The organism is Serratia aquatilis, assembly GCF_044865145.1.
Classification (GTDB): Bacteria; Pseudomonadota; Gammaproteobacteria; order Enterobacterales; family Enterobacteriaceae; genus Chania; species Chania aquatilis.
This window is the reverse complement of record NZ_CP173186.1, coordinates 5293202-5408544: the sequence shown is the minus strand read 5'-3', so window position 1 is coordinate 5408544 and position 115343 is coordinate 5293202. Positions and strand designations below refer to the sequence as shown.

99 protein-coding genes, 1 tRNA gene, 3 rRNA genes and 2 pseudogenes (2 of these 105 running past the window's edge) are annotated in these 115343 nt (G+C 49.1%); 41 read left to right on the top strand and 64 right to left on the bottom strand.

What is annotated here, in order from left to right:
* Positions 1–383: the 3' portion of an NAD-dependent succinate-semialdehyde dehydrogenase gene (locus SAQUA_RS24570; protein WP_380679393.1), read on the top strand. Its footprint begins 1063 nt before the window's first position; the window shows 383 of its 1446 coding nt (coding positions 1064–1446); its start codon lies off the left edge, out of view; the stop codon is at positions 381–383.
* Between the two features lie 375 nt (positions 384–758).
* Here the strand turns inward: SAQUA_RS24570 and SAQUA_RS24565 are convergent, their stop codons facing one another.
* The 24 genes from SAQUA_RS24565 to asnC all read right to left on the bottom strand — a co-directional run bounded on the left by SAQUA_RS24565 (position 759) and on the right by asnC (position 25154).
* Positions 759–1322: a YagU family protein gene (locus SAQUA_RS24565; protein ID WP_380679396.1), complete on the bottom strand. Its 564-nt coding sequence runs from the start codon at positions 1320–1322 to the stop codon at positions 759–761.
* A gap of 414 nt (positions 1323–1736) precedes the next feature.
* Positions 1737–2477, bottom strand: a complete 741-nt coding sequence (locus tag SAQUA_RS24560; RefSeq protein ID WP_380679399.1) for an amino acid ABC transporter permease — start codon at positions 2475–2477, stop codon at positions 1737–1739.
* A 266-nt stretch (positions 2478–2743) separates the two neighbouring features.
* Positions 2744–3469, bottom strand: coding sequence for an amino acid ABC transporter permease (locus SAQUA_RS24555; protein ID WP_380679402.1), 726 nt, complete (start codon positions 3467–3469; stop codon positions 2744–2746).
* Positions 3470–3526: 57 nt separating this feature from the next.
* Complete coding sequence (locus tag SAQUA_RS24550; RefSeq protein ID WP_380679405.1) at positions 3527–4366, bottom strand: ABC transporter substrate-binding protein; 840 nt, start codon at positions 4364–4366, stop codon at positions 3527–3529.
* A 166-nt stretch (positions 4367–4532) separates the two neighbouring features.
* Complete coding sequence (gene phoU, locus SAQUA_RS24545; protein ID WP_380679408.1) at positions 4533–5264, bottom strand: phosphate signaling complex protein PhoU; 732 nt, start codon at positions 5262–5264, stop codon at positions 4533–4535.
* Positions 5265–5276: 12 nt separating this feature from the next.
* Positions 5277–6047, bottom strand: a complete 771-nt coding sequence (gene pstB, locus SAQUA_RS24540; RefSeq protein WP_380679506.1) for a phosphate ABC transporter ATP-binding protein PstB — start codon at positions 6045–6047, stop codon at positions 5277–5279.
* A 53-nt stretch (positions 6048–6100) separates the two neighbouring features.
* A complete protein-coding gene (gene pstA / locus SAQUA_RS24535) occupies positions 6101–6991 on the bottom strand; it encodes a phosphate ABC transporter permease PstA (protein ID WP_380679411.1) in 891 nt (296 codons plus the stop codon).
* 1 nt (position 6992) lies between these two features.
* Positions 6993–7949 (bottom strand): phosphate ABC transporter permease PstC, encoded by a 957-nt coding sequence (gene pstC, locus SAQUA_RS24530; RefSeq protein WP_380679414.1) that lies wholly within the window; start codon positions 7947–7949, stop codon positions 6993–6995.
* A gap of 90 nt (positions 7950–8039) precedes the next feature.
* The gene (gene pstS / locus SAQUA_RS24525) at positions 8040–9080 is read right to left on the bottom strand and encodes a phosphate ABC transporter substrate-binding protein PstS (RefSeq protein ID WP_380679417.1); all 1041 of its coding nucleotides are present in this window, start codon (positions 9078–9080) and stop codon (positions 8040–8042) included.
* 312 nt (positions 9081–9392) lie between these two features.
* On the bottom strand, positions 9393–11222 hold the full coding sequence (glmS, locus tag SAQUA_RS24520) for a glutamine--fructose-6-phosphate transaminase (isomerizing) (protein ID WP_380679420.1): 1830 nt from the start codon (positions 11220–11222) through the stop codon (positions 9393–9395).
* Between the two features lie 419 nt (positions 11223–11641).
* Positions 11642–13012: a bifunctional UDP-N-acetylglucosamine diphosphorylase/glucosamine-1-phosphate N-acetyltransferase GlmU gene (gene glmU / locus SAQUA_RS24515; RefSeq protein WP_380679423.1), complete on the bottom strand. Its 1371-nt coding sequence runs from the start codon at positions 13010–13012 to the stop codon at positions 11642–11644.
* A gap of 295 nt (positions 13013–13307) precedes the next feature.
* Complete coding sequence (locus tag SAQUA_RS24510) at positions 13308–13727, bottom strand: F0F1 ATP synthase subunit epsilon (protein WP_380679426.1); 420 nt, start codon at positions 13725–13727, stop codon at positions 13308–13310.
* Between the two features lie 20 nt (positions 13728–13747).
* Entirely contained in the window at positions 13748–15130 is a 1383-nt protein-coding gene (atpD, locus tag SAQUA_RS24505) for a F0F1 ATP synthase subunit beta (RefSeq protein WP_380679429.1), read from the bottom strand.
* Between the two features lie 119 nt (positions 15131–15249).
* Positions 15250–16113, bottom strand: a complete 864-nt coding sequence (gene atpG, locus SAQUA_RS24500) for a F0F1 ATP synthase subunit gamma (protein ID WP_380679432.1) — start codon at positions 16111–16113, stop codon at positions 15250–15252.
* 57 nt (positions 16114–16170) lie between these two features.
* The gene (gene atpA, locus SAQUA_RS24495) at positions 16171–17712 is read right to left on the bottom strand and encodes a F0F1 ATP synthase subunit alpha (protein WP_380679435.1); all 1542 of its coding nucleotides are present in this window, start codon (positions 17710–17712) and stop codon (positions 16171–16173) included.
* 12 nt (positions 17713–17724) lie between these two features.
* Positions 17725–18258, bottom strand: a complete 534-nt coding sequence (atpH, locus tag SAQUA_RS24490) for a F0F1 ATP synthase subunit delta (protein ID WP_380679438.1) — start codon at positions 18256–18258, stop codon at positions 17725–17727.
* Positions 18259–18272: 14 nt separating this feature from the next.
* Positions 18273–18743 (bottom strand): F0F1 ATP synthase subunit B, encoded by a 471-nt coding sequence (gene atpF, locus SAQUA_RS24485; RefSeq protein WP_142008638.1) that lies wholly within the window; start codon positions 18741–18743, stop codon positions 18273–18275.
* A 58-nt stretch (positions 18744–18801) separates the two neighbouring features.
* A complete protein-coding gene (atpE, locus tag SAQUA_RS24480) occupies positions 18802–19041 on the bottom strand; it encodes a F0F1 ATP synthase subunit C (RefSeq protein ID WP_004393045.1) in 240 nt (79 codons plus the stop codon).
* A 49-nt stretch (positions 19042–19090) separates the two neighbouring features.
* Entirely contained in the window at positions 19091–19867 is a 777-nt protein-coding gene (gene atpB / locus SAQUA_RS24475; protein ID WP_380679443.1) for a F0F1 ATP synthase subunit A, read from the bottom strand.
* 22 nt (positions 19868–19889) lie between these two features.
* A complete protein-coding gene (gene atpI, locus SAQUA_RS24470; RefSeq protein WP_380679446.1) occupies positions 19890–20273 on the bottom strand; it encodes a F0F1 ATP synthase subunit I in 384 nt (127 codons plus the stop codon).
* Between the two features lie 637 nt (positions 20274–20910).
* On the bottom strand, positions 20911–21531 hold the full coding sequence (gene rsmG / locus SAQUA_RS24465; RefSeq protein WP_380679449.1) for a 16S rRNA (guanine(527)-N(7))-methyltransferase RsmG: 621 nt from the start codon (positions 21529–21531) through the stop codon (positions 20911–20913).
* A gap of 126 nt (positions 21532–21657) precedes the next feature.
* Positions 21658–23547, bottom strand: coding sequence for a tRNA uridine-5-carboxymethylaminomethyl(34) synthesis enzyme MnmG (gene mnmG / locus SAQUA_RS24460; protein WP_380679452.1), 1890 nt, complete (start codon positions 23545–23547; stop codon positions 21658–21660).
* A 380-nt stretch (positions 23548–23927) separates the two neighbouring features.
* Positions 23928–24368, bottom strand: coding sequence for an FMN-binding protein MioC (gene mioC / locus SAQUA_RS24455; protein WP_380679455.1), 441 nt, complete (start codon positions 24366–24368; stop codon positions 23928–23930).
* A 324-nt stretch (positions 24369–24692) separates the two neighbouring features.
* On the bottom strand, positions 24693–25154 hold the full coding sequence (gene asnC / locus SAQUA_RS24450; protein ID WP_380679458.1) for a transcriptional regulator AsnC: 462 nt from the start codon (positions 25152–25154) through the stop codon (positions 24693–24695).
* Between the two features lie 154 nt (positions 25155–25308).
* Between asnC and asnA the strand changes: the two genes are divergently transcribed.
* Entirely contained in the window at positions 25309–26301 is a 993-nt protein-coding gene (gene asnA / locus SAQUA_RS24445; RefSeq protein ID WP_380679461.1) for an aspartate--ammonia ligase, read from the top strand.
* A gap of 7 nt (positions 26302–26308) precedes the next feature.
* Here the strand turns inward: asnA and viaA are convergent, their stop codons facing one another.
* Together viaA and ravA are read right to left on the bottom strand one after the other, a co-directional pair.
* Complete coding sequence (gene viaA, locus SAQUA_RS24440) at positions 26309–27772, bottom strand: ATPase RavA stimulator ViaA (RefSeq protein ID WP_380679464.1); 1464 nt, start codon at positions 27770–27772, stop codon at positions 26309–26311.
* A 2-nt stretch (positions 27773–27774) separates the two neighbouring features.
* Positions 27775–29283, bottom strand: coding sequence for an ATPase RavA (gene ravA, locus SAQUA_RS24435; protein WP_380679467.1), 1509 nt, complete (start codon positions 29281–29283; stop codon positions 27775–27777).
* Positions 29284–29704: 421 nt separating this feature from the next.
* Here ravA and kup point away from each other — a divergent pair, with 421 nt between their 5' ends.
* The 7 genes from kup (at position 29705) to rbsR (ending at position 37698) form a co-directional block, all read left to right on the top strand.
* Complete coding sequence (kup, locus tag SAQUA_RS24430) at positions 29705–31573, top strand: low affinity potassium transporter Kup (protein ID WP_380679470.1); 1869 nt, start codon at positions 29705–29707, stop codon at positions 31571–31573.
* A 312-nt stretch (positions 31574–31885) separates the two neighbouring features.
* Complete coding sequence (gene rbsD / locus SAQUA_RS24425) at positions 31886–32305, top strand: D-ribose pyranase (RefSeq protein WP_380679473.1); 420 nt, start codon at positions 31886–31888, stop codon at positions 32303–32305.
* A 7-nt stretch (positions 32306–32312) separates the two neighbouring features.
* Positions 32313–33818 (top strand): ribose ABC transporter ATP-binding protein RbsA, encoded by a 1506-nt coding sequence (rbsA, locus tag SAQUA_RS24420; RefSeq protein WP_380679476.1) that lies wholly within the window; start codon positions 32313–32315, stop codon positions 33816–33818.
* A gap of 6 nt (positions 33819–33824) precedes the next feature.
* Positions 33825–34790: a ribose ABC transporter permease gene (gene rbsC, locus SAQUA_RS24415; protein WP_380679479.1), complete on the top strand. Its 966-nt coding sequence runs from the start codon at positions 33825–33827 to the stop codon at positions 34788–34790.
* A 25-nt stretch (positions 34791–34815) separates the two neighbouring features.
* Positions 34816–35703: a ribose ABC transporter substrate-binding protein RbsB gene (rbsB, locus tag SAQUA_RS24410; RefSeq protein ID WP_380679482.1), complete on the top strand. Its 888-nt coding sequence runs from the start codon at positions 34816–34818 to the stop codon at positions 35701–35703.
* A gap of 61 nt (positions 35704–35764) precedes the next feature.
* Positions 35765–36700 (top strand): ribokinase, encoded by a 936-nt coding sequence (rbsK, locus tag SAQUA_RS24405; RefSeq protein WP_380679485.1) that lies wholly within the window; start codon positions 35765–35767, stop codon positions 36698–36700.
* Entirely contained in the window at positions 36697–37698 is a 1002-nt protein-coding gene (gene rbsR / locus SAQUA_RS24400) for a ribose operon transcriptional repressor RbsR (protein ID WP_380679488.1), read from the top strand. The genes rbsK and rbsR overlap by 4 nt, the downstream gene beginning before the upstream one ends.
* Before the next feature lie 20 nt (positions 37699–37718).
* Here the strand turns inward: rbsR and mdtD are convergent, their stop codons facing one another.
* Both mdtD and SAQUA_RS24390 read right to left on the bottom strand, forming a co-directional pair.
* Positions 37719–39113 (bottom strand): multidrug transporter subunit MdtD, encoded by a 1395-nt coding sequence (gene mdtD, locus SAQUA_RS24395; protein WP_380679491.1) that lies wholly within the window; start codon positions 39111–39113, stop codon positions 37719–37721.
* Between the two features lie 168 nt (positions 39114–39281).
* Positions 39282–39971: a FadR/GntR family transcriptional regulator gene (locus SAQUA_RS24390; protein WP_380679494.1), complete on the bottom strand. Its 690-nt coding sequence runs from the start codon at positions 39969–39971 to the stop codon at positions 39282–39284.
* A 518-nt stretch (positions 39972–40489) separates the two neighbouring features.
* Between SAQUA_RS24390 and SAQUA_RS24385 the strand changes: the two genes are divergently transcribed.
* The 4 genes from SAQUA_RS24385 (at position 40490) to rrf (ending at position 45678) form a co-directional block, all read left to right on the top strand.
* Positions 40490–42032 (top strand): 16S ribosomal RNA (locus SAQUA_RS24385).
* Positions 42033–42238: 206 nt separating this feature from the next.
* A tRNA-Glu gene (locus SAQUA_RS24380) sits at positions 42239–42314 on the top strand.
* Between the two features lie 222 nt (positions 42315–42536).
* Positions 42537–45446, top strand: a 23S ribosomal RNA gene (locus SAQUA_RS24375).
* Positions 45447–45562: 116 nt separating this feature from the next.
* A 5S ribosomal RNA gene (rrf, locus tag SAQUA_RS24370) occupies positions 45563–45678 on the top strand.
* Together the 16S, 23S and 5S rRNA genes with 1 tRNA gene alongside form the textbook arrangement of a ribosomal RNA operon.
* A gap of 89 nt (positions 45679–45767) precedes the next feature.
* Here the strand turns inward: rrf and mobB are convergent.
* Positions 45768–46289: a molybdopterin-guanine dinucleotide biosynthesis protein MobB gene (gene mobB / locus SAQUA_RS24365; RefSeq protein WP_380679951.1), complete on the bottom strand. Its 522-nt coding sequence runs from the start codon at positions 46287–46289 to the stop codon at positions 45768–45770.
* On the bottom strand, positions 46286–46876 hold the full coding sequence (gene mobA, locus SAQUA_RS24360; protein ID WP_380679948.1) for a molybdenum cofactor guanylyltransferase MobA: 591 nt from the start codon (positions 46874–46876) through the stop codon (positions 46286–46288). The genes mobB and mobA overlap by 4 nt, the downstream gene beginning before the upstream one ends.
* Before the next feature lie 153 nt (positions 46877–47029).
* Between mobA and SAQUA_RS24355 the strand changes: the two genes are divergently transcribed.
* From SAQUA_RS24355 to dsbA, 3 genes are all read left to right on the top strand, one after another.
* Positions 47030–47299, top strand: a complete 270-nt coding sequence (locus SAQUA_RS24355) for a YihD family protein (protein WP_380679945.1) — start codon at positions 47030–47032, stop codon at positions 47297–47299.
* A gap of 93 nt (positions 47300–47392) precedes the next feature.
* On the top strand, positions 47393–48379 hold the full coding sequence (locus SAQUA_RS24350; RefSeq protein WP_380679942.1) for a serine/threonine protein kinase: 987 nt from the start codon (positions 47393–47395) through the stop codon (positions 48377–48379).
* Between the two features lie 28 nt (positions 48380–48407).
* Positions 48408–49031 (top strand): thiol:disulfide interchange protein DsbA, encoded by a 624-nt coding sequence (gene dsbA / locus SAQUA_RS24345; protein WP_380679939.1) that lies wholly within the window; start codon positions 48408–48410, stop codon positions 49029–49031.
* Between the two features lie 57 nt (positions 49032–49088).
* Here the strand turns inward: dsbA and SAQUA_RS24340 are convergent.
* Positions 49089–49593, bottom strand: a pseudogene (locus SAQUA_RS24340) (hypothetical protein).
* A gap of 472 nt (positions 49594–50065) precedes the next feature.
* Between SAQUA_RS24340 and polA the strand changes: the two are divergent.
* Positions 50066–52861, top strand: coding sequence for a DNA polymerase I (gene polA / locus SAQUA_RS24335; RefSeq protein WP_380679936.1), 2796 nt, complete (start codon positions 50066–50068; stop codon positions 52859–52861).
* A 506-nt stretch (positions 52862–53367) separates the two neighbouring features.
* On the opposite strand, the gene yihA is transcribed toward polA, so the two are convergent.
* Positions 53368–54015, bottom strand: coding sequence for a ribosome biogenesis GTP-binding protein YihA/YsxC (gene yihA / locus SAQUA_RS24330; RefSeq protein ID WP_380679933.1), 648 nt, complete (start codon positions 54013–54015; stop codon positions 53368–53370).
* Positions 54016–54754: 739 nt separating this feature from the next.
* Between yihA and yihI the strand changes: the two genes are divergently transcribed.
* Positions 54755–55300, top strand: coding sequence for a Der GTPase-activating protein YihI (gene yihI / locus SAQUA_RS24325; protein WP_380679930.1), 546 nt, complete (start codon positions 54755–54757; stop codon positions 55298–55300).
* Between the two features lie 277 nt (positions 55301–55577).
* Positions 55578–56951: an oxygen-independent coproporphyrinogen III oxidase gene (gene hemN, locus SAQUA_RS24320; protein WP_380679927.1), complete on the top strand. Its 1374-nt coding sequence runs from the start codon at positions 55578–55580 to the stop codon at positions 56949–56951.
* A gap of 35 nt (positions 56952–56986) precedes the next feature.
* On the opposite strand, the gene SAQUA_RS24315 is transcribed toward hemN, so the two are convergent.
* From SAQUA_RS24315 to glnA, 4 genes are all read right to left on the bottom strand, one after another.
* A complete protein-coding gene (locus SAQUA_RS24315; protein WP_380679924.1) occupies positions 56987–57109 on the bottom strand; it encodes a YshB family small membrane protein in 123 nt (40 codons plus the stop codon).
* A gap of 114 nt (positions 57110–57223) precedes the next feature.
* Entirely contained in the window at positions 57224–58636 is a 1413-nt protein-coding gene (glnG, locus tag SAQUA_RS24310) for a nitrogen regulation protein NR(I) (protein ID WP_380679921.1), read from the bottom strand.
* Positions 58621–59694 carry a nitrogen regulation protein NR(II) gene (gene glnL / locus SAQUA_RS24305; protein ID WP_380679918.1) on the bottom strand — a complete coding sequence of 358 codons (1074 nt, stop codon included), beginning with the start codon at positions 59692–59694 and terminating at the stop codon, positions 58621–58623. The genes glnG and glnL overlap by 16 nt, the downstream gene beginning before the upstream one ends.
* A gap of 325 nt (positions 59695–60019) precedes the next feature.
* The gene (gene glnA, locus SAQUA_RS24300) at positions 60020–61429 is read right to left on the bottom strand and encodes a glutamate--ammonia ligase (protein ID WP_380679915.1); all 1410 of its coding nucleotides are present in this window, start codon (positions 61427–61429) and stop codon (positions 60020–60022) included.
* 372 nt (positions 61430–61801) lie between these two features.
* Between glnA and typA the strand changes: the two genes are divergently transcribed.
* The 5 genes from typA (at position 61802) to fabY (ending at position 66767) form a co-directional block, all read left to right on the top strand.
* Positions 61802–63625 carry a ribosome-dependent GTPase TypA gene (gene typA / locus SAQUA_RS24295; RefSeq protein WP_380679912.1) on the top strand — a complete coding sequence of 608 codons (1824 nt, stop codon included), beginning with the start codon at positions 61802–61804 and terminating at the stop codon, positions 63623–63625.
* A 166-nt stretch (positions 63626–63791) separates the two neighbouring features.
* A complete protein-coding gene (gene yihX / locus SAQUA_RS24290) occupies positions 63792–64382 on the top strand; it encodes a glucose-1-phosphatase (RefSeq protein WP_380679909.1) in 591 nt (196 codons plus the stop codon).
* A gap of 117 nt (positions 64383–64499) precedes the next feature.
* Positions 64500–65381, top strand: a complete 882-nt coding sequence (locus tag SAQUA_RS24285) for a virulence factor BrkB family protein (RefSeq protein ID WP_380679906.1) — start codon at positions 64500–64502, stop codon at positions 65379–65381.
* Positions 65378–65815, top strand: a complete 438-nt coding sequence (dtd, locus tag SAQUA_RS24280; protein ID WP_380679903.1) for a D-aminoacyl-tRNA deacylase — start codon at positions 65378–65380, stop codon at positions 65813–65815. The genes SAQUA_RS24285 and dtd overlap by 4 nt, the downstream gene beginning before the upstream one ends.
* A 22-nt stretch (positions 65816–65837) precedes the next feature.
* Positions 65838–66767, top strand: a complete 930-nt coding sequence (gene fabY / locus SAQUA_RS24275; protein ID WP_380679900.1) for a fatty acid biosynthesis protein FabY — start codon at positions 65838–65840, stop codon at positions 66765–66767.
* Between the two features lie 67 nt (positions 66768–66834).
* Here the strand turns inward: fabY and SAQUA_RS24270 are convergent, their stop codons facing one another.
* The gene (locus tag SAQUA_RS24270) at positions 66835–68499 is read right to left on the bottom strand and encodes an AsmA family protein (protein WP_380679897.1); all 1665 of its coding nucleotides are present in this window, start codon (positions 68497–68499) and stop codon (positions 66835–66837) included.
* Positions 68500–68642: 143 nt separating this feature from the next.
* A complete protein-coding gene (locus tag SAQUA_RS24265; RefSeq protein WP_380679894.1) occupies positions 68643–70034 on the bottom strand; it encodes an NCS2 family protein in 1392 nt (463 codons plus the stop codon).
* 292 nt (positions 70035–70326) lie between these two features.
* Here SAQUA_RS24265 and gltS point away from each other — a divergent pair, with 292 nt between their 5' ends.
* Positions 70327–71529, top strand: coding sequence for a sodium/glutamate symporter (gene gltS / locus SAQUA_RS24260; protein ID WP_380679891.1), 1203 nt, complete (start codon positions 70327–70329; stop codon positions 71527–71529).
* A gap of 44 nt (positions 71530–71573) precedes the next feature.
* On the opposite strand, the gene recG is transcribed toward gltS, so the two are convergent.
* The 5 genes from recG to gmk are packed head-to-tail and all read right to left on the bottom strand — an operon-like array spanning position 71574 to position 77436.
* The gene (gene recG, locus SAQUA_RS24255; RefSeq protein WP_380679954.1) at positions 71574–73655 is read right to left on the bottom strand and encodes an ATP-dependent DNA helicase RecG; all 2082 of its coding nucleotides are present in this window, start codon (positions 73653–73655) and stop codon (positions 71574–71576) included.
* A complete protein-coding gene (trmH, locus tag SAQUA_RS24250) occupies positions 73652–74350 on the bottom strand; it encodes a tRNA (guanosine(18)-2'-O)-methyltransferase TrmH (protein ID WP_380679887.1) in 699 nt (232 codons plus the stop codon). Before trmH ends, recG begins: the two co-directional genes overlap by 4 nt.
* A gap of 5 nt (positions 74351–74355) precedes the next feature.
* Positions 74356–76464 (bottom strand): bifunctional GTP diphosphokinase/guanosine-3',5'-bis pyrophosphate 3'-pyrophosphohydrolase, encoded by a 2109-nt coding sequence (gene spoT / locus SAQUA_RS24245; protein ID WP_380679884.1) that lies wholly within the window; start codon positions 76462–76464, stop codon positions 74356–74358.
* Between the two features lie 18 nt (positions 76465–76482).
* Complete coding sequence (rpoZ, locus tag SAQUA_RS24240; protein ID WP_024482945.1) at positions 76483–76758, bottom strand: DNA-directed RNA polymerase subunit omega; 276 nt, start codon at positions 76756–76758, stop codon at positions 76483–76485.
* Between the two features lie 54 nt (positions 76759–76812).
* Entirely contained in the window at positions 76813–77436 is a 624-nt protein-coding gene (gene gmk / locus SAQUA_RS24235; protein ID WP_380679880.1) for a guanylate kinase, read from the bottom strand.
* Between the two features lie 286 nt (positions 77437–77722).
* Here gmk and ligB point away from each other — a divergent pair, with 286 nt between their 5' ends.
* A complete protein-coding gene (ligB, locus tag SAQUA_RS24230; RefSeq protein WP_380679877.1) occupies positions 77723–79480 on the top strand; it encodes an NAD-dependent DNA ligase LigB in 1758 nt (585 codons plus the stop codon).
* Positions 79481–79690: 210 nt separating this feature from the next.
* On the top strand, positions 79691–80128 hold the full coding sequence (locus SAQUA_RS24225; protein ID WP_380679874.1) for a DUF3574 domain-containing protein: 438 nt from the start codon (positions 79691–79693) through the stop codon (positions 80126–80128).
* 44 nt (positions 80129–80172) lie between these two features.
* Here SAQUA_RS24225 and SAQUA_RS24220 read toward each other — a convergent pair whose 3' ends face one another.
* Together SAQUA_RS24220 and SAQUA_RS24215 are read right to left on the bottom strand one after the other, a co-directional pair.
* Complete coding sequence (locus SAQUA_RS24220) at positions 80173–81357, bottom strand: NupC/NupG family nucleoside CNT transporter (RefSeq protein ID WP_380679871.1); 1185 nt, start codon at positions 81355–81357, stop codon at positions 80173–80175.
* 111 nt (positions 81358–81468) lie between these two features.
* Positions 81469–82380, bottom strand: a pseudogene (locus SAQUA_RS24215) (tyrosine-type recombinase/integrase); the annotation flags it as partial.
* Between the two features lie 512 nt (positions 82381–82892).
* Between SAQUA_RS24215 and SAQUA_RS24210 the strand changes: the two are divergent.
* The 4 genes from SAQUA_RS24210 (at position 82893) to SAQUA_RS24195 (ending at position 84805) form a co-directional block, all read left to right on the top strand.
* A complete protein-coding gene (locus tag SAQUA_RS24210; RefSeq protein ID WP_380679868.1) occupies positions 82893–83264 on the top strand; it encodes a hypothetical protein in 372 nt (123 codons plus the stop codon).
* A 541-nt stretch (positions 83265–83805) separates the two neighbouring features.
* A complete protein-coding gene (locus tag SAQUA_RS24205) occupies positions 83806–84045 on the top strand; it encodes a helix-turn-helix transcriptional regulator (protein ID WP_380679865.1) in 240 nt (79 codons plus the stop codon).
* A gap of 29 nt (positions 84046–84074) precedes the next feature.
* The gene (locus tag SAQUA_RS24200) at positions 84075–84323 is read left to right on the top strand and encodes a hypothetical protein (RefSeq protein ID WP_380679862.1); all 249 of its coding nucleotides are present in this window, start codon (positions 84075–84077) and stop codon (positions 84321–84323) included.
* Between the two features lie 149 nt (positions 84324–84472).
* A complete protein-coding gene (locus tag SAQUA_RS24195) occupies positions 84473–84805 on the top strand; it encodes a hypothetical protein (RefSeq protein ID WP_380679859.1) in 333 nt (110 codons plus the stop codon).
* Between the two features lie 768 nt (positions 84806–85573).
* Here SAQUA_RS24195 and SAQUA_RS24190 read toward each other — a convergent pair.
* The 3 genes from SAQUA_RS24190 to SAQUA_RS24180 are packed head-to-tail and all read right to left on the bottom strand — an operon-like array spanning position 85574 to position 89279.
* Positions 85574–86032 carry a hypothetical protein gene (locus SAQUA_RS24190; RefSeq protein ID WP_380679856.1) on the bottom strand — a complete coding sequence of 153 codons (459 nt, stop codon included), beginning with the start codon at positions 86030–86032 and terminating at the stop codon, positions 85574–85576.
* Between the two features lie 20 nt (positions 86033–86052).
* Complete coding sequence (locus tag SAQUA_RS24185; RefSeq protein ID WP_380679853.1) at positions 86053–88605, bottom strand: hypothetical protein; 2553 nt, start codon at positions 88603–88605, stop codon at positions 86053–86055.
* The gene (locus tag SAQUA_RS24180) at positions 88605–89279 is read right to left on the bottom strand and encodes a hypothetical protein (protein WP_380679850.1); all 675 of its coding nucleotides are present in this window, start codon (positions 89277–89279) and stop codon (positions 88605–88607) included. Before SAQUA_RS24180 ends, SAQUA_RS24185 begins: the two co-directional genes overlap by 1 nt.
* 325 nt (positions 89280–89604) lie before the next feature.
* Here SAQUA_RS24180 and SAQUA_RS24175 point away from each other — a divergent pair, with 325 nt between their 5' ends.
* A complete protein-coding gene (locus SAQUA_RS24175; protein WP_404413090.1) occupies positions 89605–90732 on the top strand; it encodes an ISAs1 family transposase in 1128 nt (375 codons plus the stop codon).
* A gap of 539 nt (positions 90733–91271) precedes the next feature.
* Here SAQUA_RS24175 and SAQUA_RS24170 read toward each other — a convergent pair.
* The 7 genes from SAQUA_RS24170 to SAQUA_RS24140 all read right to left on the bottom strand — a co-directional run bounded on the left by SAQUA_RS24170 (position 91272) and on the right by SAQUA_RS24140 (position 100059).
* Entirely contained in the window at positions 91272–92141 is an 870-nt protein-coding gene (locus tag SAQUA_RS24170; RefSeq protein ID WP_380674205.1) for a hypothetical protein, read from the bottom strand.
* A 4-nt stretch (positions 92142–92145) separates the two neighbouring features.
* The gene (locus SAQUA_RS24165) at positions 92146–93249 is read right to left on the bottom strand and encodes a DUF3696 domain-containing protein (protein WP_199971757.1); all 1104 of its coding nucleotides are present in this window, start codon (positions 93247–93249) and stop codon (positions 92146–92148) included.
* A complete protein-coding gene (locus SAQUA_RS24160) occupies positions 93239–95167 on the bottom strand; it encodes a DUF262 domain-containing protein (RefSeq protein WP_380674206.1) in 1929 nt (642 codons plus the stop codon). Before SAQUA_RS24160 ends, SAQUA_RS24165 begins: the two co-directional genes overlap by 11 nt.
* 9 nt (positions 95168–95176) lie before the next feature.
* Positions 95177–96325: a DNA cytosine methyltransferase gene (locus SAQUA_RS24155; protein ID WP_380674207.1), complete on the bottom strand. Its 1149-nt coding sequence runs from the start codon at positions 96323–96325 to the stop codon at positions 95177–95179.
* A gap of 355 nt (positions 96326–96680) precedes the next feature.
* On the bottom strand, positions 96681–97529 hold the full coding sequence (locus SAQUA_RS24150; RefSeq protein WP_380674208.1) for a DUF2971 domain-containing protein: 849 nt from the start codon (positions 97527–97529) through the stop codon (positions 96681–96683).
* 237 nt (positions 97530–97766) lie between these two features.
* Entirely contained in the window at positions 97767–98993 is a 1227-nt protein-coding gene (locus tag SAQUA_RS24145; protein ID WP_380674209.1) for a tyrosine-type recombinase/integrase, read from the bottom strand.
* A gap of 202 nt (positions 98994–99195) precedes the next feature.
* A complete protein-coding gene (locus tag SAQUA_RS24140) occupies positions 99196–100059 on the bottom strand; it encodes a YicC/YloC family endoribonuclease (RefSeq protein ID WP_380674210.1) in 864 nt (287 codons plus the stop codon).
* A gap of 126 nt (positions 100060–100185) precedes the next feature.
* On the opposite strand from SAQUA_RS24140, the gene rph reads away from it, so the two are divergent.
* Positions 100186–100902 (top strand): ribonuclease PH, encoded by a 717-nt coding sequence (gene rph, locus SAQUA_RS24135; protein WP_380674211.1) that lies wholly within the window; start codon positions 100186–100188, stop codon positions 100900–100902.
* Positions 100903–100991: 89 nt separating this feature from the next.
* Positions 100992–101633 carry an orotate phosphoribosyltransferase gene (pyrE, locus tag SAQUA_RS24130; RefSeq protein WP_380674212.1) on the top strand — a complete coding sequence of 214 codons (642 nt, stop codon included), beginning with the start codon at positions 100992–100994 and terminating at the stop codon, positions 101631–101633.
* Between the two features lie 53 nt (positions 101634–101686).
* Here the strand turns inward: pyrE and slmA are convergent, their stop codons facing one another.
* From slmA to coaBC, 3 genes are all read right to left on the bottom strand, one after another.
* Positions 101687–102283 (bottom strand): nucleoid occlusion factor SlmA, encoded by a 597-nt coding sequence (gene slmA / locus SAQUA_RS24125; RefSeq protein WP_380674213.1) that lies wholly within the window; start codon positions 102281–102283, stop codon positions 101687–101689.
* Between the two features lie 399 nt (positions 102284–102682).
* Positions 102683–103141 (bottom strand): dUTP diphosphatase, encoded by a 459-nt coding sequence (gene dut / locus SAQUA_RS24120; RefSeq protein WP_380674214.1) that lies wholly within the window; start codon positions 103139–103141, stop codon positions 102683–102685.
* A complete protein-coding gene (gene coaBC, locus SAQUA_RS24115) occupies positions 103119–104336 on the bottom strand; it encodes a bifunctional phosphopantothenoylcysteine decarboxylase/phosphopantothenate--cysteine ligase CoaBC (protein ID WP_380674215.1) in 1218 nt (405 codons plus the stop codon). The genes dut and coaBC overlap by 23 nt, the downstream gene beginning before the upstream one ends.
* 180 nt (positions 104337–104516) lie before the next feature.
* On the opposite strand from coaBC, the gene radC reads away from it, so the two are divergent.
* The 4 genes from radC (at position 104517) to mutM (ending at position 106893) form a co-directional block, all read left to right on the top strand.
* Positions 104517–105200 carry a DNA repair protein RadC gene (gene radC, locus SAQUA_RS24110; protein ID WP_380674216.1) on the top strand — a complete coding sequence of 228 codons (684 nt, stop codon included), beginning with the start codon at positions 104517–104519 and terminating at the stop codon, positions 105198–105200.
* A gap of 262 nt (positions 105201–105462) precedes the next feature.
* Complete coding sequence (gene rpmB, locus SAQUA_RS24105; RefSeq protein WP_004931195.1) at positions 105463–105699, top strand: 50S ribosomal protein L28; 237 nt, start codon at positions 105463–105465, stop codon at positions 105697–105699.
* Positions 105700–105710: 11 nt separating this feature from the next.
* Positions 105711–105878 (top strand): 50S ribosomal protein L33, encoded by a 168-nt coding sequence (rpmG, locus tag SAQUA_RS24100; RefSeq protein WP_004392084.1) that lies wholly within the window; start codon positions 105711–105713, stop codon positions 105876–105878.
* Between the two features lie 205 nt (positions 105879–106083).
* Positions 106084–106893, top strand: a complete 810-nt coding sequence (gene mutM / locus SAQUA_RS24095) for a bifunctional DNA-formamidopyrimidine glycosylase/DNA-(apurinic or apyrimidinic site) lyase (RefSeq protein WP_380674217.1) — start codon at positions 106084–106086, stop codon at positions 106891–106893.
* On the opposite strand, the gene coaD is transcribed toward mutM, so the two are convergent.
* From coaD to waaA, 3 genes are all read right to left on the bottom strand, one after another.
* Positions 106894–107379 carry a pantetheine-phosphate adenylyltransferase gene (gene coaD, locus SAQUA_RS24090; protein ID WP_380674218.1) on the bottom strand — a complete coding sequence of 162 codons (486 nt, stop codon included), beginning with the start codon at positions 107377–107379 and terminating at the stop codon, positions 106894–106896.
* 147 nt (positions 107380–107526) lie between these two features.
* Complete coding sequence (locus SAQUA_RS24085) at positions 107527–108297, bottom strand: glycosyltransferase family 2 protein (RefSeq protein WP_380674219.1); 771 nt, start codon at positions 108295–108297, stop codon at positions 107527–107529.
* Positions 108298–109575: a lipid IV(A) 3-deoxy-D-manno-octulosonic acid transferase gene (gene waaA, locus SAQUA_RS24080; protein WP_380674220.1), complete on the bottom strand. Its 1278-nt coding sequence runs from the start codon at positions 109573–109575 to the stop codon at positions 108298–108300.
* A 123-nt stretch (positions 109576–109698) separates the two neighbouring features.
* Here waaA and SAQUA_RS24075 point away from each other — a divergent pair, with 123 nt between their 5' ends.
* Positions 109699–110715 carry a glycosyltransferase family 9 protein gene (locus SAQUA_RS24075; protein WP_380674221.1) on the top strand — a complete coding sequence of 339 codons (1017 nt, stop codon included), beginning with the start codon at positions 109699–109701 and terminating at the stop codon, positions 110713–110715.
* 44 nt (positions 110716–110759) lie between these two features.
* On the opposite strand, the gene SAQUA_RS24070 is transcribed toward SAQUA_RS24075, so the two are convergent.
* From SAQUA_RS24070 to rfaQ, 3 genes are read right to left on the bottom strand one after another with little or no spacing between them, the layout of a single operon-like run.
* The gene (locus tag SAQUA_RS24070; protein WP_380674222.1) at positions 110760–111863 is read right to left on the bottom strand and encodes a glycosyltransferase; all 1104 of its coding nucleotides are present in this window, start codon (positions 111861–111863) and stop codon (positions 110760–110762) included.
* Entirely contained in the window at positions 111860–112990 is a 1131-nt protein-coding gene (locus tag SAQUA_RS24065; protein WP_380674223.1) for a glycosyltransferase family 4 protein, read from the bottom strand. Before SAQUA_RS24065 ends, SAQUA_RS24070 begins: the two co-directional genes overlap by 4 nt.
* Positions 112987–114069: a putative lipopolysaccharide heptosyltransferase III gene (rfaQ, locus tag SAQUA_RS24060; RefSeq protein ID WP_380674224.1), complete on the bottom strand. Its 1083-nt coding sequence runs from the start codon at positions 114067–114069 to the stop codon at positions 112987–112989. The genes SAQUA_RS24065 and rfaQ overlap by 4 nt, the downstream gene beginning before the upstream one ends.
* A gap of 211 nt (positions 114070–114280) precedes the next feature.
* On the opposite strand from rfaQ, the gene SAQUA_RS24055 reads away from it, so the two are divergent.
* Entirely contained in the window at positions 114281–115243 is a 963-nt protein-coding gene (locus SAQUA_RS24055) for a polysaccharide deacetylase family protein (RefSeq protein ID WP_380674225.1), read from the top strand.
* A 4-nt stretch (positions 115244–115247) separates the two neighbouring features.
* Positions 115248–115343, top strand: the 5' end (the start) of a protein-coding gene (locus SAQUA_RS24050) for a glycosyltransferase family 9 protein (RefSeq protein WP_380674226.1). It continues 1002 nt past the right edge of the window; 96 of the gene's 1098 nt are visible here — the first part of the coding sequence; it begins with the start codon at positions 115248–115250; its stop codon lies off the right edge, out of view.

Sequence of the window (115343 nt, the reverse complement as noted above, 5' to 3'; positions counted from 1 at the left end):
GCGAACGCCATGCGCTCGGCGGTTCATTCTTCCAACCGACCGTGCTGGCAGACGCAACCGAACAGATGCAGTTGGCAAAAGAAGAAACCTTTGGCCCGCTGGCAGCCTGCTTCCGCTTTACCGATGAAGATGAGGCCATCAAGCGTGCTAACGCAACGCCGTTTGGCTTGGCGGCTTATCTGTATACCCAGGATTTGGCACGTGCATTCCGCGTCACCAGAGCCTTGGAATGCGGTATGGTCGGCGTTAATGAAGGGATTATCTCTACCGAGGTGGCACCTTTTGGTGGGATTAAGGAGTCTGGACTAGGCCGCGAGGGAGCGGATATCGGTTTGGATGAGTATATGGAAACCAAGTACGTCAATATGGGGCAGTTGCTGTAAGCGAGCTCAGACTTTCATTAACTCTTGTTTGAACCTTCCCCGCTTCGGCGGGGAAGGTTGCCGCACCCCCGAAGAGGCGAGCAAATACTAGGCTGTGTCCCTTAACTGTCCGTGGTGCCGTCGCAGACCCAAAAGCCCGTTATCAAGGCGGAGGGTGAAGGGCAGAGTGGCCCTCTGTTCAAGCCCGACAACACAGAGAACGGGCTTTTGGGGCACGACCCTTCGGGCTGGGGCCATTTGTAAGCATTGCTGCGTTATTCGCCGCTTATTTGGTCCACCAAACCTCACGGCTCACGCCTTGCTCTGCGTACAAATGACCGCCAGCGGCGCTCGCGTCCAGTTAAGGGACACAGCCTAGTTGCACACGGGCAACGTTTAACGATAAGGGGCAGTCAGAGGAACTTCAGCATCAGGCTCGTGAACAATTCTATTACGTAAATCCCTTCTTACGATTTCAATAACCCAAAACCAGAATATATGCCCGAGTATTTCAGAAAGATACTCATCAAATGGGAGTTGCGAAAGAGGAGGTGTTAAATCTAGAAGAGGGAAGCTAATACCGTGTACTGCAATGGTCGCAATAATACCCGCTAATACGCCCTGCCAGAGTTTAACCTTGGGGAAAACTTCCGCAACCAGGCAATAGCCAATGGCAAATACCAGTGAAAATATAACATGGGTTACCATCACCGGATTGATAATATGCTCAGAAAAAGTGTAAACCGTGCTTGTGGGATCTATTCCCAGATAGTCTCTCAAAAACAGATACGGTGGATTAAATTCGGCTCGTCCATCAGATAGAGTTCTTGGTGGCAGTGGAACCTCAGCCCCCCATTTGACAAAGGCAGAGAGTATCCCGGCAATAATGCCGACAAAAAACGCCACACCGTAGCGACGTCGGCTGGGATCTGTTCTGGTAAATAACATACTAATATTCATCGTGATAATCATCCTTGTATCTATTATACCCAAAATAATTCGAGTTGCATGTAGGCGGCAAGTCTGAGAGTCGCCAGGAACATAGCCCACTATGTGACTGGTGCGAACGGACGCAGCCAACACCCATGCAGCTTGAAGTATGACGAGTATATTCATACTGCGCGTGTTGGTTACATTATCGACCAATATCCAGAGCCACTGCGAGCAGTGGTTAAATTTTCACGAGCTTTTCGCTTTCAAGTAAATTGAATAATTAAGTGTATTGCCGGGATAGTTATCATAAATAATTGCAGTATCTGTCAAGTGTATAAAAGGCTATTTCCGTATATCCACCTAATATATTGATCTCTATCATTGATTAGTTTTATGGTGAAATAATCACTCGTATATAATATTTACCTAATATCCCCCAGATTAACTTTCAGGTAATGGAGATTTATTACGCCACCAGCGCCAACTCCGCTTAATCATTTTGCTTTGAGGGCTAAAGCGTTTATTCACCGTGTTTGCCAGCAGATCCAGCGTCAGACAGAAAATGAAATACACCAGTGCTATGAACAGGAAAACCTCCATCGGGTAGACCATACTGCGGTTATTGACCTGTGTCGCCAGGAAAGTAAGTTCACCAACACCGACAATATAAGCCAGCGACGTGTCTTTAATCAGGGAAATCCATTGGTTGATAAACGAAGGAACCATCATGCGCAGCGCTTGCGGTAAGACAATCATCCGCAACACCTGCCAGCGGTTTAAACCAAGGGAAAGTCCCGCCTGCCACTGCCCGGCGCCGATAGCGACGATCCCCGCCTTTACCGCATGTGCCAGATAGGCCGACGCAATCAACGCCAATGCGCACACTACCGTAGTAATTTCGGGAATATCCACACCGAAGACTATCGGCAGCATGAAGTAAGTCCAGAAAATCAGCATGATCACCGGGATCGCTCTAAAGAACCCCAGAACAGCAGCCAATAGCCCTGCGACTACGCCGCGCGACATTGCCAAAGCCACCCCCAACAACGTACCGAGAATGGCTGAAGCAACGCCGGCCATCAGGCTAATTGCCAATGTCAGCGCAGCGCCTCCCAACGGCCCGTCAGGGAAAGTACCCCACAACAGGTAGCCCAGATTTTCCTGGATAACTGTAAAGTCCATTAGGCTGTGCCCCTTAACTGGACGCGAGCGCCGCTGGCGGTCATTTGTACGCAGAGCAAGGCGTGAGCCGTGAGGTTTGGTGGACCAAATAAGCGGCGAATAACGCAGCAATGCTTACAAATGGCCCCAGCCCTGCGGGTCGCGCCCCAAAAGCCCATCCTCTGCGTTGTCGGACTTGAACAGAGGGCCACTCTGCTCTGCGCCCTCCGCCTTGATAATGGGCTTTTGGGTCTGCGACGGCACCACGGACAGTTAAGGGACACAGCCTAGTTCCCCCCCAGCGGTTTACGCTGTTGACGCCACATGCCCCACCCTTCGAGCAGGGCAATGATGGCGATGTACAACACCGTTGCCACGCCAAACGCCTGGAAGGTACGCAGAGTCTCTGTTTCTACCTGGCGCGAAGCGTAAGAGAGTTCAGCTACACCGATAGCCATGGCCAATGATGAGTTTTTAATCACATTCATGTATTGCCCTAGCAACGGCGGGAAAGCTATTTTCAATGCTTGAGGTAAAACCACGTAACGCATCGATTGCCAACCAGTTAGCCCGAGTGCGTTAGCAGCATGTTTTTGTCCGCCGGCAACGCCACGGATACCGGAACGGATCTCTTCAGCGATAAATGCGGTGGAATAGAGCGTCAGGCCAAAGAAACCCGCAAGAAACTCAAAGGAGGGCCAATGGAAGAATCCAAGCTGATGCGGGGTATTCAACCACTGCATGGCGGATGAAGGGAAAATTTGCCCAACGGCAAAATACCAGAAGAACAGTTGCACCAATAACGGCGTATTGCGGAACAACGCGCTGTAAGCCACCGCGAGCCAGTTTAAGGGGCGTAACGTACTATCGCGCATGGCCGCTAGAGCAAAACCCAATAGCGTTGCTGCCAGCCCCGCACAGGCCGACAGCCACAATGTCATCAGAAAGCCATTCCATAGCCAACTCAGATACTGCGGCGCCAGCAGCCAATCTGAAAGTTGTTGCAGATTCATGCGCGTTCTTTCCCCTCACCCATGCCTCTCTCCTTTGGGAGGAAGGCAGAAGGGAGATTAAGCTTTAGGCTGTTGACCCAATGGCCCTATTTTGAAATCGCCGCGTGGTTGGGCGGTTTTGGTTTCTGGGCCAAACCAGCGATCGTAAATTTTCACGGCTTCACCGTCTTGTTCCAGTTTTAACAGCGTATCGTTGATTATGGCTGTCAGGCGCTCTTCACCTTTAGGAATACCGACGCCCTGATACTCTTTGGTAATACTGAACGGAGAGATTTCAAAGTCAGCTTTTTGCGCAGCGGGCAGGTTGCCAAGTAGGCCAACCAGTTTGGCATCGTCCTGGGTAATAGCCTGAACGTTGCCGTTACGCAAGGCGACAAACGCCAGTGGCGTATCATCATAGGAGATTACTTTAGCGGTTGGATAATGCTCACGCAGGGTAATTTCCTGTACGGTGCCTTTGTCCGCACCAATGCGCAGATTTTTAATATCTTCTGGCGTTTTCAGCACGCCTTTATAAGCAATGAATTTCTGGCCGGTAGCGAAATACGGCACACTGAAATTCACCTCTTTTGCCCGCTCATCGGTAATGGTGAAGTTAGCGGCTATCAGGTCAACTTTTTTGGAAACCAGCAAGGGAATGCGGTTAGCCGGGTTGGTGGCGCGAAGTTCAACCTTAACGCCAAGTGCCTTACCAATGGCATCGGCCACATCAACATCATAGCCCACCAGCTTTTTGCTTTGTGGGTCCACATAACCAAACGGTGGGTTGCTATCAAATACCGCAATACGAACCACGCCCGCTTTTTTGATATCGTCGAGTTTATCGGCATGTGCCATTCCGCTGGCAAGACTGGTCAGGCTGGCTAACAAAGTTAAGGCTAGAACGCGCTGTTTCATGAAAGACTCCCAAGTGATTGATACCCCGCTGACGGCTAAGCTAGCAAGCCTCACTTAGAACATGAAATAATATTAAACGCTATATTTATAACCTTTTTGATTTTCCTGCTTTCCTAAAGCATAAAGGCGCTGTTTCAGCGCCTTTATGGGAAAACAACGGGCAAAATTAAGCATTCTTCTCTTCTTTGCCGTCTGCCAGCAATTTATCCAACGCATCACCGCCAATGTGGCGGAAATCCTGACCTTTGACAAAATAAAAGATGAATTCGCAAATATTCTGGCAACGGTCACCAATACGCTCGATAGAACGGGCGCAGAACAGCGCTGTCAGTACGCTCGGAATGGTGCGCGGATCTTCCATCATATAAGTCATTAACTGGCGGACGATGCCCTCATATTCCTGATCGACCTTCTTGTCTTCGCGATAAATACGGATGGCTTCATCCAGATCCATACGGGCAAAAGCATCCAGCACATCATGCAGCATCTGCACCGTATGGCGGCCCAATGATTCCAGGCTAACTAACAGCGGTTGATGTTGATGCGAGAATTTCTCCAGCGCAGTGCGGCAGATTTTATCCGCTACGTCACCAATACGTTCCAGTTCGGAAATCGTCTTGATAATCGCCATCACCAGACGCAGATCGCTGGCTGTAGGTTGACGCTTGGCAATGATGCGCACACAGGCTTCATCAATCGCCACTTCCATCATATTAACCTTGGCATCACCCTCAACCACGCGTTTGGCAAGTTCACCATCCTGGTTGTGCATCGCAGTGATAGCATCGGTCAACTGTTGCTCAACCAAGCCGCCCATGGTCAGCACTTGCGTGCGTATGTGTTCAAGCTCTGCGTTGAACTGACCGGAAATGTGTTTGTTTAAATTCAGATTATCCATGATGCATCCTAATCAACCATAACGGCCAGTAATGTAATCTTCAGTCTGCTTTTTCTGTGGTGAGGTAAACAGCGTGTCAGTATCACTAAACTCAATCAACTCACCCAGATACATAAATGCGGTTGAATCAGAACAACGCGCAGCCTGCTGCATATTGTGGGTCACAATCACTACGGTGTAGTCAGACTTCAGTTCACTGATCAACTCTTCAATTTTTCCGGTTGAGATAGGATCCAGCGCCGAGCATGGCTCATCCAGTAACAATACTTCTGGACGAATAGCTATGCCGCGGGCAATGCACAAGCGCTGTTGCTGGCCACCCGATAAGCTGTAACCACTTTGGTGCAGCTTGTCTTTGGTTTCATTCCACAGTGCCGCTTTGGTTAACGCCCACTGTACGCGCTCATCCATGTCCGCACGGGACAACTTCTCAAAAAGACGCACACCAAACGCAATGTTGTCGTAAATCGACATCGGGAATGGCGTGGGCTTTTGGAACACCATCCCCACTTTGGCACGCAGCAGAGCGATGTCCTGGTTGTCCGTCAGAATATTTTGCCCATCCAACAGGATCCCACCCTCGGCACGCTGCTCCGGGTATAACTGGTACATCTTGTTGAAGGTACGCAGCAGAGTCGACTTACCGCAGCCAGACGGGCCGATAAACGCAGTGACCTTGTTACTGGCAATATCCAGCGTGATGTTTTTCAGCGCATGGAATTTGCCATAGTAAAAGTTCAGATCGCGCACCTGAATTTTGCTGCTGGAAGCGTCAGTAACCATACTCATCAAGACTTCTCTCTTTTTACCGTGCCGACCATGCGGCACTTAAATTTTTATGAATGCTTTTTCTTGGCGAAAATCACACGCGCCAGGATATTCAGTAGCAGAACGCACAGGGTGATCAACAGCACACCGGCCCAAGCCAGCTGTTGCCATTCAGCAAACGGGCTCATGGCAAACTTGAAAATAGTGACCGGCAGGTTGGCGATCGGCTGCATCAGGTCGGTGCTCCAGAACTGATTCGAAAGCGAGGTAAACAGTAAGGGAGCGGTTTCACCGGCAATACGCGCAATCGCCAACAGTACGCCAGTGATAATGCCGGAGACTGACGCTTTTAACGTAATGGCGGAAATCATGCGCCATTTTGGTGTACCCAATGCATAGGCCGCTTCACGCAGCGTATCGGGTATCAGCTTGAGCATGTTCTCAGTCGTGCGGATGACTATTGGGATCTGAAGTAGCGCCAACGCAATGATCCCTGCCCACCCGGAGAAGTGTTCCATTTTCATCACCACCACGGTGTAGACGAAAAGGCCCACCACAATAGACGGTGCCGATAACAGAATATCGTTGATAAAGCGGATCACTTCCGCCAACCAGGATTGACGGCCATACTCGGCCAGATAAATCCCCGCCATAATACCCAGTGGCGTACCAAAAATAGTGGCCCACAGGATCAATAGCCCACTACCAGCAATAGCGTTAGCCAAACCACCGCCTGCAGTATTGGGCGGCGGTGTCATTTCGGTGAACAACGCCAGCGACATACCGTCGATGCCCTTGGTCACGGTAGAAAACAGGATCCAGATCAGCCAGAACAGGCCAAATACCATGGTTGCCATCGACAGGAACAGAGCAATCCGATTCTTCTGACGACGCCAGGCCTGCATTTTGCGACGGCTTTCCGCCAGTTCTACCGGGTTTTGCATATCTATCGTTGCCATGTTAGCGCCCCTCATTCTTGGTCAGGCGCATTATCATTAACTTCGACAATGCAAGGACGATAAAGGTAATAACAAACAGGATCAGCCCCAACTGCATCAATGCCGAGGTATGCAGCCCGGACTCCGCTTCCGCAAATTCGTTGGCCAGCGCCGAGGTAATACTGTTACCCGGCATAAACAGTGAGAAGCTGTCGAGTTGGTAAGTGTTACCGATAATAAAGGTGACCGCCATCGTTTCGCCCAGCGCACGTCCCAGGCCGAGCATGACCCCGCCAATCACCCCATTTTTGGTGAACGGCAGCACGATGCGCCAGATGACCTCCCAAGTGGTGCAGCCGATACCGTAGGCAGACTCTTTCATCATTACCGGGGTCTGTTCGAACACGTCGCGCATTACTGCTGCAATGTAAGGGATAATCATAATCGCCAGGATCACCCCGGCAGCCAGAATACCGATACCGAAAGCCGGGCCGGAAAACAGTTCACCGACAATCGGGATCCCCGAAAGTACGTTACCCACCGGGGTCTGGAAATATTCAGCAAACAGCGGAGCAAACACGAACAGGCCCCACATGCCGTAAACAATACTTGGGATTGCCGCCAGCAGTTCTATGGCAATGCCTAATGGACGCTTAAGCCAGTTAGGGGCCAGTTCGGTCAGGAACAGGGCGATACCAAAGCTGACCGGTACGGCGATAATCAAGGCAATCAATGAGGTAACTACCGTGCCGTAAATCGGTACCAGAGCACCAAATTGCTCAGCTGGTGCGTCCCATTCTTTGGTCCACAGGAAGGCGAGGCCAAACTTCTGCATGCTTGGCCAGGAGGCAAAAATCAACGAAACGATAATGCCGCCCAGCAATAATAAGGTAATCAGCGCTGCCAGTCTGACCAGCGCGCTGAAGATAATGTCACCATTTTTACTTGGTGGTTTAATGGTCGGCCTAGATCCAGCCATAAATTACTCTTCTGTTTAAAGCCAGGGGCCCAGCATGCTGAGCCCTTACACATCAGGTTGAGGCGCGGTCATTCCGCACCCCCTGCATCCTTAGAACAATGCCTTGCCAGAACTGTCTTTGATATTGGTTCTCCAGGCAGCACGGATCTGCTCAACCACTTCTGGTGGCAGTGTAGCGTAATCTAGCTCGTTCGCTTGCTTAGCACCGGTTTTATAGGCCCAGTCAAAGAATTTCAGCACTTCGGTACCTTGCTCAGGCTTCTTCTGCTCTTTATGGATCAGAATGAAGGTAGTAGAGGTGATCGGCCAGACGTTGTCGCCTTTCTGGTTGGTCAGGTCCTGTGCGAAAGTTTTGCTCCAGTCCACACCTTTGGCCGCTGCGCTGAAGCTCTCTTCAGTCGGGCTGACAGGTTGGCCATCTGCAGAGATCAGTTTAGTGTAAGCCAGGTTGTTTTGCTTGGCGTAAGCGTATTCAACATAACCAATAGAGCCAGGCAGACGTTGAACGAACGCGGCGATACCGTCGTTTCCTTTGCCACCCAGACCGGTTGGCCAGTTAACGGTTGAGCCAGCTCCGATTTTCTCTTTCCACTGCGCATTGGCTTTAGACAGATAGCTGGTGAAGACGAAAGAAGTACCAGAACCATCAGCGCGACGCACTACGGCGATGTTCTGATCCGGCAGTTTAACGCCCGGGTTTAACTTAACGATCGCTGGGTCATTCCATTTTTTGATGTTACCCAAATAGATATCACCCAGTGTTTGACCATCCAGAGTCAATTCACCGGATTTAATGCCTGGGATGTTCACGGCAAGCACCACACCACCAATTACGGTAGGGAATTGGAACAGGCCGTCAGCAGCCAGTTTGTCGTCAGACAACGGTGCATCTGAAGCGCCAAAATCAACGGTGTTGGCGAGAATTTGCTTTACACCACCCGAGGAGCCGATCCCCTGATAGTTGACCTTATTGCCTGTTTCTTTCTGATAAGAATCTGCCCACTTGGCATAAACCGGAGCGGGGAATGTCGCACCTGCACCGGTCAGGCTAGCAGCAGCGAACGCAGACACAGAGGCCAGGGAGATAGTCGCTGCCACAATACTGGCGACGGTAGTACGCATCAGTTTCATAATCCCTCCTAATGGGATATTTAAAAATCGGCTTTGAGCCGTTTTCATCAGAGTAAGTATTGCTGCAAGAGGGAAAATAGGACAGTTTCGTGACATTAAAATGTATGAAATATTACATTTATATTACAGTGCGCGGATTTTGGTATTTATTAAATTAAAAACAATAAGTTAAATATTTATCAGGCCAAAAATAATCTGTAAAAAAAGGCGCTAAACCGCTGAAGTTGAGCAATTTACGTTCTTTTATTATTGTCTGTCATATAGCAAAAAGCCGGCAATCAAGCCGGCTTGATAGTTACATCAGTGTAAAAATCACTCTACGGTGACCGACTTCGCCAGGTTACGCGGCTGGTCCACATCAGTGCCTTTTATTAACGCCACATAGTAGGACAACAGTTGCAAAGGTACGGTGTAGAAGATAGGTGCGACAATTTCTTCAACATGAGGCAACGGAATAATAGTCATGCCTTCACTGCTAACGAAACCTGCATCCTGATCGGCGAACACATACAGTTGACCACCGCGCGCGCGCACCTCTTCGATGTTGGATTTCAGTTTTTCCAGCAATTCGTTATTAGGAGCAACCACGATCACCGGCATATCCGCATCAATCAGCGCCAGAGGGCCATGCTTCAGTTCCCCGGCAGCATAGGCTTCTGCGTGAATATAGGAGATCTCTTTGAGCTTCAGCGCCCCTTCCATCGCTATCGGGTATTGATCGCCACGGCCAAGGAACAAGGCGTGGTGTTTGTCAGAGAAACCTTCTGCCAGAACCTCAATGCTCTTATCGAGCGATAGCATCTGTTCAATACGCGCAGGCAGGGCCTGCAAGGCATGTACTATTTCCTGCTCTACGGACTCTGACATCCCTCTCAAGCGGCCAATACGCGCCACCAGCATCAGTAATACCGCCAGTTGGGTAGTAAACGCCTTGGTGGATGCCACACCAATTTCCGTGCCCGCTTTGGTCATCAGAGCCAGATCAGATTCCCGCACCAGTGAAGAGCCAGCGACGTTACACACCGCCAGTGAACCAAGGTACCCCAATTCTTTTGACAGACGCAGTGCTGCCAGCGTATCGGCGGTTTCTCCGGATTGAGACAATGTGATAATCAAGCTACCGGGACGCACCGCTGATTTGCGGTAACGGAATTCAGACGCGATCTCCACATCACAAGGCATCCCCGCCAGTGACTCGAACCAGTAACGCGCCACCATCCCGGAATGGTAAGAAGTACCACAGGCGATGATTTGTACGTGTTGCACTTTTGCCAGCAGTTCGTCGGCACGAGGGCCTAATTCGCTAAGATTGATCTGACCATGGCTAAAACGCCCTTCAAGGGTGTTTTTCAGCGCCATTGGTTGTTCAAAAATCTCTTTCTGCATGTAATGGCGGTATGCGCCTTTATCACCTGCATCGTATTGCACCTGAGACTCAATCTCCGGGCGTTCAATGGCATTACCCTGCTTGTCGAAGATGCTAACGGTATGGCGAGTAACTTCCACCAGGTCGCCTTCTTCCAGGAAGATAAAACGACGAGTGACTGGCAACAGCGCCAATTGGTCAGAAGCGATAAAGTTTTCACCCATACCACGGCCAATCACCAGCGGACTACCAGAACGGGCAGCAACCAATACGCTCGGATCGCGGCTATCCATCACAACGGCACCATAGGCACCACGCAGTTGTGGGATCACTCGCTGAACCACCTGCAGCAAAGTCCCGCCCTTTTTCTGTTCCCAATGGACCAGGTGGGCAATCACCTCGGTATCGGTTTCCGAACTGAAGGGGTAACCCCGCTCGATCAGCAATTCGCGCAGCGGTTCGTGATTTTCAATAATTCCGTTATGGACCACGATGATATGGCTAGAAACGTGAGGGTGCGCGTTCATTTCGGTAGGTTCACCGTGCGTCGCCCAACGAGTGTGGGCAATACCCGTACCTCCATGCAAAGCGTGTTGCTTTGCGGCTTCCGAAAGCGCATTGACTTTACCGACACGGCGCAAACGGCTAACGTTTCCTTCAGTATCGACTACCGTCAAACCGGCTGAATCATAACCCCGGTATTCCAGACGACGTAAACCTTCCAACAAAATTTCTGCAACATCACGTTGCGCTACTGCGCCTACAATTCCACACATCTGTTGTATTCCTAATTAAGTACCTTTAGGGGCACTTGCGATGCCTTGACCTGATTTTTGCCGGTTTTTTTACTCTAAATAATTCCAGTTGCAAGAAGGCGGCAAGTTCGCGAGTTCCCAGGAGCATAGATAACTATGTGACTGGGGCGAGCGAATGCTGCCAACGCACATGCAACTTGAAGTATGACGAGTAAACCGTGCTTCCCCGAGCCTGTAGAGAGTGGGGTTATTATGTTTTGTACTGAGTTCTTGAACAAAACCCAATACAAAACACACTATTAACCTGCACTAATTTACCCAACAGATTTCGAATTGCAGCTAGGCGGCAAGCGCCTGAATCCCCAAGAGCTTACCAAGGTAAGTGACTGGGGTTCAGGCGCGAAGCCAACAACGCTGCGGTTCGAAAGATGAAGGGTAAATTACTTTTTCTTCACCGGACGCTGCCAACCCTGTATATGCACTTGCTTAACGCGGCTCAGCACCAGTTCTTCTTCAGCAATATCGCGGGTAACCGTGGTGCCTGCAGCAATGGTCGCTCCTCTGCCAACGGATACCGGCGCCACCAGTTGCGTATCCGAACCGACAAACACACCGTCACCAATCACTGTCTTATGCTTGTTGGCACCGTCATAGTTACAGGTAATAGTCCCTGCACCGATATTCACATCGTCGCCAATCTCGGCATCGCCCAGATAGCTCAGATGCCCGGCTTTAGAGCCTTTGCCCAGCCGCGCTTTCTTTATTTCCACAAAGTTGCCAACGTGCGCGCCTTCAGCCAATTCGGCTCCCGGGCGCAAACGGGCAAACGGGCCAACGGTGCAAGCCGCCTCTAATTTCGCATCTTCTAGCACGCTGTAAGGACTGATCTCGCAATCGTCACCAATCACACAGTTCTTAAGTACGCAGCCAGCTCCGATTTTTACGCGATTACCCAGCTTGACCTTGCCTTCGATGATCACATTGGCATCAATAGAAATATCACGGCCATGCTCCAGCTCACCACGCAGATCGAAACGCGCCGGATCCAGCAGCATCACGCCCGCCAGCAGCAGTTTTTCGGCCTGCTCAGCCTGATAGACGCGTTCAAGCTGTGACAGTTGTAGGCGGTTATTCACCCCCTCCACCTCACTCAAGCGCTCAGGGTGCACAGCTTCAATTTTCTTACCATCGGCATGAGCCAAAGCAATGATATCGGTAATGTAGAACTCACCCTGCGCATTATTGTTATTCAGCATACTTAGCCAGCGCTTCAGATCGCGGCCATTTGCCACCAAAATACCGGTGTTGATTTCATTAATCTGCCGCTGTTGGTCATTGGCATCTTTATGCTCAACAATGCCAACAACTTCGCCGTTTTCTCGCACAATACGTCCATAACCGCTAGGGTCCTGCAACTTTACCGTCAGTAGACCAATGCCACCCAAAGGTTTTGCTGCTAACAGGCGTGTCAGTGTTTCGACAGCGATCAAAGGCACATCGCCATACAGCATCAGCACGTCTTCATCATCGGAAAAATGCACCGCCGCCTGCTGCATAGCATGACCAGTACCCAGTTGTTCTGCCTGTAACACCCAGTTAAGTGGCTGGTTCTTCAGGGTGCTCTTCAACAGTTCACCACCGTGGCCATAAACCAGGTGCACTTTCTGGGCACCTAGCTTCATGGCAGCATCAATGACGTGCTGCACCATGGGCTTGCCTGCCAGTGGATGTAACACTTTGGGAAGATCGGAATACATGCGTGTTCCCTTGCCCGCGGCGAGGATAACCACGCTCATTGCGCTGTTAGACATAAGCAACCTGATAACTCCATTTTGATGGACGAAAGTAAAACCGTTTGATGACGAAATTACTACATATTTCTCTACACGAATCGGGCACACGGCGCTTGGCTCTAGGCATGCCGTTAATTATACCAATCCTATTTAACAACAAAAAAACTGTCGGCGATCGGAGACGCTTAATTCGCTTGGCAGCGTTAATACATCACACTATCAATCATGTTCAAACGCTTATTTCAAAGCAAAAAAAAAGCGACCAACAAGGGCCGCTTTCTGATCTCAAGGTGTTGTAAACAATACCTGAGTGTTACATCGCTTTTCTGGTTAGCTCGATAACGCGTAATTTAGCGATCGCTTTCGCCAGTTCAGCGGATGCCTGAGCATAGTCGACATCACCATGAGAGCTACGGATATGCTCTTCAGCTTTACGCTTGGCTTCAAGCGCTCTGGCTTCGTCGAGATCCTCTCCACGGATAGCAGTGTCTACCAGTACAGTGACCACGCTCGGTTGTACCTCAAGGATACCCCCGGACAGGTAGATGAACTCTTCATCACCGTGCTGTTTAACAATACGCACCATGCCAGGCTTGATGGCAGTCAGCAGCGGCGCATGGCCAGGGAAGATCCCCAGTTCGCCTTCGCTGCCTGTCACCTGGATCTTTTGTACCAGACCGGAAAACATCTGTTTTTCCGCACTGACAACATCCAGATGGTAAGTCATAGCCATATCACCCTCCTCTCAAGGCGTTACAGTTTCTTGGCTTTTTCCACTGCTTCTTCAATGGTGCCAACCATGTAGAACGCCTGCTCCGGCAGGTGGTCATAGTCACCGTCCATAATGCCTTTGAAACCACGAATGGTATCTTTCAGCGATACGAACTTGCCCGGAGAACCGGTGAAGACTTCTGCCACGAAGAACGGTTGAGACAGGAAACGTTGAATTTTACGTGCACGGGATACCACCAGCTTGTCATCTTCTGACAGCTCGTCCATACCCAGGATCGCGATAATATCCTTCAGTTCCTGATAACGTTGCAGAATAGACTGCACGCCACGCGCTACATCATAGTGCTCTTGGCCTACTACCAGCGGATCCAACTGACGGCTGGTGGAATCCAGCGGGTCAACGGCCGGGTAGATACCCAGAGAGGCGATGTTACGGCTCAATACCACGGTTGCATCCAAGTGAGCAAAGGTGGTGGCTGGTGATGGGTCAGTCAAGTCATCCGCAGGAACGTAAACGGCCTGAACAGAGGTGATAGAACCGGTCTTGGTAGAGGTAATACGCTCTTGCAAGGCACCCATCTCTTCCGCCAACGTTGGCTGATAACCTACCGCTGATGGCATACGACCCAGAAGTGCGGACACTTCGGTACCGGCCAGGGTATAACGATAGATGTTATCCACGAACAACAGTACGTCACGACCTTCGTCACGGAATTTCTCAGCCATGGTCAGGCCGGTCAGCGCAACGCGCAGACGGTTACCTGGTGGCTCGTTCATCTGGCCGTAAACCAGTGATACTTTGTCCAGAACCTTGGAGTCGGTCATTTCGTGGTAGAAGTCGTTACCCTCACGAGTACGTTCACCCACGCCCGCAAAAACTGAATAACCGGAGTGTTCGATCGCAATGTTACGGATCAACTCCATCATGTTTACGGTTTTACCCACACCCGCACCACCGAACAGACCCACTTTACCACCCTTGGCGAACGGGCAGATCAGATCCATTACTTTGATACCGGTTTCCAGCAACTCTTGGGAGTTCGACAACTCTTCGTAGCTTGGCGCAGAGCGGTGGATCGCCCAACGTTCTTCTTCGCCGATATCACCCTTCATGTCGATGGGCTCACCCAGTACGTTCATGATGCGGCCCAGAGTAGCTTTACCTACCGGGACTTCAATCGGGTGTTGCAGGTCAGTAACTTTCAGACCGCGACGCAGACCATCGGAGGTCCCCATTGCGATACAGCGAACCACACCACCACCCAGCTGTTGTTGAACTTCCAGCACCAGTTTCTCGGTGCCGTTTTCAACCTCAAGAGCGTTGTACACTTTTGGTACGGCATCCTGAGGGAATTCGACGTCCACCACGGCGCCGATTACCTGGATAATCTTTCCAGTAGCCATCTTAATCCTCTACGTAATTCGTCTACCCGTTATGTTTCAAATTGCAGGAGCGTTAACTGCTTTCTCTCATTCCAGCTCACTCTTTCCCGCAATCTGAACTATTCGGGGTAATAACCTGGTTAAACCGCGGAGGCTCCCGAAACGATCTCGGTGAGTTCCTGAGTGATGCTGGCCTGACGTGCCTTGTTGTATACCAACTGCAGCTCTTTGATCAGGCTACCGCCGTTATCGGTTGCGGCTTTCATCGCGACCATTCGTGCGGCCTGCTCGCTGGCCAGGTTTTCCACGACGCCCTGATAAACCTGCGATTCCACATAGCGGCGCAGCAAAGTATCAAGCAGCACTCTTGGATCAGGCTCATACAGGTAATCCCAGGATTTTTTCTTCAGCTCACTGTCATCAGAAGGTGGCAATGGCAGAAGTTGCAATATCTGCGGTTCCTGGGACATCGTATTAATAAACTTGTTGCTGACAATATACAGCTTGTCCAAACGACCTTCGTCGTAGGCTTTCAGCATCACTTTCACCGGGCCGATCAGATCCGACAGGGAAGGGTTATCCCCCATGCCGGTCACTTGGGCAACCACGTTGCCACCGACGGAACCGAAGAAAGAGGTAGCTTTAGAGCCAATCAGCGCCAAATCAACTTCAACGCTTTTTTCAGACCAACCTTTCATCTCTGCCAACAGTTTCTTGAACAGATTGATGTTCAAGCCACCGCAGAGGCCACGGTCAGTAGACACCACCAGATACCCGACGCGCTTAACGTCACGCTCATCAAGGTAGGGGTGCTTATATTCCAGATTCCCTAACGCCAGGTGACCAATCACCTCGCGCATGGTCTCTGCATAAGGACGGCTGGCCGCCATACGTTCCTGCGATTTACGCATTTTGGAGGCGGCGACCATCTCCATCGCTTTAGTGATCTTTTGCGTGTTTTGCACGCTAGCGATCTTACTACGTATCTCTTTTGCGCCGGCCATCTCTGCTTCTCCTCATTGCCAGCGGCCTGCTGTCTTTCAACAGTAGGCCGCTGTGCGTTACCAGGACTGGGTTGCCTTGAAGGTATCGAGGATGCCTTTCAGCTTACCTTCGATCTCATCGTTGTACGCACCAGTTTGGTTGATGTGGTTTAGCAGTTCGGCATGCTCGCGATCGGCATACGCAACCAGAGCGGCTTCGAAGCTGACAACTTTTGCCACTTCAACGTCGTTCAGGTAGCCACGCTCAGCGGCAAACAGCACCAGAGACTGTTGTGCGACAGACATCGGCGCATACTGTTTCTGTTTCAGCAACTCGGTCACTTTCTGGCCGTGGCTTAGCTGTTTGCGTGTGGCGTCGTCCAGATCGGAAGCAAACTGAGAGAACGCAGCCAGTTCACGATACTGTGCCAGCGCGGTACGAATACCACCGGACAGTTTTTTCATGATCTTGGTCTGTGCTGCACCACCCACACGGGATACGGAAATACCCGGGTTAACGGCCGGACGGATACCGGAGTTAAACAGGTTGGATTCCAGGAAGATCTGACCATCGGTAATCGAGATTACGTTGGTCGGAACGAACGCGGAAACGTCACCAGCCTGAGTTTCAATGATCGGCAGAGCGGTCAGTGAACCCGTTTTCCCTTTGACTTCACCTTTGGTGAAAGCTTCAACGTAATCGGCGTTAACACGCGCAGCACGTTCCAGCAGACGGGAGTGGAGATAGAATACGTCGCCTGGGTAAGCTTCACGACCTGGCGGACGACGAAGCAGCAGGGAAATCTGACGGTAAGCAACGGCCTGCTTGGACAGGTCATCGTAAACAATCAGCGCGTCTTCACCACGATCGCGGAAGTATTCACCCATTGCGCAACCAGCGTAAGGTGCCAGGTATTGCAGAGCTGCGGATTCTGAAGCGGTTGCCACTACCACAATGGTATTGGCCAATGCGCCGTGTTCTTCCAGTTTGCGCACCACGTTAGCGATGGTGGACGCTTTCTGGCCGATAGCCACGTAAACACATTTGATACCAGAATCACGCTGGTTGATGATCGCATCGATTGCCAGAGCAGTTTTACCCGTCTGACGGTCACCGATCACCAGCTCACGCTGGCCACGGCCGATTGGGATCATGGCATCGACAGACTTGTAGCCCGTCTGTACAGGCTGATCAACAGACTGACGTTCGATAACGCCAGGTGCGATAGTCTCAACCGCCGAGAAACCGTCATGCTCAACCGGGCCTTTACCGTCAATAGGTGCGCCCAGCGTGTTGACCACACGGCCCAGCAGGCCACGGCCAACCGGAACTTCCAGAATACGGCCAGTACATTTAACCTTCATGCCTTCGGCCAGATCCTCATACGGACCCATAACCACGGCACCAACAGAGTCACGCTCCAGGTTTAGTGCAATTGCATAACGGTTGCCTGGCAGTGCGATCATTTCGCCCTGCATAACTTCGGCTAGACCGTGTACGCGGATGATCCCGTCACTGACGGAAACGATAGTACCTTCATTGTGAGCTTCGCTCACTACATTGAACTGAGCAATGCGCTGCTTGATCAGTTCGCTGATTTCGGTGGAATTCAGTTGCATGCTCCAGTCCCCTTAAGACTGCAAGACGTCTGCCAGGCGTTCTAGACGACCGCGAACGCTGCCATCAATCACCATATCACCAGCGCGGATAATTACGCCGGCTAGTACAGACTTGTCAATTTTGCAATTCAGCTTAACTTTGCGTGACAGACGTTTTTCCATCGCAGCGACAATCTTGGCCTGCTGTTGGTCACTCAGTGCGCTAGAAGAGAGCACCTCGACTTCGACGGTAGATTCCAGCGCGGCGCGTAGTTCGATGAACTGTTGCAACACCGCAGGAAGAACCAGTAAACGCCCATTTTCGGCCATTACACGGATAAAGTTCTGGCCATTTTCGTCGATCTCGTCGCCACATACCGCAATAAACGTGTTGGACAATGTTTCAGGTGCAACAGCACCGGAAAGCAATTCCGCCATATGTTCATTTCGGGTGACAACAGCAGCAAACGCCAGCATCTGCTGCCAGCGTTCTACGCTTTGATTCTCAACGGCAAAGTCAAAAGCTGCTTTGGCGTAGGGGCGAGCTACAGTTACAAATTCAGACATCAGCCCCTCCCTCCTTACAGTTCAGCGACCAGTTTATCAACGATGTCGCTGTTAGCAGCTTCATCCACGGAACGTTCGATGATCTTCTCGGCACCGGCAATAGCCAGCATCGCGACTTGTTTACGCAACTCTTCACGAGCGCGCTTACGTTCGGCTTCGATCTCAGCCTGAGCCTGCGCCACAATTTTGTTACGTTCCTGCTCGGCTTCAGCTTTCGCTTCGTCCATGATCTGAGCTTTGCGTTTATTTGCTTGCTCGATGATCACCTGAGCTTCTGCTTTGGCAGTTTTCAGTTGGTCGGTCGCATTGGCTTGCGCTAAGTCCAAATCTTTTTTGGCACGTTCTGCAGAAGCGAGGCCATCAGCAATTTCTTTCTGACGCTTCTCGATGGCAGCCATAATTGGCGGCCATACATACTTCATACAGAACCAGACAAACAGGATGAACGCGATAGCCTGGCCGAGGATTGTTGCGTTAAGATTCACAGCACAATGCCTCTTTAAAAGTTAATAGTATGGTTTTATGGTAGAGAGTTAACTCTACTTACGCGACAGCAAACATCACGTACAGACCCAGACCAACAGCGATCATCGGGATGGCGTCAACCAGACCCATAACGATAAAGAACTGTGTACGCAGCAGAGGGATCAAGTCAGGCTGACGAGCAGCACCTTCCAAGAATTTCCCCCCCAGGATGCCGATACCGATCGCAGCACCGATTGCCGCCAACCCCATCATAATAGCGGCAGCCATGTACAGCAGATCCATATTCAGGTTTTCCATGACAGTCTCCAGTTTGTTTCAGTTTATAAGTGCAAGTGTTTAAAGAAAATCAGTGCTCTTCAGATGCCATCGACAGATAGACAATCGTCAGAACCATGAAAATAAAGGCTTGAAGCGTAATGATCAAAATGTGGAAGATCGCCCAAGGCAAGCTCAGGATCCACTGTGACCACCACGGCAACAGGCCAGCAATCAGGATGAAGATCAACTCACCCGCATACATGTTGCCGAACAGTCGCAGACCCAGTGAAACAGGTTTGGACAGCAGGCTGACACCTTCAAGAATCAGGTTGATAGGAATGAATACCGGGTGATTGAACGGCTGCATGGTTAACTCTTTAGCGAACCCACCAATGCCTTTCATTTTAATGCTGTAGAACAGAATCAGTACAAATACGGCCAATGCCATCGACAGTGTGATATTCACATCTGCAGTAGGCACTACGCGCAACGCAGGCAACCCCGCCATAGTACCGAGGTGCGGCAGGAAATCTACCGGGATCAGGTCCATCATGTTCATGAGGAACACCCAGACGAAGACCGTGAGCGCCAGCGGAGCAATCACTTTACTCTTGCCGTGATACATATCTTTAACGCTGTTGTCGACAAAACCCATAATCAGTTCAACAGCGGTTTGCAGCTTCCCGGGAACCCCACTGGTGGCGTTTTTGGCAACCTTGCGGAAAATCGCCAGGAAGACAACCCCGAGAACAACGGAGAAAAACATCGAGTCGACGTTGATCGACCAGAACCCCGTCCCGACCTGAAGATGCGTCAGGTGGTGACCGATATACTCCTGTGGAGTCAAGACTTCTCCTGCAGACATGATGCCTCTTACCCTTATTTAGTTAATTTCGGTAACTGTTAATCACGGCTGGTGCCACTATCTGCACAATCAACACCGCTAAATAGGTCAGGCCAAGCGGAACAAACGCCGCTTTGAACACCCCAAGCGCCACGATCAACAAAACGATGGTGATCACGACCTTAAGCCCCTCGCCAATGGCGAACGACCAGGCAACCCGACCGGGTACCGGCGTCTGCGCCTGATGACGCAAGGCAAACAGCATAAACATGGCGTTTGGCAACCAGGCAGCAATGCCGCCAGCCAATGCCGAACCGCTCCATTCCAGACTTTTCAGGCTGAAGGCAGCGCTGATCAAAACAAAAGTCATTAACTGCAATAACAGCAGTTTGCGTGCAACTTTTCCGCTGTAAAGGGACACAGGCATGACGTTTGTTCTCTCCGTACCCCTTTGGGTATGCTGAGTGACGTATAAAACTGCCTTTGCTGTTCCGAGTCAAGCAGCAAAAAACGTGCAAATTATACGGGCCACTCCAACGAATTCAATCGATAAGTAGCGAAAAGGTGAACAATTATTTAAATTTCCCCTTTTAGGTCTATTTTCACAAGAAAACAGTCGGAATAATCTGTCTCATTTATTTGTCTGACCATTCCAGCGTTGCGTCAGCAAATGTGCAGCCGATCACAATAATGCTTCTTTCTGATTTATAACCTACGTCGATAGTTGGCGTCTTTAGCTATTGGAGCGATTAAATAACAATATAAATCAAAACATTAAATCGTAACTGTTCAAAAACAACCCTTATACCGAGAAAAAACCTTTTATTGACATTTCTTACGATGTTATCGCAACAGTGGATTAACACTGAATGCCAAACAAAATCTTTCACACTTTGTTACTCACACCATCATTACCCACGGTAATCGAGCCCGTACCCAGCAATAATGAACGCGATTGTGTTAATAACAAGTAAACCAACAATAAGAACAGCCAAATAATTAGCTTGCTATGTTTTACATTTAAAACTGGGTAGTAATTGGCATTTATTTGATTATGAACAAAGTTAGTTTACCTTTAGCACCACCAAGTGCCGCTCGCCTTCCAGTTCAGGAACCTGTAAACGAATCACAGATTCCAGAGAAATCCCCTCAGGCAGTTGTGCCAATTCATCTTCAGGGCAAACGCCTTTAAGCGCATAGAAACGCCCGAGCCCTTTCACTGGCAGGTGGTGACACCAAGTCAGCATGTCATGCAGCGAAGCAAAAGCCCGGCTGATTACGCCATCAAACGGTGGCTCAGCAGGAAACTCCTCCACACGGCTCTGTACTGGCTCGATATTTTTCAGCCCCAACTCATGCTGTACCTGCCGTAGGAAGCGTACACGCTTACCCAGGCTGTCCAATAATGTGAAATGAGCATCGGGACGGACTATCGCCAACGGGATCCCCGGCAACCCCGGCCCGGTACCAACATCAATAAAACGCGAACCTGTCAGGTGAGGATTAACCACGATGCTGTCCAGAATATGACGCACCAGCATCTGCTGTGGCTCACGGACAGAAGTCAGGTTGTAAGCCTTGTTCCACTTGTCGAGCATACCGACATAACCCAACAATTGCTGTTTTTGTTGATCGGTAAGCACAATTCCTGCCGCTGAAAGCAGCGAATCTAGTTTTCTTTGCACAACAGAATCCTCTGGCAGGCCTTACTCAGCAGGCACTGAACTGAACCTTGGGTGATTATCATAATTCGGGTGTGGAATGATGTCAGCAGCCGTTTTGCAGAGAGAAACGGCTGCCTGGAATTCAACTTACGCGCTACGGCGCAGAAACCCCTGTTTTTTCAGCCATATTAGCAGAATGGAGATTGCAGCAGGGGTAATGCCAGAAATACGAGAAGCTTGGCCAATCGAACTGGGCTTGTGATCGTTAAGTTTGGCGATCACTTCATTAGACAATCCAGAAACCTGACGATAATCAAGATCCAACGGCAGCAAAGTATTCTCATTACGTTGCTGTTTCTCGATCTCATCCTGCTGGCGCGCAATGTAACCTTGATATTTCACTTGGATTTCCACTTGCTCAGCGGCCTGCTCGTCGGTCAAGGCAGGCGCAAAAGCGGCTACTGATGTGAGCTGGTTATAATCCATTTCTGGACGGCGGAGCAATTCTTCACCGTTAGCTTCACGTGACAGCGGAGCTTTAAGCAGAGCGTTAACCTGCTCGACATTTTCCGAATGCGGGTGCACCCAGATATCACGCAGACGCTGGCGTTCCCGCTCAATATTCTCAAGTTTTTCGTTGTAACGAGCCCAACGGACATCATCTACCAGACCCAATTCACGGCCTTTTTCTGTCAGACGCAAATCTGCATTGTCTTCACGCAGCATCAGACGGTATTCGGCACGTGAAGTAAACATACGATACGGCTCTTTGGTTCCCAGCGTGCTCAGGTCGTCAACCAACACGCCCAGATAAGCCTGATCGCGACGTGGAGACCAACCTTCATCTTCCACAGCAAAGCGTCCTGCATTCAGCCCCGCCAGTAGGCCTTGCGCCGCTGCTTCTTCGTATCCGGTAGTACCGTTGATTTGACCAGCAAAGAACAAGCCCTGGATAAATTTGCTTTCCAAGGTTGGTTTCAAATCGCGTGGGTCGAAGAAATCATATTCGATGGCATAGCCTGGACGAACAATACGGGCATTTTCCATGCCTTGCATTGAACGCACAATTTGCATCTGTACATCAAATGGCAGACTGGTTGAAATGCCGTTCGGATAAATTTCGTTGCTGGTCAAACCTTCAGGTTCAAGGAAGATCTGATGAGCATTACGATCGGCAAAACGCATCACTTTGTCTTCGATCGATGGGCAGTAACGTGGCCCGATCCCTTCGATGATCCCGGCATACATCGGACTGCGATCGAGATTATTGCGGATCACCTCATGGGTTTTCTCGTTGGTATGCGTGATGTAGCACGGCATTTGTTGCGGATGCTGGCTGGCATTACCCAGGAAAGAAAACACCGGGATCGGTGTATCACCATGCTGCTCAGCCAGAACGCTGAAATCGATAGTCCGCGCATCGATACGCGGTGGTGTTCCCGTTTTCAGGCGATTAACTCGCAGTGGCAACTCACGAAGACGTTGTGAAAGCGAGATCGAAGGTGGATCCCCAGCACGGCCGCCGCTGTAGTTCTCCAAACCGATATGGATCTTTCCATCCAGGAAAGTCCCTACGGTGAGTACCACCGCTTTAGCGCGGAATTTTAGTCCCATTTGGGTAATGGCACCCACCACACGATCGTTTTCCACAATCAGATCGTCGACCGGTTGCTGGAAGATCATCAGGTTTGGCTGGTTCTCCAATGCGGTACGAACCGCCTGACGATACAGGACACGATCGGCCTGAGCTCGAGTAGCTCGCACCGCTGGACCCTTGCTGGCGTTTAGTATCCTAAACTGAATGCCTGCATGGTCAATTGCCTTGGCCATTAAGCCGCCGAGCGCATCGATTTCCTTGACCAGATGCCCTTTGCCAATGCCACCGATTGCCGGGTTGCAGGACATTTGCCCTAGCGTATCGATATTGTGCGTCAGCAATAAAGTCTGACGTCCCATACGTGCTGCAGCCATAGCGGCTTCAGTACCGGCATGTCCACCACCGATGATAATGACGTCAAATTGATCTGGATAAAACATGGAACTGCACCTCGAAGTACTTAGGGACGAACTTTATTTGCCCAAGGCTGGGGATTCTACTCAAGTTTAGTCGATCGACCAAGTGGTCAGGATCTTGAGTAATTAAAAGAAGATCTTTTTATTTAAAGATCTCTTTATTAGATCTCTTATTAGGATCGCGATCTTCTGTGGATAAGTGATTATTCACCATTAAGATCATTGGATTAACGAGGATCGTTTGCTGTGAATGATCGGTGATCCTGGCAAGTATAAGCTGGGATCTAAATGGCATGTTATCCACAGACTGAAAAGCGTACAACAGTTGTTACTGGGATAACTACGGGTTTTACCCTGCTTTTGAGCATACTTATACACATTCGTTCGCTCGATCTTTGAACGAATCAGAGTAAATTAATCCAGTTTATTACCCATTCCTCTGCAGGATCCTCGGGAATATCATGTTTGGTCACGTCGATCTCAAGGCGATCGCCGATCCTTTTAGCACCGCGAAGCAGTAAAAGATCGTCGATCCTTTTGATCGCGCCACAGAAGGTGTCGTACTCAGAACTGCCTAAACCGACGGCACCGAACTTCACTTGGGATAAATCAGGCTGCTGTTGTTCTATTTGTTCCAGTAACGGCTGTAAGTTGTCAGGCAAATCACCTGCACCGTGGGTGGAAGAGACCACCAGCCACACTCCAGACAGCGTTAACTCATCCAATTCAGCGCCATGCAGCACTTCGGTAGATAGACCAACCGCTTCTAGCTGTTCGGCCAAATGCTCAGCTACATATTCAGCACTACCAAGCGTACTGCCACTGATCAGAGTTATGTCTGCCATGAATCATCCCAACTTTCTTTAAACAGGCTGCATTGTACGCTGTGAATCGGCTGGGATCTACCTGTGGATAATATGGGTATAAGGATCTTCTTTAATTTTACTATTGCAAGTAAGGGGCTAATTTTTCAAAGGATAAATGCGCTTTTCGCGTAATGTTTTGATTTGAATTTATTTAATAAGGGTATGTATTGCAGGAAGGCAGAAAAGAGCGATTGAATGCCTGCATGCCAAAACATCCAGGCCATAAAATTTATCGTTAAACCACGTAATCTTCGGGTTGAATCGATGATGTAAAAGCAGCACCCAGCTGCCAAAGCGATCAACCTAAGGTGTAATAGTACGCATGATCGGGTTTTGCAACGAGATCAGCGTTTCCGTTGACTGGATCTCGTCGATAGTCTGGATCTTGTTGATCAGTACCTGTTGCAAGGCATCAATTGAACGGCACATCACTTTGATGAAAACGCTGTAATGCCCTGTGGTGTAATAGGCTTCGACCACTTCTTCCAGACTCTCGAGCTTTTTCAGTGCGGAGGGATAGTCTTTGGCACTTTTTAAGATGATGCCAATAAAACAGCACACGTCATAACCCAACTGTTTGGGATCCACATCTACTCGGGTACCGACGATGATCCCGGCTTGTTTCATTTTTTCTACCCGAACATGGATAGTGCCAGGGCTGACAGCAAAGTTTTTGGCCAGTTCAGCATAGGGCGTTCGTGCATTTTCCATAAGAGCGTTGAGAATGCCGCGATCGAGATTATCGATCTGATAAATTTCTGCCATAAAACCCCCGTTAATTTAACGATTATTGAATTATCACCGCTTAAAAATGAACGATTAAAATAGAAATGGCAATATCTATTGATGGATATTGAATTATGGTGTCGTTTTGTTGCTTAATCATTGCCAACAGACAGGTTATTTAAGAGATACAGTAATGAAAAAGCAGTTCATCCAAAAACAACAGCAAATTAGCTTCGTAAAATCTTTCTTTTCTCGCCAGTTGGAACAGCAGCTTGGTCTGATTGAAGTGCAGGCCCCTATTCTCAGCCGCCTGGGCGACGGCACCCAAGACAACCTTTCCGGCAGCGAGAAAGCGGTTCAGGTAAAAGTGAAAAGTTTGCCGGATGCTACATTTGAAGTAGTTCACTCCCTGGCCAAATGGAAACGTAAAACCCTTGGCAGCTATGATTTTAGCGCAGGCGAAGGCCTGTATACCCATATGAAAGCGCTGCGTCCGGATGAAGATCGCTTAACGCCGATCCACTCGGTGTATGTTGATCAATGGGACTGGGAACGAGTGATGGGAGACAGCGAGCGCAACACGGTTTATCTGCAAGATACCGTTAAGCGGATCTATGCCGCTATAAAAGAAACAGAGGCTGCGGTGAGCCGCGAATATGGTCTGGCGCCGTTTCTGCCAGAGCAGATCCACTTTGTTCATAGCGAAACCTTGTTGCAACGTTATCCTGAGTTGGACGCCAAAGGCCGTGAACGTGCTATTGCCAAAGAGTTAGGGGCAGTATTCCTGATTGGTATTGGCGGTAAGCTATCTCATGGTAAGCCACATGATGTACGTGCCCCTGATTATGACGACTGGACCTCGCCAACTGGTGAGGGGCTCTCTGGTTTGAACGGTGACATCGTGGTGTGGAACCCGGTATTACAGGACGCGTTTGAGCTTTCCTCTATGGGGATCCGTGTTGACGCGGCTGCGCTGCAAAATCAACTGACCCTGACAGACGATCTGGAGCGCTTGAAGCTGGAGTGGCATCAGTCCCTGTTGCGTGGCGAAATGCCGCAGACCATTGGTGGTGGCATCGGTCAATCACGCCTGGTAATGCTGTTGCTGCAGTTGTCGCATATCGGTCAGGTGCAGTGCGGCGTGTGGGCACCTGAATTGCGTGAGACGGTTTCTGGGTTGTTGTAAGCGTTAATCAGTGCCGCCAGCGGCGCATTAAGCGACTTTTTAGCCCGGTATCAAAGCGCCAGATATGATCAAAGATGCGCATGATGCCGGGTTTGCCATAAGCAGACATTGCTACGGCATGAAAACGTTGCTGGTGGCTTTGCTGCTGTGATTTCACTCTCTTTATCACCTCATCCGGCAACCGCTGGGCAATAAAGTCTGAAATTATCACCGCATCGGCGTCAAACCAGTCGCTTTCCGCCATTTTTGTTACGGTAGCGCTCAGGCAGGCTGCCAAATCGGTTCCCCCCCTGAAGTGCTGGCCCAAAAAGCGAATAGCCTGCTCGATCCCACTGGCCGCTGTCAGTTCATAATGAACGATCTGGTTGGCAAACAGCATTATGTAACAACGCCGATTATCCGCCAGCGCGATGCGTAATAACGCCAAACAAAAGGCTTTGGCACACTGTTCGTTAAAGCCGCCCATTGAACCAGACGTATCGACACAGACAATAAAGGGCCCGCGTGGCTGCCGATCTTGTTGTTTATGCGTAACCTGGCGCATTAAGGTTTGTTCGTGCCAGGCGTCACCTTGTAGACGATAGCTCAACAGCCTTTTTTCCAACAATCGTCGGTAAAACTCAAATTCCAGTTCCTCAATACCCAGTGCTGCCAGTTCCGGCGGCAATAGACGCAGAATGTCGTCACTCTGATGGATACCGCTGACTTCTTCCGGTTGAATGGCAGGTACCTTAACCATCACGCGGAATGGTTCAGGTTGTGCATCCTGCTGTTGTACCGCCTTGGCCTCATAGCTGCGGCCCAATTGCTCGGCTAGCTTCTGTAATTCGGGTTGCTGTTGCAGGAAGTTGCCATACTCCACCAGCCGTAGATAGTCTCCGCGTTGTAGATGGCCTTTACTCATGTCCCACAATCGGCCAGCAGCAGTATCGTTTTCTGCTAACACCGGTTCCAATGCGCCACTTATGGCCAATCGTTCCTGTAATTCAGCCATCAATTGTTCACGTTCTTGCTCCAATAATTGATGGTGGAACAGGGTGGCCTGTAACGTCAGACTGATACGCCAGCGTTGCAGAAATAGCGTCTGAAAGCTGCTATCAAGGCGATGATTAGGCAAATCGGCGGCATCGGTCATTTTCCGTGCCTGTTCGTAAAACGGTGAAATCAGTTGGCGAAGAAAGTCGAGGGTGTCGTTGAGGTTGTGAAGGAACTGAGTAGGGTTTTCCAGTTGGCACTGCTGATAACGGTAAAACTCCTGAGCCAAGGTTGGAGGAACTAAAGCCTGATGGATTCGTTCTTTTAACTGCAACCTCCAGCGTGGTAGATCCTGGTTTAACGCCCGGCGTATTGCTGGAAATTTATTAAAAAAAACCACCAACTGTGGTGCGGCCAGCATGCCGATGATCATCTCTTCAATCAGTTCGCCCTCTGTAATTGACAGCAACAGATCGAGAGTTTCAAGGCTGAGCATGTTTATTGGCCGCGCATTTGTTGGGATTGTTGCTTAATTTGCTCGGCTACCTGAAGCAGGCTGGCTTCAATCTTCGCCAGACCTGATGCCGGAGTAAATAGGCAGGGCTGATGCTGGCTGAATAGCCGCCGCTGTTCAGCCAAGCGCTGACTCAGTGCTTCCATTTCATCAAGCAATGCCTGGGGGGTTCCCCCGCTGGGCTTACCCTGAACTGTTAGTAAAGAAGGCTGGCGGCTGACATCCAGTACGTTCAGATGTAATTGCTCGTCGACTTCCAGATCAATCTGCTGGGCGAAACCAATACCATTCAACCTGGCGCGAACGTCGCCCCCTTTTTGAAGCCAGTTTTCCAGCATGCTTCTTTCTATACTCAGGTGGTTAACCTGGATATCGTGCAGTTGCAGCGGTTTCTTCAGCAACAGAGTCAACGTACTGCCGCTAAGCGGTTCTTCCAGTACATATTGCGGTTTGCGGCTGAACATTCCGCCTTTTTTAATCAGGCTGATAGCCTGGCTATCGTTTTGCTGCTGCTGATGCTGCATCCAGCGGTTATGGATCTGTTGCAACTGGAGCAGTAACGTTTGTTGCTGGTAGGCCTGCTCGGTCAGTAACTGGTCAATTTGCTGTTGCAAGAGTTTCAGGGAAGTCAGGTCGTGCCACAGGCAATCTTTCAACAACATTAAGTCCAGAGGCGCAATGGCTTCACGGCCACTGAAAAATGCGCAGGCCTGCAGTAAACGTAGTGATTTTTTCCAACGACGATCGGAAACGTAAGGTGCCTGTTCCAAGGCATCCAATCTTTGCCGCAGCATGAAGAACAGTTCAAAACAGTTTTCCGGCAGTTTGATTTTATCTATTAGCGGTTGCCATTGGTGGAACTCTTCATCACTGATACTCAGTGCCTCTGGAACCGGGTTTTCGCCTTCGTTCTGACGGCTGACCAGCAGAGAACGGAAATTCTGTTTATCCTGTACTTTGTCGAGCCATAAACGAATCAGCATGCGATCGTACAGTGCTTCAAGACTGTTGTCGGCTTCGGGGAGTTCATTAGAAGCCGTCACCAACAGCCTTAGCGGAATTTTCCCCTCACTATTACCGTTGCGGAAGCGGCGTTCATTAATCGCTGTCAGCAATGTATTGAGGATTGCCGGTCCGGCTTTCCAGATTTCATCAAGAAAGACGATCTCTGCTTCGGGCAGATAACCCGCAGTGAGGCGTTGATAACGTCCTTCGTCTTTCAGAGCCTGAATAGACAGTGGGCCGAATACTTCTTCCGGGGTGGAAAAGCGCGTCATGAGATATTCGAATGAACGGGCACTGCGAAAAGCAAACTTTAATCGGCGTGCAATCAGGCTTTTGGCAATTCCCGGTGGGCCGAGCAGGAATACGCTCTCGCCACATAATGCCGCTAGCAAGCACAGCCTTATCGCTTCCTGCCGTTCATAAAGGCCGCTCTCCAGCGCACTGCTGAGGCGGGAAATCCGTTCTGCCAGAAGTGATGATGACGCCATAAAATTGTTCACGTTGTCTGCGGGTTGGAGCCTGTTGTACAGGCTGAAAGCCAATCTTGATGGAGTATTCGATGATAAACCACATATTGTTTTAGCAGTATAGTTTATTGATTCGTATAAATTTCTATTTTAAAAAAAATGGCTGGTTCACATTTTGTTTAGTTTTCGGGGCAGATATAAGAGTAGTTAAGGTCTTTAAATGGTGCATACTGTGCGCCTTTTACCTCCCTTGTCTTTCAAGCTACAGTGTTGTTGTAGGCTTTCCTTCAGTCACTAATCCTCACTGGGATGGGCGATCTGGTTGGCTGCGTATCACTTGAAATTCATAGGGCTAACCGGGCGTAACGGATCTTAAAGCCCCCTATCTTTAGCCTGATGCGGATGTATAGGCCGATGGATGAGCTAGCAAAAGAAACGAATTATGAGCGTAGAACATAAGCAGTCATTATCAGCGGTAACCTTGGCGGCGATTGGGGTCGTCTACGGTGATATTGGTACCAGCCCTCTCTACACCTTTAGAGAGTGTTTTTCCGGCCACTACGGTTTTGATGTCCGCCCCGATGTGGTGTTTGGTTTCCTTTCCCTGATCTTCTGGATGCTGGTTGTCATCGTTTCCCTTAAGTATCTCACCTACGTCATGCGTGCAGATAATGCCGGTGAAGGCGGGATCCTCACGTTAATGTCATTGGCTGGGCGGAATACCTCAGCCCGCACCACATCATTATTGGTGATCCTTGGCCTGATTGGCGGCAGCTTCTTTTATGGTGAGGTTGTCATTACGCCAGCGATATCGGTTATGTCGGCAATAGAGGGGTTGGAGATAGCTGCACCTTCATTGGATCCTTATATCGTCCCCTTGTCTATTCTGGTATTGACCTTATTGTTTGTGATCCAAAAGCACGGTACCGGCAGCGTAGGTAAGTTATTTGCGCCAGTGATGCTGTTGTGGTTTATCGTACTGGCAGTGCTTGGTGCACGCAGTATTATTGCCAACCCTGAAGTGTTGCAGGCACTGAACCCGAAATGGGCGCTCAATTTCTTTGTTGAATATAAGAAGGTATCGTTCTTCGCGCTTGGTGCAGTGGTGCTTTCAATTACTGGCGTGGAAGCGCTTTATGCGGATATGGGCCACTTTGGCAAATTCCCTATTCGTTTGGCCTGGTTCACCGTGGTACTGCCCTCACTGGTGATCAACTATTTTGGTCAAGGTGCACTGCTGCTGAAAAATCCGGAAGCGATCAAAAACCCCTTCTTCTTGCTGGCTCCTGACTGGGCACTGATCCCGCTATTGATTTTGGCTACGCTGGCGACGGTTATTGCCTCTCAGGCCGTGATTTCCGGGGTGTTTTCATTGACTCGCCAGGCTGTACGGCTGGGGTATCTGTCACCGATGCGCATTATCCATACTTCGGAAATGGAATCAGGCCAGATCTATATTCCGGTAATCAACTGGACGCTGTATATCGCGGTAGTACTGGTGATCGTGGGCTTTGAACATTCCAGCAACCTGGCGGCTGCATACGGCATTGCGGTGACCGGTACCATGGTGTTAACCAGCGTTCTTATTACCTCGGTGGCGATCAAAAACTGGCATTGGAATCGTTTTCTAGTGGTCGGTATCCTGGTAATTCTGTTGATTATTGATTTGCCAATGTTCGCGGCTAATGCCTTGAAACTTTTCTCTGGCGGTTGGCTACCACTGACATTGGCATTGGTCATGTTGCTTATCATGACGACCTGGAAGAGCGAACGTTTTCGTCTGTTGCGGCGTATGCATGAGCATGGGAATTCACTCGAAGCTCTGATTATATCACTGGAAAAATCCCCGCCGGTTCGCGTGCCTGGTACCGCAGTGTTTATGTCCCGCGCGGTTAATGTAATCCCGTTTGCACTGTTGCATAACCTCAAACACAACAAAGTGCTGCATGAGCGTGTGGTATTGCTCACCTTGCGTACCGAAGATGCGCCATATGTACATAATGTGCGGCGGGTTACCATTGAGCAGTTGTCACCCAGTTTTTGGCGTGTGGTAGCCAGTTATGGTTGGCGTGAAACACCAAACGTCGAGGAGGTTTTTCACCGTTGTGGGCTGGAAGGCTTGTCATTCAGGATGATGGAAACTTCGTTCTTCATGTCACATGAGTCACTGTTCCTCAATCAAAGGCCATGGTACCTGTATCTGCGCGGTAAGCTGTTTATTGCGCTTAGCCGCAATGCGTTGCGGGCAGCCGATCAGTTTGAGATACCACCCAACAGGGTGATCGAACTGGGAACTCAGGTCGAAATATAAATAATGGGCTCAGCATTTGCTGGGCCTGAGGTTGATGACAAAGTCGCCTTCTGACCCAAGATACCCGGGCCTAGCGCACCGAGGGGCGCTCCGACGGCTTACGCCGTTACGACCCCATCGGCACGCTCTCCCTAATAACGGGGTTTGTCAGCAGTCTGGGGCCCAGCATTTGCTGGGCCTTTTACTTCGTCATTCGTTCGCCATCGAAACGTTTCGATAGCGATCACATTTCCTTAACTCCGCAGTTGCCTTCTCATGAGGTTTTTCTACACTCTATTATGAGCGAAACGTTTCGCTGTTGGAGCAAAAGTCATGAAAAAAGGCGTACTACTGAATTCTGATATTTCTGCGGTTATTTCCCGCCTCGGTCATACCGATCAGCTCACGATTTGCGATGCTGGGTTGCCAATTCCAGCCGCCACGCCGCGCATCGATCTGGCGTTGACCCAAGGAGTACCGACATTCTTGCAGGTCGTAGAGGTGGTGACGCGGGAAATGCAGGTAGAAAGTGCCTTGCTGGCGGAAGAGATTGTTAAGCAAAATCCATCACTCCATGAAGCGTTGCTGGCTCAACTGCGTCAACTTGGCCTACTCCAGGGAAATACCATCAGTATTAGCTATATCAGCCACAGTGCTTTTAAGGCAAAAACCGAGCACAGCCGTGCTGTGATCCGCAGTGGAGAATGTTCGCCTTACGCGAATGTGATCCTCTGCTCCGGCGTAACTTTCTGAGATATCTATGCAACCTCTACTGCAACTGAAAGGGATCGATAAAGCCTTTCCCGGCGTGAAGGCGCTTTCTGGTGCCGCGCTCAGCGTTTATCCCGGCAAAGTGATGGCGCTGGTGGGGGAAAATGGTGCCGGTAAATCCACCATGATGAAAGTGTTGACCGGTATTTACAGCAAAGACGCTGGTAGCCAGTACTTTCTCGGTAAAGAGGTGATCTTCAAAGGACCGAAGGAGTCGCAAGAGGCGGGAGTCGGCATCATTCATCAGGAACTGAACCTGATCCCTCAGCTGACAATTGCCGAGAATATCTTTCTTGGCCGTGAATTCGTCAACCGCTTTGGGCGTATTGATTGGAAACGTATGTTTGCCGAGGCGGATAAACTGCTGGCGCGGCTGAACTTGCGTTATAGCAGCCATCGGCTGGTGGGGGAGTTGTCGATTGGCGATCAGCAAATGGTGGAAATCGCCAAGGTGCTGAGCTTTGAATCCAAAGTGATCATTATGGATGAGCCTACCGATGCCCTGACCGATACTGAAACAGCTTCACTGTTTAAAGTGATCAATGAGCTGAAAGCTGAAGGGCGAGGCATTGTCTATATTTCACATCGCCTGAAAGAGATCTTTGAAATCTGCGACGATGTGACCATTTTCCGGGATGGGCAGTTTATCGCCGAGCGCCCTGTTGCTGAGTTGCAGGAAGATACGTTGATTGAAATGATGGTAGGCCGCAAGCTGGAAGAACAGTATCCACGCCTTAACCAGCCACGCGGTGAAAAACGCCTGCAAGTCAGCCATGTTTCCGGCCCTGGTGTGCAGGATGTCAGTTTTACTTTATATCGCGGCGAAATTTTAGGTGTAGCGGGCCTGATGGGGGCCGGGCGTACTGAATTAATGAAGATTTTGTACGGTGCGGCACCACGTAAAAGCGGCACGATAAACCTTGATGGCCATGAAGTGGTCACCCACTCCCCGCAGGACGGGCTGGCAAATGGCATCGTCTATATCTCTGAAGATCGCAAACGTGATGGACTGGTGTTGGGAATGTCGGTGAAAGAAAACATGTCACTGACTGCACTACGCTATTTCAGTCGTTCCGGCGGCAGCCTGAAACATGCGGATGAGCAGCAGGCCGTGAGTGACTTTATACGCTTGTTCAACATCAAGACGCCTTCGATGGAACAGCCGATTGGTCTGCTTTCCGGTGGTAATCAACAGAAAGTGGCGATTGCCCGTGGCTTGATGACCAGGCCAAAGGTGTTGATCCTCGATGAACCGACACGCGGTGTCGACGTGGGGGCAAAAAAAGAGATTTATCAGTTAATCAACCAGTTTAAACAGGAAGGGCTGAGCATCATTCTGGTTTCTTCAGAAATGCCGGAAGTGCTAGGGATGAGTGATCGTATTCTGGTCATGCATGAAGGACACCTCAGCGGCGAATTCCCTATTGAACAGGCCACCCAGGAAGTGCTTATGGCCGCGGCTGTCGGCAAGCAATACGGCGTAAAGCAGGAGTAATCAAATATGAGTTCACAGAGTGTTGCAAAGCGCTGGTTCAGTAAAGAGTGGTTGTTGGAACAGAAATCGCTGATTGCACTGCTGGTGCTGATTGCGGTGGTTTCCTCAATGAGCCCGAATTTTTTCACCGTTAATAACCTGTTCAATATTCTGCAGCAAACGTCAGTAAACGCCATTATGGCGGTTGGTATGACACTTGTGATCCTGACCTCTGGCATCGATTTGTCTGTGGGATCGCTGCTGGCGTTAACGGGAGCAGTAGCCGCTTCAATTGTCGGTTTCGAAATAAATGCCGTGGTTGCTGTTGCAGCTGCGTTGGCATTAGGTGCCGCGGTGGGCGCCTGTACAGGCGTTATCGTTGCCAAAGGCAAGGTTCAGGCGTTTATTGCTACCTTGGTAATGATGTTGCTATTACGCGGCGTGACCATGGTGTATACCAACGGTAGCCCCATTAATACCGGTTTTACCGATGTTGGCGATGCCTTTGGTTGGTTTGGCATTGGCCGTCCGTTAGGGGTACCAACCCCGATCTGGATTATGGCAATCGTATTTATTGCTGTCTGGTATATGCTGCATCACACCCGCCTTGGGCGCTATATCTATGCGCTGGGTGGCAACGAAGCTGCTACCCGCCTTTCGGGTATCAGCGTTGATAAAGTTAAAATCATCGTTTACTCGCTGTGTGGCTTGCTGGCGGCACTGGCCGGGGTGATTGAGGTTGCACGTCTCTCTTCCGCACAGCCCACGGCCGGTACCGGTTACGAGTTGGATGCCATTGCCGCTGTCGTTCTTGGTGGTACTAGCCTGGCGGGTGGTAAGGGGCGTATCGTCGGTACTCTGATTGGGGCACTGATCCTGGGCTTCCTTAACAACGGTTTGAATTTACTGGGCGTTTCCTCCTACTACCAGATGATCGTAAAAGCAGTCGTCATTCTGCTGGCGGTTTTGGTAGACAACAAAAGTAACAAGTAACCTTCCCCCTACAGGAATCACGATCATGAAAATGAAAAAACTGGCAACTTTAGTTTCGGCTTTCGCGTTAACCGCCACATTGAGTGCTAACGCACTAGCAAAAGATACCATCGCGCTGGTGGTGTCTACTCTTAACAACCCGTTCTTTGTTTCAATGAAAGATGGTGCACAGCAGGAAGCCAACAAGCTGGGTTACAACCTGATCGTGTTGGATTCGCAGAACAACCCGGCGAAAGAGTTGGCTAACGTACAGGATCTGATGGTTCAGAGCCCGAAACTGTTGCTGATCAACCCAACCGATTCTGATGCAGTTGGCAACGCCATCAAGATGGCCAATCAGGCCAAGATCCCGGTAATCACTCTGGACCGCGCGGCAGCCAAAGGTGAGGTGGTCAGCCATATTGCTTCCGATAACCGTGCGGGCGGTAAAATGGCCGGTGACTTCATCGCCAAGAAAGTGGGGGCCGATGCCAAGGTTATTCAGTTGGAAGGTATTGCTGGAACTTCTGCCGCGCGTGAGCGTGGGGAAGGTTTCAAACAGTCGCTGGAGCAGAACAAGTTTAAACTGCTGGCCAGCCAGCCAGCGGATTTTGATCGCACTAAAGGCCTGAATGTCATGCAGAACCTGTTGACTGCTCATCCTGATGTGCAGGCTGTGTTTGCACAGAACGATGAGATGGCATTAGGTGCACTGCGTGCGTTGCAAACAGCCGGTAAGGCCGACGTGGTCGTGGTGGGCTTTGATGGCACCGATGATGGGGTGAAAGCGGTTGAAGGTGGCAAAATGGCAGCAACTGTGGCGCAGCGTCCCGATCAGATCGGTGTGATTGGTGTTGAAACTGCCGATAAGATCCTTAAAGGTGAAACGGTTCCCGCTACCATTCCGGTTGATTTGAAACTGGTTACCCAATAAGTCATCTCTGCGCCATCGGAGCGGGGCGTTACGGTGGCGCAAAACTTCAGGAATCAATGCGATGGAAACAGGAAAACTGGTGGTTTTGGGCAGTATCAATGCTGACCATATCCTCAATATCGAGCAGTTTCCCCGGCCAGGTGAAACGGTGATCGGGAAGCAGTATAACGTTGCTTTTGGCGGCAAAGGGGCTAACCAAGCGGTAGCCGCCGGGCGTAGTGGCGCGAATATTGCGTTTATTGCCTGCGTAGGTGCCGACGATATTGGTGAACGTATTCGCCAGCAACTGGCAACCGATCGCATTGATACTCGGCCGATTGAAGCTATTGCTGAAAGTACTACCGGTGTTGCATTGATATTTGTGAATGCAGAAGGTGAGAACGTTATTGGCATTGATGCGGGCGCTAATGCTGCCGTCACGCCAGAATATCTCAGTCGTTATCAACAAACGATTATCAATGCAGATGCATTGTTAATGCAGTTGGAGTCGCCACTTGAAACGGTGATCGCCGCTGCCCAACTGGCAAAACAGCACGGCACTCAGGTGATCCTGAACCCGGCGCCAGCCTGTGCACTGCCTGACGATCTTTTGGCGATGATTGACATAATCACCCCGAACGAAACTGAAGCTCAACGGTTGACGGGGATAGCGATCAATGATGACCAAGATGCCGCTCGTGCTGCCAACGTGCTGCATGATAAGGGGATCGGCTGTGTGCTTATTACACTCGGTAGCCGTGGCGTATGGTTAAGTGAAAACGGCAATGGCAGATTGGTTCCAGGCTTTAAGGTCAGAGCGGTAGATACTATTGCCGCTGGTGATACGTTCAATGGTGCTCTGGTGACTGGCTTGCTCGAAGGTAAAGCTATGAACGATGCGGTACGTTTTGCCCACGCGGCTGCCGCTATTGCTGTCACCCGGCCTGGTGCTCAGCCCTCAGTGCCATGGCGTGAAGAAATTGACGCCTTTCTGCAGCAGCAGGAGTCAAACTGTTGACTACCATGAAAGATGTCGCCCGCCTGGCGGGGGTTTCGACCTCTACAGTGTCGCATGTGATTAATAACAATCGCTTTGTCAGTGACAGTATCCGTAACAAAGTTATGACCGCTGTGGAACAGCTTAACTATGCTCCTTCCGCACTGGCACGTAGTTTAAAACTTAACACTACGCGCACCATAGGTATGCTGGTTACCTCCAGCAACAACCCGTTTTATGCTGAAGTAGTGCGCGGGGTTGAACGCAGTTGCTATGAACGTGGTTATAGCCTGATCCTGTGCAATACCGAGGAAGATGCGGCACGGATGAATCGCAGTATGGAAACGTTGCTGCAAAAACGTGTCGATGGTTTGTTATTGATGTGCACTGAAAACCATCGTCCTTCACAGGATGCTCTGAGCCGCTACCCTTCCTTACCGATAGTGATGATGGATTGGGCACCTTTTGAAGGAGCTAACGATATCATTCAGGATAACTCGTTACTGGGCGGTGAAATGGCTACCGATCATCTGATTGCCCGTGGTTACCGCCGAATTGCCTGCATTGCCGGACCAGCAGATAAAACCACCGCACGCCATCGTCTGGAAGGCTACCGCCGCGCAATGCATCATGCTGGCCTTGAAATTTTTCCAGGTTATGAAGTGCACTGCGATTTTGAATTTGAAGGCGGCGTAAATGCCATGAAACAGCTGCTGGCACTAGCCGAACCGCCCCATGCGGTTTTTGCTGGGAACGATGCGGTCGCTGTGGGTGTCTATCAGGCTTTATATCAGGCAGGGCTGGTGGTGCCAAAGGATATGGCGGTTATGGGGTATGATGATGTTGAGTTGGCAAAATACCTAACTCCTCCATTGAGCACTATCCATCAACCAAAAGATTCGCTGGGGGAGTTGGCGATCGATGCATTAATCAATCGCCTGCAAAACCCTGAACGTGAGGCTCAGGTTTTGGTCCTGACACCTGAACTTGTAGAGCGGGCCTCGGTTGGCCACCATTAACCTGCAGCATTTGCCTCTTTCTATTGTTTATCTTTGCCGGTAATCAGGTTATTACCATCTTTATTTTTCAACAGCATAAAGACCAAGGAAGAGGCGATGGTCACTATACCCATAGTAATAAAGGTATAGTGAAAGTGGTCGATCATGGTGCCGATGGATATTGATTCGTAGAAACGAAGTACGGCTGCGCTGACAGCCACGCCAAAACTGATGGAAAGTTGCTGGGTAACCGCCAGTACGCTATTACCGGAACTGGCATTGGTATCATTCAGATCCGCCAGACTGATGGTATTCATGGCGGTAAACTGCGTTGACATAGCCATTCCCAAGATAAACAGCGGCAGAATCATCAACCAGAGGGGCATTCCTGGGCTTTGCAGTGAAAACTGTGCAATCAATATACCGATGATGATTGTGATACCCACCAACGTTTTACGGTAGCCTAACCAACGAAGGGTTTGGGTGACGGTAGACTTGGCCGTCAGGGCTCCTACTGCCGTTGGAGCCATCATACAACCTGCGACGATAGCCGAATAACCAAACCCCACCTGCAACATCAATGGCATCAGGAAAGGAACACAACCGGTCCCCAAGCGCGAAGCAATGTTACCTGCAATGCCGACGGAAAATGTGCGGGTTTTGAACAGACCTAAACCAATAAGGGGCTGGGCATGCCGGCGGGCATGAACGGTATAGGCGAACAGCATGACAAAACCGCTGAGAAATACTCCCAAAGAAATGTAGCTAGCAAGTACCTGTTCACCAAAGAGTTCTAAACCGGTAGATACCAGAACCAGACTCAGGCCGAATAATATAAAACCTTTGAAATCAAACGGGCGCTTTGGTGTTGTGAAGTCTGGCATGTATTTACGTGCATATACGATGCCGAGTAAACCAATCGGGATGTTAATTAGGAATATCCAGTGCCAGGTTGCGTAAGTGACCAACCATCCCCCGAGCAGTGGGCCCATTATCGGTCCAACCAAACCAGGCATAGTAACAAAGTTCAATACGGGTAGCAGTTCACTGCGTGGGTAGGCACGCAATAGCGCCAAACGTGCTACCGGCATCATCATTGCACCACCAATCCCCTGCAGTACACGCGAAGCAACCAAAAAGCTTAATGTTGGTGAGAGGGCACATAATAGTGAGCCGAAAGTAAACAGGGAAACAGCTAAGATGAAAACTCGACGAGTACCAAAACGGTCAGCTAGCCAGCCGCTAACCGGGATCAACATTGCTACAGTTAAGGTATAACTGATAACTGCCGACTGCATTGCCAAGGGGGAGCGTTCAAGGCTGCGGGCAATGGCAGGTAAAGCGGTATTGAGTATAGTGGCATCCAACGCCTGCATAAAAAACGCCATGGCCGCGATCCAAGGTAACCCAGCCATGCTGCGTGCAGATTTAGTCATTGTCATTCCAATTAAATGTTAACTTCATCCCTCTTATCTTTCTTTTATATACCTGTCGTACATCAGATTGCAGGCAGGTGACGATCATGAACACATAACAGGAACCTGATCGCCAACATACCAGCAACGGGAATAACAGGAGATATATATATGTAAGCAGTGATGAGCTTACGCATTATCCTGAAGTAAAGTCTGGCAAGCGGCGAGTGCGGCGTTGCTGTCACCTGCCACAACGGCATCTACAATCGTCTGGTGATGTTGCAGCTTGATCACCTCATTCTCGGTAATTGCCCGGAAATAGCTTTGATAGACTGAACTTAACAAGTTAGCGAACGATATTAGAAACGGATTGGCACTGGCTTCGTAAATCAGCTGGTGATACTGGGTATCAACGTCAATCCAACGTTCGCGGTCAAAATCAGAGTGTAGTGCCCTCATCTCTCCCATCAAGGTGACTAACTGTGCTTTCTGTTGCACATTTGCCTTGGTAGCTGCCAGATAACAGGCTTGAGGTTCAAGAGAGGTTCGCAGGATAAGGAAATGCTGCATCACCTGAGCGAAGTTCTCTTTGGTCATCCACCATGTCAGCAACTCCTGATCGAGAAAGTTCCACTGACTTTGCGGCATAACCCTGGTGCCAATACGTGGACGTGGCAAAAGCATACCTTTTGCTGCCAGCATTTTTACCGCTTCGCGCACCGCAGTGCGGCTGACACCAAACTGTTCTCCCAATTCCATCTCACCCGGTAATATGCTACCAGCCAGATATTCACCTGCCAGGATCCGTTGGCCGAGTTTTTCTGCAAGCAGATAAGAAAGGTTACGCTGAGCGGCCTGTTGTTGAGTATCAAATTTCATGGCTGCAATTCCTCGACTTGCACTATTCCCTTTCATTTTACGCTACAGAGCGTCTGCATTTTTGGAAGTTTTTGGGAAAACAGGGTGAAAACGCTGCCTTGTGCAGCGTTTTGCTGAAAAAAGCCGCGCTTGAAAAGTTTTTTGAAATTAGGGGTTGCGGCGTTCTCAGAACTCCCTATAATGCGCCTCCACTGACCGGGAACAACGACTGACAAGTCGCCCAGCCAGGAAGCAGCAAGCCGGTGAAAACACCACTTCTTAATAAGAAAAAGGCTTGACTCTTCAGCGGGAAAGCGTATTATCTGCCTCCCGCGTTACCGAGAAACATAACGGTAACCGACGCTCTTTAACAATTTATCAGACAATCTGTGTGGGCACTCACAAGACGATATCCAGCTGCTTCGGTAGCAAAAAAATATCAAGTCTTGAAGAGTGACCAAGCAGTAATTCATGCGAATGAATTATTACGAAAGTTAATTTTCGAGCATCGCTGCACGAGTTGCAGCAAATCAAGCTTTTAATTGAAGAGTTTGATCATGGCTCAGATTGAACGCTGGCGGCAGGCCTAACACATGCAAGTCGAGCGGCAGCGGAAAGTAGCTTGCTACTTTGCCGGCGAGCGGCGGACGGGTGAGTAATGTCTGGGAAACTGCCCGATGGAGGGGGATAACTACTGGAAACGGTGGCTAATACCGCATAACGTCTTCGGACCAAAGTGGGGGACCTTCGGGCCTCACACCATCGGATGTGCCCAGATGGGATTAGCTAGTAGGTGGGGTAATGGCTCACCTAGGCGACGATCCCTAGCTGGTCTGAGAGGATGACCAGCCACACTGGAACTGAGACACGGTCCAGACTCCTACGGGAGGCAGCAGTGGGGAATATTGCACAATGGGCGCAAGCCTGATGCAGCCATGCCGCGTGTGTGAAGAAGGCCTTCGGGTTGTAAAGCACTTTCAGCGAGGAGGAAGGGTTTGGTGTTAATAGCACCATTCATTGACGTTACTCGCAGAAGAAGCACCGGCTAACTCCGTGCCAGCAGCCGCGGTAATACGGAGGGTGCAAGCGTTAATCGGAATTACTGGGCGTAAAGCGCACGCAGGCGGTTTGTTAAGTCAGATGTGAAATCCCCGAGCTTAACTTGGGAACTGCATTTGAAACTGGCAAGCTAGAGTCTTGTAGAGGGGGGTAGAATTCCAGGTGTAGCGGTGAAATGCGTAGAGATCTGGAGGAATACCGGTGGCGAAGGCGGCCCCCTGGACAAAGACTGACGCTCAGGTGCGAAAGCGTGGGGAGCAAACAGGATTAGATACCCTGGTAGTCCACGCTGTAAACGATGTCGACTTGGAGGTTGTGCCCTTGAGGCGTGGCTTCCGGAGCTAACGCGTTAAGTCGACCGCCTGGGGAGTACGGCCGCAAGGTTAAAACTCAAATGAATTGACGGGGGCCCGCACAAGCGGTGGAGCATGTGGTTTAATTCGATGCAACGCGAAGAACCTTACCTACTCTTGACATCCACGGAATTTGCTAGAGATAGCTTAGTGCCTTCGGGAACCGTGAGACAGGTGCTGCATGGCTGTCGTCAGCTCGTGTTGTGAAATGTTGGGTTAAGTCCCGCAACGAGCGCAACCCTTATCCTTTGTTGCCAGCACGTGATGGTGGGAACTCAAAGGAGACTGCCGGTGATAAACCGGAGGAAGGTGGGGATGACGTCAAGTCATCATGGCCCTTACGAGTAGGGCTACACACGTGCTACAATGGCATATACAAAGAGAAGCGACCTCGCGAGAGCAAGCGGACCTCATAAAGTATGTCGTAGTCCGGATCGGAGTCTGCAACTCGACTCCGTGAAGTCGGAATCGCTAGTAATCGTAGATCAGAATGCTACGGTGAATACGTTCCCGGGCCTTGTACACACCGCCCGTCACACCATGGGAGTGGGTTGCAAAAGAAGTAGGTAGCTTAACCTTCGGGAGGGCGCTTACCACTTTGTGATTCATGACTGGGGTGAAGTCGTAACAAGGTAACCGTAGGGGAACCTGCGGTTGGATCACCTCCTTACCTAAAGATATGCAGTTGAGTGCAGTGTCCACACAGATTGTCTGATGAAAAGTAATGAGCAAAAAACCTGTGGTATGGGTGGTTAAGTGCTGTGCGGTTTGTGGCTGTCAAGTGCAGTGACAAACCACAATGGCGCTCGATTTTTCTTGAAAAATCTCACCTTTACCCGAAATTATCGGATCACTGATCCGATAAGCGAATTTCGGGTCCCCATCGTCTAGAGGCCTAGGACACTGCCCTTTCACGGCTGTAACAGGGGTTCGAATCCCCTTGGGGACGCCAATCCGATAATGAGTGAAAGACATTATCACCGAATATCTTAAAGATGACTTCCAAGTCATGTTTAAGATATTGCTCTTTAACAATCTGGAACAAGCTGAAAATTGAAACCTGACAGCTGAAACTTATCTCTCCGTAGAACTATTGAGATAAGAACTAACCTGTCAGAGAGTCTCTCAAATGTTTACAGCACGAAGTGCGTCGAAAGACACCTTCGGGTTGTGAGGTTAAGTGACTAAGCGTACACGGTGGATGCCTAGGCAGTCAGAGGCGATGAAGGGCGTGCTAATCTGCGATAAGTGTCGGTAAGCTGATATGAAGCGTTACAACCGGCAATACCCGAATGGGGAAACCCAGTGCAATTCGTTGCACTATCGTTAAGTGAATACATAGCTTAACGAGGCGAACCGGGGGAACTGAAACATCTAAGTACCCCGAGGAAAAGAAATCAACCGAGATTCCCCCAGTAGCGGCGAGCGAACGGGGAACAGCCCAGAACCTGAATCAGGGTGTGTGTTAGTGGAAGCGTCTGGAAAGTCGCGCAGTAAAGGGTGATAGCCCCGTACACTAAAATGCACATCCTGTGAGTTCGATGAGTAGGGCGGGACACGTGACATCCTGTCTGAATATGGGGGGACCATCCTCCAAGGCTAAATACTCCTGACTGACCGATAGTGAACCAGTACCGTGAGGGAAAGGCGAAAAGAACCCCGGCGAGGGGAGTGAAATAGAACCTGAAACCGTGTACGTACAAGCAGTGGGAGCCTTCTTAATGGGGGTGACTGCGTACCTTTTGTATAATGGGTCAGCGACTTATATTTTGTAGCAAGGTTAACCGTATAGGGGAGCCGTAGGGAAACCGAGTCTTAACTGGGCGAATAGTTGCAAGGTATAGACCCGAAACCCGGTGATCTAGCCATGGGCAGGTTGAAGGTTGGGTAACACTAACTGGAGGACCGAACCGACTAATGTTGAAAAATTAGCGGATGACTTGTGGCTGGGGGTGAAAGGCCAATCAAACCGGGAGATAGCTGGTTCTCCCCGAAAGCTATTTAGGTAGCGCCTCGTGAACTCATCTTCGGGGGTAGAGCACTGTTTCGGCTAGGGGGCCATCCCGGCTTACCAACCCGATGCAAACTCCGAATACCGAAGAATGTTATCACGGGAGACACACGGCGGGTGCTAACGTCCGTCGTGAAGAGGGAAACAACCCAGACCGCCAGCTAAGGTCCCAAAGTCATGGTTAAGTGGGAAACGATGTGGGAAGGCATAGACAGCCAGGATGTTGGCTTAGAAGCAGCCATCATTTAAAGAAAGCGTAATAGCTCACTGGTCGAGTCGGCCTGCGCGGAAGATGTAACGGGGCTAAACCATGCACCGAAGCTGCGGCAGCGACGCTTAGGCGTTGTTGGGTAGGGGAGCGTTCTGTAAGCCGTTGAAGGTGGACTGTGAGGTCTGCTGGAGGTATCAGAAGTGCGAATGCTGACATAAGTAACGATAAAGCGGGTGAAAAGCCCGCTCGCCGGAAGACCAAGGGTTCCTGTCCAACGTTAATCGGGGCAGGGTGAGTCGACCCCTAAGGCGAGGCCGAAAGGCGTAGTCGATGGGAAACAGGTTAATATTCCTGTACTCGGTGTTACTGCGAAGGGGGGACGGAGAAGGCTAGGCTAGCCGGGCGACGGTTGTCCCGGTTTAAGCGTGTAGGGGGTGTGACCTGGTAAATCCGGTTGCATATCAACCCTGAGGCGTGATGACGAGTCACTACGGTGGCGAAGTGGTTGATGCCAAGCTTCCAGGAAAAGCCTCTAAGCATCAGGTAACATCAAATCGTACCCCAAACCGACACAGGTGGTCAGGTAGAGAATACTCAGGCGCTTGAGAGAACTCGGGTGAAGGAACTAGGCAAAATGGTGCCGTAACTTCGGGAGAAGGCACGCTGGCGCGTAGGTGAAGAGACTTGCTCTCGGAGCTGAAGCCAGTCGCAGATACCAGCTGGCTGCAACTGTTTAATAAAAACACAGCACTGTGCAAACACGAAAGTGGACGTATACGGTGTGACGCCTGCCCGGTGCTGGAAGGTTAATTGATGGGGTTAGCGGCAACGCGAAGCTCTTGATCGAAGCCCCAGTAAACGGCGGCCGTAACTATAACGGTCCTAAGGTAGCGAAATTCCTTGTCGGGTAAGTTCCGACCTGCACGAATGGCGTAATGATGGCCAGGCTGTCTCCACCCGAGACTCAGTGAAATTGAACTCGCTGTGAAGATGCAGTGTACCCGCGGCAAGACGGAAAGACCCCGTGAACCTTTACTATAGCTTGACACTGAACATTGAGCCTTGATGTGTAGGATAGGTGGGAGGCTTTGAAGTGTGGACGCCAGTCTGCATGGAGCCAACCTTGAAATACCACCCTTTAATGTTTGATGTTCTAACTCGGCCCCGTAATCCGGGGTGAGGACAGTGTCTGGTGGGTAGTTTGACTGGGGCGGTCTCCTCCCAAAGAGTAACGGAGGAGCACGAAGGTTAGCTAATCACGGTCGGACATCGTGAGGTTAGTGCAAAGGCATAAGCTAGCTTGACTGCGAGAGTGACGGCTCGAGCAGGTACGAAAGTAGGTCTTAGTGATCCGGTGGTTCTGAATGGAAGGGCCATCGCTCAACGGATAAAAGGTACTCCGGGGATAACAGGCTGATACCGCCCAAGAGTTCATATCGACGGCGGTGTTTGGCACCTCGATGTCGGCTCATCACATCCTGGGGCTGAAGTAGGTCCCAAGGGTATGGCTGTTCGCCATTTAAAGTGGTACGCGAGCTGGGTTTAGAACGTCGTGAGACAGTTCGGTCCCTATCTGCCGTGGGCGTTGGAAGATTGAGAGGGGTTGCTCCTAGTACGAGAGGACCGGAGTGAACGCACCACTGGTGTTCGGGTTGTCATGCCAATGGCACTGCCCGGTAGCTAAGTGCGGAAAAGATAAGCGCTGAAAGCATCTAAGCGCGAAACTTGCCTCGAGATGAGTCTTCCCTGGGCCTTTAAGGTCCCTGAAGGAACGTTTAAGACTAAGACGTTGATAGGCTGGGTGTGTAAGTGCAGCGATGCATTGAGCTAACCAGTACTAATGATCCGTGAGGCTTAACCTTACAACACCGAAGGTGTTTTGGATTTGAGAGAGAAATTGATTTTCAGCGAAGTTCCCAGATTGGTTCTGATGGCTGTGCGCGAGTGAGCGTGAAGCGGTTGGAATGAAACGAATTTGCCTGGCGGCAATAGCGCGGTGGTCCCACCTGATCCCATGCCGAACTCAGAAGTGAAACGCCGTAGCGCCGATGGTAGTGTGGGGTCTCCCCATGCGAGAGTAGGACACTGCCAGGCATCAAACAAAGTCGAAAGCCTCATGCGAAAGCATGAGGATTTTTGCTTATCTATCAAGTGTAGATTTCCTAACAAACCCGTAAAAGCCGTTATTCGTTTGTCCGAACCAACCACTGGGCGATAAACAAGGCGATCTTTTCAGGTTGGTTGATATCCAATAGTGGTGCAATCCCTTCAATTTGTTTATCGCTGGCTACAGCAATAACGTACTTATCCAACATAGCTGCAAGTGGCCTCCCTATTTCCTCACGGTAAAGAATAATTTTACTGATTGGTTCATGCTTGAATCCTTCTACCAGGATCAAATCTACTTTGCTGCTGTCAAATCTGCTGGCTAAATACTGGAGATCCAGTGCCTTTTGCTCCGGTGTTTCAGTCATCAACGCCCAGCGCCGATCGCTGGCAACCAACGTTTGCTCAGCACCAGATTTTCGCAATTCATAACTGTCTTTACCTGGTGTATCCACGTCCATATCGTGGTGAGTGTGTTTAATCAGTCCAACACGCACCTGGTGCTGTTTTAGTAGTGGGATCAATTGCTTGAGAAGCGTTGTTTTGCCGGTACCGCTGTATGCTGCTACAGCCAATAATGGTGGCAAGGAGCTTGTCATTGATACATTCCTTTTTCCAGTAGCCATTTCTGACAATCTTCAGGAGTATTCAAATTACGAAATGCATCTTTCTGACCGCTGAATAGGACCTCTTTGGCATCGATCGCAGCCATGAATAACATCAATTTTCTGTCACCTTGATCCAGATAATGAGTTAGTTCCTTAACCAGGCTTGTGTGTAACAGGGCGAATGTCGGATGCTCACGTTGGCCATCACTGGCATAGGCGGCCAGAGATTTACCTTTATGCTGCCAAAGTTTTTCAACCAGATTAATCGGGAAATCAGGCACGTCACAGGGAGTACAGACTACCCATTCTGTGCGTGCATAGGAGAGCGCTGCCAACATACCGGCTAACGGGCCTGGATAATCTGCCATCGGGTCGCTGACAACCTGTAAACCACTTTTCTGGTAACTGTGCAGATTGCGGTTCGCGCTGATGATTACCTGGTTTACCTGCGGCATTAATCGGCTCAGTACGTGTTGATACAAAGCTTTCTCACCCAATTGAATCAACCCTTTATCTTCACCTCCCATACGGGCAGAACGCCCCCCAGCTAGAATTACGCCAGTTATATCTGCATGCATAAAATCATCATCCTGCAGTATTGATAGTGCCCCGATTGTAGCGCTAAACCCGGTCAGACAGCAGGATTTACCTTTATTGACAACGTGCTTCTTTCACTACGTGGGCAAGCCTGCTAATTTGTGGGTTTACTCACATCATTGGATGATATTGCAATGAAAACGCATCGTGTAAACGAATTAATTGAGCTATTACAGCCTGCCTGGCAACAGGATCCAGATCTCAATCTGATTCAGTTTTTGCAAAAACTGGCTCAAGAAGCGGGGTTTCAGGGAAATTTAGCCGATCTGAGTGATGACATTTTGATCTACCACTTAAAGATGCGCGGCAGTGCTAATACAGAACAGATCCCTGGCCTTAAGAAAGACTATGAAGAAGATTTTAAAACGGCGTTGTTACGTGCCCGTGGCGTGATAAAAGATTAGCACTCATGATGTGCAGCCATCCAGTAACGGGATTAGTGCTACTATTTCTCATACTTGGCGCGGTGTTGTCATCTGGCGGACTGAATGGTTGTTATGAACAACTCAGCATTTAATTTTGAGACCCTTTCTCCTGATCTGATTATGGATGCATTAGAGGAGATTGGCCTACGTGTGGATTCTGGACTGACAGCGCTAAATAGTTATGAAAATCGCGTTTATCAGTTTATGGATGAAGATCGTAAACGTTATGTGGTGAAATTTTATCGACCTGAGCGGTGGAGTGCGGCGCAAATCGGTGAAGAGCACCAGTTTGCACTCGATTTATTTCACAATGAAATTCCTGCTGTTGCACCACTTGTTTTGCAAGGGAATACCCTGCATACGCATGCTGGATTCTTTTTTACCGTATTTCCCAGCGTGGGTGGCCGGCAGTATGAGATAGATAATCTTGAGCAGCTGGAATGGGTTGGCCGTTTTCTTGGCCGTATTCACCAGGTTGGCAGCGAGAGTCTGTTTATTGAGCGGCCCACTATGGGTGTCGAGGAGTATCTCACCGTACCTCGGCAGGTTTTGGCAAGTTGTGATTTGGTGCCCAAGGCCCAACGGGATACTTTTTTACACGCAACAGATACGCTCATTGCGGCTATCAAGCCGCATTGGCAGTTGGATTGGCAACCGTTGCGTTTGCACGGTGATTGCCACCCTGGCAACATTTTGTGGCGTGATGGGCCGTTGTTTGTCGATCTTGACGATGCGCGCAATGGGCCTGCAATACAGGATTTGTGGATGTTATTGCACGGTGAACGTCGCGATCAACTGATGCAATTAGACATATTACTGGAAGCTTATAGTGAATTCGCCGAATTCGATCAGCGGGAACTGATGTTGATTGAGCCACTTCGGGCAATGCGTATGGTGTATTACCTCGCATGGGTAGCCCGTCGTTGGCAGGATCCTGCATTTCCTCGAAGTTTTCCGTGGATGGTGGAGTCTGATTTTTGGTTATCTCAGACTGCTGCATTTATTGAACAGGTTAGGCTGTTACAGGAACCACCTCTGCAGCTAATGCCAATGTATTGATGCTTTAAATAATGGAGAGTTGAGTCTTATGAAGAAAATTTGGTTGGCGCTCGTTGGTATGGTGATGGCATTCAGTGTCTCCGCTGCGCAATTTAGTGATGGTACTCAGTACATCACTTTGGACAAACCCGTGACTGGCGAGCCGCAGGTGCTTGAGTTTTTCTCTTTCTACTGCCCGCACTGCTATCAGTTTGAAGAGACTTACCATATCTCCGATGCGGTGAAAAAAGCACTGCCTGAAGGGACAAAAATGACCAAGTACCATGTGGAGTTCTTGGGGCCACTGGGCAAACAGATGACCCAGGCTTGGGCCGTAGCAATGGCGTTGGGTGTGGAAGATAAAATAACCCAACCGATGTTTGAAGCTGTTCAGAAGACTCAAACCGTACAAACGCCAGATGACATTCGCAATATATTTATCAAGGCTGGAGTGTCTGCGGAAGAGTATGATGCAGCGATGAACAGCTTCGTGGTGAAATCACTGGTGGTTCAACAACAGAAAGCGGCTGAAGATTTGCAACTGCGTGGCGTCCCAGCGGTATTTGTTAACGGCAAATACATGGTTAAAAACGACGGGCTGGACACGAGCTCAATGGATACTTACGTGAAGCAATTTGCTGACGTTGTAAAGTATCTGTCTGAGCAGAAGTAATCTGAAGCAAGAAAATCAACGCCGGTTAATCCGGCGTTTTCTATCGGTATTTGCCATTTAGCTTGCAAGTGTACGGTCTTTCTCTTGCCATAATGTATTCAGCCAAAGCTGGAGTTGGCGCTTAAACGTTTTGTCATTGAAGTAATCTCCGCGCAATTCATCATCAATCGGCAGGCATTCAATCTTGACTACAACGCGCTTCAGTCAACCACAAAGCATACCTATGAAAGGACACTCCTGATTATCACAATATCTGCCCAGCTTTGGTGGTTGGCAATCAGTAAATACCAATGCTTTTTTCCTGTCCTTTTAAACCCTCTATATCCCATTCTATAGCGTGGTTAATTCGTAACAAAACTAGCAGATATCAACAGCACATAATCAAATCAGCAAAGGCAGTTAGGTGTTGTCTGAGCGTTGGTAAGGGAGTGAACAGCTTAATGACCCCAATCAGAATAATCGGGATGGAGCACAGTATCGTAACGACAATAGTAAGTAGCGTCGAAACGATAAAAATAACGGGGATAATAATTTCGACATTGGGTGAGCACTGATGGTTGATGGGAACACCTTACATACTCTGGCATGTATGAAAAGATATTTTAACAGATTCACATAAAAGATAATGCCGTTTAAAGTAAGCGTTTTAGCCTGGAACAAATAGTTTCTTACGATGTTAGCGGGTAAATTTTTAATCCTGTACCAGATTAAATGGGGTATTAAAATTGATAGTTAACGTAGTCAAAATCTGATGCAATTTATATCCACAAATTTGATGAAAGACGATAAATAGAGAATGAATAGATAACTTAATTTAATCCCATGATTTAAATGAATATTTCAACCTTCACTATAACGGATTGTGCAGCGTTACAATTTAAACGCTAATTTATACACAAAGTTATCCACAGGTAGGATCTTGCGGATCACTTCTCAGAATCTCATCTATTTGCCAGTAATCGATCACTAGAGTTCGTCACCAGCGGCTAGCTATGGCATGCTTACCCCAGTCCTTTTCAAGAAAAAGAAACGTTATGGCCCAGATTGCAGAAAACCCATTAATCCTGGTGGATGGTTCCTCTTACCTTTACCGTGCCTATCATGCCTTCCCGCCGCTGACTAACTCCGTTGGTGAACCGACCGGTGCGATGTACGGTGTGCTGAACATGTTGCGCAGCCTGCTGCTACAGTACAATCCCAGCCATGTTGCGGTGGTGTTTGATGCCAAAGGGAAAACCTTCCGTGATGAGCTGTTTGCTGAATATAAGTCACACCGGCCCCCAATGCCGGACGATCTGCGCGCGCAGATTGAACCTTTGCATCAGATGGTGAAAGCCATGGGGCTCCCGTTGCTGGTGACGCCTGGCGTAGAGGCTGATGATGTGATCGGTACTTTGGCTCAAGAAGCTGAGAGAGCCGGTCATGCCGTATTGATCAGCACTGGCGACAAAGATATGGCCCAGTTGGTCACGCCCAATATCACGCTGATCAATACCATGAACAATACCATTCTTGGCCCGCAAGAAGTTTGCGACAAATACGGTATTCCGCCGGAGCTGATTATCGATTTCTTGGCACTGATGGGGGATTCATCGGATAACATTCCTGGCGTACCGGGTGTGGGGGAGAAAACGGCCCAGGCGTTGCTTCAAGGGCTTGGTGGCCTGGATCAGCTGTATGCCAACCTAGAGAGTATCGCCACCCTGAGCTTCCGTGGTGCTAAAACCATGGCTGCCAAGTTGGAGCAAAATAAAGAGGTAGCCTACCTCTCTTATAAGCTGGCTACGATTAAAACCGATGTTGAGCTGGGTTTGACCTGCAACGAGTTAGAGGTTAGTGCACTCGATGTTGACCAACTACAGGCATTGTTCAAGCGATACGAATTCAAACGTTGGATGGCGGATGTTGAGGCTGGTACTTGGCTGGAAAACAAGGGGACTGGCCGTAAAGCGAGTGCTACAGCAAAACCAGCCGCATTCAATGATGCTCCCAAAGCCGCTGTCGAAGCGACCTTATCACAAGAAGGGTATGTCACTATCCTGGATGAGGAAACATTTGCTGATTGGATACAACGTCTGAAGAAAGCCGAGGTTTTCGCCTTTGATACCGAAACAGATGGTCTTGATACGTTGACCGCTAACCTGATTGGCTTGTCCTTCGCTATTGAGCCTGGAGTAGCGGCCTATCTGCCGGTTGCACACGACTACCTGGATGCACCGCCACAGTTGAATTGTGCCCAGGTGCTAGCAACGTTGAAACCGTTGTTGGAAGATGAAAAGGCGTTGAAGGTTGGGCAAAACCTGAAGTTCGATAAGAGCCTGTTGGCACGTTATGACATCGATCTGCGTGGTATTGCCTACGATACCATGCTTGAGTCCTATGTTTTGGACAGCGTAGGTGGTCGCCACGATATGGATAGCCTTGCCGAGCGCTATCTTGGTCATAAGACAATTACCTTTGAAGAGATCGCTGGCAAGGGTAAGAACCAGCTAACTTTCAACCAGATCGCACTTGAACAGGCGGCACCTTATGCGGCGGAAGACGCTGATGTTACGCTGCAATTGCATTTGGCAATGTGGCCGCAGCTGAAAGAGAGCAAAGGCTTACTGACGGTATTCAATGAAATTGAAATGCCATTACTGCCAGTGCTCTCACATATTGAACGCACCGGTGTGCTTATTGATCCCAAAATTCTTTCTGTGCACTCTCAAGAGCTGACCAAACGCTTGGCGGAGCTTGAAGTACAGGCACATGAGTTAGCCGAAGAACCGTTTAATCTGGCCTCAACCAAGCAGTTGCAGGCCATTTTGTATGAAAAGCAAAAGTTACCGATACTGAAAAAGACTCCAGGTGGTGCTCCATCCACTAACGAAGAAGTATTAGCCGAATTGGCTTTGGATTACCCGCTGCCAAAAGTGATCCTGGAGTACCGCGGCTTGGCGAAACTGAAAACGACCTACACCGACAAGTTACCGCTGATGATCAACCCGGTCAGTGGGCGGGTGCATACCTCTTATCATCAGGCCGTAACGGCAACGGGCCGTCTCTCTTCCAGCGATCCCAACCTGCAAAATATCCCGGTACGCAACGATGAAGGTCGTCGAATCCGTCAGGCGTTTATCGCACCAGAGGGTTATCGCATTGTTGCTGCTGACTATTCACAGATTGAACTGCGCATCATGGCCCATTTGTCACAGGATGAAGGTCTGTTGAAGGCCTTTGCTGAAGGTAAAGACATTCACCGGGCTACGGCGGCAGAAGTGTTTGGCACCGCACTGGATAAGGTCACTAGCGAACAGCGTCGTAGTGCCAAAGCGATTAACTTCGGTCTGATTTACGGAATGAGCGCATTTGGCTTGGCCCGTCAGTTAGGGATCCCCCGAGGTGAAGCTCAGCGTTACATGGATCTATACTTTGAGCGTTACCCCGGTGTATTGAAATATATGGAGCGCACCCGGCAGCAGGCTGCGGAGCAGGGGTATGTCAGTACACTGGATGGCCGCAGGCTCTATCTGCCGGATGTTCGCTCTAGCAACGGTATGCGTCGTAAGGCTGCTGAGAGAGCGGCTATTAACGCTCCAATGCAGGGGACTGCTGCGGATATTATCAAGCGCGCGATGATTGAGGTGGATGCTTGGCTGCAAGGGCAGGAGCAGCCGCTGGTGCGCATGATTATGCAGGTGCACGATGAACTGGTTTTTGAGGTTCACGAATCAGCGATTGAAGCAGCTAGCCTGCGTATTCATGAACTGATGGAAGGCAGCATGACGCTGGCGGTGCCGCTGAGAGTGGACATCGGTGTTGGTAAAAATTGGGATGAAGCTCACTGATAGCATAGTGATATCTGTCAGTGCGCGGTATTTTCTTTCGCTGGCGATAACCTGAGCTCTTTTGGTAATTGAGCTACAATATGCAGCCAAAATCGTCGTTCTTACTGGTTTTTTTATGTAAGTAAACTACAAAAAAATCTTTTGCAGTATGAAAAAATGATGTAGAGTTACAGACGTAGGGTACAGAGGTAAGATGTTCTATCTTTCAGACCTTTTACTTCACGTAATCGGATTTGGCTGAATATTTAGCCGCCCCAATCAGTTTTGATTGGGGCGTTTTTTATTGTAAAAACAGTACCAAGCTACTCCTTTCCGCCACTATTTTTTCCTTCCATCCTCGCGCTGTAGCTGCTCTACGATCCTGTTTTTTTAAAGATTCGCGATAATTATTTCTGATTTATTCCAATCAAAAATGTAATTAGATAACAAAAATAGCACAACGCGGCAAAAGGTCGGCGCAAAAAAACCGATGTTTCTGCATCGGTTCCTTTGGGGAAAAATGGCTATTATTCGCCGCTTAAATCGCTTTCTGGCAGCACTTCTGGCGGGATCTCGTTAAACCAGGTGTCCAGCTTCATGCTGAGTTTGTCGACACCGATCTTCTTGGGTGAGGAGAAAGCCTCCACCTGAATGTCACCCATAAACGGCAATACTGCTTCACGTACCATGTTGAGTTGCGCTTTGCGTGCGCCAGAGGCCAGCTTATCGGCCTTGGTCAGCAGGACCAGCACTGGCGTGCCGACATCAACAGCCCATTGAATCATCTGTTGGTCCAGATCTTTCAGGGGATGGCGAATATCCATCAGTACTACCAGGCCCTTGAGGCAGTTACGCATCTGTAAGTATTCACCCAGTGCTCGTTGCCATTTCCGTTTCATTTCTTCCGGTACTTCTGCATAGCCGTAACCTGGCAGGTCGACCAAACGAATACCTTCTTCCACTTCAAACAGATTGATTAATTGGGTACGGCCTGGTGTTTTACTGGTACGCGCCAGGCTTTTCTGATTGGTCAGGGTATTGAGTGCGCTAGACTTACCGGCGTTGGAACGACCGGCAAACGCAACTTCAATACCTTCATCCCCCGGAAGGTGGCGAATATCGGGTGCGCTGGTGACGAAGTGGGTCACATGATAGTTGTAATGCTTGCTGGTCAAAATTTTCGTCTCCGTGAGGATGGCTATCTGGTTGGCGATTATAACTGCATCAGCATAAAAAAGGTGTGTTTCTCGTTTTCATGCGTTTCGCCTTGGGTAATTTGAACTAATACGGAACCTCCGTGTGAGACATTGGCTATTAGATCAGGGGGTAATATCGCTTTATTATAAGCATATTCAATTTATTTTTTTTACAAAACAATATGTTACTTTTATGGCAATAAATTTCTTGCTGTAAGTGAGCTGTTACTGACTTGAGTACCCCCCGTAAAAGCGTAAAGTGGGTTCCAACGCAGGAGCGAAGGAAAAAGGAACATCCAGGAAGGGTGATAAATCTCAGGGAATACACAGGGTGTGTAATGAGTACCAGGATGATGTCAGATGGAATTGAAGCTATGTTGTACCGGAGTGTACGGATAGCCTAAGGAAGGTAAAGTAATTGCAATTTGGATGCACGCGGGATGCGCACTCAGGAAGAGTGAAAGCCAAGGATTGCAGCACGGATGAAATTCCCTTTAGGATGAAGGATGTAGTTGCAAGGATTGCAGTTGTTGCAGATGGAAAAACCGGGATGTTGAGTGCGCGCATGGAGTGCGAATTTGGAATATCCTTCAGTTGAAGGCTCGAAATAGGCGGCAGGTTTAACCTGCTGCCTTTTTTCTTTGTCTGCTTTCTGCTAGATTCCGCCGCAATCGTATAGCAATTCTATACTGAATCTACATACCTAAGAGCGCACGCCATGAAACAGCCATCAAAAGCACCTCGAGCCCCACGTAGTAGTACGGGAACCCAAAAAAGTAAAAAGAAAAGCCGTGTCGAGCTCGACCAGGAAGCCCGCGAGCGTAAGCGCCTCAAAAAACGTCGTGGTCATCCTTCCGGTTCACGTACCCAGGTTGATTCTGCCAACCAGAAAAATAAAGATGCAGCGCAGCCCAAAGATCCACGTATTGGCAGTAAAGTGCCAGTAGCGCTGGTGGTTGAAGCGAAGGTTAAGACTAAACCGCAGCCGAAACCGCAGGCAGAAAAAAAACCGCGTCTGACCCCAGAAGAAGAACTGAACAAACTGGAAAACGACGAACGTCTTGATGGACTGCTTGATCAGATCGAACTGGGTGCAACCCTGAGTGCAGAAGATCAGAGTTACGTTGACCAAACGCTGGATCGTATAGATGCATTGATGCAGCAACTGGGCATCGAGTTGGGTGAGGACGATGAAGAAGAAGAAGAGAAGCAGGAAGACATTTTGAGACTGCTGAAAGGCGGTAACCCAAAGGATGTATTCTAACGTGCTATGTGGCTGATCCCAGTAATAGCCCTACTATTGACATGTCATCTAATCTGGTTATTCAGTAAACTATGGCGACTGTCGAAGCGCAAAGCGCGTATTCGCACTGCATCTGCGGTCATACAGCGTAGACACTCGCCTATTTCCCGGCCCAGTAGAAAAAAGAAATCCGACAGGTTTTAAGTTGCAGATAAGCGGCAACAGAAAGGCAAATTGCTCAAGGGGCGTGGTGGTCGGGCATTAAAGACAATCGGTAGATTGGAAGGAGTTAGCAAGCATGTCGGAACAGACGATTGTCTGGGACTTGGCCCTGATCCAGAAGTATAACTATTCCGGGCCGCGTTACACCTCTTACCCTACAGCACTGGAGTTTAACCAGGGCTATGATGAAGCTGCGTTTCAAAAGGCTGCATTGCGTTATCCTGAGCGCCCCCTTTCTTTGTATGTGCATATTCCATTCTGCCATAAGCTCTGTTATTTCTGCGGCTGCAATAAGTTGGTGACGCGCCAGACTCACAAAGCTGATGAATACCTGAAGGTGTTAGAGCACGAGATTGCCGCTCGTGCCCCTTTATTTGTTGGGCGTAAGGTCAGCCAGATACATTGGGGCGGCGGCACGCCAACCTACCTTGATAAGCAGCAAATCAGTCGGCTGGTGGCTATGCTACGCCAGCATTTTGATGTCCAGCCGGAAGCTGAGATGTCGATCGAAGTCGACCCGCGTGAAATCGAACTGGATGTGTTAGATCACTTACGTGCCGAGGGTTTCAACCGTCTCAGCATGGGAGTGCAGGACTTCAATAAGGAGGTTCAGCGTCTGGTTAATCGTGAGCAGGACGAAGACTTTATTTTTGCCTTGATCGCCCGCGCTAAAGCCTTGGGGTTCAATTCTACTAATATCGACCTGATTTACGGCCTGCCAAAACAGACCCCAGAGAGTTTTGCTTTCACCTTACAACGCGTGGCAGAATTAAACCCGGACCGCCTTAGCGTGTTTAACTACGCGCATTTGCCGGCGTTATTCGCGGCTCAACGTAAAATCAAAGATGCCGATTTGCCGAGCGCTCAGCAGAAGCTCGATATTCTTCAGCAGACGATTGCTTCACTGACCGAGTCTGGCTATCAGTTTATCGGTATGGATCACTTTGCTCGTCCAAATGATGAGTTAGCTATTGCTCAGCGGGAGGGTAAGTTGCACCGCAATTTCCAGGGGTACACCACCCAGGGGGACAGCGATCTGTTGGGGCTTGGGGTCTCTGCCATCAGTATGCTCGGCGACAGCTATGCGCAGAATCAGAAAGAGTTGAAAGAGTATTACGCCAATATAGCTGAACGCAGTAACGCCTTGTGGCGTGGTTTAGCTATGACAGAAGACGATTGCCTGCGCCGTGACGTTATCAAGACGCTAATCTGTAACTTCCAGCTTGCTTATCAACCGATTGAGCTACAGTACGGGATTGTATTTGCCGATTACTTTTCAACCGACCTGGAATTACTGGCGCCGTTTGAACGTGACGGACTAGTCGTTCGTGATGAGCAGGGGATCCGCGTAACGCCGCGTGGGCGTTTGCTGATCCGCAATATTTGTATGTGTTTCGATATTTACCTGCGAAAGCAAGCACGGACTCAGCAATTTTCACGAGTCATCTGACATATAAAACAACGGCCGCATCTGCGGCTGTTGTTTTAACTGAAGAAATTCATTAGTGCCGCACATAGCACAGCAGCAACGGCTGCTTGTGGCGAATGGCTTACGGCAGAACTGACGTCTGCACCATGAGTAATAAATACGATCAGTGAATCCAGCATCTAAGGCCTCCAGAGTTTGCGACACGATCATACTGCTGCCAAAAAACCTGTAAAGCCTTAACTCGTCTGTTTTTTGTGCGCTCGATTGTATTTTTAATCATCAGAGGCTAAAGGTTACTCCATCCCTAATTCTTTCAGCTTACGCGTTAGGGTATTTCTTCCCCATCCCAGTAGACGAGCGGCTTCCTGCTTATGTCCTTGGGTATGCCTTAGCGCGGTAGTGAGCAATGTGCGTTCCATTTCCGGCTGAGCTTCCGATAACAGATTTTGATGACCGGAACGCAGTGCGCGATCGGCCCACTGTGCCAACAGAGTAGCCCAACTGTCTGGCAGAGCGTGGTTACCAACCTCAGGTACGCTGGTTTCAAACAGCTCTCCAGGCAGATCCTGAATCAGCAATTCCTGCCCGGCAGCCATCACGGTTAACCAGCGACAGGTGTTTTCCAACTGGCGTACGTTACCTGGCCATGGTAAACGGGTGAGGGCTGTTTCGGTTTCCGGATGCAGATTTTTTGCCTCGACCCCCAATTCTTTTGCCGCTACCTGCAGGAAGTAGCGAGCCAGACGCGGAATATCTTCACGACGTTCACGCAAGGGGGGTAAATGTACGCGGATCACGTTCAGGCGGTGAAACAGATCCTCACGAAACTTGCCCTCTTGCACGCGCAATTCCAGATTCTGGTGAGTGGCGGCAATGATACGCACATCCACTTTTACTGGTGCATATCCCCCCACCCGATAGAACTGGCCATCTGCCAACACGCGGAGTAAACGGGTCTGTACATCCAGCGGCATATCACCAATTTCATCCAGGAACAGTGTCCCACCATCGGCCTGCTCGAAGCGGCCTTGACGGATCTGATTAGCCCCGGTAAATGCTCCTTTTTCATGGCCGAAGAGTTCTGACTCGATCAGATCTTTGGGTATCGCAGCCATATTCAGCGCAATAAACGGGGATTTGACGCGTGGACTGTGGCGGTGCAGCGCATGTGCGACCAGTTCTTTACCTGTTCCAGACTCCCCGTTGATCAGCACGCTGATAGATGAGCGAGACAGACGGCCAATAATGCGGAACACATCCTGCATTGCCGGAGCTTCGCCAATAATATCCGTAACCGGATCGTTGGCTGGCTGGCTGCGAGCGGGTTGTTGCTGTTCTTGATAATGGCTGATGGCTCGCTCTACTAGCGCGACGGCCTCATCAATATCAAAAGGTTTTGGCAGATAGTCGAAGGCACCCTGCTGATAGGCACTGACCGCCGCATCCAGATCTGAATGAGCAGTCATTATGATGACCGGAAGCATCGGGTGGCGCTGTTTGATCTGCTTAAGAAGTGCCAAACCATCCATACCCGGCATGCGGATATCAGATAGCAACACGTCGGGAGTTTGCGTGGCCAATGCTTCTAGCACGGCATTACCACTGTCGAAGCTGACGCAGCTCACACTCGCTCCAGTAAGTGCGCGCTCAAGCACCCAACGTATGGAGCTATCGTCATCGACGATCCAGACTATCCCTCGTTGCATACAGACCTCAGCTTACAAATAGGCAGGTAAACCGAGAACTCGGTATGTCCTGGCCAACTGTTATATTCAATTTTCCCGTAATGTTGATCGATAAGACTACGGGCGATGGACAATCCCAAGCCGGTACCTCCTTCACGGCCACTGACCATGGGATAGAAGAGCGTGTCTTGCAACAGAGCCGGTACGCCGGGGCCGTTATCTTCAATATCGATACGTGCAGCCAGCCTGCAACGGGTGCCATGCAGGGTGATCTGAAACGCGGTGCGTGTACGCAGCGTAATCGTTCCCCCAGTTTCACCCAGCGCCTGCAGAGCGTTACGTGCGATGTTGAGCAACACCTGCTCTATCTGTTCCGGGTCGTGTTCCAGCTCAGGCAAGCTGGGATCGTAATCACGTATCAGCGTAACGTTATCCGGTTTTTCCAGCGATACCAGTTGGCTAACGCGCTCCATAACCTGATGAATGCTCTGAGTAACGTGTTGGCCGGGGCGTTGCGGCCCCAACAAACGGTCCACCAGATTACGCAATCGGTCGGCCTGTTCAATGATGACCTTAGTGTATTCGGTCAATGCTGGGTCGGGCAGCGCTTTAGCCAGCAACTGCGCTGCACCTCGCAAACCACCGAGAGGATTCTTGATTTCATGGGCCAACCCGCGAACCAGATCGCGGGCCGCAACCTGCTGAGCATGTTGCAGTTGTTCCTGGCTTAAACGGCGCTGATTGTCCATAGGGGCAAGCTCCATGAGGATAAAGCCTTCAGGAAGCATCTGAGCGGTCAAGGAGAGGATATGTGCACGGTTATCGACGACCAGGGTCACTTCATTATCGGTAAAGCCCTGGCCAGCGCTCAGGCTCTCTCGCATCATCTCGATGTTCAGCGAGAAATAACCGAGTAAATCAGGCAATGGTGTACCGAAAAGTTTACGGGCACTCTGTGCCAGTAACTGTTGTGCGGCCGGATTTGCAAAGTGAATCGCAAGCGTTTCATCTAACAGCAGAACACTATTGATGAGAGAATTGAGGACCTGCCCAGAGTCGGGTAGCTTGCCAGTTGCCATATATGCCCTTCATCTTTCAATGCACAGCGTTGTTGGCTGCCGCCGGGCTGTACCTTTAAGTTTATTGGGTACAACGGTTTCTTGCACCTTTTTAGTGCATACATCCTACCTCATCCGCCACCGTCGCGGTATGAAATAGTTTTGCAGAAACCAGAATGGAGAAAAAAGCCCATCCGAAGATGGGCAGGAAAGTTTCCACGGCAACAAAAAAACGATAACTAAAACTATCTGCGTCATCCGCAGAGAGCGCAGTGTATTGGTCATCTTTCAAACTGCAGGTAGGATGGCATTTTTCACCAGCGCCTTCCTGCAATCTGAAAAGGCCTTAAACGCTGTAGTACAGTTCGAACTCAACCGGGTGTGGCGTCATGCGTACACGATCCATCTCTTCTTTACGCAGTTCGATATAAGCATCGATAGCGTCGTCGGTGAATACGCCACCACGGGTCAGGAACTCGCGGTCTTCATTCAGTGCTGCCATCGCTTCATCCAGTGAGCCTGCAACTTTTGGAATTTCAGCTTCTTCTTCCGGTGGCAGGTCATACAGGTTTTTGTCCATGGCATCGCCAGGGTGGATCTTGTTGATAATACCGTCCAGGCCAGCCATCAGCAGTGCAGCAAAGCACAGGTATGGGTTGGCTGCTGGATCTGGGAAGCGAGCTTCGATGCGGCGTGCTTTCGGGCTGGCAACCACAGGGATACGGATAGAAGCTGAACGGTTACGGGCGGAATAAGCCAGCATTACCGGGGCTTCATAGCCAGGAACCAGGCGCTTGTAGGAGTTGGTGGTCGGGTTAGCCAGCGCGTTGATCGCTTTAGCATGTTTGATAATGCCACCAATGTAGAACAATGCGATTTCAGACAGGCCGCCGTATTTGTCGCCAGCGAACAGGTTGGTGCCGTTCTTGGACAATGACATGTGGCAGTGCATACCTGAACCGTTATCACCGAACATCGGTTTTGGCATGAAGGTGGCGGTTTTTCCAAATGCATGGGCCACGTTGTGAACCACGTATTTGTAGATCTGGATTTCGTCGGCTTTCTTGGTCATGGTGTTGAAGCGTGTAGCCACTTCGTTCTGACCTGCCGTAGCCACTTCGTGGTGGTGCGCTTCCACGACCAGTCCCATCTCTTCCATGGTCAAACACATGGTAGAGCGGATGTCTTGTGAAGAGTCGACAGGTGGCACTGGGAAGTAACCGCCTTTCACCGCAGGGCGATGGCCTTTGTTACCGCCTTCATATTTGGTGCTGGTGTTCCAGGCGCCTTCGATGTCATCGATGCTTACGTGGGAACCACGGATGCTGCTGCCGAAACGCACATCATCAAACAGGAAAAACTCTGGTTCTGGCCCAAACAGCACGGTATCAGCGATACCGGAAGCGCGCAGAAAATCTTCCGCACGTTTTGAGATTGAACGTGGGTCACGATCGTAGCCCTGCATGGTGCCTGGCTCAAGGATGTCACAACGAATAATCAAGGTTGATTCTTCGAAGAAAGGATCGAGAACGGCAGTGCTGGCGTCTGGCATCAGCACCATGTCAGATTCGTTGATACCCTTCCAACCACCGATTGAGGAGCCGTCAAACATTTTACCTTCTTCAAAGAAGTCGGCATTTACCTGATGAGCAGGGATAGTGACGTGTTGTTCTTTACCCTTGGTGTCAGTGAAACGCAGGTCTACGAATTTCACTTCATGCTCATTCAGCATCGTCAAAACGTGTTCAGCGGACATACTTAACTCTCCCGGATTTATCATTGTCGTCGGCGTGTGACGAATCTGTGGAACTTGGCATCATTTCGCCTTTTGTAGACTAAAGCGAAAACTATGCCAACTTTTTAAAAGCGAAATAATCGCCTATCTGTGCGGGTTTTGCTCATAGGTAGTATGCACCATTAGTAGTGCAATGCACTAATGTGGTGCAAATAACGCGCTATGGGGCACTGTAGTGGTGCAAAATGCGTGCTGTTGCTGCTTTTTCCACCGTGAAAGGGATCACAAACTGACCTATATACGGTTGTTTATAAGAGACTGTTGTGATCTTGTTTAGTCCCTCGCTTAATACGTGTACAATAGCGCGCTATTTCTAATGCCTGAGGCAAAGCTGTGATCGAAAATTTGCGTAACATCGCCATTATTGCCCACGTTGACCATGGTAAGACCACCCTGGTTGACAAGTTGCTGCAACAATCCGGTACTTTCGGAGAGCGTGCGGAAGCAACAGAACGCGTAATGGACTCCAACGATTTGGAGAAAGAGCGTGGGATTACCATCCTCGCAAAAAACACCGCCATTAATTGGAAAGACTACCGCATCAACATCGTTGATACCCCAGGGCACGCCGATTTCGGCGGCGAGGTAGAGCGAGTGATGTCAATGGTCGACTCGGTGCTGCTGGTTGTGGATGCAATGGATGGCCCAATGCCGCAAACCCGTTTCGTGACCAAGAAAGCGTTTGCCAATGGTCTGAAACCGATCGTAGTCATCAACAAGGTTGACCGCCCTGGCGCGCGCCCGGACTGGGTTGTTGATCAGGTCTTCGATCTGTTCGTTAACCTCGATGCCACCGACGAACAGCTTGATTTCCCAATCATCTATGCTTCTGCACTGCTGGGGATCGCAGGTGCCGATCACAACGACATGTCTGAAGACATGACCCCGTTGTATCAGGCGATTGTTGACCACGTATCTGCGCCGAAGGTTGAACTGGATGCGCCATTCCAGATGCAAATCTCTCAGCTGGATTACAACAACTACGTTGGTGTTATCGGTATCGGCCGTATCAAACGCGGTAAAGTCAAGCCAAACCAACAGGTTACTGTGGTAGACAGCGAAGGCAAAACCCGTAACGGTAAAGTGGGTAAAGTGCTGACTCACATGGGGCTGGAGCGTATTGAAGCCACCGTTGCTGAAGCTGGTGACATCATTGCGATCACCGGTCTGGGTGAGTTGAACATCTCTGACACCATTTGTGATGTCAGCGCGGTAGAAGCATTACCTGCATTGTCTGTTGATGAACCAACAGTAAGCATGTTCTTTAACGTCAATACCTCTCCGTTCTGTGGTAAAGAAGGCAAGTACGTGACTTCACGTCAGATCCTTGAGCGCCTGAATAAAGAGCTGGTACACAACGTGGCATTACGCGTTGAAGAAACGGCAGATGCTGATGCGTTCCGTGTTTCAGGCCGTGGTGAACTCCACCTGTCTGTTCTGATCGAAAACATGCGTCGTGAAGGTTTCGAACTGGCGGTTTCCCGTCCGAAAGTTATCTTCCGTGAAATCGATGGCCGCAAGCAAGAGCCGTTCGAAAACGTGACGTTGGACATTGAAGAACAGCATCAGGGTTCCGTGATGCAGGCGATGGGTGAGCGTAAAGCCGATCTGAAAAATATGGATCCGGATGGTAAAGGCCGTGTGCGTCTTGACTATGTGATCCCAAGCCGTGGTTTGATCGGTTTCCGTAACGAGTTCATGACCATGACTTCTGGTACCGGCCTGCTGTATTCCACCTTCAGCCACTACGACGACGTGCGTCCAGGTGAAGTTGGCCAGCGTCAGAACGGTGTGCTGATCTCTAACGGTCAGGGTAAAGCGGTAGCATTCGCCCTGTTTGGTTTGCAAGATCGCGGTAAGCTGTTCCTGGGCCATGGTGCTGAAGTGTACGAAGGCCAGATCATCGGTATTCACACACGTTCTAACGACCTGACTGTCAACTGTCTGACCGGTAAGAAACTGACCAACATGCGTGCTTCCGGTACTGACGAAGCGACAACTTTGGTTCCGGCTATCAAGATGTCTCTAGAGCAGGCTCTGGAATTCATCGATGATGACGAACTGGTTGAAGTTACGCCAATTTCGATCCGTATCCGTAAGCGTCACTTGACGGAAAACGATCGTAAACGTGCAAACCGCGGTCCTAAAGAAGCTTAATTAGCCGATTTAACCCGCAATGCTTAGGGCGCGTAACAGCGCCCTGAGTTTTTTCCTCTACCTTTCCCTATTTCTGCGGCGCGCTGTGTGCTTTTCACTTTGCTCCCTGTTCAGCCTTACCATTTCCCGTTACAGTAAAATCTCACCGGCTCATCAGGAGAGGACTATGCTGTATATCTTTGATTTAGGTAATGTGATTGTCGATATCGATTTCAAACGTGTACTGGGTGTCTGGAGTAACCTAAGTGGTACACCGTTGGCGATATTGTCCGAACGTTTCAGTATGGGAGAAGTTTTCCAACAGCATGAGCGCGGTGAAGTCAGCGATGAGGATTTTGCAGAAAAGCTGTGTGAGGAGATGGGGATTGCGCTTAGTTTCGAGCAGTTCGCTACCGGCTGGCAGGCGGTATTTGTCGCCTTGCGCCCTGAAGTGATCGCCATTATGCATCGTTTACGCAGCGAGGGGCATCGTGTGGTGGTGCTATCGAACACCAACCGTCTGCACTGCAATTACTGGCCACAACACTATCCGCAGGTTGCGGAGGCGGCGGACCATATGTATCTGTCACAGGATCTCGGTATGCGCAAACCTGATGCCAATATTTATCAGCACGTACTCAATGTAGAGGGTATGACGGCGGGTCAGGCGATCTTTTTTGACGACGTGGCCGCCAACGTAGCAGCAGCCGAAGCCTTGGGGATCAAAGCGGTACAGGTTACCGATCGCCATGTTATTCCGTCTTATTTTGCTCAATGACAGCGGTGCGTTAAGCTTAAGGCGAAAATACCCAACCTCTTTCCGAGTAGTGGCCAATAACGTCGCAACTCGGAGCATGACGAGTCTATAGGGTAGAGACTGACATCAGGAGTGGATATGTCGTTTTTCCGCCGCAAAAAGCTGCCATCGTCGATCAAGCCCGGAATTACCTTCGGGCGATTACTGATAAAACGTATTGATAGTGATGGCCTGACCATGTTGGCGGGCCATCTGGCATACGTTTCCCTTCTTTCACTGGTGCCACTGATTACTGTGGTATTTGCCCTGTTTGCTGCTTTCCCTGTGTTTGCGGACATCAGTATCCAACTGAAAAGCTTTATTTTCTCCAACTTCATGCCGGCTACTGGTAATGTGATCCAGCGTTACCTGGAACAGTTTATTGCCAACTCCAACAGGATGACCGTTGTTGGTACTTGCGGCTTGATTATCACTGCACTGCTACTGATCTCTTCTGTTGATAGCGTGTTGAATACCATCTGGCGCAGCAAAAACAAACGGCCAATCGTTTTTTCCTTTGCCGTCTACTGGATGGTTTTGACCTTGGGCCCGTTGTTAGTCGGCGCCAGCATGGCCATCAGCTCTTATCTGTTGTCGCTGAACTGGTTTACACAAACGGGGGTTAACAGCCTGCTTGATGATGCGCTGCGCGTTTTCCCGCTGATACTGTCATGGGTCTCTTTCTGGCTGTTATACAGCGTGGTGCCAACGGTAAGAGTACCGGCGAAAGACGCTTTGGTCGGTGCCCTGTTTGCTGGAGTCCTGTTCGAACTGGGTAAGAAAGGGTTTGCGCTGTATGTCACCATGTTCCCATCCTACCAATTGATCTACGGGGTGTTGGCGGTGATCCCGATTTTATTCCTATGGGTCTATTGGAGCTGGTGTATCGTGTTACTCGGTGCTGAAATCACCGTTACGTTGGGTGAGTATCGTCTTTACCAGCAGCAGAAGGCAGAACAGGAGCAGGAAGGATCTTTATGATTGCGTTAATTCAGCGGGTGTTAAGTGCCAGCGTCGTGGTTGATGATGAGACGGTAGGCAACATTGGCCCCGGCTTGTTAGTGTTATTGGGGGTGGAGCAGGATGATAACGAGCAGAAAGCCGAACGTTTGTGCGAGCGTGTACTCGGCTACCGAATCTTCGGTGATGAGAATGACAAAATGAACCTGAATGTGCAGCAAGCCGGTGGCAGTGTGCTGGTGGTATCACAGTTCACCCTGGTTGCTGACACTCAGAAAGGTATGCGCCCGAGCTTCTCGCGTGGTGCATTGCCGCAAGAGGCCGATAGACTGTACCGCTATTTTGTTGGCCAGTGCCGTGAACACGGTATTGAAACACAGACTGGTAAGTTTGCCGCCGATATGAAAGTGGCGTTGGTGAATGACGGGCCGGTAACGTTCTGGCTTCAAGTCTAAGTAAACGAGAGAGAAGGCGTCTATGTATCACCTGCGAGTACCCGTTACAGAGCAAGAGTTGAAGGACTATTACCAGTTTCGCTGGGAGATGTTACGCAAGCCACTGCACCAACCAGTAGGATCGGAAAAGGATGCCTATGACGCAATGGCACATCACCAAATGGTTGTCGATGAGCATGGCCGTATTGTGGCGATTGGCCGCTTGTATATTAATGCGGATAACGAAGCCGCTATCCGCTTTATGGCGGTTGATCCAGCGGTGCAAGATAAAGGCTTGGGTACCTTGGTCGCGATGACACTGGAGTCGGTAGCTCGTCAGGAGGGTGTTAAGCGGGTTGTCTGTAGCGCACGTGAGGATGCGGTGGATTTCTTCGCCAAACTGGGCTTTATCAATCAGGGCGAGATCACCGCCCCGCAAACCACCCCTATCCGCCATTATCTGATGATCAAACCCGTCGCTACGTTGGACGACATTCTCCATCGCCCTGATTGGTGTGGGCAGTTACAGCAAGCCTGGTACGAACATATCCCACTCAGCGAAAAAATGGGTGTGCGTATAAGCCAGTACACAGGTCAGCGCTTTGTGACTACCATGCCGGAGGTTGGCAACCAGAATCTGCATCATACGCTGTTTGCCGGCAGCCTGTTTTCGCTGGCAACATTAACTGCCTGGGGGCTGATCTGGTTGCTGCTGCGTGAGCGTCATCTAGGTGGAACCATTATTCTGGCGGATGCGCATATCCGTTACAGCAAACCCGTCACTGGCCGGCCACGTGCGGTGGCCGATCTTGGTTCGCTGAGCGGCGACCTTGCCCGTTTGGCGCGCGGTCGTCGGGCGCGAGTACAGGCAGAAGTCGATTTATTCGGTGATGATGACAAAGGTGCAGTGTTTGAGGGGACCTTTATGGTGCTGCCCGTCGAGCCTGAAGAAGCGTTAAATCAGGGGGGTTAGGCAGCGATACCCGCAGAAACCTCAAATCATTGATCCCCAGGGTTCGGTAATGCCGAACCCTCATCGTTTATGGCAACTGTTGTTCCTGTGTTTGCCCTTCTTTGCTGGTAGCCTGCAGGTGCCCCTGCAATGAGGATTTAAACGGTCCATCCCCGTTCAGCAACCCTTTCAGCTGTAATTGCAGGTTACCATCGCCTTCCAGCGGAATATGCTGCCAACCCCACTGCTGTAGCGTATTCAATGGCACCGAACGGCCATTGAGTGAGAGTGCGAAAGGCTTCCCTGGCTGTTGGTTGATATCCACTTTGGCATCCAGCAGGCCATCAGGCATAAAGGCGCTCAATTCGGTTACGTTGATTTTCTGCGGATCCGCCTCTAATGCCAGAGAAGGGTGGCGCAGATCGACCTTGTTTAAGGTGGCATCGTTGCCGTTGAGTTTCAGTGAACCAGACCAGATACCCCATTGATGGTCTTTCGCCAACAGTAGGTTGCTGCCATAGCCATCCAGCGCAGTGATTTGGAAAGGGAAGTCCGGGTTAATATCGATAATCAGATTACGGTTGGTGGTCATCTTGCCGACATACACCTCAGCCAGCCAGCTTGGGAGAGGTTTCAGCCACAATGCGCGCCAATTGGTGGGTAAGGTATATTCCAGCGCAGCAACGGCTAGCTCATCCAACTGCAAACGTTTATCGGCGCGTAACCAGTTACCGGTAGTACGCAATAATCCCCCTTCCCAACGGGTGGAGAATTGTTGAATAGCGATCCCCTCTGGAGAAAGTTGCATATTCACTATCGGATCGATCAGGTGAAAATTACCCTTAATGAGGTCGCCAGCATTAAAGTTGAGCGAACCCTCCTCGCTACTCCAGTCACCTTGCTGCAATCTGACATTCTGTAATGATAGATCGAGATCGTTGGCCGCCCAGTCATTCCCTTCCAGACGGGCATCAATCAGATCGAAACGTTTTAGCGAGATTGGTGGTAATGCCGTGATATCGGCCCAGAATTGTTCCATCGTTAAATGGGTTTGCAGGCGGACATTACTCAAGCGTAGCCGTTCGACCAACCAGCTACCGTCAGCAGATCGCTTGGCTACCCCAGTCAGATCGCCTTGAGCGAGATCGGCACCGAAGTCGCTCAATATAAGTTGGTTCTGTTTTATTTCCCCCTGAACTAACACCTGTGAGGCTGGGATGCCGTTTAGCGTCATAGAACCGGCGCTGAATTGGAACTGGTTGTTATCACCAAGCAAATGCCCAGCCTTAGGCATCCATGGGTTAATACCGGCATTCACCTTTTGTGCGTTTAGTTGCCAAGTCTCGGTGTTGGATTGCAGAGCCATATTGCTTAACTGCAGAACATCAGCCTGTAGCGGGAGTGGTACACCCTGCTGGACTTGGACGTTGAGGGTGCCATCGCGCAGCGTAATACTGTCAAAATAACGGGGCTCGGTGATTTGCCGCAGGCTAAATGCCAGATCGATTTCCTTGGCGGCTAGCATCTGTGGTTGATTGACCGGTGAGAAGGTCACGCCTTCCAGACTGATTTGGCCTGGCTTACTCCACGAGTGAGAGATTTTTTCTACCGATAGACGATATTCACTGTTATCACTGATCCAGCGGCTTAGCCAGCCTGCAGCCCAGCGGGTTTGCCCCAAAACGTACAGCAGCACGACAGCAAGGACTATCAGCAGCAACAGCGTCAGAAACAGCTTTCCGATAAATCTCATCGCAATAATCCGTAACGGTCAGAAAAGATATCTTGTTTATGCCGCAATTAGGCTGTCAGCTCAAGTGCAATAGCCTGAAAGGCAATAAAAAAACGGCCGATAGCGGTTTACTATCGGCCGTTGTGCCACTCAGGTTGAAACGCTTATTTCTCAGGTGGGAACAGCAGGTTCAGCACAATGGCGGTGATGCCACCTGCAGCGATACCTGAAGAGAGCAGGGTTTTCAACCAGTCCGGAGCGAACTGCAGGATCAGCGGTTGCTGTGAAACACCCATGCCCACGGCCAGCGAAAGTGCCATGATCATGATCGCACGGCGGTTTAGTGGCTCGCGTGAAACGATACGCACACCGGAAGCAGCGATGGTACCAAACATCACGATAGTCGCCCCACCCAGTACGGGCTCAGGAATATGTTGTACAAAACCGGCGACGGCCGGGAACAACCCCAGCACGATCAGCATCAGTGCAACAACAAAACCCACGTATCGACTGGCGACTCCCGTCAGTTGGATCACGCCGTTATTTTGGCCGAAACAGGAGTTCGGGAAGGTATTGAATACGGCGGATAGCATAGAGTTCAGACCATTCGCCAGTACGCCGCCCTTAAGACGGCGCATATATAGAGGCCCACTGACGGGTTGCTCTGATACGTCGGAAGTGGCGGTGATATCACCGATGGTTTCCAGCGAGGTCACCATAAAGATTAGCATCAGCGGCAGCAGTAAGTTCCAATCGAAACCCAGGCCGTAATACAGCGGGGTAGGGATCGTGATGGCACTCTGGGTGACCGGCTGAGTTTCCGGCAACATGCCCATTGCCCAAGCCAGCAGATAGCCTACGGCCATGGCAATCACCAGCGACGCAACCCGTAGGTATGGGTTGCGCTGGCGGTTAAGTAAAATGATGACCACCAGAACCGCACCTGCCAGCAACAGATTTTTGGGTTCGCCAAAAGTATGATCGTTCATGGCCGCATAGCCGCCACCAATAGAGGTGAGCCCTACTTGAATCAGAGACAGGCCAATGATCATCACCACAATACCGGACACCAGTGGTGTGATAATGCGGCGCGCCAAATGAAGCACACGTGACAGCAGGATTTCAGTACAAGAAGCCACCATCAATGTGCCAAACAGCGCTGCCATCATGGTCGGCACGTCAGCCCCACCGTTCTTCAACGCCAACCCGCCCATAATCAGCGGGGAAACAAAGTTGAAGCTGGTTCCCTGAATAGACAGCAAACCCGAACCCACCGGCCCCCAGGTCTTGATTTGTAGAATGGAGGCTAGGCCAGAAGCAAACAGCGACATGCTGATGATATGTTGCGTATCTTGTGCAGGCAAACCCAGCGCCTGGCAAATCAGCAGTGCAGGGGTGATCACGGCAACAAACATAGCCAACAGATGCTGGCTGGCGGCAAATAGCGTTTGTGGCAGCGGTGGGCGATCTTCCAGGCGATAAATCAGTTCACTGTTGCGCGGGGCTGTTGCTGATGCTTTTTCTATGGCATCGAGCTCGGCAGATTGAGTGGACATGGTGCGGTGTTCCCTAAGCGGCAAAGAGGGCATTTTAATGATCTGATTCACAAAAGCAAACGGTTGCGCGCTAATATTTTTACCGAAGAGGGCTTTATAAAGAATACGCTTTTTTAAATTTTCACCATTAATATTAGCTGGTTATGCCATCTACCACATCTTGTTTACACGAGTGTTCTGCTAGCGGTCAATCAAGGTACTTCCTGAGACTCGCGTACGGGTAAACTCAAAGCCCTATCAGATTTATGGTTTATAATTAATTACATATTGATTCTGAAACGGGGTACTAGAGATGTTCCATCTCGACGCTTATGGCACTTTAGTCGCTGCTACGTTGGTTTTACTTGTTGGTAATAAAGGTATACGCACCATTCCTTTGCTGAAAAAATATACTATTCCTGCCCCGGTTGCGGGTGGTCTACTGGTGGCATTGCTGCTGTTGGTGCTGAAGAAAACCGTCAACTGGGAAATCAGCTTTGATATGTCACTCCGAGACCCCCTGATGCTGGCTTTTTTTGCCACTATCGGTCTGAATGCTAACCTGGCGCGTTTACGCGCAGGGGGCAAAGCACTGTTTATATTCCTGTTTGTAGTGTTAGGGTTGCTGGTGGTGCAAAACGCCATTGGGATCGCCATGGCGAAAATGCTGGGGCTGGATCCTCTGATGGGGCTGATCGCTGGCTCGATCACGCTTTCCGGAGGTCATGGTACTGGTGCCGCCTGGAGCAAAGTGTTTATCGAGCGTTATGGTTTTGAGAATGCGACTGAAGTTGCCATAGCCTGTGCCACTTTTGGTCTGGTTTTAGGAGGGCTGATTGGTGGCCCAGTGGCACGCTATCTGGTGAAACACTCTTCAACCCCGGAGGGTACGCCTGAAGACAGTGTACAGCCGAGCGGTTTTGAAAAACCGGAAAGTGGCCGCCTGATCACCTCACTGGTCATGGTAGAAACTATTGCCATGATCGCCATCTGCTTAAGTGCCGGCCAATTTATCGCAGGATTACTGAACGGCACCGCGTTCGAATTACCTATCTTCGTTTGCGTGCTGTTTGTCGGGGTGATCCTTAGCAATACGCTCTCGGTTACCGGTTTTTACACCGTTTTTGAACGAGCGGTTTCAGTGTTGGGAAACGTCAGCCTGTCGCTGTTTCTGGCGATGGCGCTGATGAGCCTGCGCCTGTGGGAACTGGCTTCTCTGGCACTGCCGATGCTGGCTATTCTGGCTGTTCAGACGTTGGTGATGGCGCTGTATGCGATCTTTGTGACTTACCGCGTCATGGGGAAAAACTATGATGCTGCCGTGCTGGCGGCCGGGCATTGTGGCTTTGGGATGGGGGCAACACCCACCGCGATTGCCAACATGCAGGCGATTACCGATCGTTTCGGCCCTTCTCATTTGGCTTTCCTGGTCGTGCCAATGGTTGGGGCGTTCTTTATCGATATCGCCAATGCGATTGTGATTAAGCTGTATCTGACGCTGCCAATATTTGGCTGATGTTCATCGGGATCTGCAGCTCTTCGAGCAGAATGGCTGCAGATTCAGGCGTTGGAGTAACGGGCCGTTTCCGGCAGCCAACGTTCGATCAATGCGTGTGCATGCTGCGGATAGTGCTGATGGATATGGCGTGCCACGCGCTGAACTTCGGGGATCATGGACTGATCGCGCAATAAATCGGCTACTTTGAACTCAACGCTACCGGTCTGGCGTGTACCCAATAGCTCCCCGGGCCCACGAATTTCTAAATCTTTCTGAGCAATAACGAAGCCGTCGTTACTGTCCCGCAGCACTTGCAGGCGTTTTTGCGCGGTTTTGCTCAGCGGTGTTTTATAAAGTAGTACACAGTGTGAGGCCACCGCGCCACGGCCAACTCGGCCACGCAACTGGTGTAACTGCGCCAACCCTAAACGCTCAGGGTTTTCGATAATCATCAAGCTGGCATTCGGCACATCGACACCCACTTCAATCACCGTCGTGGCTACCAGTAATTGCAACTCTCCCTGTTTGAATGCCTGCATGACGGCCTGTTTCTCTTGTGCCTTCATACGGCCATGCACCAATGCAACTTTCAACTCAGGCAGGGCGATTTTTAACTCTTCCCAAGTTGCTTCAGCAGCCTGAGCTTCCAGCAAATCGGATTCTTCGATCAGTGTACAAACCCAATAGGCCTGGCGGTTTTCTTCAAGACAGGCGTTTTTTACCCGTTGGATAATATCGGCTCGGCGCGTATCAGGAATGGCAACGGTAGTTACGGGGGTTCTGCCTGGGGGAAGTTCATCGATGATTGAGGTATCGAGATCGGCATAGGCGGTCATCGCCAGCGTGCGTGGGATGGGGGTGGCCGTCATGATCAACTGATGGGCATGGAACCCCTGCTCTTCGCCTTTCTCCCACAATGCCAGCCGTTGGTGCACGCCAAAACGGTGTTGTTCATCGATGATCACCAGCGCGAGGCCATTAAACTGCACCTGTTCCTGAAAAATGGCATGTGTACCCACCACCATGGCGACTTGGCCGCTGGCAATCGCCTCTTGCTGGGCGATACGCGCTTTACCTTTTTGCTTTCCTGCCAGCCAGCCTACTTCCAGCCCCAGTGGTTCAAACCATTGGCGGAAGTTATTGGCATGTTGTTCAGCCAGCAGCTCGGTTGGTGCCATCAGCGCCACCTGTTTGCCATGTGCAATGGCGCGTAAAGCTGCCAATGCAGCAACTAAAGTTTTGCCTGAACCCACGTCGCCCTGAACCAGGCGCATCATCGGGAAGCCTTTTTGCATATCAGCTTCAATCTCCGCCACTACGCGATTTTGTGCCGCGGTGGGAGCAAACGGCAATTGAGCGAGGAAACGGGTTTTCAGTTGGTTATCGGGCAGCAGCGATAGCGCTTGGTAGCTTTGTGCGCCAGCACGGACTGCCAGCATACTGAGGTTATGCGCCAGTAATTCTTCAAGGATCAGGCGCTTTTGTGCAGGATGTTTACCCTGTTCCAAATCAACCAGTTGGATATCCGGTGGTGGGCGGTGCAGTGTATGTAACGCTTGCGAGAGGCTCATCAAGCCCCCGCTCAACTCTGGTGGCAGAAGTTCGGCAATAGCGCAGGTATCCAGCAGCGTCAGCGCCTGCTCGGTCAACTTACGCAGTGTGGCTTGCCTCACGCCTTCCGTAGTGGAGTAAACCGGTGTCAGGGCTTCCTGTAGCTCTACGTCACTGTTCTCACCCTGAATACGATATTCAGGGTGAATGATTTCCGCGCCATGGGTACCGCGCTTGACTTCGCCATAGGCTGTTACACGGCGGCCAGTGGCCAGGCTATTCTTCATTGCGGCGTTGAAGTTGAAGAAGCGCATGGTCAGGATGCCAGTGCCATCGCTTATCTGGCAGGTCAACATACGGCGACGGCCAAAACTGATATCGCTGCGCAGAACTTCCCCTTCAACCGTGGCAAAAATGCCGGGTAGCAGATCGTTAATCAGGTACAGACGGGTTCGATCTTCATAACGCAGCGGGAGGTGTAGCAGCAAATCCTGAATGGTGCTCAAGCCGATTTTAGCCAACTTTGCCGCCTGGCTGGCTCCAACCCCGGAGAGTGTTGTCAGTGGGACTGCATCCAACAAACGGCCTTTCATCGGCGTGCCGTCGTTGCCTGCATGGTTGCCCACCATTCGGCATCGGCGACCACCTGGCCCTGTTCATCAACATGTGGGCGCGGCAACCCTTTGCGTTTGGCCACGTTGGCCAACACCGGATAACCCCCCTCAAATAGCAGGCGTTGCTGTTCTTCGGCATCCAGTGCGCTGTGTTCGCGGCGATACATGCCGGCATTTTGCCGCTGGCGTTGGGCTTCATACAGAATAAGTGCCGAGGCCACAGAAACATTGAGTGATTGCACCATACCGATCATCGGAATAATGATGTCTTTATCGGCCAGGGCTAAGGCTTCTTCGGTAATGCCGGTTTTTTCCTGCCCCAGCAGTACACATGTTGGACGCGTATAATCTATTTCGCGGAAATCGACGGCACGCGCAGAAAGGTGAGTGGCCAGGATTTGCATACCCTGACCTTTCAGGTGGTTGACTGCATCGGCAATGGTGCGGTGAGTTTTCACGCTTACCCAGCTATTGCTGCCCGCAGCGGAGGCAACCTGCGTGCGCATCCGCGCCGATGGCCACACGGCATGTATCTGATGCACGCCGACGGCGTCAGCGGTACGGATAATCGCGGAGACGTTATGCGGCTTGTGAACCTGCTCCAGGCAGACCGTCAAGTCGGGCTGCCGGGTAGCCAGCATTTCACAGATCCGCGCATAGCGTTCAGGGCTCATAGGCGCTAGTTTCGGTTACGGTTAACTTTAATCACATCCGGCATGATACGGATTTTACGCATGATATTTGCCAAATGGATGCGATCACGGGTGGTTAAACGAATAAAGGCGCTGTAAACCCGGCCATCTTTCTCTTCGGTATTCAGGCTTTGAATATTCGATTCGGCTGCATTAATCGCTGCCGTCAGGCTGGCCAGTGCCCCTTGATGGTTGAACATGTCCACTTTTATTTCCGCAATGAATTCCTGCTCAGTTTTCATATCCCACTCTACCGCCATGAATTTCTCAGGCTCTTTCTGGTAGCCGCGGATATTACGGCAGGATTCATGGTGGATCACTAGCCCTTTACCCGGGCTGACATGGGCAATGATCGGGTCGCCTGGAATTGGGCGGCAGCACTTGGCGAAGGTAATCAGCACACCATCGGCGCCTTTGATCGCCAGATTGCGCGTACCAGAAGAGGCTCCCAGGCTCGACTTATCGCCCTGCAGGTTTTTCGCTACCACCACACTCATGGCATTACCCAGGCCAATTTCTGCCAGCAGATCGTCCAGCGTAGCCAACTTCATGCGTTCCAGTTCGTGCTGGATGTTTTCTTTCGGCACTTCAGAAAGCTTGCGGCTACCGCCGAGCGCATGGTTCAGCAAGCGGCGACCCAGGCTTACGGAGTCGTCACGCTTAAGGTTTTTCAGCATCTGGCGGATTTTTGCGCGAGCCTTGGAGCTCACAACAAAGTTCAACCAGGCAGCATTTGGCCGTGCACCAGGGGCGGTAATGATCTCTACCGTCTGGCCGCTGTTCAGGGCTTGGGACAACGGATAAGGTTGGCGATCAACGCGCGCGCCGACGCAGGCGTGGCCGATATCGGTATGTACCGCATAGGCAAAATCGACAGGCGTAGCGCCAGCAGGCAGTTCAACGATACGGCCTTCTGGTGTGAAAACGTAAATCTCATCCGGGAACAGATCGGATTTAACACTTTCGATAAATTCAAACGAACTACCCGCGCTTTGTTGCAACTCAAGCAGGCTCTGCATCCAGCGTTGTGCGCGAATTTGTGCGGTAGTGCCGGTTGTTTCACCCTGCTCCTTATAGGCCCAGTGTGCAGCAACCCCCATCTCTGCCATCTGATCCATATCATCGGTACGGATCTGCACTTCAACGGGTACACCATGTGGACCAATCAGCGAAGTATGCAGCGATTGGTAACCGTTGGCCTTGGGGATCGCAATATAATCTTTGAACCGCCCCGGGCGTGGCTTGTACAGGCTGTGCGCCTGGCCTAAAACCCGGTAACAGGTATCTACCTCTTTCACCACCACCCGGAACGCGTAGATATCCATAATGGAATGGAAACGCTGTTCTTTCAGGTGCATTTTGCAATAGATGGAGTAGAGGTGTTTTTCCCGCCCACTGACGCGGCAGGGGATACCGGCTTCGGTCAAGCGCCCTTCGATCTCGGCGAGTATTTTCTGGATCATCTCCTTACGGTTACCACGCGCGGCTTTCACCACTTCCTTGATTACGCGGTAACGATTCGGGTAAAGCGCCTCAAAACCCAACTCTTCAAGTTCGGTTTTCAGATTGTGAATACCCAGGCGGTGAGCCAATGGGCTATAGATTTCCAGTGTTTCGCGGGCGATACGCCGCCGCTTGTCCGGGCGCAATGAGCCGAGCGTGCGCATGTTGTGGGTGCGGTCGGCCAGTTTGATCAGAACGACGCGGATATCCTGCACCATCGCCATGATCATCTTGCGGAAGTTCTCCGCCTGCGCTTCTTTTTTATCCTGGAATTTTAATTTGTCGAGTTTGGATACGCCTTCAACCAGTTCAGCAACGCTCTTGCCAAACAGTTGTTCCATATCCTGATACGTGGCGGTGGTATCTTCGATGACGTCGTGCAGCAGTGCTGCCATCAGCGTCTCATGATCGAGACGCATCTCCGCCAGAATACAGGCAACCGCAACTGGGTGAGTAATGTAGGGCTCACCACTGGAGCGTGTCTGACCCTCGTGAGCGTCACGTGCAACAAGGTATGCCTGTTTGAGGCGCTTAATCTGCTCCTCAGGCAAGTAACGTTGAATCAGCAGATTCAGGCTTTCAAACAGGTACAAGGCAGACTCGCAGTCTAATTAACGACGACCTTCAGCAATTGCGGTAACCGCTTGGATCTCTGCGGCTTCCTGCTCTTGCTGCTCCTGGCGCTCACGAACATCGAGGATCTGGCTGTTGATCAAGCCTTCTTCGATTTCACGCAGAGCGATAACGGTGTACTTATCGTTCTCTTCGGGTACCAGAGCGTCTTTACCTCCGGTCTGGATCTGACGTGCCCGACGAGCAGCGACCAACACCAGGTCAAAACGGTTACCAATTTTTTCTACAGCGTCTTGAACAGTTACGCGTGCCATATTTCTGCTACTCCACAGGTGACGAAAAGACTGGGCATAATACTGAAACTGTCTTCAGTCTGCCAATAATTTGCTGATTAAAGCATCATGCCGCAGCATTTGACGGCCCAAACGCAAGCGTTCGGCGCGAATAATGGTTTTCAGATCGGACAGTGCCAGATCGAAATCATCATTTACGATTAAATAATCATACTCTGCATAGTGTGTCATTTCTGCAACGGCCTGGGCCATACGCCGGGCAATCACCTCATCGGCGTCTTGCCCTCGGCCGCGCAGGCGTCTGCCAAGTTCTTCTTTCGAAGGCGGCAGAATAAAAATACTGCGCGAGTGGGGCATTTTTGCGCGTATCTGCTGGGCACCTTGCCAGTCGATATCCAGAAACACATCTACCCCGGTCGACAGCACCTGCTCAATTGCGGCACGTGAAGTACCGTAATAGTTGCCGAAGACTTCAGCATGCTCAAGAAACTCATCCTGCTCAATCATACGGCGGAATTCGCCTTTCGAGACGAAGAAGTAATGTTCGCCATGATTTTCACCCGGACGACTGTCGCGCGTGGTGTGCGAAACCGAAACCTGCGTGTCGTACAGCGGTTGCGTTTTTAACAAAGCCTGAATCAGACTTGATTTCCCTGCGCCACTTGGAGCAGAGACAATATAAAGCGTGCCTTGAGCCATAGATGATGTTCGTTGATAGCGATTGATTAAGTCAGTTACAGCGGATGTGTAATTTCTCGGCACAGTATACACGGCTAATGTGCGGTATGCAGCGTTAGCTCTCATTTTGGCCACAGCTTTCTGGCAAAAATAGAGGCAAAAGGTCGATTTGCGCTGTCTATCTGGAAATTTTTAACGTTTTCTGCAAACTCACATCCTTTTTTGAAGCCATTTTGCATTTTATTTTGTTGCCATTCGCCAAGACAGCACATTGCATGTTTACTGCGGTGCATCAAGGAGGTGAGCAATGTTGAAATGCATGAGCCGAGGGAGTCTGGCGCTGATAGTGATGGTCTGCCTGTGCAGCGCTGCATGGGCTAAAAACTGTCCAAACTGGCCACAGGAGAGGCTCCGGTTAGAGATATCGGCGCTGAATGACCAACTGGCTCGTTGGGATGAGGCTTACTATCGCCTTGGCAATAGCCTGATCGACGACGAGATTTACGATGCTTTAGTGCGGCAACTGCAAGATTGGCAAATTTGCGCAGGCGAGACGGATTCAGATGACGGCACTCGGATATTGCCAGCAGGTAAGGTTCCGCATCCGGTTGCACAAACGGGATTGCGCAAGCTCCCTGACCGCAATGCTGTCGTGCAATGGATGCAGCGCCGTCATGATTTATGGGTTCAGCCTAAGATCGATGGTGTAGCGGTAACCCTGATCTATCAAAAAGGTCTATTGGTCAGCGCTATTAGCCGGGGCAATGGGCAGAAGGGAGAGAACTGGCTGGAAAAGGTTCAGGCTATTCCCGCAGTCCCTAAGGTTTTAACCGATGGCCCAGAATATCTGGTCTTACAGGGGGAACTGTTCCTGAAGGTGAACGATCATCGCCAACAGGCGCAAGGGGGTATTAATGCTCGTTCCAAAGTGGCTGGGATGCTGATGCGTAATTTACCCTCAGCCGAATTGAAGCAGCTTGGGATATTTGTATGGGCATGGCCTGATGGCCCGGGCACTATGGCGGAACGCCTACAACAGCTCGCCGGTATGGGCTTTGTACTCCCGCAGCAATTTTCAAAGCCGGTCAATACAGCGGCGGAAGTGGAACAGTGGCGTGATTTCTGGTTTCGAAACCCACTACCTTTCGTGACTGATGGCGTGGTTGTTCACCAGGGGGCCACACCTTCTGGGCGTTATTGGCAGGCTAAACCTGGCGATTGGGCCGTTGCCTGGAAATATCCTCCCGTCCAGCAAGTGGCAAGCGTCAACAATGTCGAGTTTACTATTGGTCGCACTGGCAAAATTGCCGTGGTACTGGGCCTGGAACCGGTGCGTATGGATGATAAATGGATAAGGCGCGTTAATATCGGTTCGCTGGCGCTTTGGCAGAAATGGGGCATTGTTCCCGGCGATCATATTGCTATTAGCCTGAAAGGGCATGGCATACCGCATCTGGAGCAGGTGGTCTGGCGCACAATGGAAAGGGTAATCCGCGATGCGCCCAAACCTGAGCATTATCACCTGCTGAGTTGCTTTACTTCAGAAGCTGGCTGCGACCAGCAATTCATGGCTCGTTTAGTCTGGTTGAGTAGTGCTAACGGCCTAAACATTTCAGGCTTGAGTAAAGCCGGATGGCAAACGTTGATCGACAAAGGGCTGATTAATGGTTTACTGGACTGGCTTGATTTAACCCCTGAGCAGCTTAGTCATGTTCCAGGTTTGAGTGAAAAGCGTGGCCAACGCCTTTACCAGCAGTTTCGTCTGGCGCGGCAACAACCTTTTGGCCGTTGGCTAATTGCACTCGGTATGCCCCTTTCCCCGTTGCAATCGGCGGCTCTTCAAAATTGGCGGCAGATCCAGCAGATGACGGCAGAAGAATGGCAGGATATTGCGGGTATAGGTGCTAAAAAAGCTCAACAGTTGCACGCATTTCTGCAAACACCTGCCTTTCTTGCACTAGTAAAAACATTGCAGCAACATAATATAAACGGTTTCAGTCAGTTACCTAATAACTCTGCGGTTGTGGCCTGGTCTGGTAACGTGGCAACGAATCTTGATTTTTGAATATTCATTTTGCATTTGTTATATACCCAAGTTCATTCGAGTTGCAGCTAGGCAGCAAGCGAGTATGGCCACAGGAGCATGGCTCATTATGTGACTGAGGCATGTGACTGAGGCGCACAGTAAAAACCGCTGTAGCTTGAATTGTGACGGGTATGGCCAGTTTAGCGTGGGCTAAAATGCGGTAACGATAATAGGGAAAGTGAAAAGAAAATGAGAAACACCTCTGTATTGGCTGCAACGGTCGTTATGGCACTCCTGCTGAGTGGCTGCCAGGCGCCATCCCAGCAATCTTCACCACAGAAACCGCTGGCACACTGCGACGTGGGTGAGCCAATGTTACAAACCACGCTCTATTTTGGGCTGAATCGCCCGGCTGGGGCGGTCATTACGGCAACCGAATGGCAAACCTTTGTCGATCAACAGGTAACGCCGCGTTTTAAAGAGGGGTTGTCAGTATTTGATGCTAAAGGGCAATGGTTGGGGAATAACGATAAATTGGTGCGCGAAGACAGCAAAGCGTTAATGCTGATCCATGCGCCTGGGAGAGAAAACGAGCAAAATATCGAAGCATTACGCATACGCTATAAGCAGCAGTTTGCCCAAGACTCTGTTATGCGTGTTGATGCACAGGTGTGTGTATCATTTTAACCCATACCCGGCTTGCGGCGTAAGTGACAAGCCGGGGAATTCACTTAAAGCACTAATCCAGTCACCGCAGCGGAGAGCAGACTGACCAGCGTTGAGCCGTAGACCAGTTTAATGCCGAAGCGTGAAACGACGTTACCCTGGTGCTCGTTCAACCCTTTTATGGCACCAGCAATAATACCGATGGACGCAAAATTGGCGAAGGACACCAGGAAAACCGACAGAATGCCGAGTCCACGGGGGGACATATCTGCCGCGATTTTTTTTAACTCGATCATCGCAACAAATTCGTTGGCAACCAGTTTGGTGGCCATGATGCTACCCGCCTGAAACGCATCTTGCGCCGGGATACCAATTAACCATGCCAATGGGTAGAACACATAACCCAGAATTTGCTGGAAGCTAATCCCGAAAATGGTGGCAAAAATGGCATTCACTGCGGCTATCAAAGCAATAAAGCCTATCAGCATTGCCGTAATGATCATCGCGATTTTGAAGCCAGCCAGAATATATTCCCCGAGCATTTCAAAGAAACTCTGATCTTCATGCAGCTTATTCAGCTTAAGTTCTGGCTCATCGTCCACCTGATAAGGGTTGATAATGGAGAGAATAATAAATGTGCTGAACATATTGAGGATTAATGCTGCCACGACATATTGAGCATCGATCATCACCATATAGGCACCTACTATCGACATCGATACCGTCGACATAGCAGTCGCAGCCATGGTGTACATCCGGCGTGGTGAGATATCCCCGATAATGCCTTTATAGGCAATAAAGTTCTCTGATTGACCTAGCATCAACGTGCTGACGGCGTTGAAAGACTCTAGTTTACCCATGCCATTCACTTTGGAAAGCAGCGTTCCGACTATGCGGATAACCAAAGGCAAAATACGAAAATGTTGCAAAATGCCGATCAGTGCAGAGATAAAGATAATTGGGCATAAAACGCCGAGGAAGATGAAGGCAAGCCCTTCTTTACTCATACCGCCGAACACAAAGTCAGAGCCCTGTGCGGCGAAAGTTAGCAGGTGTTCAAAGAAACCTGCTACACGCTTAATCACCCCTAATCCGCTTTCTGAATGCAGGAAAAAGTAGGCTAGAGCGGCTTCAATCACCAGGAGCTGGAAAACATAGCGCAGGCGTATTTTCTTGCGGTCATTACTAACCAGTAACGCGAGGAAAATGATGACAACCAAAGCCAGAATAAATTGCAGGATTTGCGACATAGAGAACTCGAACGGCGTACAGGCGAGAAAAACGACATTTAGCCACAACGCGCTGTACCTTTCATCCCTTATCTAAACATGGCGTTCATCAGTATCTCAAAAACACCACTAGTTATTGCATGAGAACGTGTGAAGTTCTTTCAGCCATTCAACCGCTGGTGGGGGTAAGGGAATGTCGATAGGATCGCCGTTTTTGCTGCGTTCCTCGGGTAAATGCCAGATGGCAGCGTCCAGGTCGAACTCTTCCCACCGTGCGGCACACAGTTCCATCTTGCGCACACACAGCGCCAACAATAACTTGAACGTGAGTTCGTTTTGTCTGCTGAAGCCCTTGGCGGTGCGCATGGACTGAAACAATTGGGTCAGTTCTTCATGGGTTAACCATCTGTCCCGTGAGACCTCTTTGCCGCCAGCGTCGGAAACCTCAAAGGCCGAACAGGGGTTAATCTCCAGCGCATGACGCTTAATGCCGTAATCGAATATGCGGCGCGTCTAGCGCAAAACGTCCGTTGCTATGGTTGGCGCTCCACGGTCAACAATGCTTTTCAGCATGTCGTCAATATGGCGGGTTTTTACGTCTTCTACCTTCATATGGCCGATAGAGGGATTGATATCTTTGTCGATACGGCGGCGCAGTATGTCTGGGTGCTTCCAGCGCGGCAGGATCTGGCGTTCAAAGTATTCAGCGGCTAGCGCTGACACTTTTAGCGCGTGTTTCTCATGTTCGATCTTTGCCAGCGCTTCGGCTTTCTGCTCCTGTTTCTCTCCTGCCACGTCATAACCCAGGGCAACACGGGCTGCAAGTGCTTTGGCTCTCTCCCTTGCTTTGGCTAGCGATAACTCGGCATAGGAGCCAATAAGCATTACTCGAGTTTTACCCGCCAGCTTGTATCTGAAACGCCAGGATGGGCTTCTATCGGCATTCCTGAAACGCAGATAAAGCCCTCCTCCATCTGAGCGTCCTTCAAATCGTTCTCGTGCCTTTATCCAGGCCCGGATCTGCATATCTGTTAGCTTTGGCATCGTGAAACCCTGAACATTGAGTATGGGGTGTACCCAAACAGTTTTATCAAAATGCAAATGGGTACACCTTTGGGTACACCTTTATAGTGCGCTTTCTTGATCCTTCATGCTGCCCCCCTGATAACAAAAAAGCCCGCTGGTTGGCGGGCTCTCTGGTTTTTTGTGGCTTCTTGATTCTTCCTGAATACTTACTCTTGGATCTATTCATTGAGTATCGGCGTCTAAGCCTTATGGATACTGAGTTTCTTATAATGCGTTTTTCTATTGTGTACACCCTTGTGTACACGGTAAAACGGAGTGCTCTACCATTTAGACTATTTTTCACCCTCCCACCGTCATCCCTGCCGTCCAAGGTAAAACCTGCTTAACTTCGCTCAACCGATCCCAGCCTGAGAGCTGTCCTCGTCCATTTGGGTACATATGGGATAATCCCACATCATGGTGAAGAATGCCCCCGGTTGTGATTTCTTATTGTAGGATAGATGTATCCCACATTAAGGAACCCACCAGCCATGCGAATGACCAGTCGCAAAAAAGAGATACTGAGCTACTTTGAACCGGATAACGCCAAATGGGTAACGGGTGAGATTGGGTACCCACCTTTCGATGTGTCTGGTGTGGCCTACCTGCTCCACGGTATAACCTCGCATGATAACCGCCATCAGATCGAATCTACCCGGCGAACGCTGGAGGCAATGACTAAAGACGGCCTGTTAGAAAAGGTAATCAGCTACGAACAGCGGCAGGACACTACACAGTCAGGTGGCGGCGCAGGTGTTTGGTGTAACTGCTCCCGTTATGGACTGCCCGGTTCCTGTAATCTGCGGCGTGATGATGGCGGTAGGCGTGACGCGATAGAGGGGGAGGCGGTGCGGGTAGAATAGAGTGGGTGCGATATCACAAACCCAATCTCACCAATCACCAGAATCGGCATAAATAACTTTGTGATGAATATCACATATTTTATGTGGCGCTCACAACAAAGTCGCATTCCACCGTTTGAAAGCGTTTCTATCTCCCGTCTTTTTTATATATATAAGCAAAAGTATGTTGGTTCAGTCGGTTCAGTTGGTTCAATTTGTAAAGACGTTTGTTTTATATGACTTTATTTTCAAAAAGTGAACCAACACAAGGCCGTTTTGAACCAACAAATGGGGTTTTCGTGTTGGTTCAGTACCGCTCAACCCGTGGCTACCTATAAAGTGGATAACACATTACCCAGAAGATAGATAAGCTGGTGTAATAATAGGTATACGCTTTTTGAAAACAGCCATTTATGTTCAGACTTTATACCAATTTACTGTTCAAAATTTGCCAAAAGTATTCCTCCACACCAGCCCACCAAAACTGTGGCAGGCCAACTCATAAGCCATGGCTTTCTGCTGTCTAAAATTTAGCGGAATTAACCGCAAGAGGAGAGCAACTATGAAAGCAGTAATAAGGAAAAAAGAACTCATAAAAAAAGTATCGCTGTCTGACTCAACAATCTGGCGACTGGAGAAACGGGGTAAATTCCCAGCTAGATTCAACTACGTGGGTAGAGTCGCATGGGACCTTGACGAGATTGAGGCATGGCTAGAACTACAAAAAAAAGAGGGAACAGGGAAGGAAGCAGACAGGAAGCCAGACGTTAAACTTCGCAAGACGCGCCCTATTCCGAAGTAGTTGGTAAATGCAAGCCGCGTTAAGAAGTGATGCGCCACCAGTACCACTATGCAAACTCTAATGTTGGTCCAGAGGAAGTGATCCCCGCGCTGCTGAGCGATGAACGTAACCTGCAGATCACTGCGCTGGTAGATGAGTTAGCAGACAACGGTCATGATGTGTCAGGTATCATTCGTGAGGTTGAGGTGATGCGGTACTACATTCTGGAGTGCGCCAAGCGCATGTCGGTCATAGCAACCAGTGCGGCATTCATTGGGCAGCAGACTAAGATCAGTTAACAACTTCCGCCGCCAGCACCCTACTGGCGGCAAGTCTCCAATTACTAATAATTCTGTACGTATTGCACGGATTTAACGTATACTAAATGAGCAAGTTACCTTTATGGTGATTTGCCTTTGAAATGCTTTAACTTTATCGGGGACAAGATATGACAAAATTTGCGTTATCATCGAAAGGAGCGGTTCAAAACCGTACGCCTTTAGAGCGTCGCAAGCTTGTTGTGTCTTCAGTCAAGCCAGCGGGGAAAGGTTATGCCACCCGCAGAGAAGGTAAAAACGGTAGAGTTTTAGATCAAGCTCGCTTTTCTGATCGTGGTAACCATGCTCTCGTGGTATTTGTTAAATCTTCAATCATAGATATTCGTGAGATATTCCCACGAGTTATGCCAATCTCTGCTGCTGAGTCACAGGAACTATCTTTCCATATGCTGAACTCTTTAGATGAGCGGATGAAGGAAGAACAGTTCGATGTTTTCGAGTGAGTACACCGGCCGGATAATTCCCACAGCGGAGTTCAAGACGGATGCCTTTTTAGTATCACTAAAAGAGTCTTTTAAATATCACTGGCGGCACGGTTATCACCAGGATCTAGGTAAAGATTCCCTTTTTGAAAGGCCGGAAGAGGCAGAGCAATACCATATCAGAAAAGTTCACGTAAACATCCAGCAGTACGCATCTTACTCACACTCTTGCACTAAAGACTGCTGGGATGAATGGTCCTATGGCAAACTCGATGAGCGCGGTAATTTTAGAGCCACACCAACGAGCAATGCATACTTAATATATGCAGTTAATGACCGCAGAGACGCAGTGCTATTGGCTTACTGGGATCCACCTGCTCATACAAAAGCAAACGAGTCCGTATGGATGGACAGTGTCATTAACTTCACACGACTATTTCACGAAAAGACAGGCTCATGCCCAATGCCAAGAGACATCAATTTATGGGGGCCATCATTTAAAGTTGAGAAGCTCGCCTAGAGAGCTTTTGCTGTGTATTGATCATAGATTGCATTAATGGTTGTCTAATTGGTAATCAACCTGCGAGGCTATTCCATGAAAGCAAACAGCGTAAACATACCGCCGTGCGACAAAAATACAGTAGCCTTTCCACATACAGCAGCAGGTAATTACCAAGTTAATAATGCCATAGCCGTGGGCCTAACTCGCCATAGTAAGGCGATGAAGGGTCTTGCCAAGGTGTGAACCGCTACAGCTTTCTAGGCCATATTTACATCGCAGGTACTATCTCAATTTTCTTTTTTACTTCGATATTTTCTCACTAATAATGAAGCGACAACCAAGGCAAAAAAGATAAAAACAGGCGAAGAGGTAAACTTTACAAATGAAACGGCATAATCGGTGTAGCTTCCCTTTTCGACACCACAAAGAATCTGCTCGCTGTTAATCTGCTCTATCCTGAAATCGAGTATTTTGTTAAAAACATCCTTCTTAATCCCGACATCTGGAACAATTACATAGTTAACTCCGTAATTATTGAATACCTCATCAGCAATACTTTTTTCAACCAACACAGAGTTACTATTGATCGAGATATAATCTAACTTTGAGTTTCTGAAGTAGGAAACCAGCGCGCTATCATACCAGCCGGATGATGCAGCGGCACTCAGAGCCTCCCCAATAGAGGGAGGAATGAAGCAGATAGATTGATCAGCTCTAGCAATTGGTTTTTCTGTATAAATTGTCATTCCGCCCTCCTATTTATTATTTACCGTCCCAGCATAAACTGTGACGGTGGAACAATGAAGGTATTACCCTGCTCTTTTTCAACTCGTTGCCGATACCTTTCCAGTGATCCAGGGCTAAGCCATTCTTGCGCACGATTCAGGATAAGGTAATTCATTGCCGGTCTCACCACATGCAGGTTCATGAATGGTGTATGATCGATGCCGAATTTCAGTAAATCGGCCGCCTTCGCATCACCATCTCGAGCGCGCAGATATAGGTTGCGGATCTGGTCAAGATCGCCGATTGCAGGGCCGGCCAAACTTGAGGCTAATCCGCCGCCAAACCGATTGTATTCACCAAAGAGAAAATCCCCCATCAAACCAAGGCCACCGCCCTGAGCTGCCGCAGCAAGGAATGTTTTCCCATCCGCAGGGCGTGGCGTCTGTCCCTTCAGCAACAACTTAGTTTGCATCGATACATAGCCTAGTGCTGTCATCCAAATGAATAACTGTGCCAATCCTACCTTTTCACCATTGCCATTACGCATGGCATTCGCAAGGCTGGTAAATCTCCCCTGACCTAATTCAGCTGGAGTGTATCCACGGCCAAATATCTCACGACCAATGGAGTTCTGCATAAACGATCCAGTGAATGATTTGAACTGCCCACCGAAACGGATTGCCTCACCAAGTGGTGTTCCCGGCTGAGTCCCCTGCTTCATCATGGCTCGAGTTCTGGCACCAGGTTCTGACATAGCAATCACCACCCGATCAAGATAATACCCCCTTAGCTTTCCCTCTAAAGACTCACGTGCGGCCGCAATGCTGGATTTATTAACCTGGAGCCCATCGGCAGCAACATACTCAGCAATATGATCGTCAGGAATGTATTTAACACCGTTGGGTGTCATGTGTTGGTTACCGCGCACATTATCCATTTCCATGCTGCGATATAGATTCCATTCACGCTCGGTGATTCCGCTGGAGTTGAGTACCCGGCGTAGATCTTCATTCATGGATGACCATGGAGACTTAGCGTTGTGTGCCATCCAGTTGGACATAACTAACCCCATGGACTTACGACTATTCTCTGTCCACCAGTTCAGAAGGTTTAGCTTAAAGAAGGTGCGTTGCATTTTGGATATACGGCCTGATACAGAGGTATCACCAGAGAATTTAGCGATCATCTCATCGCGCATGGTGTCTGTGAATATTCCCATATAGCCAAGGATTTCTTTCTGATCAGTTGAACTGTACCCCTTTAGCTTACCAGCAATACTTTTCCCCATGGCATCCATCAGGTTCATTCCCTGATAGCGCAGTTCCATGGCCGCATTGCCAACATCGTTGAATGAAGAAATCACAGCGCCCCCCAGCTTCGTCATTCCCTCAACAGCTCGAATAGTTGCTCCTGCCCTCGCTATTGTGGAATTAGCTGGAATGCTGTTGTACCCAAGAATCTCAGATAACTCATTTTCCAGAGCGCGGCGGCGCTCAGCAAAGTCTGCCTCTGCTGCTGGATTGTTCAGCTTTTTTAGCCTGGCTTGCTGCGTTTCAAACAGGTGACTGAACATATTTTCAGGATTGGTTCCAAGCACGCGCATCACCCCGGTTGTTCTGGCGGAACTGGTTAACCCAGACATAACTGATTCGCGCAAGCTGCCTACACCATAGACTTTGTTGTACTCATGCCATGCAACACCGTCTTTGAAATGCAATACCCTCTCTTGGCTCGCACGCTTTGCCTGGTTTGAACCACCTTTGAAACCAGAAAGCCAATCTGACTTTTGGTTGCTTAAGTGAATCCCAGACGCTAGGCCGTTATAAACGCGCTGTAAAAACTCATCACGATTGACTACACCGTCGAAGGTAGATTGATCGAGGCGAGGAAGAATAGTGTCTCGCCACGCCTCATAACCCGCAGATCTGATTTTCGCCCAGTCATGACTCTGACGGGTGATATACCCAGCCAGCTTGCCAATAAATGACCCTGCTCGATTGCTGTCAAGCCTTGCTATCTCCTGCCACTTGTTGATTATATCGGCAAGCTTGATAGATTCTTTCGATAGCCCTGTCGTTGGCTCTCCGCGACCAATCTTCCAGAGTGCGTCCGCGATCTCTTGGTCATATTCGCCAGAGGCCAAAACCTTCGATAGCCCTGATTGATTGAGATCATGCTCGAACCCAGCGATATACTTCCCCTCTAATTGCCCCTGCTCTCGAGAGGCTGAGGCGCGGAAGCCTTCTGCTGCTTCATTACGGGACACTAATAGAGCTGAAAGAGCTATGTCAGGCCGATCAGCACCAAGTGTCTCTTTGCTATTGCTTAGAAAGCTTTCAAGCTTGGTCCTGATTTTCAGGTTTATCGCCTTATTTCGCGCTTCAATGACCCTCGCCAACTTGTCACTGCGGATCATATCATCAGCGGCTTTTAGTGCGGCTTCCTCAAGAGTTAGTGAGGCGTTCTCTGCCTGATAGATGTCAATATTTTTACGAAGCTGCGAGAATAAATCCTGAAGTTCATCATCGGACAAGTCGCGACCAGCAGCTTTGATAACTAATTTCTCACATTCAGCTAAATAACGATTTGCCATTACATTTTACCTATCATGCAGCCAGCAGCGGCCTGGATACCTTTTTGCATACTGGTATCGTTAGCTTCCTGACGAATAGTTTTAAGTTCTTCTTTGAGCCTTGCATTATCAGCTGAGTCAGCAAGTGCGTTGAGTATGTTGAGTTCAGCCTCGAAATCTTCTTGGGCATTTAGCATGTCAGCATCTTCACGCGCAGCCCGCCTTGCCTGATGTTCTGCTGACGTACTAATCGAGACGGCGGCAGGATCAGCTTGCGGCTGATAAGGCCTTGAAATCCGCTCTATAGCAGTTACTCGCTTGGCTGGGTCGGCAAGATCAAAGAACGAATCAATGTTAATGTCCTCACCTCGTTGGGCTTGGGCTATCGCAGCGCGCAGAGCATTTTCTCTGATAGATATGTCAGCATCATCAAAACGCTGGGCGGCGGTGCGCACACCATGGGATAGTGGACTTTCCTGCAACCCTTCTCTGATTTGCTGAGCGCGCTGCTCAATTAACGGCTTGGCTGCCTCTGGTATGTTTCCGTTGGTGAATTCAGTAACATCTTGCGCAGCCTTAGCGCCATCGACATGATTATCTATCTGCTTTTGTAATTCGACATTACGGGACTCCAGAGCGGCTTTTTCGTTCGCAATATCCTGACGAGCCTGGGCCTGTGCCTCTTTGAACTTCATTCGATCAGCCTGATAGGATGAAATCCGTTCTTTTATGGTGGTATCTAAAGCTTGGTATTGTTGCGTATTGCTTGCCAGCTCAGCCCTCAGAGCGTTGACGTTCTCTATCTGCTGGCCGACTGCAGTACGCCTAGCATTTATAAAATCGGGGACAATATCGTTATAGGCGGTCGAGTAAGCATAATCATCAATGCTTTTAGATATAGACTGATTCAGGATGAATGAAGGGGCAGGGCAAGATCACGAACGTTTTATGAGCAAGGCTATCCTGTTTGACTGAGTGTACAAGCTGTGATCTTATACTCCCTTTTACGGGAGCATCACCATGTCTATCAACGCCTTTTCAGAACACTTCGCTGACCTGCAAGATCCCCGGCAGACGGCCAAGGTCGCCTATTCCCTGTTCGATATTCTGTTTCTGACAGTCTGTGCGGTGGTCGGCGGAGCCGAAGGTTGGCAAGATATTGAGGATTTTGGCGAAGCTCATCTCCCATGGTTTCAGAAGCGAGGGCTTTTCCCCGCAGGATTGCCCGTTGACGATACGATTGCCAGAGTGATTTCACGCCTCAACCCGGAGCAATTTCAATGCAGCTTTATCAACTGGATGCGTGCGGTAAGCTCCCTCAGTAACGGGGCTGTCATCGCTATTGATGGCAAGGTGTTGCGGAGGTCTTACAACCCTGAAGACCGTGCCTCAACCCTCCATATGGTCAGTGCCTTTGCCAGTGCCAATGGCGTGGTCTTGGGCCAGGTAAAAACAGATGCCAAGTCTAACGAAATTACCGCTATCCCCGCCTTATTGGCGTTATTGGATATTCGTGGTTGCCTGATTTCCATTGACGCCATGGGGTGTCAAACCGCTATCGCTGCCCACATTGTCGAAAAAGGCGGCGATTACCTGCTGGCCGTTAAAGGTAATCAGGAGCGTTTGTCCAAGGCGGTGCGCAAGGCGTTGAGTAGTGTAGTGCCCGGCATGAGTGATATCGCCTGCGTTGAGCAAAACCGAGGCCGTGCAGAAATGCGGGAATACCACGTTATCCCTGCCACTGAGGTCGCTCGTGAGTTCCCCATCTGGAAAGGGCTAACGACGCTGGGTGTAGCGATAGGCTACCGATACGACCCACAGGGCAAAGAGTCGCTGGAATACCGTTATTACATCAGTTCAGCGGAGCTAAACAAGGCTCAATTTGCCAATGCGGTGCGAAGCCATTGGTGCATTGAAAATCAACTGCATTGGGTGTTGGATGTCACGATGAAGGAGGATAACTGTTCGATTTATCGGGACAACGGGGCGGTAAATTTGGCGACAGTACGCCATATGGCACTTAACATGCTGCGTTTAGAGAGCGGTAAAAAGGCCAGCATCAGACGTAAACAGAAGATGGCTGCTATGAACAGCGATTATCTTGAACAAGTGATACTGGCAGGTATTAATGGGGTGGATAAAAAGTAAGCATACATGCGTTTGCCCTGGGAGATGCTGAGAGTTAGCCCTTGCTTTTTATTAATACTAAAGCTTCTCACTATTGACAATAAAATAAATTAAGTATAATAAATAAAATAAAAAAGGAGTTAGCATGTTAAGAAAAATTAAATGTTCTTTTAATACAGAATTGAAAAATAAATTACTTATCGTTTTTTTGTGGCTCGTAGCATTAGGATATTCCATATATTTTATCTATCTAATTATTTATTTATAACCCCTAACCTAAACTTTATTAGGGGTTATAATGTAGTTTAGCATTATAGTTTATAACAAATGTATAATAAAGAGAGCAGTAAAACAATAAATATAGTTGTAACAATCTGTCTTAGTGCTTTTAAATGTTCTTTGTTTGTTTGAATAAAAAATTTGTCGGAAAACCATACTTTTAAGAAGAAATAAGAAAATATTAAAAAAGGGAAAAGAACAAACCAATAATCGGTATATAAAACTTGGAATACTGCAAAGATGTTTTTGATTATTTCCATGTTATTCATTCTCTACGTTAATTAAAGATGTTTTCCGCAATGTAAAATAAGGCAATACTTTTTATGCCCAGAAGGCATTAAACCAAAATAAATCCTGGAGTAATAATCCTTTTTATCCTTCGCGTTGCTGCCACTAATTTTAACATGAAATTCGCAGTTTATTTTTTGCTTTTCAGTATCACTGATATCTACGGTTTTAAATAAATGACCTTTTTTTGCACCTTGAGGCGTACATTCGAAACCACATTTTTCTTGTATGGAGTGCATGACACTTTGTATATTTCTAATACTAGGATCTAAATTGTTTAATGTATTAATTGCATGAGTAATGGGGATAGAAAAATTTTTTATTCCCTGGCCATCACCAAGAGTAGATAAAGTATCAGGTAAATCATCAAGGAACATTACCTTATCAAATACTAACCTACATCTTTTAGCATAATCTTCATTTGATTCTGGGCATAATGCTAAATTTTCAATATGTAGACGTTTATAGTCAGATTGTTCTTTTATGATACAACACTCATTCAGCTCCTGAATGACATCTAGTTTGGATAGAACTGCGTAATAGTAAAGATCATCATTTTTATGTATTGCCAGATGTTTTGCATTTACATTATTTATATCATCGCTGATATATATTCCAAACAGTTGATTCAGTTTGCTCAATATTGCAACGATTCTTTGTCTGTCAACAATATGTTCCGCTAAAAACTCAAAAATAGTTTTTTCATCAGTTAGGAAATACCAATCATCTGTAGCTATAATTTCAGTTATATCCTGAAGGACATTATCATTGATTAGTTTTTCCATATCTTTGATATTATCTAGATCACAGATGTCTAATTGACTATTAATGAAATTTAATGATATCAAAACACGGCTTTTCATATAGTCATCCTTTAATGATCTTTTCCATATCGATGATTGTCTGATCAAAGAAACCTTCAGGCCAAATATCTAAGTTAGCTCTTTTATCAGATTTTATTTGTTTTATTATTGGAGATATTGTATTTATCGGTTTTTCAAAGTAATAAATGAATATTTTATCATGCGGAAGTTTACTTTGACGAACAGCTATACGTGCCCCATTAATAACATGTTCACTATGTGTTTCAACTAAAAGTTGTATTCCGGCACTTGCTGCATGTGCTATCAGTTGACCTAACTTACTTTGACCTCTGGGATGAATATGAGCTTCAGGGTTTTCTATTAGAAGAATATCCCCTTTTTTTGCACCTACAATCGCTGCAATTATACTAAGTGAATAACTAATACCAAACCCTATATTCCCTGCACGATATTTATTGGAATCACCACCGTAGCTAAATAAGCCCCAACCTATATTAGCCTCACGGTAAACGTCTATATCAAATGATACACCAGGAGATATTTCTCCTAACCATGCTTCAATTGATGACAATATAGTTGTGCTTGTAGCATCACTATGTATTCTTGGATCGTTTTCATGTAGCGTTGATAAACTCTTCATTGACGTTTCATTTGCTAATGAGTACAGATAATCAATTAAGTGCTCACCATTTTTTCCTAGCCAACCGGGACGATGGCTACGAACTACTGGGACGTTATCTCGTGGTCCCCATCTTTCTGCTGAGATATATTGAAAACCTAATTTAGCCTCTTTCAACCATGAGTTATCACCGGATAAGAAAGGCAGGTTTACTTCTTGGCGATTATCGCTTATATAACCTTGCTCAAAACCCCAAGTGCAGGATTTATTGTCAACCTCGACGGTGATTCTGATACTATCATCACTCGCTTCGATATTTAATATATCATTATACTCACCTAAGTTAATGAGCGGACCATTTAATTCAATATCACTCTCATGCTGTGATTGCATTGGCATTAAAAATGATTGAATAACACTGCTTTTCCCAACACTGTTGATTCCCACCAAAAAAGTTAACTGATTTATTTCAATTTTTGAATCAGTGAAACATTTAAAATTTTCTAAACGAATACGGTTAATTAGCATCTTTTGTAATCCCTTCAATGATGATATCTTGACCAGTAAATTTTTTAATTAGTTCAACAAAGTTGCTAAATCTGTATAAGATCGTTGCTTTTTTACCAGTTGATTGACTAATTGAATATTCAAAATCTTTATCTTTCTGATCGTTATAACTTTCTGAAATCCAAGGAACGAATGCTGGAGTTTCTCCACTGACTAATTTTTCAAATTCATTAATGAATTCTTCTTTTTCTAAAATGATTCTATCTGATACTTCACTCGGTAGTAATGCAAATACTGAAACAAGCATTATTACTAATTGTTTATTCAGAGATTCCGAATTTTTCTTTTTGAATCGTAGAGAATCAAAAATTTCCGCTGAAACGTATAGTCCATTCTTGAATTTTTCAAATAAAATATAAAATAAATGATCACATTCTGAAGAGTTCCATTTTGGAAGTACTTTAGGCTTCTCGTCAGAAAACTTTCCATTCAGCTTGAAGTTGTATTTGTTTAGATATTGCATTGTATTTACGAGGAATTCATCTTCTCGGTTGAAATTATAATTTTTATATCCGAAAAGAATGTGAGAGATGATCCCAAGGACATATTCCATGTCTTTCATTCGCTTATCATTAACCTTACCAAAAGTGGCATTTATAAATTCAGGTGTTTCTGCTAGATAGCGAATGAATGGTATTGAGCTTCCTGGATTCAATGCACATCTAATTTCTTGAGGACTTAATACTCGACCATATGTGTTGATTCTTTGGAATAGTTCGCGAACCATCTCAAAATCATTTTTCTCTACGGAAATTAAATGTCCATTGATCTGATATTCTCTAATTTTACGCTGATATTGACGAGGTAGATCTTGGAACGACTTTCTATATACGGAATCTTCAGGATCTTTAAAATATTTTAGATCTGTTAAGACAAATTCACCACGCATATAATCAAAGATGGTGGTTGTTCTTTGAAGTCCGTCAACTATCAGCCATGTACCATCTTCCCTTTCCGCAAAGTAAAACATAGGAATAGGTAAACCTAACAAAATAGATTCAATTAATAGACTTTTTTCTTTTGGACTCCATACTCTCTCTTTACGCTGAAAATCGGGTTGCAGCTCTATTTCCTTATATTGAATTCGGTCATAGATTAAGCTAAAACTCATTACTATCTGCCTGATCTTCAGATTTTTACGATCAAAATTAACTGACTCATTTTCAAAAACATCTTCTGATTCATTATCTGAGTCATCCTCATCTTTTAACGAGAATGTATCTGACTCTTTATTATCATAAATCGATGGGAGGTATTCTGATTTCTCATCCTTCAGAATATTATGAGATTTGAAAAATATTTGTGAGAACTCATACTCCAATGAGTTCAGTACATTTATACATTGAGAAATACCCTCTTGCTTTAATTCACCTGGATATTTTGTGCGAATTTCCTGAAGAGAATTATTAATGAGTCCGTTAACGAATTTTAAATTCTCATGTATCTCATAAAAGCTCAACTTTTCACGAGCAGCTAAGGCAGCCCTCGCTTTTTTAAGATCGTTCCCTGATGCCTCTTTTAAAGTCCCTAATTCATGGGAAGGCTTATCAACTAAAAGAATATGCTTTTTATTTTTATATTTAAAAAACTCAATATAAGGAAGATTAGATATGATCGTTTCTGGATGTTGTCGACTACTACCGCTTCCACCTAACGACGATTCAACGTTGGCATAACCGAATTCTAAAAGGTCTTTAAGAACATGTTCAAATTCATAGATATTTCGAGATACCTTTTTACCTGTCGCTGGTTTAACATAGTATTTTCCAGTATTTTGATCCAATTCAATCAAAGACAATTTATCAGAATTGGCATTCACAGGTTGTAAAATTAGCCCTGTTAATTTTGAAATATCGTTAAGTAATTCTTTCAAATTCATTTTAAATCCTTACTCAATGAAATTTGAGATACTCTGAGCTATCTCTTTTGCCAAAACAACCGGAACACCATTACTTATAGTTTTGAATTTGCTTGAAAGTGTCATGCTATTAGGCAGCTCGAATTTATCAGGAACTGATTGTATTCTCATAACCTCTCTGACAGAAAGGCGTCTAGGTTTATAAGGATGCAAATGGACTTCATTGTTACCATAAGCCGCTGTAGGACTAAAGCGCCATCTATGTAATCGCTTAAAGCTTTTGCCTGAAATATCACCTTCATCAATTATATTGAACTTATCGCTATAAGCTTTAAATACATCGTTCTGATTTGCAAGATCGTCAATAGATGGAGTGAATACGCTACTTTGAACAAGCAAATTAGACGGTATAGAGTTTGGCTTGGTCGGATTCTGACCATAAGGCGTTCTTTGGGGCCAGTTAAATCTTTCCCTTGCATTTGCGTAAAGTGGGTTAACTGGCCAATCATACCAGTTAAAACTATCTAAATTTGTGATTTTGATTTTTTTTAATTCAATAATCAGTTGCAAATTTACTTTTTCAATATCAATTAAACTTGCATACCCAAGCTTATCAAAAATAAAACTTTTTTTGAAACCAATTACAAATAACCGCTCACGGTCTTGTGGGATTCCGTAGTCCAGGGCATTTAATACTCGGATATCAAAGCAATAATCTTTTGATAGTTTGTATAATAAGTCAGCTAAATACTTGCGATGAGTACTTTTCTGAATTAAACCCTTGACGTTCTCTAAGGTAAAAAATTTCGGCTTAAAATCACTAATGATATCTACAAAGATTCCCGTTAGTTTCCCATTTTCACCATCTTTGCCTAAATTTTTACCGGCGTTAGAAAAATCAGGGCATGGCGGACCACCAATGATCCCAAAATCACTGTTATCAATTAAACCTGATGAAATACTATCTCTAACAAGAGATTTATTTATAGTTTCAATGGAACCTTCAAACAAATTGATCTCATTAGGGTTAACACCGTATAGTTTACTCTGCCCGTGTTTAAAACCGGTAATGAAATCAGTATTAATTTCATTATGCCAGACGATATCAAAATCGGCTGATCGGAAGCCCATATCAAGCAACCCGACACCAGTAAAAAAAGAGAGAACCGATTTAGTCAATTTCTTCGCCTTTAAATAAATTATATAACTTATCCTTATTATACCATAGTTAAATGGTATTTTCCATAGATTGTTGAATTGCAAGATAATTTGTTTAACATGGCATTTTAAAATATGTAGATTGGCTCTACTTTTTTAGTTCATATAGTTTATAGATCTGATTATTAATGGTATTTGTATTCAGCCAGAATTTAGCCACATCCAAATTTCAATTTTGATGGTATCAATGATGGGATCATGCCTGATGTGGTAAGTTTTAATCCCTTAAGATCATAAGGATAGTAGCGATGTTCGAGTCCGGCCTTCGCCCTCAGTGTCAGGATAGGGGAAAATTTTAATGTCTTCCCCTATGAGATTACCAAGATCTATAGGGTATTTTAGTAGCCATAATATTTATAGATGAGAAGTCTGATTCTTTAGAGATTAGATATTTATTAGTATAAAATTGATTGTAAATAAAGCTATCGGTTGAGTTTAATGCAAGTTCAAGGTGAGGTGTATGGCCAACGATTACCTGTTTTATTATATTCCAGAAGTCATCTCTGAATTTTATTTTATGATACGGTATGAGCATAGATGTTCCTGGTCTATAACTCAACTTCTCAAGGGATATTCCTGATGAGGAAATAAGCCTCCATTCTTGCTCCTCACTAAAGGTTTTACTTTTTATTAAGGGTGCGGAAGATATTATTCTCTCTTTGAAGTATTCAGATGATTTAGAAGAATATTCTGGGTATTGTGGATTTGGTTCTTCATAGGATATGAATATATTGAGGGTTTCGTCTATGATTTTCTTTATTAAAGAAATCTGCTCATTTTCATCATATATGCATTTTTCGAGACGATAATTGTTTTTTTTGGCCATGATTTTTAGTTCTTCAACATCAAAGCCAATTGAGTATCCCCCCTGTTTATTTGAGTATCCTCTCCACTGGCTTAGCAGATCACCAATTTCAGATAAGGAACAAACACAAATATTTATATGTGTAATATTTGAAAGGTTAGCCATAAGCCTTTTAATTCTAGCCTTACAATTGTCATTGTCTGCTAAAGGCAGTTTATCTTGAAGTATTTTTTTTGCGAATTCAAATGCTAAGTAAAACTCTTTGCTATCATTTAAATATTGTATCTTAGTTGCCCAGAGTTGTTTGTTTTCAATTATCCCAATGAATCCATTCTGATCTGTGTAATGATAAAGAAGCATTATTTATTACCCTGTATGATGTTTATTTTGAGAGCAGCTACTGACCCCGTACAGGTTCTGCCATAAGAAGCTGCTTCCACATGATCCATCCACCATTCCATCATATCCCTACGCTGTTCCTTATACCGTGTTCTGTTGTAGATTATCCTGACTTCGTTCGTGTCAATGTGAGCTAATGCGGTTTTAACCACTTCTGGTGTAAATCCTTTCCTATGTTTACTGACAATTGCCCTTTTTCTAAAAATAGTTATAACCCAATGTTTTTTTTAAGGTATCAGCTAACTTGTTAAGAGCCTCTTTTCTTTCATCAAAGTAATCATACCTGTCATAAATAGCTTCCATACCCTTCAGCTTGTGGTTCAGACATCTTTCTGCGACATGTGGGGGAACAGACAGTGATGCAAGTAAACTTCTGCAAGTCCTTCGCAAGTCATGGACAGTGAAATATTCAATATTTCCCATTACATTAGATGGTTGCTTCTTCTTACCCGGTTCGACCCCGAATAGTTTAGCTATCGCCCAGTTGAGGGTATCTTTTCCCATATGCTTCGACTTACTCACCCTGCGGTTAGGGAAGACATAATCAGAACCAAAAGCTCTGACCTTTAGCTCTTTTAACATTTCAATTGCCAGAGGTGGTAGCGGAATCACAATGCCCACTCCTGACTTACTCCTTTCTTTTGGTAAAGACCACTTTTTCTCATCAAGGTCAAATTCTGACCAAGGCGCTTCCGTAAGTTCACTTTTTCGAACTGCCAGCAGTAGTAGCAGGGCACAGGCAAGGTAGTTATCACGAGAGAAGCTGTCAGAGTGTTCCCTGAACACTTTAAAAACATGAGTAATCTCATCCAGACTCAATGCTCTTTCTCTGCTTTTTTCAACTCCTCCGGCATCATTCACTTTGAAAGCAGTCGCTGGGTTGCTTTGAACCAGACCAAGTTTAATGCCGTGATCAAAAAGTTGTTTCATGTAAAGCAGAGCATCATTTGAGATGGTTGGCCTTCCGCTATCTGTAATTTTTTGCAGAATTGACCGGACATCAATGGGGGTTATCTTCGTCAAAGAAAGTTGACCAATAGTAGGAGCAATATCCTTCTTGTATACCCTTTCTGGGATTTGTGGATGCTTCAACCGTTTAACCAGGTCTTTGTGCCAGTCTTCAAACAGTCCATCTACTGTGGTCAGTTGCTTAGGGCGATTGAGTTTTCTCTCAGCAATAGGATCATCCCCGGTGGCAACTTTTCTTCGAGTATCCTCAGCGAGGCTACGTACCTCAGACAGAGTTAGATGGGATACCTTGCCAAGTGTGAGTTCTCGTCTCTTAGAGCCGATTGTGTATCGAAGCATCCAGTATGATTCACCTTTCAACGGAATCTTAAGATACAAACCACGACCATCACCATACTTTCCTGGCTGTCTTGCTTTGATGAGAGCCTGAACCGTCCTGACCGTGAGTGAGGTCATATACCTATCCTGATGAAAATCGTTGTGGGGGGTATATGGTTATAAACTGCCAGAAGAGACTAGTAAAGCAAAAACACTCCCCCATTTACTCCCCATCTGGTGGTGGTTTTTAATGGATTTTAGTGGTCTTTAATAGACTATCTTTTAAATAAAAAAGCCCATTTAACATGGGCTTATGGATGTGAATAGACTTTGAAAGAATTTACTCGATATTTTGGATCTGCTCGCGCATTTGCTCAATCAGCACCTTCAACTCTATGGCTGAGGTGGTCACATCGGCATTGATTGATTTCGAAGCCAGCGTGTTCGACTCACGGTTGAATTCCTGCATCATAAAGTCGAGGCGACGGCCTACGGCTTCTTTCTTCTTCAGGATATTATGCGTTTCTTTCACGTGTGCTTCCAGGCGGTCCAGCTCTTCTGCAACGTCGATACGCTGTGCCATCAGCACCAATTCTTGCTCCAGGCGGGTGTTTTCCAACTGCACCTGTGCTTCTTCCAACTTGCTTACCAGGCGTTCGCGCTGCCATTGCAGAATATTTGGCATTTGGGCACGCACTTTTGCCACTTCTGTATTTACGCCTTCGAGACGTTGTTCAATCATGGCTTTCAGCGCGGTACCTTCGCTTTCGCGCGCAGCAATGAAGTCGTCCAGTGTACCTTCCAGTGCTTGCATCAGCTCCGCGCTGATGGCATCCAGATCCTGTTCCTCGGCGGACATAACGCCAGGCCAGCGCAATACGTCGATCGGGTTGATTTCCCCTTCGTCGCTTTGCATTTTGATCCAGTTCGCTGCTTCCACTAGCTGTTTGGCCAGTTTCTCGTTGAGGATTAATGAGCTTTGAGCACTTGGGTCGAGTTCGAAACGCAGATTGCATTCCACTTTGCCGCGCGTCAGGCGGCCACGGATACGTTCGCGGATCACCGGCTCAAGGCTGCGGAACTGCTCTGGCAGGCGGATGTAGGTTTCTAAGTAGCGCTGGTTAACGGAACGCAGCTCCCAAGCTGCGCTGCCCCATTCACCCTTGATTTCACGCCGGGCGTAGGCGGTCATGCTGCGGATCATTGATGCGTACCCGTAATAGGAAAAGATGAACCGATTATAGCGTTGCACCTGCGGGCAGGATAGGCATAACGTCACTAAGCCCGTATAATACGAAGCCAAATGTAGATTATCAGCCGGAGAGAGCCCATGCGTCCTGCAGGCAGAGCACCACAACAAGTTCGCCCCCTGACATTGACCCGTCACTATACGAAACACGCTGAAGGTTCAGTGCTGGTTGAGTTTGGCGATACCAAGGTTTTGTGCACCGCCACGGTAGAAGAGGGCGTTCCGCGCTTCCTGAAAGGCCAAGGGCAGGGGTGGATCACCGCTGAATATGGCATGTTGCCGCGCTCCACCCACAGCCGTAATGCGCGTGAAGCGGCTAAAGGCAAGCAGGGGGGACGTACTTTGGAAATCCAGCGGTTGATCGCCCGTTCATTGCGTGCCGCAGTGGATCTGAAAAAACTTGGCGAGTTCACCATTACCCTGGATTGCGACGTGCTGCAGGCGGATGGCGGCACGCGTACCGCTTCGATCACTGGTGCCTGTGTGGCTCTGGCCGACGCGCTTAACGCTTTGGTCACTGCAGGAAAATTGAAAGCCAACCCGATGAAAGGGCTGGTTGCTGCGGTTTCTGTTGGGATCGTCAATGGTGAAGCGCTGTGCGATCTGGAATACGTCGAGGATTCTGCGGCGGAAACCGATATGAATGTGGTGATGATGGAAGATGGCCGCATGATCGAGGTACAGGGAACCGCTGAGGGTGAGCCGTTCAGCCACGATGAGTTATTGGCGCTATTAGCGCTGGCCCGAGGGGGCATCGAAACCATTTTCCAGGCGCAGAAGCGGGCACTGGAAGATTAATTATTCAAGGCAACAGGCGACTGAGAAGTCGCCTTTTTTACGCCCGGCGATCGGGCGCTAGTTTTAGAGCAGATGAGGAGATGCAGTTAATGAAAGCCTATCAGCGCCAGTTTATTGAGTTCGCGCTAAACAAACAGGTATTGAAATTCGGTGAGTTCACACTCAAATCCGGCCGGACCAGCCCCTATTTCTTCAATGCTGGCCTGTTTAATACCGGGCGTGACCTTGCGTTGTTAGGGCGTTTCTATGCTGAGGCGTTGGTAGATTCAGGTATTGATTTTGACCTGTTGTTCGGCCCAGCCTACAAGGGGATCCCGATTGCCACCACGACGGCGGTTGCATTGGCTGAGCATCATGAACGCGATGTGCCTTATTGCTTTAACCGTAAGGAAGCCAAGGATCATGGTGAGGGGGGAACGTTGGTCGGTAGTCCGCTTCAGGGCCGAGTGATGCTGGTGGATGATGTCATCACCGCAGGTACGGCAATCCGTGAATCAATGGAAATCATCAGCGCTAATAATGCAAGCCTGGCTGGCGTGCTAATTTCTCTCGACCGGCAGGAGCGTGGCCGTACCGATATCTCTGCGATCCAGGAAGTGGAGCGAGATTATCACTGCAAAGTGATCTCCATTATTACACTCAAAGAATTGATTGCGTATCTGGAAGAAAAACCGGAAATGGCCGCTCATCTGGCTGCGGTGCGGGCGTATCGCGAGCAGTACGGCGTTTGAAATCATTGCGCCGGGTCCATTCGGCGCAATTTTGTACCTTTCATCATCGCTCTTTATTGCAGTTGTGCCGCCAGCAGTGGCCAGCGCGCATCGAAGTCCTGTGTTGGGCGGTAGCGGAACTCGGAGCGAACATAGCGTGAAAGCATCCCCTCGCAGAAGGCCAACAGTTGGCTGGCGAGTAAGGTTTCATCTATGATGAAACCTTTACCTTCGCGCAGTTTCCGCTCCTTCAACACCTGACGCAACTGTGCTTCTATACGCTCAAACAGCTGGTTGATTCTGCCCTGCAGGCGTTCCTGTTCAAACATCAATGCGTGCCCGGTCATGATCCTTGTCAAACCTGGGTTGCGCTCTGCAAATCCAAGCACCAGCAACATAATCAGACGCAGACGATTAAACGTCTCTTTTTCATCCTGAAGGATCAGGTTGATGCGTGTAATCAGGCTATCTTCAATAAACTCGATCAGGCTGTCAAACATCCGTGTCTTGCTGGGAAAGTGCCGGTAAAGGGCAGCCTCAGAGACACCAACGTTAGCGGCAAGCTTTGCAGTGGTGATACGCTGGCTGCCGTCGCTGGATTCCAGCATCTGGGCTAGTGCCTGCAAAATCTCCTCACGCCGGTTCCTTTTCGTATTTTCTTTCTCTGCCATGTTTGATTAGACCCTTGCTAATACGGCTTATACCTTTGCTTTGACACACTCGGGTATAGATTTTTGAGAACCCGTGCACCGGCCGTTGCAGAGCAGACTCTGTACGGCTTATATGATCGGTTTTGTACGGTGTTTGGGCCAATGGCTTGTCAGGCCATTATTCTCCGTGTTACCTGGTGTAATTACCGAGTAAGCCTCACCAGATACCCTTCGTTTTCTTTGCTGCCAAATCCGTTGCGACAGATTTTCACTCATCCTGACGACTTACCTGAGTAAGGCCAAAAGGTGAGCGGTTGCAACGTGAAATCCATAGGGTATCAAGACTTCCTTCCCCTCCGATTTGGAGTGGTAAGACTTTGGAAGACATTCCCTGTTGGCTACCCTTATACGGGGTAAAACCTAGTGGCGACCAGAGTGACCGAAACCACCGTCACCGCGTTCGCTGCTGTCGAACTCAGTCACTAGATTGAATTCCGCTTGTACCACTGGCACAAATACCATCTGTGCGATGCGTTCGCCTGGTTCAATAGTGAAAGATTTCTGACCACGGTTCCACACAGATACCATTAACTGGCCCTGATAGTCGGAGTCGATCAGGCCTACCAGGTTACCTAGCACAACGCCATGCTTATGGCCCAGACCGGAACGCGGCAGGATCACCGCAGCCAAACCGGTGTCGGCGATGTGAATTGCCAGCCCGGTAGGTAGCAATATCGTTTCACCCGGTGCCAATTCAACCGAATTGTCCAGGCAGGCACGCAGATCAAGACCTGCAGAGCCTGGAGTTGCATAGGTGGGTAATGGGAAATCCTGACCGATACGTGGGTCAAGGATCTTAACGTCGATTTTTTTCATCATAACGGCTGACTATCTCGTCAATTAAACGTTGGCCAAGGAGTGCCTTATCGCTATGCGGAAGGCGCTTTTCTCCATCCTGCCAAAAAAGATGCAGGGCATTGGTATCACTATTAAAACCGTGCTCTGCAAGCGATACATCGTTAGCGCAGATTAAATCCAGTTTCTTGCGCGCCAGTTTTTGTCGCGCGTATTCTTCCACATTCTGGGTTTCGGCAGCAAACCCGACGACAAAAGGACGATTTTTGTTCATCGCGGCAACGCCAGCGACGATATCCGGGTTTTTTACCATCTTGAGGATGATTTCATCACCCTGTTTTTTGATTTTCTCATCTGCGATCTGTTCTGCCCGATAGTCAGCTACGGCAGCACAGGAAATAAAAATGTTCTGTTGGGCCGCGTACTGTTGCACCACCTGCTTCATTTCCCGTGCGCTGATGACATCTATACGGGTCACCTGAGGCGGGGTGGGTTGAGTGACCGGCCCTGCAACCAGTGTCACTTGCGCCCCACGCGACGCGGCAGCACGGGCGATGGCAAAGCCCATCTTGCCGGAGCTGTGATTGCTGATGAACCGAACCGGGTCCAAAGCCTCACGGGTAGGCCCGGCAGTTATCATAATCTTTAAATGTTTCAAATCCTGTGGCACAGAAAAATGGCTGTTAGCCAATTCAACGATTTCCTGTGGGTCCACCATACGCCCGGGCCCAATATCACCGCAGGCCTGGCTGCCGCTGTCTGGTCCCCATAACAATAAACCGCGTTCCTGTAGGGTGTGCAGATTGGTTTGAGTGGCGGCAGCCCGGTACATTTGTTGGTTCATGGCGGGTGCAGCAGCGATAGGTGCACTGGTAGCCAGGCAGACCGTGGTCAATAAGTCGTTTGCCATACCGGCGGCAACACGTGCCAGCAGATCGGCCGTTGCTGGTGCCAGGATAACCAGATCTGCCCATTTACCCAGCTCGATATGCCCCATGGCGGCTTCTGCCGCAGGATCGAGCAGATCGTCTGAAACCGGATAGCCAGAAACGGCCTGTAACGTCAGTGGGGTAATGAATGCCTTGGCCGCGGTGGTCATGATCACTCTGACCTCAGCGCCTCTGTCGCGCAGGCGGCGTACCAGCTCTGGGCATTTGTAGGCTGCGATACCGCCACTGATGCCAAGCACAATATGTTTGCCGGAAAGTCCCGTCATCATGATTGTCCGATTGAAAACCGAAAGAAGAAACATTTTAGCATAATCGCTGACGTGGGAGTGATTATGCTGGGTATGCAGCCAGTTACATTGTATTTTTCGTAATACTTCGCAATGTTATCAATAACCTGTCGAGATACTCGATCCCTATTGGCATACTCTGTTGCAGTCAGGGAGGTGTCAATGAGCAATCAGGATATGTCGCTATGGTCTGGAGCCTTGGCTCCAAGGGAGAAATTGATGCGTGATGGTGCAGCGGCGCTATCAGATATGGAGCTGCTGGCGATTTTTTTGCGAACCGGTTTGCCTGGTGTTCACGTTTCGCAACGTGCGGAGCAATTGTTGGCGCACTTTGGTTCGCTCTATCACCTGATTTCGGCTGATTATTCACAATTCTGTAGTCAGAAAGGGCTGGGGATAGCCACTTATGCCCAATTGCAGGCGATTTCTGAGATGGCATTCCGGCTGTTTTCCGGCCCACATCTGCTGGAAAACGCACTACTGAATCCGAAAGTAACCCAGCATTATATTCACAGCCTGCTGGCTCACCATGAGCGTGAGGTTTTTCTGGTGCTGTTTTTGGACAATCAACACCGGGTTATTCGCCATCAGGAGATGTTTGCTGGTACCATCAGCAGTGTCGTAGTACATCCGAGAGAAATTGTGCGGGAAGCGTTGAAGGCTAATGCAGCCGCCCTCATTCTGGCGCATAATCACCCTTCGGGTAAGGCTGAACCCAGCCACGCCGACCGTCAGATAACCGAGCAAGTAGTTAATGCCTGCCGTTTATTGGAGATCCGAGTGCTCGATCATTTGGTTATAGGCCGGGGTGAATATGTCTCTTTTGCTGAGCGCGGATGGCTTTAATTGATTTTTTCGCGATCCTTGCGGGATCTTTAGCTGTTCGGGACTTGAGCACTTACGCTTCAGAGCGTATACTACGCCACCTTTGAGAATCTTGGGTTTGGCGTTAAGAGCCTATCTCAGCAGGTTTCTGACCTGGTGTGTAGTTTCTGACCTGATGACGAGAGTCTCCTCAGTATGAAGTTTGCTGAGATGGGCTCTAAAAGCCTGACGAGGCGGCCATACCCCCTTGAGCTCGAGCTGATTTGATTTTTGGAGAATAGACATGTCCCGAGTCTGCCAAGTTACTGGCAAGCGCCCGGTGAGCGGTAACAACCGCTCCCACGCAATGAACGCGACCAAACGCCGTTTTCTGCCTAACCTGCATTCACACCGTTTTTGGGTTGAGGCTGAGAAGCGCTTTGTAACTCTGCGTGTATCTGCTAAAGGTATGCGTGTTATCGATAAGAAGGGTATTGAGACGGTCTTGGCCGATCTGCGTGCCCGTGGTGAGAAGTATTAAGGAACTGAATCATGGCTAAAGGTGTTCGCGAGAAGATCAAGCTGGTTTCTTCTGCTGGTACTGGTCACTTCTATACCACTACGAAGAACAAGCGTACTAAGCCGGAAAAATTGGAACTGAAGAAATTCGATCCAGTTGTCCGTCAACACGTGATCTACAAAGAAGCTAAAATTAAATAATTTTAGTGGATTAATGAAAACCCGGCTTCGGCCGGGTTTTTTCATTATAACGGGTATATACCCAAGTTACTTCAAGTTGCATGTAGGCGGCAACTGAACGAAGCCCCAGGAGCTTACTCAAGTAAGTGACTGGGGTGAGAGAAGGAAGCCAACACCCATGCGGCTTGAAGGGCGACGGGTATAGATAGTTGAGAGGGAGCGTGGCATGCCTGAATTACCCGAAGTCGAAACCAGCCGGCGCGGCATAGAGCCTTATCTTGTCGGCCACAACATTCAGTACGCGCTTGTCCGTAATGCGCGTCTGCGTTGGCCGGTTTCAGAACAGATTTTATCGCTAAGCGATCGCCCGGTACGCAGCGTGCAGCGTCGTGCAAAATATCTGCTGATCGAACTGGACCAAGGCTGGATTATCGTCCATTTGGGGATGTCCGGCAGCTTGCGTATGCTGGCAGAGGAAACGCCAGCGGGTAAGCATGATCATGTCGATCTGGTAATGAGTAATGGCATGATCCTGCGTTATACCGACCCACGCCGCTTTGGCGCCTGGCTGTGGTGTGACGATCTTGCTACCAGCCCGGTATTGGCCCATCTTGGCCCGGAGCCGTTGAGTGAAGCGTTTGATGGCAGTTACCTGTACGAGAAATCCCGCAACAAGCGCACATTGATCAAGCCCTGGCTGATGGATAACAAGCTGGTGGTTGGGGTAGGGAATATCTATGCCAGCGAATCGCTTTTCACTGCCAGGATCTTGCCGGATCGTCAGGCGGGATCGTTGACTAGAACGCAAGCTGAGTTGTTGGCGGAAACCATCAAGGCGGTTCTGCAACGTTCAATTGAACAAGGTGGTACAACATTACGGGATTTTCTGCAGTCAGACGGTAAACCAGGGTATTTCGCGCAGGAACTGCAGGTTTATGGCCGGGCAGGGGAACCCTGTCGCATATGCTGTACGCCTATTGAGAGTGCAAAGCATGGGCAGCGCAGCACGTTCTTTTGCCGCCGCTGCCAATGCTGATTATTGCTCGGCCAGCTTTTCCAGCAACGCCTTGGTAACGACATCTGGCAGGAACGGTGCGATATCGCCGCCATGGCGTGCCACTTCTTTCACCAACGAAGAAGAGATAAACGACCACTCTTCGGAAGGCATCAGAAATACGCTTTCTAGCGTTGGCATCAGATGGCGGTTCATGTTCGCCAACTGCAGCTCATATTCAAAGTCCGATACAGCGCGTAAGCCTCTCACCAGAATATTGGCATTCTGGTGGGCGGCAAAGTGCGCCATCAGTTCGCTGAAACCGAGTACCTCGACGTTATCCAGATGAGAGGTCACCTGTGTAGCCAGGGTGACGCGTTCTTCCAAAGTAAACAGCGGTTTTTTGCTTGAACTGGCGGCAATGGCCAGAATGACATGATCGAACATCTTTGATGCGCGGGTAACTAAATCCAGATGGCCGTTGGTCATGGGATCGAACGTACCTGGGTAAATGGCTTTGCTACTCATGATTCGTTTCTCTTAATATACCCGCGATCCTTTAAGATGCGGTGGTATTGGTTTCCTTTTTCATCCAAGTCACTTTGTGGCCTAAGCATCTTTGGATGAGGAGCCTCAGTGCTGAGACCCACCCTTCGGGCAAGCGTAACTCGAAGACTATTGGGTGGCGTTACGGCCCAATGCCCACAGAGCGGTATATTTATTGAAAGTATATTGCGCGTTGACCATGGCTAACAGCAAGCCCTGTTTACCGTCAAGAAAACCGGCCCGTAACAGCCAGGTTTTGCAGAAAGCGCCCAGCGTGTGGGTGAAGATAGACAGATAACCGCAGCGTTTACCTGCCAGATGGCGCTGGGCTGCCCATTGTTCGGCGTAGTGCAGTTGCTTGCGCTGGAATGCGAAAAAGTCACGGCAGGTCAGGTGCAGGAGATCGCCTTTCAATGCAACGATTTTTGCTCCGTTGGTATTCAGCGATTCATGAACCAGATCGTCGTTGTAGCAATAACGTGCATTGGCATACAGCCGATTGACTCGGTCGGGATACCAGCCGCTGTGGCGCATAAAGCGGCCAAGGAACAGATTACGGCGGCCAAGGCTATAAACGACGTTATCGTCCGCTGTTGCCAGCGTGTGTTGTATTGACAGGCGTAGCTCGGGTGTAACGCGCTCATCAGCATCGATCATCAGAATATAATCCTGCGAGGCGTAGTTTTGAGCCTTCTGCCGCTGCTTGCCGAACCCCTGCCAATCCGTGTGGGTAAATACCTTGGCACCCAGGCTTTCGGCCAAGGCCACGGAACCGTCGGTACTGCCAGAGTCGAGCACAATAATCTCATCCGCCCAGGCTACTGACTGTATACACTCGGCCAGCAATTCGGCTTCGTTTTTGGCAATCATCACTACCGACAGGCTTCTACTGTTACTCATTTAGTGGCTCCGTGGCGGCAGATGTGGCTCTAGCAAGTGCAGCAAGCGTTGAAGCGCACCCTGATTCTGATACAGAACTTCAACCGCATGGCGTCCGTAGTAACGGCGATAGTCTTCATCGGTCAGCAGGGTTTCCACTTCTTTCGCCAGTTGGTCCACATCGGTGACGGTGATAAGCCCGCCAGCCTCGGAGAGTTTGGCGCAGATAGCTTTGAAATTGAAAGTGTGTGGGCCCATCAGCACAGGAATGGCGTGAGCCGCAGCCTCCAGCGGGTTATGCCCACCGCGTTCGACCAGGCTGCCTCCCACGAATGCCAGGTCGGCAATACCGTATAACAGCATCAACTCGCCCATGGTATCGCCAATAACGACCTGCGTGCTGCTCGAAGGGATTTCACCACTGCTGCGTGTGGTATAGCTGAAGCCAGCTTTCTGGGTCATTTCTTTGGCTGTCGGGAAGCGCTCAGGGTGGCGCGGGACCAGAATGAGCAATAAGTCAGGGTGTTTTCCCAGCAGCTTGCGGTGTGCTTCCAGTAGAATGGTTTCTTCACCTTCATGGGTGCTGGTGGCGATCCATACCGGGCGGCGTGGTGCCCATTGGCGACGCAGCGTAATGGCTCGCGCTGCCAGTTCTGGGGTGACAGAAATATCAAATTTCAGGCTGCCGGTGACGGTCAGTTGCGAACGTTTCAGGCCCAATTCGATAAAGCGTTCGCCATCTTCCTGATTCTGGGCGGCGACCAGCGTTATACGGCACAAGATATCGCGGATGAAACCACCGATCTTCTTATAGCCTGCTGCTGAGCGTGCGGAAAGACGGGCATTGGCAATCACCAAAGGAATTTTACGTTGGTGCAGGGCATTAATCAGGTTTGGCCAGAGCTCTGTTTCCATGATGATGACCAGCTTGGGATTTACCTGATCGAGGAAACGGCGCATGGAGCCTGGCAGATCGTAAGGTAGATAGACATGATGCACATCTTTACCGAAAGCAGATTGCACGCGTTCGGAACCCGTTGGCGTCATTGTGGTCACAGTAATCGGCAAATGAGGGTAACGGTGTCGCAGTGCGCGCACCAAGGGTATGGCTGCTAACGTTTCGCCAACAGAAACGGAATGTAGCATAATACCACCCGGTAATACTTTCCCGGCGCAGAAGCCATAGCGTTCTGCCCAGCGTTTACGGTAGGCTGGTGCTTTGCGGCTGCGCAGCAGTAAGCGGAGCCAGATCAGGGGTTGTATAAGGTAGAGTAGTACCTGATATAAACGGAGCAACATTCTATCAATTTCATTTATATGGGTTATTCAGAATAGTACCATAACCGGAAGAGAAAGGCGCTAATTTGGTAACTCGGGGGTAGGTTCGTACAACAGGCGATAGATTTCGCAGATAGGCTTGGAATGAAGAATATTTTAATTATTCGCCGCGACAACATTGGCGATCTCGTTTGTACCACACCACTGATTGAAGGGGTGAAAATTGCCTACCCTGAAGCTAAAGTTTATTTGTTAATCAATAAAGTTAGCCAGGATGTGGTAAAAAACAATCCGTTCCTGGAAAAGGTATTTATTTATAAAAAAGCGAAACATAAAGCCAAGAATGAGACTACCTTGGGGGTCTACTTTGAGCGGTTGATGATATTTCTTCAACTGAGAAAAATAAATTTTGATGCGGTTATCTTGGCTAATCCGGTACCTTGTAAATACAGCCTGCGTCTGGCAAAAATGGCCGGCGCGAAAAATATTATCGGGGCGGATTTAGGTACTGACGAAATTCATCATCCTTTTAGGGCAGCAGATTTTCGTGGCAAGCATCAGGTAGAACATACCTACAGTTATTTGTCGGCGATTAGCGAGAAGTCTATTCCTATTCCCCCAGTTCGTGTGTTCCTTACCCCGCAAGAGCAGCAACAGGCTGCACAACGTTTACATCGCCTGTTACCGCCTGTTGGCCGCGTTTTTGCCATTCATATCAGCACGCGTTGCCCCAAACGGCGCTGGCCAGTTGAGCGTTATGCAGAAATTATCAATCGTTTAGTCACCGAAACTGATGCGGGGGTGTTGATCTTCTGGTCACCACAGGGAACGCTGGCGCCTGATGATATTGGCGATCAAAAACGTGCCGAGCAACTGCTGGCGTCATGTCAGAACGCGCGAGTTGCGTTGTATCCAACGGCATCGGTGCGGGAACTGTTGGCCGGTTTTGATTTATGCCATGGTGTGCTGTGTAGCGACGGTGGGCAGATGCATCTTGCTGCGGCGCTGAATAAAGACATGGTGGTATTTCTTGGTGATACCGATGCAGAATTATGGCACCCCTGGTCTGGGAAATATCAGATATTGCAGACCACAAGTGGTGACTGTATTGATGTTTCTGTTGATGAGGTGTGGGAGAGAATAAAAAAAATCGGTGTATGATTTTATTTATCTGCCGGCAGCTATTGTCGGCAGATAACCGTTTATTATTTTTCAATCAGTGAAAGATATTTATCTATTATGCATTCCTGATCGAATCGCTGGTATATTTCCGGCGTGATGGTTGGTGGGTTATTCCAGGCTAACTTTAATTTCTCAGCTAATGATTCAGCATTCATTTCAGCCATATAGGCTGCCAATACCCCAGACATGATCTCTGCGACACCACCCGGGCAGCCTGTGCTGACGATGGGTGTTCGGCAGATCAAGGCTTCGATCAATACCGTTGGTAATCCTTCGCTGTCAGAGCTGAGTGCGACCATGCGTGCGCCTTTGATGGCGGGCAATGGGTTTGGGTTGAAACCGGCCATGATCACCTGCTGTTGGATACCCAGCGTACTGATTTTCTCTTCGATAGCCGCTTTGATCTGCTCTTCTCCCTGGCCGATTAACACCAGCTTACAAGGAAGCTGGGCAAGGGCGAAGGCTTCTAACAAGCGGTCGTGACGTTTTACCGGGTGAAAACGGCCCACATGCAACACATACTCTTCCCCGGCAAACGGGTTAACGGCATTTGCGCGCTGCTCTAGCTCGGGAATATTGAACGGATTATAGATGGTAACCAGCTGTGCTGGTTGGAGCCCAAGCTGTTGAATCAGATCGTCACCGACTGCATCGGAGACAGCAATCATGTTACGGTTCTTATACACCTGCTGCATTTTACGTTGTTTTATCCAACGGCGCAGACCGGTTTTGTTACCTAAATAAGAACGGGATAACATGCCGTGAACGCAGTGCCAAACGTTGCATGATTGGAGCTCACGTGAGCGCACTACGATACGGTCGGTTTTATGTAAGCTGGAAATGACCAACGCCGGGCGGCCTGATTTGGCAAACAGATTGGAGAGCTGCCGGTCGAGTGAAGCGGCGCGCCGGGTCAATTCTGTCAATTTGCGTAGTGGCCCGCGACCATTATCGTGATCGACGATATAGTCGATCCCTTGCGGGATTTCATAATCCTGTCGCTGACTCAACGAAAGCACCGTGACGTGATGACCGCGCTGATAAATGCCTTTCGCCAGAGCCAATGTGATGTTTTCTGCCCCACCGCCGGGTAGACCATCGATTATAAACAGAATGTGTTGTTTCATTCCGGGAGTAACCTCTGGTAGAGATCGACCAATTGTCGGGATAAGTGTGCTGGGGTGTGCGGCAAAATAGAGAATCTCGCTGCTTCCCCCATATTGGATCCCAGAGCTTGCTGTGGCAGGGCGTGGATAGCATCGATGAGGGCACTCACATCCAGAGCCTCACTGACAAAGCCATTCTTCCCTTGGGTGATAAACTCGGCACCACCGCAGTTAGTGCTGGTGATCACCGGAAGCCCGCATGACATCGCTTCCAGGATCACATTGGGGAAGGGATCATACAGCGTTGGCAATAATAGCGCGTCAGCCGCCTGATAGAATGGCAGAGTTTGTTTCTGTACGCCCATAAACCGGACCCGGTCACTACAACCCAGTGATTGTGCTAGCGAACGGTAACGTTTCTCTGCCTTATCCTTGCCGACAACCAAAAGATAGCTGTCGGTTGCGGCGACGGCGCGGATGGCAGCCGCCAGACCTTTTCGTTCAAAGCCTGAACCGACAAAAATCAGGCAGTGCGCCTGTTGTGGGATTTGGTACTGCGCCCGCAATTGCTGCCGCAGTTGCTCGTTTGCCGGTAAAAACTTCTGGTTATCGATGGCGTTGTAGATCACGGTAATTTTATCGGCAGGCACACCGAAAGCCTCGATGATTTCCCGCTTGATCATCTCCGCGTTGCATATCACCGCTTTCAGTTCTGGTGCCGAGTACATCGCGTGTTCGGCGCACATCACATAGCGGTGATAGCGGTTGGAGAACAACCATTTACGCTGCCACTCGGGGAGCAGACGGGCGCGCTGCAGCAACCAGCGGCGGTGGACACCATCACCCGCGCGATAAATATCGCAGCCAGGAATGCGCTCATGGCTTTGCACCAGATCGAATTTTTCTTTCTGCCATATTGCCCTTGCCGCTTCAGCAAAGCCGCGCTCACGGCTGATGCGCCCGAGTTTCATTGGATTGCACAGATGGATGTGCCAATTCGGATTGATATCGCCCTGCCATTCGCGGGTAATAACGTTCAGATCCAGATCTTGTTGTTCCAACGCTTCCAATGCTCGGGATACGAAACGCTCTGCTCCGCCGTCCGGGCGATACTTCTGGCGGACAATCGCCAAACGAAATGCTTTCATGCAAGCGTGCTCCGCGCGGCTTCAATCACCACGTCTGTAGGAATAAGGTCGAGGTAACGCTCATCGGTACCGGTATTGACGGCATCGGGATCGGGCAGAGGGCCGAAGTCCCCGGCCCAGATCACCTGGCCGATAACCTGCCAGGGGCGCCAGAATATCAGTTTGGATGGCCCGAAAAGAGCGATACAAGGCGTTTGTAACGCCGCTGCCATATGCATGGGAACCGAATCTACCCCAATAAACAGTTTGGCATGATCGATCAGGGCCGCCAATTGCCGCAGAGTCAACTGCCCTGCCAGCGATACCACACCAAGCTGCGGGCACTGAGCTAAAATTTGCGCCACCATGCTTTGTTCTCTGGCATCCGGCCCGGAGGTGATCACCAGTTGGTGGCCTTCAGTTTGCAGCGCACTGATGGTGGCCGCCATTTTTTCTTCGCTCCAGCATTTGAAGAACCAGCGCGAAGTGGGTTGTACCACGATATAGTTACCTGTGACGCCATTTTGTTGCAAAAGTTCGCTGCTGGCTTGCCAGTCTTGCGGGCTGTAACTCATGGTCACTTGCTGGCTGATAGCGGGCAAGTGAAGGGGTTGCAGCAGTGAAAGGTTTTGCTCAACGGTATGTTGATGTGCATGTTCAGACACAGGGACTAGCTGGGTATGGCAATGGCGCCACAGAAAGCCACGGCGTTTGGGAAAATCAAAACCCAGGCGGATACGCGCACAGGTGAGGCGGGTAATCAACGCACTGCGCCACTGATCGGCCAGGTTGAGTACCAGATCGTAACGTTGTGCCTTCAACTGACGGATGAGGTTCAGTTCGTGACGCAAATGGGCTTTGGTACCCTGCTTTTTCCATTGGCGGTCGATGACAAATATTTGCGACAGCGCTGGGTTACTTGCCAGCATATCCTGAGTTTCTTTATATAGCAGTACGTCAATCTGTGCGCTGGGATAGTTTTGCCGCAGGGTATTAATCACCGGCGTGGTCAGCAGCATATCGCCATGATGGCGAAGTTTAACAATCAGAATACGTTGTACTGGTGATACAGAAGCTAAGGCTGGCACGTCGTTCATCATGAGTCGCTTTCAGGGAAACCAGTGCCTGATTCTAAATGACCGGATCGCATGTGGCTACCATTGCCCGGTTTTCTTGCCTGTCGCCGCAAAAATAACGGCTCATGGTGACGAATACGACGCTATATTGTCCATTTGGGGCAGTAAAGTCGTTTGCCCTGAGGAAACGGGCTGCGTAACATAATAAGTTCTGTTGATATCAGGCTAGATATTTATGACTAAACCGGCGTTTCTTATCACCATTGATACTGAAGGCGATAATCTGTGGCAAAACCACGACCGCATTTCGACCGAAAACACACGTTTTCTACCACGCTTTCAGGCGCTGTGCGAAAAATATGCCTTCAAGCCGGTTTACCTTACCAACTATGAAATGGCGGTGGATGCAAAGTACGTTGAATTTGCCAGCGATGTGATTGCTCGTGGAACGGGTGAGGTTGGTATGCATCTGCACGCATGGAACAGTCCGCCGCTGATGCCGCTCACTGATGATGACTGGCGGCATAAACCCTATCTGATCGAATACCCGGCTGACCAGATTAGAGCCAAGGTCGATCATATGACCAAACTCTTGGAGGATACTTTCCAGACCAAGATGCTTAGCCATCGGGCCGGGCGTTGGGCGTTTAATGAGTTTTATGCCGCATTGTTGCTGGAATATGGCTATCAGGTTGATTGCTCCGTCACGCCGCGCGTGAATTGGCAGTATTCGCCGGGCGATCCCCGGGGTAACGGGGGAACTGATTACCGTCATTTTCCGTCGCAAGCCTACTTCATCGACCCAACTGACATTGCCAGGCCCGGTAATTCGACCTTACTGGAAGTCCCGATGAGTATTCAGTACAAGCACTCCGCGCTGATGAATGCGGTAAAGCAGGGTTATGACAGACTGCGGGGCAAAAAACGCTCGCCGTCAGTGCATTGGTTGCGCCCAACGGGTAACAATCTGGAGCAGATGAAGCTGGTGGTTGAGCGCTCTCTGGCACAGGGGCATGATTATGTTGAATTCATGCTGCACTCTTCCGAGTTTATGCCCGGAGGCAGCCCGACGTTTAAAAACCAGCAGGATATTGAAGCGCTGTATCGCGAATTGGAGCAGCTGTTTGACTGGTTGCTGCCACGTACGATTGGCATGACGTTGGCTGAGTATTATCAAAAACAGGTGAACGCTGGTTAATGACATGAAGATCAGAAAATTGAAGTACGCGCACTGGTTTTTATCTGCATACAGTTTGCTGTTCGGCAATATTAAACCCAGAGAGTCGTTACGAGCAGAC

Bases quoted from the DNA above. Each gene is read 5' to 3' on its own strand.
- SAQUA_RS24315 (WP_380679924.1), bottom strand. From the start codon at position 57,109: ATGCTGGATTCACTGATCGTATTTATTACTCATGGTGCAGACGTCAGT.
- SAQUA_RS24160 (WP_380674206.1), bottom strand. From the start codon at position 95,167: ATGAATTTGAAAGAATTACTTAACGATATTTCAAAATTAACAGGGCTA.
- SAQUA_RS24175 (WP_404413090.1), top strand. From the start codon at position 89,605: ATGTCTATCAACGCCTTTTCAGAACACTTCGCTGACCTGCAAGATCCC.
- SAQUA_RS24555 (WP_380679402.1), bottom strand. From the start codon at position 3,469: ATGAATCTGCAACAACTTTCAGATTGGCTGCTGGCGCCGCAGTATCTG.
- SAQUA_RS24195 (WP_380679859.1), top strand. From the start codon at position 84,473: ATGACAAAATTTGCGTTATCATCGAAAGGAGCGGTTCAAAACCGTACG.
- viaA (WP_380679464.1), bottom strand. From the start codon at position 27,772: ATGCTCAGCCTTGAAACTCTCGATCTGTTGCTGTCAATTACAGAGGGC.
- SAQUA_RS24210 (WP_380679868.1), top strand. From the start codon at position 82,893: ATGCGAATGACCAGTCGCAAAAAAGAGATACTGAGCTACTTTGAACCG.
- ligB (WP_380679877.1), top strand. From the start codon at position 77,723: ATGTTGAAATGCATGAGCCGAGGGAGTCTGGCGCTGATAGTGATGGTC.
- SAQUA_RS24225 (WP_380679874.1), top strand. From the start codon at position 79,691: ATGAGAAACACCTCTGTATTGGCTGCAACGGTCGTTATGGCACTCCTG.
- pstS (WP_380679417.1), bottom strand. From the start codon at position 9,080: ATGAAACTGATGCGTACTACCGTCGCCAGTATTGTGGCAGCGACTATC.
- SAQUA_RS24065 (WP_380674223.1), bottom strand. From the start codon at position 112,990: ATGAAAGCATTTCGTTTGGCGATTGTCCGCCAGAAGTATCGCCCGGAC.
- SAQUA_RS24200 (WP_380679862.1), top strand. From the start codon at position 84,075: ATGCGCCACCAGTACCACTATGCAAACTCTAATGTTGGTCCAGAGGAA.
- rpmB (WP_004931195.1), top strand. From the start codon at position 105,463: ATGTCCCGAGTCTGCCAAGTTACTGGCAAGCGCCCGGTGAGCGGTAAC.
- hemN (WP_380679927.1), top strand. From the start codon at position 55,578: ATGTCGGAACAGACGATTGTCTGGGACTTGGCCCTGATCCAGAAGTAT.
- dsbA (WP_380679939.1), top strand. From the start codon at position 48,408: ATGAAGAAAATTTGGTTGGCGCTCGTTGGTATGGTGATGGCATTCAGT.
- SAQUA_RS24185 (WP_380679853.1), bottom strand. From the start codon at position 88,605: ATGGCAAATCGTTATTTAGCTGAATGTGAGAAATTAGTTATCAAAGCT.
- kup (WP_380679470.1), top strand. From the start codon at position 29,705: ATGAGCGTAGAACATAAGCAGTCATTATCAGCGGTAACCTTGGCGGCG.
- asnA (WP_380679461.1), top strand. From the start codon at position 25,309: ATGAAAAAGCAGTTCATCCAAAAACAACAGCAAATTAGCTTCGTAAAA.
- rfaQ (WP_380674224.1), bottom strand. From the start codon at position 114,069: ATGATGAACGACGTGCCAGCCTTAGCTTCTGTATCACCAGTACAACGT.
- rpoZ (WP_024482945.1), bottom strand. From the start codon at position 76,758: ATGGCACGCGTAACTGTTCAAGACGCTGTAGAAAAAATTGGTAACCGT.
- polA (WP_380679936.1), top strand. From the start codon at position 50,066: ATGGCCCAGATTGCAGAAAACCCATTAATCCTGGTGGATGGTTCCTCT.
- rph (WP_380674211.1), top strand. From the start codon at position 100,186: ATGCGTCCTGCAGGCAGAGCACCACAACAAGTTCGCCCCCTGACATTG.
- SAQUA_RS24285 (WP_380679906.1), top strand. From the start codon at position 64,500: ATGTCGTTTTTCCGCCGCAAAAAGCTGCCATCGTCGATCAAGCCCGGA.
- rbsB (WP_380679482.1), top strand. From the start codon at position 34,816: ATGAAAATGAAAAAACTGGCAACTTTAGTTTCGGCTTTCGCGTTAACC.
- SAQUA_RS24205 (WP_380679865.1), top strand. From the start codon at position 83,806: ATGAAAGCAGTAATAAGGAAAAAAGAACTCATAAAAAAAGTATCGCTG.
- mdtD (WP_380679491.1), bottom strand. From the start codon at position 39,113: ATGACTAAATCTGCACGCAGCATGGCTGGGTTACCTTGGATCGCGGCC.
- rpmG (WP_004392084.1), top strand. From the start codon at position 105,711: ATGGCTAAAGGTGTTCGCGAGAAGATCAAGCTGGTTTCTTCTGCTGGT.
- glnG (WP_380679921.1), bottom strand. From the start codon at position 58,636: ATGCAACGAGGGATAGTCTGGATCGTCGATGACGATAGCTCCATACGT.
- mobB (WP_380679951.1), bottom strand. From the start codon at position 46,289: ATGACAAGCTCCTTGCCACCATTATTGGCTGTAGCAGCATACAGCGGT.
- SAQUA_RS24190 (WP_380679856.1), bottom strand. From the start codon at position 86,032: ATGACAATTTATACAGAAAAACCAATTGCTAGAGCTGATCAATCTATC.
- pstC (WP_380679414.1), bottom strand. From the start codon at position 7,949: ATGGCTGGATCTAGGCCGACCATTAAACCACCAAGTAAAAATGGTGAC.
- SAQUA_RS24140 (WP_380674210.1), bottom strand. From the start codon at position 100,059: ATGATCCGCAGCATGACCGCCTACGCCCGGCGTGAAATCAAGGGTGAA.
- SAQUA_RS24180 (WP_380679850.1), bottom strand. From the start codon at position 89,279: ATGAAGTTCAAAGAGGCACAGGCCCAGGCTCGTCAGGATATTGCGAAC.
- SAQUA_RS24170 (WP_380674205.1), bottom strand. From the start codon at position 92,141: ATGAAAAGCCGTGTTTTGATATCATTAAATTTCATTAATAGTCAATTA.
- SAQUA_RS24150 (WP_380674208.1), bottom strand. From the start codon at position 97,529: ATGCTTCTTTATCATTACACAGATCAGAATGGATTCATTGGGATAATT.
- coaBC (WP_380674215.1), bottom strand. From the start codon at position 104,336: ATGATGACGGGACTTTCCGGCAAACATATTGTGCTTGGCATCAGTGGC.
- SAQUA_RS24220 (WP_380679871.1), bottom strand. From the start codon at position 81,357: ATGTCGCAAATCCTGCAATTTATTCTGGCTTTGGTTGTCATCATTTTC.
- yihI (WP_380679930.1), top strand. From the start codon at position 54,755: ATGAAACAGCCATCAAAAGCACCTCGAGCCCCACGTAGTAGTACGGGA.
- glmS (WP_380679420.1), bottom strand. From the start codon at position 11,222: ATGTGTGGAATTGTAGGCGCAGTAGCGCAACGTGATGTTGCAGAAATT.
- rbsD (WP_380679473.1), top strand. From the start codon at position 31,886: ATGAAAAAAGGCGTACTACTGAATTCTGATATTTCTGCGGTTATTTCC.
- recG (WP_380679954.1), bottom strand. From the start codon at position 73,655: ATGAAAGGCCGTTTGTTGGATGCAGTCCCACTGACAACACTCTCCGGG.
- asnC (WP_380679458.1), bottom strand. From the start codon at position 25,154: ATGGCAGAAATTTATCAGATCGATAATCTCGATCGCGGCATTCTCAAC.
- fabY (WP_380679900.1), top strand. From the start codon at position 65,838: ATGTATCACCTGCGAGTACCCGTTACAGAGCAAGAGTTGAAGGACTAT.
- atpA (WP_380679435.1), bottom strand. From the start codon at position 17,712: ATGCAACTGAATTCCACCGAAATCAGCGAACTGATCAAGCAGCGCATT.
- SAQUA_RS24070 (WP_380674222.1), bottom strand. From the start codon at position 111,863: ATGAAACAACACATTCTGTTTATAATCGATGGTCTACCCGGCGGTGGG.
- trmH (WP_380679887.1), bottom strand. From the start codon at position 74,350: ATGAGCCCTGAACGCTATGCGCGGATCTGTGAAATGCTGGCTACCCGG.
- dut (WP_380674214.1), bottom strand. From the start codon at position 103,141: ATGATGAAAAAAATCGACGTTAAGATCCTTGACCCACGTATCGGTCAG.
- pstB (WP_380679506.1), bottom strand. From the start codon at position 6,047: ATGGTTACTGACGCTTCCAGCAGCAAAATTCAGGTGCGCGATCTGAAC.
- SAQUA_RS24085 (WP_380674219.1), bottom strand. From the start codon at position 108,297: ATGAGTAACAGTAGAAGCCTGTCGGTAGTGATGATTGCCAAAAACGAA.
- atpI (WP_380679446.1), bottom strand. From the start codon at position 20,273: ATGCCTGTGTCCCTTTACAGCGGAAAAGTTGCACGCAAACTGCTGTTA.
- SAQUA_RS24265 (WP_380679894.1), bottom strand. From the start codon at position 70,034: ATGTCCACTCAATCTGCCGAGCTCGATGCCATAGAAAAAGCATCAGCA.
- SAQUA_RS24550 (WP_380679405.1), bottom strand. From the start codon at position 4,366: ATGAAACAGCGCGTTCTAGCCTTAACTTTGTTAGCCAGCCTGACCAGT.
- SAQUA_RS24355 (WP_380679945.1), top strand. From the start codon at position 47,030: ATGAAAACGCATCGTGTAAACGAATTAATTGAGCTATTACAGCCTGCC.
- SAQUA_RS24510 (WP_380679426.1), bottom strand. From the start codon at position 13,727: ATGGCTATGACTTACCATCTGGATGTTGTCAGTGCGGAAAAACAGATG.
- radC (WP_380674216.1), top strand. From the start codon at position 104,517: ATGAGCAATCAGGATATGTCGCTATGGTCTGGAGCCTTGGCTCCAAGG.
- ravA (WP_380679467.1), bottom strand. From the start codon at position 29,283: ATGGCGTCATCATCACTTCTGGCAGAACGGATTTCCCGCCTCAGCAGT.
- SAQUA_RS24075 (WP_380674221.1), top strand. From the start codon at position 109,699: ATGAAGAATATTTTAATTATTCGCCGCGACAACATTGGCGATCTCGTT.
- mnmG (WP_380679452.1), bottom strand. From the start codon at position 23,547: ATGTTTTATCCAGATCAATTTGACGTCATTATCATCGGTGGTGGACAT.
- SAQUA_RS24055 (WP_380674225.1), top strand. From the start codon at position 114,281: ATGACTAAACCGGCGTTTCTTATCACCATTGATACTGAAGGCGATAAT.
- dtd (WP_380679903.1), top strand. From the start codon at position 65,378: ATGATTGCGTTAATTCAGCGGGTGTTAAGTGCCAGCGTCGTGGTTGAT.
- mobA (WP_380679948.1), bottom strand. From the start codon at position 46,876: ATGCATGCAGATATAACTGGCGTAATTCTAGCTGGGGGGCGTTCTGCC.
- atpG (WP_380679432.1), bottom strand. From the start codon at position 16,113: ATGGCCGGCGCAAAAGAGATACGTAGTAAGATCGCTAGCGTGCAAAAC.
- atpH (WP_380679438.1), bottom strand. From the start codon at position 18,258: ATGTCTGAATTTGTAACTGTAGCTCGCCCCTACGCCAAAGCAGCTTTT.
- rbsC (WP_380679479.1), top strand. From the start codon at position 33,825: ATGAGTTCACAGAGTGTTGCAAAGCGCTGGTTCAGTAAAGAGTGGTTG.
- atpB (WP_380679443.1), bottom strand. From the start codon at position 19,867: ATGTCTGCAGGAGAAGTCTTGACTCCACAGGAGTATATCGGTCACCAC.
- slmA (WP_380674213.1), bottom strand. From the start codon at position 102,283: ATGGCAGAGAAAGAAAATACGAAAAGGAACCGGCGTGAGGAGATTTTG.
- gltS (WP_380679891.1), top strand. From the start codon at position 70,327: ATGTTCCATCTCGACGCTTATGGCACTTTAGTCGCTGCTACGTTGGTT.
- rbsA (WP_380679476.1), top strand. From the start codon at position 32,313: ATGCAACCTCTACTGCAACTGAAAGGGATCGATAAAGCCTTTCCCGGC.
- rbsK (WP_380679485.1), top strand. From the start codon at position 35,765: ATGGAAACAGGAAAACTGGTGGTTTTGGGCAGTATCAATGCTGACCAT.
- mutM (WP_380674217.1), top strand. From the start codon at position 106,084: ATGCCTGAATTACCCGAAGTCGAAACCAGCCGGCGCGGCATAGAGCCT.
- SAQUA_RS24390 (WP_380679494.1), bottom strand. From the start codon at position 39,971: ATGAAATTTGATACTCAACAACAGGCCGCTCAGCGTAACCTTTCTTAT.
- glmU (WP_380679423.1), bottom strand. From the start codon at position 13,012: ATGTCTAACAGCGCAATGAGCGTGGTTATCCTCGCCGCGGGCAAGGGA.
- glnA (WP_380679915.1), bottom strand. From the start codon at position 61,429: ATGTCCGCTGAACACGTTTTGACGATGCTGAATGAGCATGAAGTGAAA.
- mioC (WP_380679455.1), bottom strand. From the start codon at position 24,368: ATGGCAGACATAACTCTGATCAGTGGCAGTACGCTTGGTAGTGCTGAA.
- SAQUA_RS24270 (WP_380679897.1), bottom strand. From the start codon at position 68,499: ATGAGATTTATCGGAAAGCTGTTTCTGACGCTGTTGCTGCTGATAGTC.
- waaA (WP_380674220.1), bottom strand. From the start codon at position 109,575: ATGTTGCTCCGTTTATATCAGGTACTACTCTACCTTATACAACCCCTG.
- phoU (WP_380679408.1), bottom strand. From the start codon at position 5,264: ATGGATAATCTGAATTTAAACAAACACATTTCCGGTCAGTTCAACGCA.
- SAQUA_RS24165 (WP_199971757.1), bottom strand. From the start codon at position 93,249: ATGCTAATTAACCGTATTCGTTTAGAAAATTTTAAATGTTTCACTGAT.
- SAQUA_RS24565 (WP_380679396.1), bottom strand. From the start codon at position 1,322: ATGAATATTAGTATGTTATTTACCAGAACAGATCCCAGCCGACGTCGC.
- gmk (WP_380679880.1), bottom strand. From the start codon at position 77,436: ATGGCTCAAGGCACGCTTTATATTGTCTCTGCTCCAAGTGGCGCAGGG.
- SAQUA_RS24350 (WP_380679942.1), top strand. From the start codon at position 47,393: ATGAACAACTCAGCATTTAATTTTGAGACCCTTTCTCCTGATCTGATT.
- pyrE (WP_380674212.1), top strand. From the start codon at position 100,992: ATGAAAGCCTATCAGCGCCAGTTTATTGAGTTCGCGCTAAACAAACAG.
- atpE (WP_004393045.1), bottom strand. From the start codon at position 19,041: ATGGAAAACCTGAATATGGATCTGCTGTACATGGCTGCCGCTATTATG.
- yihX (WP_380679909.1), top strand. From the start codon at position 63,792: ATGCTGTATATCTTTGATTTAGGTAATGTGATTGTCGATATCGATTTC.
- glnL (WP_380679918.1), bottom strand. From the start codon at position 59,694: ATGGCAACTGGCAAGCTACCCGACTCTGGGCAGGTCCTCAATTCTCTC.
- atpD (WP_380679429.1), bottom strand. From the start codon at position 15,130: ATGGCTACTGGAAAGATTATCCAGGTAATCGGCGCCGTGGTGGACGTC.
- SAQUA_RS24145 (WP_380674209.1), bottom strand. From the start codon at position 98,993: ATGACCTCACTCACGGTCAGGACGGTTCAGGCTCTCATCAAAGCAAGA.
- SAQUA_RS24560 (WP_380679399.1), bottom strand. From the start codon at position 2,477: ATGGACTTTACAGTTATCCAGGAAAATCTGGGCTACCTGTTGTGGGGT.
- coaD (WP_380674218.1), bottom strand. From the start codon at position 107,379: ATGAGTAGCAAAGCCATTTACCCAGGTACGTTCGATCCCATGACCAAC.
- pstA (WP_380679411.1), bottom strand. From the start codon at position 6,991: ATGGCAACGATAGATATGCAAAACCCGGTAGAACTGGCGGAAAGCCGT.